At 39.6% G+C, this 115,343-nt stretch carries 111 protein-coding genes, 1 tRNA gene and 1 pseudogene (1 of these 113 running past the window's edge); 51 read left to right on the forward strand and 62 right to left on the reverse strand.

The window, feature by feature from the left end; genetic code table 11:
* The 3 genes from IE056_RS06430 to IE056_RS06440 form a co-directional block, all read right to left on the reverse strand.
* The coding region (locus IE056_RS06430; protein WP_189603881.1) for a LuxR C-terminal-related transcriptional regulator at positions 1–412 on the reverse strand (412 nt) is incomplete at its 3' end.
* A 1,060-nt stretch (positions 413–1,472) separates the two neighbouring features.
* Positions 1,473–2,093 carry an SOS response-associated peptidase gene (locus IE056_RS06435; RefSeq protein WP_189603882.1) on the reverse strand — a complete coding sequence of 207 codons (621 nt, stop codon included), beginning with the start codon at positions 2,091–2,093 and terminating at the stop codon, positions 1,473–1,475.
* Positions 2,094–2,148: 55 nt separating this feature from the next.
* Entirely contained in the window at positions 2,149–2,286 is a 138-nt protein-coding gene (locus IE056_RS06440; RefSeq protein ID WP_189603883.1) for a hypothetical protein, read from the reverse strand.
* A 226-nt stretch (positions 2,287–2,512) separates the two neighbouring features.
* Here IE056_RS06440 and dinB point away from each other — a divergent pair, with 226 nt between their 5' ends.
* The 10 genes from dinB to IE056_RS18445 all read left to right on the forward strand — a co-directional run bounded on the left by dinB (position 2,513) and on the right by IE056_RS18445 (position 10,962).
* Positions 2,513–3,730 (forward strand): DNA polymerase IV, encoded by a 1,218-nt coding sequence (gene dinB, locus IE056_RS06445; RefSeq protein ID WP_189603884.1) that lies wholly within the window; start codon positions 2,513–2,515, stop codon positions 3,728–3,730.
* 1,090 nt (positions 3,731–4,820) lie between these two features.
* Positions 4,821–5,018 (forward strand): Sec-independent protein translocase subunit TatA/TatB, encoded by a 198-nt coding sequence (locus IE056_RS06450; protein ID WP_189603885.1) that lies wholly within the window; start codon positions 4,821–4,823, stop codon positions 5,016–5,018.
* Positions 5,019–5,147: 129 nt separating this feature from the next.
* A complete protein-coding gene (gene tatC / locus IE056_RS06455; protein ID WP_189603886.1) occupies positions 5,148–5,978 on the forward strand; it encodes a twin-arginine translocase subunit TatC in 831 nt (276 codons plus the stop codon).
* A gap of 110 nt (positions 5,979–6,088) precedes the next feature.
* On the forward strand, positions 6,089–6,370 hold the full coding sequence (locus IE056_RS06460) for a Sec-independent protein translocase subunit TatA/TatB (RefSeq protein WP_189603887.1): 282 nt from the start codon (positions 6,089–6,091) through the stop codon (positions 6,368–6,370).
* 357 nt (positions 6,371–6,727) lie between these two features.
* A complete protein-coding gene (locus IE056_RS06465) occupies positions 6,728–7,480 on the forward strand; it encodes a ferritin-like domain-containing protein (protein WP_189603888.1) in 753 nt (250 codons plus the stop codon).
* A 27-nt stretch (positions 7,481–7,507) separates the two neighbouring features.
* Entirely contained in the window at positions 7,508–8,350 is an 843-nt protein-coding gene (locus IE056_RS06470; protein WP_189603889.1) for a ferritin-like domain-containing protein, read from the forward strand.
* Between the two features lie 188 nt (positions 8,351–8,538).
* The gene (locus IE056_RS06475; RefSeq protein WP_189603890.1) at positions 8,539–9,069 is read left to right on the forward strand and encodes an RNA polymerase sigma factor; all 531 of its coding nucleotides are present in this window, start codon (positions 8,539–8,541) and stop codon (positions 9,067–9,069) included.
* The gene (locus IE056_RS06480) at positions 9,066–9,860 is read left to right on the forward strand and encodes an anti-sigma factor (RefSeq protein WP_308427605.1); all 795 of its coding nucleotides are present in this window, start codon (positions 9,066–9,068) and stop codon (positions 9,858–9,860) included. The genes IE056_RS06475 and IE056_RS06480 overlap by 4 nt, the downstream gene beginning before the upstream one ends.
* Before the next feature lie 233 nt (positions 9,861–10,093).
* Positions 10,094–10,429 carry a DUF4372 domain-containing protein gene (locus IE056_RS18765; RefSeq protein WP_373297291.1) on the forward strand — a complete coding sequence of 112 codons (336 nt, stop codon included), beginning with the start codon at positions 10,094–10,096 and terminating at the stop codon, positions 10,427–10,429.
* Positions 10,381–10,962 (forward strand): IS4 family transposase, encoded by a 582-nt coding sequence (locus IE056_RS18445; protein ID WP_229793675.1) that lies wholly within the window; start codon positions 10,381–10,383, stop codon positions 10,960–10,962. Before IE056_RS18765 ends, IE056_RS18445 begins: the two co-directional genes overlap by 49 nt.
* A 379-nt stretch (positions 10,963–11,341) precedes the next feature.
* Here the strand turns inward: IE056_RS18445 and IE056_RS06490 are convergent, their stop codons facing one another.
* From IE056_RS06490 to IE056_RS06500, 3 genes are all read right to left on the reverse strand, one after another.
* Positions 11,342–11,659, reverse strand: a complete 318-nt coding sequence (locus IE056_RS06490; RefSeq protein WP_189603891.1) for a transposase — start codon at positions 11,657–11,659, stop codon at positions 11,342–11,344.
* 190 nt (positions 11,660–11,849) lie between these two features.
* Positions 11,850–12,356, reverse strand: coding sequence for a hypothetical protein (locus tag IE056_RS06495; protein WP_189603892.1), 507 nt, complete (start codon positions 12,354–12,356; stop codon positions 11,850–11,852).
* An 11-nt stretch (positions 12,357–12,367) separates the two neighbouring features.
* Positions 12,368–12,886 carry a hypothetical protein gene (locus IE056_RS06500; RefSeq protein ID WP_189603893.1) on the reverse strand — a complete coding sequence of 173 codons (519 nt, stop codon included), beginning with the start codon at positions 12,884–12,886 and terminating at the stop codon, positions 12,368–12,370.
* Positions 12,887–13,432: 546 nt separating this feature from the next.
* On the opposite strand from IE056_RS06500, the gene IE056_RS06505 reads away from it, so the two are divergent.
* Positions 13,433–13,933 (forward strand): hypothetical protein, encoded by a 501-nt coding sequence (locus tag IE056_RS06505; protein WP_189603894.1) that lies wholly within the window; start codon positions 13,433–13,435, stop codon positions 13,931–13,933.
* 264 nt (positions 13,934–14,197) lie between these two features.
* On the opposite strand, the gene IE056_RS06510 is transcribed toward IE056_RS06505, so the two are convergent.
* The gene (locus IE056_RS06510) at positions 14,198–14,431 is read right to left on the reverse strand and encodes a hypothetical protein (RefSeq protein ID WP_189603895.1); all 234 of its coding nucleotides are present in this window, start codon (positions 14,429–14,431) and stop codon (positions 14,198–14,200) included.
* Positions 14,432–14,771: 340 nt separating this feature from the next.
* On the opposite strand from IE056_RS06510, the gene IE056_RS06515 reads away from it, so the two are divergent.
* Positions 14,772–15,392 carry a hypothetical protein gene (locus tag IE056_RS06515; RefSeq protein WP_189603896.1) on the forward strand — a complete coding sequence of 207 codons (621 nt, stop codon included), beginning with the start codon at positions 14,772–14,774 and terminating at the stop codon, positions 15,390–15,392.
* Positions 15,393–15,486: 94 nt separating this feature from the next.
* Here the strand turns inward: IE056_RS06515 and IE056_RS06520 are convergent, their stop codons facing one another.
* The gene (locus IE056_RS06520; protein ID WP_189603897.1) at positions 15,487–15,765 is read right to left on the reverse strand and encodes an XRE family transcriptional regulator; all 279 of its coding nucleotides are present in this window, start codon (positions 15,763–15,765) and stop codon (positions 15,487–15,489) included.
* Between the two features lie 698 nt (positions 15,766–16,463).
* Between IE056_RS06520 and IE056_RS06525 the strand changes: the two genes are divergently transcribed.
* The 3 genes from IE056_RS06525 to IE056_RS06535 are packed head-to-tail and all read left to right on the forward strand — an operon-like array spanning position 16,464 to position 23,774.
* Complete coding sequence (locus IE056_RS06525) at positions 16,464–19,460, forward strand: SusC/RagA family TonB-linked outer membrane protein (protein WP_189603898.1); 2,997 nt, start codon at positions 16,464–16,466, stop codon at positions 19,458–19,460.
* A gap of 11 nt (positions 19,461–19,471) precedes the next feature.
* Positions 19,472–20,878 carry a RagB/SusD family nutrient uptake outer membrane protein gene (locus tag IE056_RS06530; RefSeq protein WP_189603899.1) on the forward strand — a complete coding sequence of 469 codons (1,407 nt, stop codon included), beginning with the start codon at positions 19,472–19,474 and terminating at the stop codon, positions 20,876–20,878.
* Between the two features lie 16 nt (positions 20,879–20,894).
* Positions 20,895–23,774, forward strand: coding sequence for a M16 family metallopeptidase (locus IE056_RS06535; protein ID WP_189603900.1), 2,880 nt, complete (start codon positions 20,895–20,897; stop codon positions 23,772–23,774).
* Positions 23,775–23,960: 186 nt separating this feature from the next.
* Here IE056_RS06535 and IE056_RS06540 read toward each other — a convergent pair whose 3' ends face one another.
* From IE056_RS06540 to IE056_RS06550, 3 genes are all read right to left on the reverse strand, one after another.
* Positions 23,961–24,248, reverse strand: a complete 288-nt coding sequence (locus IE056_RS06540; protein ID WP_189603901.1) for a DUF6520 family protein — start codon at positions 24,246–24,248, stop codon at positions 23,961–23,963.
* Between the two features lie 213 nt (positions 24,249–24,461).
* Positions 24,462–25,376, reverse strand: a complete 915-nt coding sequence (locus IE056_RS06545) for a helix-turn-helix domain-containing protein (RefSeq protein WP_189603902.1) — start codon at positions 25,374–25,376, stop codon at positions 24,462–24,464.
* A gap of 23 nt (positions 25,377–25,399) precedes the next feature.
* Positions 25,400–25,771 carry a DUF7793 family protein gene (locus IE056_RS06550; RefSeq protein ID WP_189603903.1) on the reverse strand — a complete coding sequence of 124 codons (372 nt, stop codon included), beginning with the start codon at positions 25,769–25,771 and terminating at the stop codon, positions 25,400–25,402.
* 248 nt (positions 25,772–26,019) lie between these two features.
* On the opposite strand from IE056_RS06550, the gene IE056_RS06555 reads away from it, so the two are divergent.
* A complete protein-coding gene (locus IE056_RS06555) occupies positions 26,020–26,658 on the forward strand; it encodes a hypothetical protein (RefSeq protein ID WP_189603904.1) in 639 nt (212 codons plus the stop codon).
* 51 nt (positions 26,659–26,709) lie between these two features.
* Here the strand turns inward: IE056_RS06555 and IE056_RS06560 are convergent, their stop codons facing one another.
* Complete coding sequence (locus IE056_RS06560; RefSeq protein ID WP_189603905.1) at positions 26,710–27,633, reverse strand: AraC family transcriptional regulator; 924 nt, start codon at positions 27,631–27,633, stop codon at positions 26,710–26,712.
* A 45-nt stretch (positions 27,634–27,678) separates the two neighbouring features.
* Positions 27,679–28,053 carry a DUF7793 family protein gene (locus tag IE056_RS06565; RefSeq protein WP_189603906.1) on the reverse strand — a complete coding sequence of 125 codons (375 nt, stop codon included), beginning with the start codon at positions 28,051–28,053 and terminating at the stop codon, positions 27,679–27,681.
* Positions 28,054–28,303: 250 nt separating this feature from the next.
* Between IE056_RS06565 and IE056_RS06570 the strand changes: the two genes are divergently transcribed.
* Both IE056_RS06570 and IE056_RS06575 read left to right on the forward strand, forming a co-directional pair.
* Entirely contained in the window at positions 28,304–30,727 is a 2,424-nt protein-coding gene (locus tag IE056_RS06570) for a bifunctional aminotransferase class I/II-fold pyridoxal phosphate-dependent enzyme/GNAT family N-acetyltransferase (protein WP_189603907.1), read from the forward strand.
* 66 nt (positions 30,728–30,793) lie between these two features.
* Entirely contained in the window at positions 30,794–31,678 is an 885-nt protein-coding gene (locus IE056_RS06575; protein WP_229793676.1) for an RteC domain-containing protein, read from the forward strand.
* A gap of 397 nt (positions 31,679–32,075) precedes the next feature.
* Here the strand turns inward: IE056_RS06575 and IE056_RS18830 are convergent.
* Positions 32,076–32,539 (reverse strand): annotated as a pseudogene (locus IE056_RS18830) (IS1634 family transposase); the annotation flags it as partial.
* 806 nt (positions 32,540–33,345) lie between these two features.
* Between IE056_RS18830 and IE056_RS06585 the strand changes: the two are divergent.
* Positions 33,346–34,002 carry a P-loop NTPase family protein gene (locus tag IE056_RS06585; protein ID WP_189603909.1) on the forward strand — a complete coding sequence of 219 codons (657 nt, stop codon included), beginning with the start codon at positions 33,346–33,348 and terminating at the stop codon, positions 34,000–34,002.
* Between the two features lie 11 nt (positions 34,003–34,013).
* Entirely contained in the window at positions 34,014–35,132 is a 1,119-nt protein-coding gene (locus IE056_RS06590; protein ID WP_189603910.1) for a BamA/TamA family outer membrane protein, read from the forward strand.
* A gap of 91 nt (positions 35,133–35,223) precedes the next feature.
* Here the strand turns inward: IE056_RS06590 and IE056_RS06595 are convergent, their stop codons facing one another.
* Entirely contained in the window at positions 35,224–37,086 is a 1,863-nt protein-coding gene (locus tag IE056_RS06595; RefSeq protein WP_189603911.1) for a sensor histidine kinase, read from the reverse strand.
* Between the two features lie 436 nt (positions 37,087–37,522).
* Here IE056_RS06595 and IE056_RS06600 point away from each other — a divergent pair, with 436 nt between their 5' ends.
* Genes IE056_RS06600 through IE056_RS06635 form a run of 8 tightly spaced genes read left to right on the forward strand, consistent with a single transcriptional unit; the run spans position 37,523 to position 44,263 of the window.
* Entirely contained in the window at positions 37,523–37,810 is a 288-nt protein-coding gene (locus IE056_RS06600) for a hypothetical protein (RefSeq protein ID WP_189603912.1), read from the forward strand.
* Entirely contained in the window at positions 37,810–38,091 is a 282-nt protein-coding gene (locus tag IE056_RS06605) for a hypothetical protein (RefSeq protein WP_189603913.1), read from the forward strand. Before IE056_RS06600 ends, IE056_RS06605 begins: the two co-directional genes overlap by 1 nt.
* Complete coding sequence (locus IE056_RS06610; protein WP_189603914.1) at positions 38,081–40,483, forward strand: TraG family conjugative transposon ATPase; 2,403 nt, start codon at positions 38,081–38,083, stop codon at positions 40,481–40,483. The genes IE056_RS06605 and IE056_RS06610 overlap by 11 nt, the downstream gene beginning before the upstream one ends.
* Positions 40,484–40,485: 2 nt before the next feature.
* Entirely contained in the window at positions 40,486–41,055 is a 570-nt protein-coding gene (locus IE056_RS06615; RefSeq protein WP_189603915.1) for a conjugal transfer protein, read from the forward strand.
* Between the two features lie 4 nt (positions 41,056–41,059).
* Complete coding sequence (locus IE056_RS06620; protein ID WP_189604068.1) at positions 41,060–41,890, forward strand: hypothetical protein; 831 nt, start codon at positions 41,060–41,062, stop codon at positions 41,888–41,890.
* A gap of 15 nt (positions 41,891–41,905) precedes the next feature.
* Positions 41,906–42,520: a conjugal transfer protein TraK gene (locus IE056_RS06625; protein WP_189603916.1), complete on the forward strand. Its 615-nt coding sequence runs from the start codon at positions 41,906–41,908 to the stop codon at positions 42,518–42,520.
* Entirely contained in the window at positions 42,510–43,436 is a 927-nt protein-coding gene (gene traM / locus IE056_RS06630; RefSeq protein ID WP_189603917.1) for a conjugative transposon protein TraM, read from the forward strand. Before IE056_RS06625 ends, traM begins: the two co-directional genes overlap by 11 nt.
* Complete coding sequence (locus tag IE056_RS06635; RefSeq protein WP_189603918.1) at positions 43,433–44,263, forward strand: DUF4138 domain-containing protein; 831 nt, start codon at positions 43,433–43,435, stop codon at positions 44,261–44,263. Before traM ends, IE056_RS06635 begins: the two co-directional genes overlap by 4 nt.
* Before the next feature lie 230 nt (positions 44,264–44,493).
* On the opposite strand, the gene IE056_RS06640 is transcribed toward IE056_RS06635, so the two are convergent.
* Genes IE056_RS06640 through IE056_RS06650 form a run of 3 tightly spaced genes read right to left on the reverse strand, consistent with a single transcriptional unit; the run spans position 44,494 to position 47,662 of the window.
* Positions 44,494–46,083 (reverse strand): type IV secretory system conjugative DNA transfer family protein, encoded by a 1,590-nt coding sequence (locus IE056_RS06640; RefSeq protein ID WP_189603919.1) that lies wholly within the window; start codon positions 46,081–46,083, stop codon positions 44,494–44,496.
* Positions 46,084–46,087: 4 nt separating this feature from the next.
* Positions 46,088–47,113, reverse strand: a complete 1,026-nt coding sequence (mobB, locus tag IE056_RS06645; RefSeq protein ID WP_189603920.1) for a MobB family relaxase — start codon at positions 47,111–47,113, stop codon at positions 46,088–46,090.
* 12 nt (positions 47,114–47,125) lie between these two features.
* Positions 47,126–47,662: a BfmA/BtgA family mobilization protein gene (locus IE056_RS06650; RefSeq protein WP_189603921.1), complete on the reverse strand. Its 537-nt coding sequence runs from the start codon at positions 47,660–47,662 to the stop codon at positions 47,126–47,128.
* 290 nt (positions 47,663–47,952) lie between these two features.
* Here IE056_RS06650 and IE056_RS06655 point away from each other — a divergent pair, with 290 nt between their 5' ends.
* Positions 47,953–48,120, forward strand: a complete 168-nt coding sequence (locus IE056_RS06655; protein ID WP_229793677.1) for a hypothetical protein — start codon at positions 47,953–47,955, stop codon at positions 48,118–48,120.
* Positions 48,121–48,247: 127 nt separating this feature from the next.
* Here IE056_RS06655 and IE056_RS06660 read toward each other — a convergent pair.
* Positions 48,248–48,321: transfer RNA gene (locus IE056_RS06660), tRNA-Met, on the reverse strand.
* 238 nt (positions 48,322–48,559) lie between these two features.
* On the opposite strand from IE056_RS06660, the gene IE056_RS06665 reads away from it, so the two are divergent.
* On the forward strand, positions 48,560–48,946 hold the full coding sequence (locus IE056_RS06665) for an START-like domain-containing protein (RefSeq protein ID WP_189603923.1): 387 nt from the start codon (positions 48,560–48,562) through the stop codon (positions 48,944–48,946).
* 49 nt (positions 48,947–48,995) lie between these two features.
* The gene (locus IE056_RS06670) at positions 48,996–49,841 is read left to right on the forward strand and encodes an aminotransferase class IV (protein ID WP_189603924.1); all 846 of its coding nucleotides are present in this window, start codon (positions 48,996–48,998) and stop codon (positions 49,839–49,841) included.
* Here the strand turns inward: IE056_RS06670 and IE056_RS06675 are convergent, their stop codons facing one another.
* The 5 genes from IE056_RS06675 to IE056_RS06695 all read right to left on the reverse strand — a co-directional run bounded on the left by IE056_RS06675 (position 49,842) and on the right by IE056_RS06695 (position 54,372).
* On the reverse strand, positions 49,842–50,402 hold the full coding sequence (locus IE056_RS06675; protein WP_189603925.1) for a YqgE/AlgH family protein: 561 nt from the start codon (positions 50,400–50,402) through the stop codon (positions 49,842–49,844). It lies immediately after the preceding gene.
* A 122-nt stretch (positions 50,403–50,524) separates the two neighbouring features.
* Positions 50,525–50,797, reverse strand: a complete 273-nt coding sequence (locus IE056_RS06680) for an HU family DNA-binding protein (RefSeq protein ID WP_057483012.1) — start codon at positions 50,795–50,797, stop codon at positions 50,525–50,527.
* Between the two features lie 183 nt (positions 50,798–50,980).
* Positions 50,981–51,928 carry a methionyl-tRNA formyltransferase gene (gene fmt / locus IE056_RS06685; RefSeq protein ID WP_189603926.1) on the reverse strand — a complete coding sequence of 316 codons (948 nt, stop codon included), beginning with the start codon at positions 51,926–51,928 and terminating at the stop codon, positions 50,981–50,983.
* The gene (locus IE056_RS06690) at positions 51,925–53,829 is read right to left on the reverse strand and encodes a RecQ family ATP-dependent DNA helicase (RefSeq protein ID WP_189603927.1); all 1,905 of its coding nucleotides are present in this window, start codon (positions 53,827–53,829) and stop codon (positions 51,925–51,927) included. The genes fmt and IE056_RS06690 overlap by 4 nt, the downstream gene beginning before the upstream one ends.
* A 6-nt stretch (positions 53,830–53,835) precedes the next feature.
* Positions 53,836–54,372 carry an AAA family ATPase gene (locus IE056_RS06695; protein ID WP_189603928.1) on the reverse strand — a complete coding sequence of 179 codons (537 nt, stop codon included), beginning with the start codon at positions 54,370–54,372 and terminating at the stop codon, positions 53,836–53,838.
* 83 nt (positions 54,373–54,455) lie between these two features.
* Here IE056_RS06695 and IE056_RS06700 point away from each other — a divergent pair, with 83 nt between their 5' ends.
* The 3 genes from IE056_RS06700 to murA all read left to right on the forward strand — a co-directional run bounded on the left by IE056_RS06700 (position 54,456) and on the right by murA (position 56,840).
* Positions 54,456–54,749: a DUF493 family protein gene (locus IE056_RS06700; protein ID WP_189603929.1), complete on the forward strand. Its 294-nt coding sequence runs from the start codon at positions 54,456–54,458 to the stop codon at positions 54,747–54,749.
* 121 nt (positions 54,750–54,870) lie between these two features.
* Positions 54,871–55,506, forward strand: coding sequence for a DUF4290 domain-containing protein (locus IE056_RS06705; RefSeq protein WP_189603930.1), 636 nt, complete (start codon positions 54,871–54,873; stop codon positions 55,504–55,506).
* Positions 55,507–55,523: 17 nt separating this feature from the next.
* Positions 55,524–56,840 carry a UDP-N-acetylglucosamine 1-carboxyvinyltransferase gene (gene murA / locus IE056_RS06710; protein WP_189603931.1) on the forward strand — a complete coding sequence of 439 codons (1,317 nt, stop codon included), beginning with the start codon at positions 55,524–55,526 and terminating at the stop codon, positions 56,838–56,840.
* A gap of 94 nt (positions 56,841–56,934) precedes the next feature.
* Here the strand turns inward: murA and IE056_RS06715 are convergent, their stop codons facing one another.
* The 4 genes from IE056_RS06715 to xerD form a co-directional block, all read right to left on the reverse strand.
* Positions 56,935–57,243, reverse strand: a complete 309-nt coding sequence (locus tag IE056_RS06715) for an HPF/RaiA family ribosome-associated protein (protein ID WP_189603932.1) — start codon at positions 57,241–57,243, stop codon at positions 56,935–56,937.
* A gap of 155 nt (positions 57,244–57,398) precedes the next feature.
* Complete coding sequence (locus tag IE056_RS06720; RefSeq protein WP_189603933.1) at positions 57,399–57,833, reverse strand: hypothetical protein; 435 nt, start codon at positions 57,831–57,833, stop codon at positions 57,399–57,401.
* 28 nt (positions 57,834–57,861) lie between these two features.
* On the reverse strand, positions 57,862–58,806 hold the full coding sequence (locus IE056_RS06725; RefSeq protein ID WP_229793678.1) for an aldo/keto reductase: 945 nt from the start codon (positions 58,804–58,806) through the stop codon (positions 57,862–57,864).
* Positions 58,807–58,901: 95 nt separating this feature from the next.
* On the reverse strand, positions 58,902–59,804 hold the full coding sequence (gene xerD / locus IE056_RS06730) for a site-specific tyrosine recombinase XerD (RefSeq protein ID WP_189603934.1): 903 nt from the start codon (positions 59,802–59,804) through the stop codon (positions 58,902–58,904).
* 113 nt (positions 59,805–59,917) lie between these two features.
* On the opposite strand from xerD, the gene IE056_RS06735 reads away from it, so the two are divergent.
* From IE056_RS06735 to IE056_RS06750, 4 genes are all read left to right on the forward strand, one after another.
* Positions 59,918–60,520, forward strand: a complete 603-nt coding sequence (locus tag IE056_RS06735; RefSeq protein WP_189603935.1) for a porin family protein — start codon at positions 59,918–59,920, stop codon at positions 60,518–60,520.
* A 148-nt stretch (positions 60,521–60,668) separates the two neighbouring features.
* Positions 60,669–61,136: a hypothetical protein gene (locus tag IE056_RS06740; protein WP_189603936.1), complete on the forward strand. Its 468-nt coding sequence runs from the start codon at positions 60,669–60,671 to the stop codon at positions 61,134–61,136.
* Positions 61,137–61,331: 195 nt separating this feature from the next.
* A complete protein-coding gene (gene aroQ / locus IE056_RS06745; protein WP_189603937.1) occupies positions 61,332–61,745 on the forward strand; it encodes a type II 3-dehydroquinate dehydratase in 414 nt (137 codons plus the stop codon).
* Positions 61,745–62,470: a Dph6-related ATP pyrophosphatase gene (locus tag IE056_RS06750; protein ID WP_189603938.1), complete on the forward strand. Its 726-nt coding sequence runs from the start codon at positions 61,745–61,747 to the stop codon at positions 62,468–62,470. The genes aroQ and IE056_RS06750 overlap by 1 nt, the downstream gene beginning before the upstream one ends.
* A gap of 197 nt (positions 62,471–62,667) precedes the next feature.
* Here IE056_RS06750 and lpdA (IE056_RS06755) read toward each other — a convergent pair whose 3' ends face one another.
* From lpdA (IE056_RS06755) to IE056_RS06775, 5 genes are all read right to left on the reverse strand, one after another.
* A complete protein-coding gene (gene lpdA, locus IE056_RS06755; protein WP_189603939.1) occupies positions 62,668–64,059 on the reverse strand; it encodes a dihydrolipoyl dehydrogenase in 1,392 nt (463 codons plus the stop codon).
* Positions 64,060–64,225: 166 nt separating this feature from the next.
* On the reverse strand, positions 64,226–64,789 hold the full coding sequence (locus IE056_RS06760; protein ID WP_189603940.1) for a collagen-like protein: 564 nt from the start codon (positions 64,787–64,789) through the stop codon (positions 64,226–64,228).
* Entirely contained in the window at positions 64,786–65,196 is a 411-nt protein-coding gene (gene msrB / locus IE056_RS06765; RefSeq protein ID WP_189603941.1) for a peptide-methionine (R)-S-oxide reductase MsrB, read from the reverse strand. The genes IE056_RS06760 and msrB (IE056_RS06765) overlap by 4 nt, the downstream gene beginning before the upstream one ends.
* A gap of 113 nt (positions 65,197–65,309) precedes the next feature.
* Entirely contained in the window at positions 65,310–65,795 is a 486-nt protein-coding gene (gene msrB, locus IE056_RS06770) for a peptide-methionine (R)-S-oxide reductase MsrB (RefSeq protein ID WP_189603942.1), read from the reverse strand.
* A 29-nt stretch (positions 65,796–65,824) separates the two neighbouring features.
* Complete coding sequence (locus IE056_RS06775; RefSeq protein ID WP_189603943.1) at positions 65,825–66,694, reverse strand: alpha/beta hydrolase; 870 nt, start codon at positions 66,692–66,694, stop codon at positions 65,825–65,827.
* A 163-nt stretch (positions 66,695–66,857) separates the two neighbouring features.
* Here IE056_RS06775 and IE056_RS06780 point away from each other — a divergent pair, with 163 nt between their 5' ends.
* Positions 66,858–67,688 (forward strand): M48 family metallopeptidase, encoded by an 831-nt coding sequence (locus tag IE056_RS06780; protein ID WP_189603944.1) that lies wholly within the window; start codon positions 66,858–66,860, stop codon positions 67,686–67,688.
* Positions 67,689–67,813: 125 nt separating this feature from the next.
* Positions 67,814–69,148 carry an MFS transporter gene (locus IE056_RS06785; protein ID WP_189603945.1) on the forward strand — a complete coding sequence of 445 codons (1,335 nt, stop codon included), beginning with the start codon at positions 67,814–67,816 and terminating at the stop codon, positions 69,146–69,148.
* A gap of 43 nt (positions 69,149–69,191) precedes the next feature.
* On the opposite strand, the gene IE056_RS06790 is transcribed toward IE056_RS06785, so the two are convergent.
* Genes IE056_RS06790 through IE056_RS06805 form a run of 4 tightly spaced genes read right to left on the reverse strand, consistent with a single transcriptional unit; the run spans position 69,192 to position 72,146 of the window.
* Positions 69,192–69,923: a head GIN domain-containing protein gene (locus tag IE056_RS06790; RefSeq protein ID WP_189603946.1), complete on the reverse strand. Its 732-nt coding sequence runs from the start codon at positions 69,921–69,923 to the stop codon at positions 69,192–69,194.
* A gap of 40 nt (positions 69,924–69,963) precedes the next feature.
* A complete protein-coding gene (locus IE056_RS06795; RefSeq protein WP_189603947.1) occupies positions 69,964–71,058 on the reverse strand; it encodes a hypothetical protein in 1,095 nt (364 codons plus the stop codon).
* On the reverse strand, positions 71,039–71,596 hold the full coding sequence (locus IE056_RS06800) for a DUF4179 domain-containing protein (RefSeq protein ID WP_189603948.1): 558 nt from the start codon (positions 71,594–71,596) through the stop codon (positions 71,039–71,041). The genes IE056_RS06795 and IE056_RS06800 overlap by 20 nt, the downstream gene beginning before the upstream one ends.
* On the reverse strand, positions 71,586–72,146 hold the full coding sequence (locus IE056_RS06805; RefSeq protein WP_189603949.1) for an RNA polymerase sigma factor: 561 nt from the start codon (positions 72,144–72,146) through the stop codon (positions 71,586–71,588). The genes IE056_RS06800 and IE056_RS06805 overlap by 11 nt, the downstream gene beginning before the upstream one ends.
* A 217-nt stretch (positions 72,147–72,363) precedes the next feature.
* On the opposite strand from IE056_RS06805, the gene lon reads away from it, so the two are divergent.
* Together lon and IE056_RS06815 are read left to right on the forward strand one after the other, a co-directional pair.
* Positions 72,364–74,814: an endopeptidase La gene (lon, locus tag IE056_RS06810; RefSeq protein WP_189603950.1), complete on the forward strand. Its 2,451-nt coding sequence runs from the start codon at positions 72,364–72,366 to the stop codon at positions 74,812–74,814.
* Positions 74,815–75,389: 575 nt separating this feature from the next.
* Positions 75,390–79,451, forward strand: a complete 4,062-nt coding sequence (locus IE056_RS06815; protein WP_189603951.1) for a CheR family methyltransferase — start codon at positions 75,390–75,392, stop codon at positions 79,449–79,451.
* A gap of 81 nt (positions 79,452–79,532) precedes the next feature.
* Here the strand turns inward: IE056_RS06815 and IE056_RS06820 are convergent, their stop codons facing one another.
* From IE056_RS06820 to IE056_RS06830, 3 genes are all read right to left on the reverse strand, one after another.
* Positions 79,533–80,546 carry a chemotaxis protein CheB gene (locus tag IE056_RS06820; protein ID WP_189603952.1) on the reverse strand — a complete coding sequence of 338 codons (1,014 nt, stop codon included), beginning with the start codon at positions 80,544–80,546 and terminating at the stop codon, positions 79,533–79,535.
* 206 nt (positions 80,547–80,752) lie between these two features.
* Positions 80,753–81,259 (reverse strand): hypothetical protein, encoded by a 507-nt coding sequence (locus IE056_RS06825; RefSeq protein ID WP_189603953.1) that lies wholly within the window; start codon positions 81,257–81,259, stop codon positions 80,753–80,755.
* Between the two features lie 85 nt (positions 81,260–81,344).
* The gene (locus IE056_RS06830; RefSeq protein WP_189603954.1) at positions 81,345–81,695 is read right to left on the reverse strand and encodes a hypothetical protein; all 351 of its coding nucleotides are present in this window, start codon (positions 81,693–81,695) and stop codon (positions 81,345–81,347) included.
* 286 nt (positions 81,696–81,981) lie between these two features.
* Here IE056_RS06830 and IE056_RS06835 point away from each other — a divergent pair, with 286 nt between their 5' ends.
* Complete coding sequence (locus IE056_RS06835; RefSeq protein ID WP_189603955.1) at positions 81,982–82,770, forward strand: patatin-like phospholipase family protein; 789 nt, start codon at positions 81,982–81,984, stop codon at positions 82,768–82,770.
* A gap of 81 nt (positions 82,771–82,851) precedes the next feature.
* On the opposite strand, the gene IE056_RS06840 is transcribed toward IE056_RS06835, so the two are convergent.
* From IE056_RS06840 to IE056_RS06850, 3 genes are read right to left on the reverse strand one after another with little or no spacing between them, the layout of a single operon-like run.
* On the reverse strand, positions 82,852–83,208 hold the full coding sequence (locus tag IE056_RS06840; RefSeq protein WP_189603956.1) for a phage holin family protein: 357 nt from the start codon (positions 83,206–83,208) through the stop codon (positions 82,852–82,854).
* A gap of 34 nt (positions 83,209–83,242) precedes the next feature.
* On the reverse strand, positions 83,243–83,902 hold the full coding sequence (locus IE056_RS06845; RefSeq protein WP_189603957.1) for a flavodoxin family protein: 660 nt from the start codon (positions 83,900–83,902) through the stop codon (positions 83,243–83,245).
* 32 nt (positions 83,903–83,934) lie between these two features.
* Positions 83,935–84,792: an SDR family NAD(P)-dependent oxidoreductase gene (locus tag IE056_RS06850; protein WP_189603958.1), complete on the reverse strand. Its 858-nt coding sequence runs from the start codon at positions 84,790–84,792 to the stop codon at positions 83,935–83,937.
* Between the two features lie 332 nt (positions 84,793–85,124).
* Here IE056_RS06850 and ku point away from each other — a divergent pair, with 332 nt between their 5' ends.
* The 3 genes from ku to IE056_RS06865 all read left to right on the forward strand — a co-directional run bounded on the left by ku (position 85,125) and on the right by IE056_RS06865 (position 89,609).
* Entirely contained in the window at positions 85,125–85,901 is a 777-nt protein-coding gene (gene ku / locus IE056_RS06855; protein WP_189603959.1) for a non-homologous end joining protein Ku, read from the forward strand.
* On the forward strand, positions 85,902–88,331 hold the full coding sequence (ligD, locus tag IE056_RS06860) for a DNA ligase D (protein WP_189603960.1): 2,430 nt from the start codon (positions 85,902–85,904) through the stop codon (positions 88,329–88,331).
* 84 nt (positions 88,332–88,415) lie between these two features.
* Entirely contained in the window at positions 88,416–89,609 is a 1,194-nt protein-coding gene (locus tag IE056_RS06865; RefSeq protein ID WP_189603961.1) for a GAF domain-containing sensor histidine kinase, read from the forward strand.
* A 44-nt stretch (positions 89,610–89,653) separates the two neighbouring features.
* Here IE056_RS06865 and IE056_RS06870 read toward each other — a convergent pair whose 3' ends face one another.
* A complete protein-coding gene (locus IE056_RS06870) occupies positions 89,654–90,685 on the reverse strand; it encodes a helix-turn-helix domain-containing protein (protein WP_189603962.1) in 1,032 nt (343 codons plus the stop codon).
* A 545-nt stretch (positions 90,686–91,230) separates the two neighbouring features.
* Here IE056_RS06870 and IE056_RS06875 point away from each other — a divergent pair.
* Complete coding sequence (locus tag IE056_RS06875) at positions 91,231–91,860, forward strand: NAD(P)H-dependent oxidoreductase (protein WP_189603963.1); 630 nt, start codon at positions 91,231–91,233, stop codon at positions 91,858–91,860.
* 97 nt (positions 91,861–91,957) lie between these two features.
* On the opposite strand, the gene ribB is transcribed toward IE056_RS06875, so the two are convergent.
* The 4 genes from ribB to IE056_RS06895 all read right to left on the reverse strand — a co-directional run bounded on the left by ribB (position 91,958) and on the right by IE056_RS06895 (position 97,644).
* Positions 91,958–93,094, reverse strand: a complete 1,137-nt coding sequence (ribB, locus tag IE056_RS06880) for a 3,4-dihydroxy-2-butanone-4-phosphate synthase (protein ID WP_229793679.1) — start codon at positions 93,092–93,094, stop codon at positions 91,958–91,960.
* A gap of 30 nt (positions 93,095–93,124) precedes the next feature.
* Complete coding sequence (locus tag IE056_RS06885) at positions 93,125–94,525, reverse strand: LptF/LptG family permease (RefSeq protein WP_229793680.1); 1,401 nt, start codon at positions 94,523–94,525, stop codon at positions 93,125–93,127.
* A gap of 75 nt (positions 94,526–94,600) precedes the next feature.
* Positions 94,601–95,245 carry an outer membrane lipoprotein periplasmic chaperone LolA1 gene (gene lolA1 / locus IE056_RS06890; RefSeq protein ID WP_189603966.1) on the reverse strand — a complete coding sequence of 215 codons (645 nt, stop codon included), beginning with the start codon at positions 95,243–95,245 and terminating at the stop codon, positions 94,601–94,603.
* 20 nt (positions 95,246–95,265) lie between these two features.
* A complete protein-coding gene (locus IE056_RS06895; protein WP_189603967.1) occupies positions 95,266–97,644 on the reverse strand; it encodes a DNA translocase FtsK in 2,379 nt (792 codons plus the stop codon).
* A 213-nt stretch (positions 97,645–97,857) separates the two neighbouring features.
* Between IE056_RS06895 and IE056_RS06900 the strand changes: the two genes are divergently transcribed.
* Positions 97,858–98,667, forward strand: coding sequence for a universal stress protein (locus IE056_RS06900; RefSeq protein ID WP_189603968.1), 810 nt, complete (start codon positions 97,858–97,860; stop codon positions 98,665–98,667).
* A gap of 36 nt (positions 98,668–98,703) precedes the next feature.
* On the opposite strand, the gene IE056_RS06905 is transcribed toward IE056_RS06900, so the two are convergent.
* The 9 genes from IE056_RS06905 to IE056_RS06945 all read right to left on the reverse strand — a co-directional run bounded on the left by IE056_RS06905 (position 98,704) and on the right by IE056_RS06945 (position 105,442).
* Positions 98,704–99,069, reverse strand: coding sequence for a diacylglycerol kinase (locus IE056_RS06905; RefSeq protein WP_189603969.1), 366 nt, complete (start codon positions 99,067–99,069; stop codon positions 98,704–98,706).
* A 1-nt stretch (position 99,070) separates the two neighbouring features.
* Positions 99,071–99,571 (reverse strand): thiol peroxidase, encoded by a 501-nt coding sequence (tpx, locus tag IE056_RS06910; protein ID WP_189603970.1) that lies wholly within the window; start codon positions 99,569–99,571, stop codon positions 99,071–99,073.
* A gap of 134 nt (positions 99,572–99,705) precedes the next feature.
* Positions 99,706–99,954 (reverse strand): DUF6952 family protein, encoded by a 249-nt coding sequence (locus IE056_RS06915; protein WP_189603971.1) that lies wholly within the window; start codon positions 99,952–99,954, stop codon positions 99,706–99,708.
* The gene (locus IE056_RS06920; RefSeq protein WP_189603972.1) at positions 99,935–100,246 is read right to left on the reverse strand and encodes a thioredoxin family protein; all 312 of its coding nucleotides are present in this window, start codon (positions 100,244–100,246) and stop codon (positions 99,935–99,937) included. The genes IE056_RS06915 and IE056_RS06920 overlap by 20 nt, the downstream gene beginning before the upstream one ends.
* Before the next feature lie 8 nt (positions 100,247–100,254).
* The gene (locus tag IE056_RS06925; RefSeq protein WP_189603973.1) at positions 100,255–100,899 is read right to left on the reverse strand and encodes a peroxiredoxin; all 645 of its coding nucleotides are present in this window, start codon (positions 100,897–100,899) and stop codon (positions 100,255–100,257) included.
* Between the two features lie 149 nt (positions 100,900–101,048).
* The gene (gene nhaC, locus IE056_RS06930; protein WP_189603974.1) at positions 101,049–102,533 is read right to left on the reverse strand and encodes a Na+/H+ antiporter NhaC; all 1,485 of its coding nucleotides are present in this window, start codon (positions 102,531–102,533) and stop codon (positions 101,049–101,051) included.
* A gap of 192 nt (positions 102,534–102,725) precedes the next feature.
* Positions 102,726–103,424 (reverse strand): purine-nucleoside phosphorylase, encoded by a 699-nt coding sequence (deoD, locus tag IE056_RS06935; protein ID WP_189603975.1) that lies wholly within the window; start codon positions 103,422–103,424, stop codon positions 102,726–102,728.
* Positions 103,421–104,071 (reverse strand): deoxyribose-phosphate aldolase, encoded by a 651-nt coding sequence (gene deoC / locus IE056_RS06940; protein ID WP_189604070.1) that lies wholly within the window; start codon positions 104,069–104,071, stop codon positions 103,421–103,423. Before deoC ends, deoD begins: the two co-directional genes overlap by 4 nt.
* Positions 104,072–104,242: 171 nt before the next feature.
* Positions 104,243–105,442 (reverse strand): aminotransferase class I/II-fold pyridoxal phosphate-dependent enzyme, encoded by a 1,200-nt coding sequence (locus IE056_RS06945; RefSeq protein WP_189603976.1) that lies wholly within the window; start codon positions 105,440–105,442, stop codon positions 104,243–104,245.
* A 158-nt stretch (positions 105,443–105,600) separates the two neighbouring features.
* On the opposite strand from IE056_RS06945, the gene IE056_RS06950 reads away from it, so the two are divergent.
* The 3 genes from IE056_RS06950 (at position 105,601) to lpdA (IE056_RS06960) (ending at position 108,422) form a co-directional block, all read left to right on the forward strand.
* Positions 105,601–106,059, forward strand: a complete 459-nt coding sequence (locus IE056_RS06950; RefSeq protein WP_189603977.1) for an Lrp/AsnC family transcriptional regulator — start codon at positions 105,601–105,603, stop codon at positions 106,057–106,059.
* Between the two features lie 89 nt (positions 106,060–106,148).
* Positions 106,149–106,913 carry a hypothetical protein gene (locus tag IE056_RS06955; protein ID WP_229793681.1) on the forward strand — a complete coding sequence of 255 codons (765 nt, stop codon included), beginning with the start codon at positions 106,149–106,151 and terminating at the stop codon, positions 106,911–106,913.
* A 102-nt stretch (positions 106,914–107,015) separates the two neighbouring features.
* On the forward strand, positions 107,016–108,422 hold the full coding sequence (gene lpdA / locus IE056_RS06960) for a dihydrolipoyl dehydrogenase (RefSeq protein WP_189603978.1): 1,407 nt from the start codon (positions 107,016–107,018) through the stop codon (positions 108,420–108,422).
* Between the two features lie 316 nt (positions 108,423–108,738).
* Here the strand turns inward: lpdA (IE056_RS06960) and IE056_RS06965 are convergent, their stop codons facing one another.
* From IE056_RS06965 to IE056_RS06985, 5 genes are all read right to left on the reverse strand, one after another.
* Positions 108,739–109,611 (reverse strand): aldose 1-epimerase family protein, encoded by an 873-nt coding sequence (locus IE056_RS06965; protein WP_189603979.1) that lies wholly within the window; start codon positions 109,609–109,611, stop codon positions 108,739–108,741.
* 19 nt (positions 109,612–109,630) lie between these two features.
* Positions 109,631–110,845: a GAF domain-containing sensor histidine kinase gene (locus IE056_RS06970; protein WP_229793682.1), complete on the reverse strand. Its 1,215-nt coding sequence runs from the start codon at positions 110,843–110,845 to the stop codon at positions 109,631–109,633.
* A gap of 145 nt (positions 110,846–110,990) precedes the next feature.
* A complete protein-coding gene (locus tag IE056_RS06975; protein ID WP_229793683.1) occupies positions 110,991–112,139 on the reverse strand; it encodes a PQQ-dependent sugar dehydrogenase in 1,149 nt (382 codons plus the stop codon).
* A 126-nt stretch (positions 112,140–112,265) separates the two neighbouring features.
* Entirely contained in the window at positions 112,266–115,292 is a 3,027-nt protein-coding gene (locus tag IE056_RS06980; protein WP_189603980.1) for an SbcC/MukB-like Walker B domain-containing protein, read from the reverse strand.
* Positions 115,289–115,343 carry the 3' portion of an exonuclease SbcCD subunit D C-terminal domain-containing protein gene (locus IE056_RS06985; RefSeq protein ID WP_189603981.1) on the reverse strand. The gene runs 1,169 nt beyond the window's last position, so 55 of the gene's 1,224 nt are visible here — the last part of the coding sequence; its start codon lies beyond the right edge, outside the window; it ends in the stop codon at positions 115,289–115,291. The genes IE056_RS06980 and IE056_RS06985 overlap by 4 nt, the downstream gene beginning before the upstream one ends.

The raw sequence follows: 115,343 nt of genomic DNA on the forward strand, positions 1-115,343 counted from the left end.
CCAATACCATGGAAGGCTTTCCACTGCGCAGGTATTGCTGGAGGTGCCAGCAGAACTGGCCGTAGCTATATGGATGAAGGTTTCCAGTTTTATACTCTTCCCAGAGCAACTGCCGGGTAACACCTACTTTTTTAAGTTCTTTGCTGTAGTATTCCAGCTGTGTCTTAAGATGCTCGTAGCGCTCGTCCTTGTAAGCTGGGTTTCCGGGCCATATTTTCCCTTCCAGTACCGGGTCTTCCATTGCCAATAGAGCTTCTATTGAAAGATCGCCTGCACGTGCCTTTTTAATATATCCTTTTACAGTGTTCTTGCTAATCGAGAGGGTCCTGGCAATGGTTTTTATGCCCTTGCCCTGTTTGTGCATACGAAGTATTTGCTTTACCTGACTCATTCGTTTTGGTTTTCCGGCCATTACTTATCTTTTGATGGTATACATCAAATAAACCAAAACCAATACAAAAAGCTGGGGGGGGTCAACATGCTCCTGAATAAATTCACAGAGGGGTCAACATGCTCCTGAATAATTTTTCAAGCCAGCTTTTTTATTTTCTAAAGGGGTCAATATCCGCCGGAATGACAGATACCTAAAAGATGATCTTCAGAGGGGTCAGCTTAGTCCTGAATATCCACTTTCCACAAGGCGTGGAGGGTTCTTATCTACCAGCTGTTGTAACAACATTTTGGCAAAGGTTCTGAGTTTCTTTCCGACAATAGGACTATATGGTAAGCAGCTGGTTTTTAGGTTACTCCTTAAATATCCGCTCCAGTGGTCCAAAGGACTTCGGCCTACTAAGAACTACCACGTGAAGATACGTAAGGATGGTCTGGATATCCGAGTGCCCCAAAAGTTCTTTTACAATGTTATATCCGAACCCATTTCTAAAAGGGTTTTAAATAGCCCAGAACCTAGGTGGTATGTCAAGTTTATGAAAAGCATTTTCAGAAAACGAAAAGGAAAGATTCTGCGGATTGGAATGGAAGAAATCTAATCCTAATACTTCTATTCGTAACTATAAACCTATGAAAAGGCTGCAGATGATATTTTCCCGAAAGATTAGGAGTATTATTAATAGTCAGAGGGAACTCCCTAGTTTTTCATATAGTTTAAGGATCAGCTACTTTAAATATTAAAATGATACCCGTTATCAAATTTTTAAGTTTATTTTGATATTTAATTCATTTTTGCCTTCATTCTTTGTTGACTCAAAACCTTGCATTAACAACTTGAGAAGTTGACAGAAACAACACTTTGGCGAGTTTAACCAGACATACAGGAAAATTTTTAAAAAGCGTTATAAGCAATGCTAATGCCGGGTTGACTGTAGAAAAGTTATTTTTGATAAAGCTGAGGGGAGAAGAATTTCTTTTAAACGAACAGCGAAAAAAAGAAATCTGATTTTACTTTTGCAAATGCTTGCTTATCTTAAGACACGAGTAGCTGTTAGAACTTTTATTTTTTTGGCTATTGTAGATTAATAAACTTCTTGAGCTTCCAACTGTACCTCGTAAGGAAAAGCAAATTTTGAAATCTCCATACCGGAGAGCCAGTTATTCCTGTCTTCTTTTCTCAGGACGACAGGCATCCTTTTTTTGTTATTGTGGATTTTGCTCATTATTTCATTGGCTTCAGTAGTCATAATGGAGTAGGAGTAAATAAGCTCATTATTTTCCGGATTTCTCCAGTTGGAATAAATCCCTGCAAAAGCAAATATCTCCTGGTCTTTGGGAGTGATCTGAAATTTCTGCTTCTGTTTTCCTTTAGGATCCAGCCATTGCCATTCATAGTAACCATTGGCTAAAATAAGACAGCGGTTTTCTACAGAATTTCTATAAGCCGGTTTTTCACTGGCGGTTTCAATTTTTGCATTGAGCGTCATTTTTTTGATGGTATCGTCTTTGGCCCAGAAGGGAATTAACCCCCAGTGAAACATTTCTATTTCCCCCTGGTTCTCATCTATGATTACCGGTGTTTTTCTAAAATCGAAAGCATTGATTTCTTCCATAGGAGAAAAGACCTCCGGCTCAATAAATTGAGCATTGAATGTTTTTTCAATATCCTGGATCCTAGCATTTAGTTTAGTACGGTAGCACATAAATTATTGATAAAAATTAAAAGGGGTTCAGAGGTCAACTGGGTATGGATTTTCCCTATTCTATTTCTTCCCTCAAAGCTTCAAGATATGACAATTCCATTTCACTATTAAAATACAGATCCTGGTCTTCGGGATTCTTTTTTATTATCTCCAATAATTCGTCTATCCTGTCATATATCATGGGTAAACTCATAGTATAAATTTTAGAAGATACTTCCTTAAAAGTACCGTTGTTGATAACCAAGTCCTTTCAAAATGTGTGCCGTTGTAGGAATTGAAGAAGAAGCTTAAGGGATGACATACAAGGGTGTAGTTGGAACATCCATAAAAGCCTCCTGAATTTATCGCTCCAATTCGTTTCCTCATTTCTAATTTTTATACCTTTGGAAAAAATCCTAATAAAAGGAAATATTCCTAAAATGAAAAAGAGATCAATTATCCATTTAGATCTGGACACATTCTTCGTGTCTGTGGAACGTTTGCTTAATTCTGAATTAGAAAACAAGCCACTTATTGTAGGTGGGCTGGGAGATCGTGGGGTAGTGGCCGCCTGTAGTTATGAGACAAGGAAATTTGGTGTGCATTCAGGAATGGCCATGAAAATGGCCCGGCAGCTTTGTCCACAGGCCACAATAATAAAAGGAGATTCGGGCGTCTATACAAAACATTCCCATATAGTCACTGAGATTATAAAGAGCAGGGTTCCCTCTTTTGAAAAGGCCAGCATTGATGAATTTTATGCCGATTTAAGCGGAATGGATAGATTCTTTGGAACCTGGAAATTTGCCGGAGAGCTTAGGCAATCAATTATGAAGGAAAGTGGACTGCCCATTTCTTTTGGCCTCTCACAAAATAAAATAGTTTCAAAGATAGCCACGGGAGAAGCAAAACCCAACAATCAATTGCTAATCGAGGAGGGAACGGAGAAGTCTTTTCTGGCACCTCTGTCAGTCAGGAAGATTCCAATGATAGGAAATAAAACCTTTCAAAAACTGTTGAACCTTGGAGTAAGGAATATTCAAATGATCCAGGAAATGCCTGTGGAAATGCTTGAAAGCATCTTTGGGAAAAATGGCAGAACCATTTGGAAAAGAGCCAACGGAATAGATGATTCCCCAATAGTGCCTTTTCATGAGCGAAAATCCATTTCTGCAGAAAGAACCTTTCATAAGGATACCATTAATATGGTACAGCTGCATGCCACTTTAGTAGCTATGGCAGAGAACCTTGCTTTCCAATTAAGGCGAGGGAACAAGCTAACTTCTAATGTAAGCGTGAAGATCCGTTACTCGGATTTTCAGACGTACACTAAACAGGCAAAAATTCCATATACAAGTGCAGACCATATTATTATACCAAAAATATTAGAGCTTTTTAAACAGCTGTACAACCGGAGACTGCTTATCCGACTCATTGGGGTCAAATTTACCGGACTTGTTGGTGGGCATTACCAAATCAACCTTTTTGATGATTCTGAAGAGATGCTGAGTTTGTATACTTCTATGGATAAAATCCGGGAAAGATTTGGAGATCAAAGTGTTATCAGGGCTGCTACTCTTGGCGGGACAAGCGTAGGACGAATGGATAATCCATTTAATGGAGAACCACCTATTCTCCATGCCCATAGGCAGCAATAATTTACGAAATGGGAACGAGTTGTAAAATTTTGCATAGGTCTTACGAATGGAGAAGGACTGAATATAATCTCTTCGAAAATTTAAATAGGAGCATTGATTTCATTCAACGGGTGACCCATTCCTTAGAAACTTGTTGCCAATTCTTAAAGTACGGAATAGTTTCAATTGGTGTAAAGAGCGATTGAAAAGATTGATTGTGAACCGTTTATACGCGACCCGTATGTACAGTGGTGGTGTGTCACAAACGAAGAATCATCTTGATTTTTAAGAGCTGTGTAAAAAATGAGGATGGGACCCTCGAAGCCGGCATACAGGTGCAGGCTTCAAACCGCCTTATGCGGCTCTATTTAAAAGGTAGGGTTGTGAGCAATAAGGAAAAGGTATTATATAGATATCAGGTGAGAATATAGGAGAGGAAGGAAAGTGAACCAGATGAGGTGTCGTCAGCGTTTAAACGATGTCAAAACCAGGAGGCGCCACTGTCCTGAGACAAGTATGAGGGTAACCTGTTTACTGCTCATGTGGCATCTGGCATTAAGTTGGTGTGAATTCTATACAGGCTTTTACACGGAACGTGGGAACGTGTCGTCCTGATGATAAGGGAGAATTTCAAGAGGTGATCCCTTAAGAAACGGAGTACCAAGGAAGGGCACGCGGGCGGAACATTCCGTATGCATAAAAAGAATGTTTTCGATGAGATCTGCTATCAGATCAGTATTATCAATGCCATAGACGATGCGTCGGAATGACTACTGATCGGAATAGTATATTATTTTGATCCGCTCAATTCCTGAGTGCCATTCTAAGCTCCTGAAAAATACTACTTCTTTTAATTAACAAGACATTAACGGTATTTCGAAAACCGTACAGGTAGTCTACTACGTAAGTGTTAGTGTAATCAATTAAAAAACAGTTATGAAAAAACGAATGATTAAAGTGCAGCATGGCAATATTGTAGCAAATAAAGCAGACTATTCCCGGCGACATTTCCTTAAGGAGGTATGGTGATAATAGGATCAGGTCTTTTGCTTTCTTTTTGAAGTTGATAATCAGCATCAATTGAATTGAAAATAACTTAAAAAATAAAATTATGAATACTCTATTTATACCCTTAATGATTGGAACGACTCAAATAATCATGATCGTCATTGTGGTGCTTCTACTCTTTGGCGGAAAAAAAATCCCCGAATTAATGAAAGGTTTAGGCAGCGGGATTAAAGAATTTAAAAATGCTTCGGGCGATAAGGACTCAATAGAAGAGTCAAAGCCAAAGAAGAATGGAGGTTAAGCTTTTTCTGTAGTGAAATTAAATTAACGGGATTAAAACACTCCTCCTGGGAGCATCAGGCTGCCGGGAGATTTGTTCTGGTATAATTGCAATCACAAAATGCCGGTAAGGGTGGTAAAAATATATTAAATGGGAAACTATACTGAGAATACACAGGAGATGTCTTTTTTGGATCATCTGGAGGAATTGCGCTGGCATTTGGTTAGAGCGACTTCGGCTGTTTTTATTGCCGGATTCATTGCTTTCCTTGCGAAAAATTTCATTTTCGATATTTTGCTATTCGGCCCCAGTAATATTGACTTTTTTACTTATGATATATTGTGCAGACTCACTACCGCAATTGGGTTTGAAGGAGGCTTTTGTTTTGAAGGGGAAATGCCCTTCAGTATCCAAAGTCGTACCATGGGTGGGCAATTTTCAGCACATATCTGGACCTCTATTACTGCCGGTTTTATTATTGCTTTTCCTTATATTATTTACGAATTCTGGAGATTCGTTTCTCCAGCAATGCGAAATCACGAGCGTAAAAATGCCCGCGGATTTATCTTCATATCCTCAATGCTCTTTTTCATGGGAGTGCTTTTTGGATATTATCTTATTACACCCCTTTCAATAAACTTCTTAGGTAGGTATCAGGTGAGTGGACAGGTATTAAATGAATTTGATATTGATAGTTATATAGGTTTAGTCAGATCTTCAGTAGTCGCTAGTGGACTCATTTTTGAATTGCCTATTATTATTTACTTCCTGACCAAAATTGGAGTGGTTACCCCTGCCTCTTTAAAAAAATACAGAAAATTTGCTCTGGTTGGAGTTTTGATCTTATCTGCAGTAATTACACCTCCAGATATTCTGAGTCAGGTAATAGTAGCAATTCCTGTTCTTGTGCTGTATGAGATAAGCATCGTTATTGCCAGAATAGTGACCAGAAATGAGAAAAGAAATTCTCTGATAAAATGATCCAAATGACAACTAATCATTTTTGATATTTTTTCTTATACGGTATTTCTACGCCTTCTTTTCTGTGCTTGTTTCATTGTAATTCAAATATTAATCTATAAATCTTTTGTATGACAACAATTCCCTTATTTCTTAGTGGTGCCGAGATAGCTTTTATTCTTTTCATTTTAATAATGGTTTTTGGTGCCGATAAGATACCGGACATTGCCAGAGGTCTCGGAAAAGGTATGCGAGGTGTCCAAAATGCTACCAACGAGATAAAACATGAGGTTCTGAGCAAAGTCAATGAGCAAAGGAAAGAGTCTGGTGGAATAAGGGATAATATCCAAAAACAAGTGAGTGAGACCAAAGAGGAGCTCAAAAAAAATACTAATTCCATGAACTATAAATAAAACTTTAAAATTTACTGTTGGCTCATTGAACTCTAGACTTTCACTTCAGAAGTAATTAATTCTATTCCATTTATTTCTCTTGTTCAGCTTCTTTACAATTTTTCGTTGTTTAAACATGACTAAGGATCTTGATGCACTTCATTTCAGATTGTTTAACCAATGCCATAGACGATGCGGCGGAATGCCTAATGATAGAATTAATTCTATATTAGATAGTCTCGCTCAATACCTTAGAGAACCTTTTTAATACTCTGGGAGAATACAACCTTCTTTTAATTAACAAGATATTAACTATATCCTTAAAACCGTACAGGTTTGAACTACGTAAGTATTAATGTAATCAATTAAACACGAGTTATGAAAAAACCAATGATTAAAGTGCAGCATAGAAAAATTGCAGCAAATGAAGCAGACAATTCCCGTCGACAATTTCTTAAGATAGGAAGTATAGCGGTAGTAGGATCAGGGCTTTTGCTCTCCTGCAGTAGTGATGACGATTTTACAGGCCCTGTTGATCCTGATCCCAATGCGGTCTTCGACCTTGGAAGCGGAGATGTAGGGATATTAAATTATGCATACGCTCTTGAACAGCTGGAAGCGGCGTTCTACACCCAAGTCCTGGATGGATCTTATTGGGCTAGTGCTAGTGCACAGGAAAGATTAATTCTTGAAGACCTGTACAAACATGAGGTAATTCACCGTGATTTTTTTAAAGCAGCAATTACTGGAGCTGTTAATGGAGATACGAGCAAAGTTTTGCCTGAATTGGAATTTGATTTTTCATCAGTAGATTTTGGGAATAGGTCTTCAGTTTTAGGAACAGCAAGAGTATTGGAAGATACCGGAGTGGCGGCTTATAATGGAGCGGGAAGTTTACTTGAAACTCCGGATTATCTTGTTATCGCGGGTAAAATTGTTTCTGTTGAAGCCCGGCATGCAGCAGCTATCAGATCTATATTTTTTGATGATCCCAAAGCTTTTGCAGGTGATGATGTGGTAAATGCCAATGGGCTGGATGTTGCACAATCACCTTCAGATATTTTAACGGCAGTTGGTCAAACTGGATTTGTAAAAACAGAATTTACTGCAAATCAATTACCAACGGGATAACCAATTTTCAATTTAAAACAATATATTATGAATATCATAAAATTTTTAGACGAGTTCACATCAGAAAATCTTTTGGCTAAAACTTCATCAAGGAGAGACGTTTTTGGCACTTTTGGTTCTTTAGGAAAGAAAGCTGCACTGGCTGCAATTCCTTTTGGACTGGCTACCTCCTCAGGTAAAGCATATGCTGCACAGGATCAAAATGCAGCCATTGGTGCCTTACAATTAGCACTAACCCTGGAATACCTGGAAGCAGAATTTTATCTTAAAGCTTTGGAATCTGGAGTTTTACCGGGAGGGAGTAGGGCAGAAGCTGTTTATCAGCAAATTTCAAAACATGAATCTGCTCATGTTGCATTTTTGAAATCAGGACTAGGTGATAATTCTATAGAATCCCCTGAATTTGATTTTACCGCAGGAGGGGCCTTTGATCCTTTTAATTATAATGGGACGGGTCAGGAAGTGGCTTATGCACAACTTTTAGCCCTGGCCCAGGCTTTTGAAGATACTGGTGTACGGGCATATAAAGGACAGGCAGGAAATCTAATGGGGACCCAATTTTTGACCCCGGCTTTGCAGATCCACTCTGTGGAAGCTCGTCATGCCTCTGAAGTACGAAGATTAAGAGCAGATGTCATGGGGTTAAATCTTGAACAAAATGCGCTAGGCTGGATTACGCTTGATAACAAGGGGCCTGGAATGCCTGAAGCCACCCAGGCAGTATATAACGGAGAAGAGAACGTAACGCAGGGAGAAGTAAACCTTGTTGATGCAACAGCTTTTGATGCTGTGGCCGTATCACAATCATTTGATGAACCAATGAGTGGAGAAACCGCATCTACTATTGCAGGTTTGTTTATCGTTTCTTAATTCATAACAACAGGTTTAAGTGAAAAAGTTGTCTAAACGTAAAGTTTAGGCAATTTTTTTATTTCGAGCCCTTCTGGTTGGAATGGTTTTGTGAGATACCCAATCATGATAAAAAAGATTTCATCTATTTTTCCAGAAGATGTTGATTTTAGGCTTTATTTTATACATTTAGATCATAATTTAATTCAATGCAACAAGACGAATTAATTGCTCAACTTCAATCAGGCAACCAGAAGGCTTTCGAACGTATTTATCAACTTTATTCAAAAAGTATTTATGGAATTATATATAATATAGTTCGTGATGAAAAAGTGTCCGAGGAAATCCTGCAGGATGTTTTCCTTAAAATATGGAATAATGCTTCATCATATGATCATGACAAAGGACGTTTTTTCACCTGGATTTTAAATATAGCAAGAAATGCTTCCATTGATAAAAGGAGATCAAGAGATTTTAATGACAATCGGCTAAACCTGAAAAGTGATCATTTTGTGGATATCCTGGAGGCCCGGAGTAATATTTCAGGAAAAATGGATGCTATTGGATTGCAAAAATATATTGATATACTCGGACCTGTTTGCAAAAAATTAATTGATCTTTTATTTTTCAAAGGATTTACACAGAAAGAAAGTGCAGAAGAACTTCAAATTCCATTAGGAACTGTAAAAACCAAAAACAGGATTTGTATTGACAAATTGAGAGCTAACGTTTTAAGATGATGGATATAAAGAAATACATATCATCCGGTATTTTGGAATTATATGTCTACGGTGCACTATCAGAATCTGAAAGTGCAGAAGTATCCCGTATACTTAAGAAATACCCGGAAGTACGAGCAGAGGTAGAAGAAATAGAAGAAGCCTTAATCACTTTATCCGGTGCTGCGGCGCCGAAGAATCCGGAATTCTTACTGCAATCAATAAAAGAAAAGCTTTCAAAAAGAATTGTAACGATACCGGTAGAAACTAAACGAACCAATTGGTCCGCTTATCTGGGTTGGGCCGCCAGTATAGTGTTTTTGTTTGGACTGTTCCTGTTGTTTGATGAAAACCAGGATTTAAAGGAATCCCTTCAGGCATTACAGTTGGATAAGGTACAACTAGAGACAGCAATTACAGAGGCAAGGAATGACACAGAAAAAACACGTGAACTTTTAAATGCATTCAGGGATAGGAATGTTATAAAAGTTCCACTCCCGGGTCAGGAGATTGCTCCGCAAGCATATGCCGCTGCCTATTGGGATAAGGATGAAAATATTACATATATAGATGGGAAAGATCTTCCTGAACCTCCCAGAGGAATGGTTTATCAGGTATGGTCTTTAAAAATAAATCCGCTTGTTCCTAGCAGTATTGGATTATTGAATGAGTTTGAAAGGGACGAGAATAAGGTTTTTAAACTTGAAAATCCGAATGTTTCCGAAGGATTCGGGATCACGCTGGAGCCTGCAGGAGGAAGCGAAACACCAACGTTGGAAAGGCTTTATGCATTAGGAACCGTAAATTCATAGAACAAAATAAAGCATTCTTTAACTTTCGAAATCACTAGTGTCCGGTAAAAAAATAAACAGGGCTAGCTTTTTGAACACTAACCCGGTATATCTACTTTTCAGTTACGACACAAAAAAGCTAGACATGGGTAAAAGTAAGGATTTTAACGGACAGCCTATATTTAATCAATTAATAAAGTTCATTGACAAAAGTGAAGTATGAAAGATAGCTCGTGAGCATAGTGCAGATCGGTATGTATGTAAAGAAGTTTACGACCTATAATCACCTGGTTGTAATGCTTTTCGTGTCCCTAGAAGGCTATCAGGCAATACGAGAAACGATTTTGGGACTACTTGCTAATGCGCATAAACTGGCTCATTTAGGCCTGTCGTACCTGGTTAGACGAAGTACTTTCGCTGAGGCCAATAAAAGCCGGGATAGTGCGATTTTTGGGGATATCTACCTAAGTGTTTACCAAAAACATGCAGGAAGTTTAGCGGACAGCCGGTTAAGCGATGCTGACCTAAAACGTCTTTATATATGGATTCTACCACCATTTCCTTGTTTAAAGATACACCTAAGGGCGTAGGGCGCAATCCCAAGCAAGACAAAAAGAAGGGTGGGATAAAAGCTCACACAATTATTAAGGCCAGTGAGAATGTTCCCTGTCTTGTGCGCTATAGTGAAGCCGTACGGCACGACCATATATTTCTGACAGAAGTTTTCAACCTAGTAAAAGGTTCTATCATTACTTTTAATAAAGGTTATGTTGACTATGCTCAATATGAAGCCCTTACGCAAAGCCAGATATGGTACGTGACTCGATTAAAGGATAATGCCACTTACCGGCCAGGAAAAGAATTTGATATCCCTGAGGATGCCGATTCAGGGGTGCTAAAGGATGAGGAAATCATTTTATTTTATGGTGAGGGAAAGCAGCTGAAACATCATTCCAGACGCATAGCATATTGGGACAGCGAAAACAACAGGTTGTTTGAATTCATCACCAATAATATGGAGCTAAAAGCTGAAAAGATAGCCTTAATTTATAAAAAACGATGGCATATCGAGCTGCTATTCAAGCAGCTAAAACAGAATTTTCCGCTAAAATATATATTCTAGGGGATAATGAAAATGCTATTGAAATACAGATCTGGACGGCTATGTTAACTAATCTTCTGATCACCTTAGTGAAAGGAAAAGTAAAAAGGAAATGGGCCTTTTCCAATCTGGTGTCCATTATAAGGCAGCAGTTAATGAATTACATCAACCTGTATGGCTTTTTAGAAGATCCAGAGGGAAGTTGGCGGGAAGTGATTAAACAGAAAAAAATAAAATACCAAAATTCTCTGTTCCCAGAGACAATGGGGGCTTACTTTTGAAAAGTATAAATATGATATCTCATTATCAACAACTTAAGTTGATGAATAATTTAAATTCCGGTTTTACCGGACAACAATGTTTCGAAATCTCTTAATACATTCGAGCAGTTCTCTTTTATTTAATGATGTTGGATACCGCAGAACAACTGCCACTCCAGGTTTCCATTGAGATGCTCTATAAGACGCTTATCAGAACAACAGCCATAATATTTTAAAAACATCAGGGCTAATTTACCCTGGGGTGAGAAGATGGAGGTAGGCCCCACCTTGGAATCCAAAAGCTCAAAGGAACGAACCAGTTCATCCCATGGGATTGCCAGATAGATCTTGCCCAAATCACCTTGCAAAAAGCGCTGGTAAAATGAATCAAATTGTTCAATAGAAGATGAGAAGGAAAAACTATGCTGAAAGTTGGAAATTCTTTGTATTTTGTACATACGATTTAAGATTAAAACCCCGATTTTTGAGCTAGAGACTCGTTTTCGGGGTTTTATCATACTTAAATATAAGAATTAAATACCTGATAATAAATATTCTAACACACTCTGATAAGGAGGAGTAAAATTAGGTTTATAGATGGATCTCTCTATTAGAGATGCTTTATTTCGATTTTGAGCAATTTTTTTATTAAATTTTTAAACCAATTCCGGCATAACCAGATGGTTTGAACTTCTCAAGGTCACCTCTGTATCTTCCTTCAGCCCTTAAAGAGAAATAGAATCTCGAAAAACAATGATATTCCATTTGTCCTGAAATACTGGCGCTTCCAAATAAAACCTTCTGAAGCCAGGAAACGTGTCTTTCAATCATGGATAATCCTCCTAAAAGGGCATAGTTGAAATTGCCTTCATGATTGAAAACATGTCCCATTTGAAAACCATAAGAGGAGAATTTTATAGCATTGAAATTCTCGTAACTCGCCTGTACCTGGAATCCATGGTTTCGGTACCCCATATTCAATACCCCATCAAAAGCTGGTTCATTCACGGGACTTCCGTAGATGGCATTTCGTGGATCCAGTTCTGTCCCCACAAAAAAGAATGAAGGCTTTTCAGCCCGATTGAAATACTGTCCCTGGCATAATAGAGGAATGAGAATAATGAAAATGGTTAAAATGTGTAAAGATGGTTTCATTATTTTTTAATTTAACCTTTATATTCTTTCAATTTCACTCTTATGCCAATACTGCCTTCCATAATGCCATGCAAATCAATATCAGGTCGTCTTTGATAACCAATACGTCCCGAAACTCCGATTTTTGGATAAACCCAAAACACACCGGTGACTCGTGTCATCCAGCCCATAAATCCAAATAAGTGATGCTGGTCTGGCTCCCAGTCCACCAGTTCCTTCCGAAGAATCATGGATAAACCACCTCCGACAGCTATATCATACCAATCTCCCTTTGCGAGATAGTAATCTGTTCCAAAACCATAGTTATGGTAATTGCCGCCATCAAACCTTCCGTAGAAAAGAAATGCGCTGTAATTCCACATGACCGCACCGGCTTCGAGGTCAATGTCGGCACCTCTGTAGTTCAACTGGTTTCCCGGATTTTCCCTCAGTCCAAAGCCATTATTTAAATCTCCGCTTAGATCCACATATTGAGCACTACAAAATAGTGGCAACAGCAACAGAATATTCAACGCTGCTTTTCGTAACATACCTGTAAAATGTATTAGTAAAACTTCCTTTATGTAGGGTGAGGGGGGAGTATTTCCTACTAATTTAACCTTAAATAGTTATGAAGAAAGGAGGTTTCGATGAAGGGCCGTATTATTCGTTTAACAAGGAAGGAACTTCATTCTTAGCAAGAAATTAAAAATTAAAAGTAGGAAAATATTTAATAAATTGTTCTTAATTAAAAACTTAGCTAGAAATCAAAAAATAAATTCGAGATCTAATATCATGGAAGTCCTAAAACTAATTACCAATTATTCACTTTTCATATTGACGGTACCGAGTTTCAAACGCTTAAAGAATTTAAAAATTATTTATCAAATGCTTAAAAGGGTATCCATAATACCAGGAAATTTCTTCTTTAAAAGAAGAAATTGCTTTGGGAGAGGTCATTTCCAGGCTGCTCCTGCTGTGTTAAGCTTCATGACCTTGAGCCTGGTAAAACGAATTAAAGATGGAATGCATGGACTAAAAATTTTAATTTTAATCTGTTGAAAAGAAGTAATATAACTGGTGAAATATAAATTTAAATGAAAACAGTACAATACCTCGTAATGTTCTTTACCTTTCTTTTGCTCCTAAACGCCTGCTCAAAAGATGCTGAACCTGAGGCTCCATCTTGTTCTCAAACGGAAAATATTTCGATGAAAATCAACGGGGATGAGAAGCAATTTGAAATTCAGGGATGGGGAATTTCCCTGGATAATGACGGTACAGGACATACCCTCGAGCTCCTCATAGTTTCCGGAGTTTATTATCCATCACAAGATTCATATGCCATAAGTATAGAATTGCCCTATAAAAAAACAGGAGATAATATCATTGAGGAATTTAATTATTTTCGGGTTAAAGACACAACCTCCGCCCGGGGGGATTTTGATCCGGGAAATCTACAGAGCAGCGTGTATATAAACAGCAATACCTGTATTAGCCTATCATTCTCCGGAACCGCTATAATTGATGGAAAGGAAATAATTATCTCTGAAGGGGTTATCGAACATGTTTATAGGGAAGCCTTTGAGGACCAATAAACTACTTCCATGTGTGAGGCTATTCATCCACCTCCAAAGGGGAGAATATACCTTGCGCCAGCTACAACCATGAAAAAACGAAAAAGAGTCCATGGAATCTACTGATTTCATATTATAACATTGTTGGAATTTTAGATTGTAAGCTTTTTCACGGTTACTGTCAACGGCAGGAGGCGTTTGTTGACATCCAGCTTTATAAAAAGTTTTTTAGCGCAAAGTCAGAGGACTTTGCGCAGCATGGCTGTTAAGAAAAAAAGCCATGTTTCAGAGTTCGGTTTTCGTGTCTCCCGTTTGTTCATGAGCGGAATCCCTTGCATCCTTAAGGGATTTTTCAGCTCTTACAAAGAACTCATCCCTTTCCATACTTTTAAGTTCTTCTGCTTCCTCAGCGCTAAACCACGCACTGAATTCTTCTGTTGCTGAATTCATGATTCTATACATGTTCATATCAGCATTAAATAATAATTCATAATCCCCAACGATTCTTTGACTTCCCATAAAATTTTTATTTTTAAGATAATAAATTTCCGTGGTTATCCCAGAAATGAACTCTTAATTTTCTTATGAGCTCGGGGAAAAGGAAATACATTTCTAAATCACTTGATTTTGATTCCAAATCTTTCATGTCAGTGGCTGGTATGTTTTAGGATTACCTTTCAGTAAGGGAACAGAAGCTGCAGCAGAGCGGCATCCTCTGGTTTAAATTTCAGAAATTAGAATAACAGATGGAAATATTCCGCTCCTCTGGAGTTTTTAAATTAATTCAGGAGCTTATTTTCAGAGGGTTCAGGTTTTTTGTTAAATTAGGTTCCACGTTAGGCGTTTTTAAAAATCAAAAATGAAAAACCTATTTGTATTTTCCTTTTTCCTCATTACCACAATAACCTTATCTCAATCAGCTAAAGAAAAACGTTTTAAGCAGGATGTCGCTAGGCTGGTAGAAGAAATGGAATCCATGTATACCATTGATAAACTTCTGCTGGAATACTCTTCTGTCATATCCTATAACAGGAGCGATACCGTTCGTATAGATAATCTATCGGAAAGACTGGGAATAGTAGAAACAGCTAACAAGAAAATTATCAACGATAGTTTAACCGATTATATTTTCAAGAATCATATCAATCCCAAATACGGTGAACACTCAGTCCGGATGATTGCCATCATCAAAAAATATGGTTTTCCGGGCAAAGAAAGGATCAGGCTGTACTATGATAAAGAATTCAGAGATCCAAAATTCATGCCTTATCGGCTTTTGGAAAATGCCCCGTTAGAACACTCTATAAAATTAAAAAAGCTCTTAAGAAAAGAGCTTAAGAAAGGACGTATCAACAAATGTACATATGGAAATTTAATGTGGCGCCTCTCCAGGCCAATGGACACACAGATTCTGCTGGACAACGGTTATGTAATGGAAGAGAAAGATGGTGTCCCTCATTTCAAACCAGATTGTGAATAGGTTTGAGTGAAGAAATTAAGGAAGGATTAAAAATAACGATACAAAATATTTATAAAATAGGAGGTGGTGCGAGGAATCTATTAGCCATAATTAGTCATTTAAAAATTTCGTCATCAAAGAAATCTTTAAGTGATATCTCAATAATGCTGCAAAATTGATTTACAGAATAAATAGATATTCCTCTTCCAGTTTTTTTACCGCTTTTGGGATCAGTTTTAATTGGATTTTCCCATCTACTTATAAGCTGTTTGTCAATACTGTGTTTTTTCACAAAATCAGCCTGTTTAGGTCCGCAATACTTTTCTCTAAGATATTTAATTCTTATGGAAATTTTGTTTGCCAAGATTATATCTTCATCTGAGAGCTCTGCCATAGTGCAATTTGAAAAATCTGAAAAGAAATTAAGTAAACCACTTGGTAGACAAATAATTAATTTCTATATTTGGTTCATAGTAATATATTTGCGAAACTTCTTTAAGTAAAATATTAGAAGCATTTGCTTTGAATCTCGACTTGAAAACTGGTAATTTTTAGTACACGAGATGATAAGTGAGGTGCTCACGACCCGGGGCGTGGGCTCACTTATTGTGTACAAGGTATACCAGTACCCCAAGTCAATAAGTTGAGTTTCCACGCCTTTTTTCATTCTGGCGTTACGTCTTCTCAACCTCTTTCAAAGCCTTTGTTTCTTCAAAACGCAAGAAGGTTCTCAAAACCATTTTAAACATTATTTGCCTTGACAGGATTAGCCATTGTTAAGGTTTTCGCAGGGACCTAGTTTAATCATTAGTCCCGGTGGGTCACCACAACCGCATACCCTACAGTGCAGTGGCGACGGGTGGGAGGGAAACTCCCTTTCCCCCTAAGGGGAATGGGAAATATTGTGTAACAAGTAAAACAAGAGCCTATGAAACATTAAAAAAAGACGAATACCCGCAAGGGACAACCTATTTAGCTCCATTTCGAGAGCAAATAAACATATTATAAAATAGCCTTCCGGTCACTTTTGGCGAAGCTCGCCGGAAGGCTTACATCAAACGAAACAAAGTTTCATTCAACCACTGCAAAATTATGAAAAATAATTACGGCCGGTTCAAAATAATCGTGCTTATAAGTCTCATCCTGCTGCTCTTTGCCGTTACCTTACAGGCAAGCGCAGGAAATACCCTTTACGTCAAGGGGTTAAAAGCTCCTCAAAAAGAAATTAAGGGAGCCGTTACAGACCAACAGGGATCACCCATAGCCGGGGTCGCTGTTTATATCAGGGGAAAATCTTCCGGTACAGTTACCAATCTTGATGGGCAATACTCCATCAGGGCAGTACCCGGTGATACGCTTGTCTTTTCTTACCTGGGCTTTCAACCTGTAGAAATCGTACTGGAACAGCAAGACCAGTTAAACATCCAAATGGAAGAAGATATTTCCTCCCTGGGGGAAGTAGAGATCAATGCAGGTTACTACAATACCACCAGGAGGGAAAGTACAGGAAATATCTCCAGGGTTACTGCAGAAGAAATCGAACTACAGCCTGTAGTAAGTCCTTTGCAAGCTTTGCAAGGCAGGATGGCTGGGGTGGAGATTACCTCCGGGGGAGTAAGCCCGGGTGCAGCATCCACCATTAGAATCAGGGGCACAAACAGCTTGCGAACAGAGGGGAACTATCCCTTATATATTATTGATGGGGTTCCTATAAGTTCTATTCCCATAGAAAGCAGTTCCCTATTGTCGCAGCCAGGTATAGATCCTTTAAACAACCTGGATGTAAATAACATCGAAAGTATAGAAGTCTTAAAGGATGCCGATGCCACAGCAATTTATGGTTCCCGTGGTGCCAACGGGGTTGTTTTGATCACCACCAGGAAAGGTGCGGATATGGGAACCAGCTTGGAAACAAGGTTATATCATGGAGTAGCCACAGTACCGGCTCGGCTCGATTTGTTAAATACAGAGCAGTACCTTGATATTAGGCGAAGGGCTTTTGAAAATGACGGGGTGGAGCCCACAGAAAATAATGCCTATGATCTGGTATTATGGGAACAGGATCGGTATACAGACTGGCAGGAATTCCTTTTTGGGGGGACAGCCGAAACTACCAATGCAAACGTAACATTTTCAGGAGGCAGCGAAACCACATCCTTTCGCTTAGGGGGATCTTATTACAACCAGGGAACGGTTTTCCCGGGGGATTATAATTATCGAAAAGTAACAGGGAACATCAACCTGAACCATCAATCCCGGAACAATAAGTTTAATCTGAACCTATCAGCAAATTACGGGACAGACTTGAACAATTTGGTGGGAAATGTCAGTTTCAATGCAAACACTATTTTCCTACCTCCCAATGCCCCCGCCATTTTCAATGAAGATGGAGGTTTAAACTGGGAAGACTGGGGGGCGGCTGGTTTAGATAATCCGCTTCAGGGGTTCTTTAATAACAGTACCACCCAGACCAATAACCTTATTTCAAATATAGGTTTGTCGTATGAATTCCTTCCAGGGCTGCAATTCAAGACCAGTTTAGGTTATACGTTTTACAACTCGGCAGAACTACGCAACCAACCCAGAAGATCCTACAATCCGGCTGATGCTACCACAAATAGATCTTCGCACCTTAGTGCGAATCGAAGTTCCTGGATTGTTGAACCGCAGTTCATTTACAAAGAGTCCATTGACAAACTCCATATCCAGGCATTAATAGGAGCTACTTTTCAGGAAAATTCAAATCTCCGGGAAAGCTTCCAGGGCAGCGGATACGCTTCAGAAGCCCTAATAGGAAATATAGGTGCCGCGGAGGACATTATAAATGCAAGTCGCGGGAATACAGAATACCGATATGCTGCGGTCTTTTCAAGATTAGGATTCGATTGGGATAAAAAGTATTTTATCAATCTTACCGGCAGAAGGGATGGTTCGTCCCGTTTTGGTCCAAATAACCGGTTTGCCAATTTCGGGGCGGTGGGAGCCGCCTGGATATTCAGTGATGAGAACTTCATGCAAAGCACCTTTCCCTTCCTGAGTTTTGGAAAATTCAGGGGAAGCTATGGAACCACCGGAAATGACCAGATTGGAGACTACGGGTACCTGGATGCCTATGAAGCAACCAGAGGCCCCGGCGGACTTTATCCTACAGGTCTTGCAAATCCCGATTATTCGTGGGAAATCAACAAAAAGTTGGAGGGAGGAATTGAATTAGGGTTCTTTAAGGATCGGTTTAGGTTTAGTCTTAGCCGCTATCAAAACCGATCTTCCAACCAACTGGTGGGATATCCGCTTCCCTATACAACCGGTTTTACTTCGGTACAGGCCAATTTACCAGCCACGGTAGAAAATTCAGGATGGGAGATTACTTTTAACAGCCTTAATATTGACCATGACAATTTTCGATGGGAAACATCCTTTAATATAAGTCTTCCGAAGAATGAATTAATAAGCTATCCTGATATCGAGCAGTCCTCTTACGCCAATACCTACAGGGTAGGACATCCTTTAAATATCTCTTTGTTGTACGAGTATACGGGATTAGATCCGGAGACCGGGTTTTATGCTATTAGGGATGTCAATGAAGATGGGAGGTATGATTACCAGGACTGGGTTGTCATCCATGACAGAAACCGGGAATTCTATGGTGGCCTAAGCAATAATCTGAGCTATAAGAATATTTCTCTGCAGTTCTTTCTTGAATTTGTGAAACAGGAAGGAAGCTTAACCTCCTTTTCGGCTGGAACCATCAGCAATTCCATGGTTGAGGTGTTATCGTCGGTTGATGGACAGGGTCCTTTACAGCAAATATCTCAGTCTTTAGCCTCCCGTACCGCATCTAGAAATGCGCTCAATACAATTTTTCCCATTCGGGATGCCTCGTATGTGCGGTTAAAATCCCTATCCCTTGCCTATAACCTCCCACGAAACCTAACTGAAACTATAGGAATGCGAAATGCCAAAGTCTTTTTACATGGGCAAAATCTTATCACGGCTAGCTCTTATGATGGTTTAGATCCGGAAAACCCGTACTCCGTTGCTATTGGGAATTTGAGAACAATTACCGGGGGACTGGAAATTAACTTTTAAACAAACTCATGATGAAACTACATAAATTCAACATAATTGTACTCTTACTTATCGCACCTTTTCTTTTGCTTTCCTGCGAAGATTTCGTGGAAGTGGAAGCCCCCGACAACAAACTAGTGCAGGACGTGGTTTTTAGCAGTGATGCCACTGCTAAGAGTGCCATGATCGGAATATATAATCAACTGTTTTTAGCAGCATTTTCCAATGGAGAAAGAAGCAGTGTCACCCTTCTTGCGGGATTGTCTGCAGACAATTTTAGAAATATAAATACCACTAATATTGTCCGGATGGAGTTTGAGCAGAATCAGTTGGTACCGGATAACGATAGTAATCTCGATATCTGGTCCAGCGCCTATAACACCATCTATATGACAAATGCTATGTTGGAAGGACTCCATAATTCCGAAGCAATAACACCGGAACTGGAAATGCAGTTAGAAGGGGAGGCTCGGTTTGTTCGTGCGTTCACCTATTTCTATTTGGTCAATCTTTATGGCGATGTCCCCTTGATTCTCAGCACTAATTATCGTGAAAATCAATTGGCGGTCCGAAATCCTTCAGCAGATGTGTATATACAAATACTAGAGGACCTTCAGATAGCTATGGATTTATTGCCAATAGATTACATCAATGAAGAGCGAACCCAGGTCAATAAATTTGCTGCTACGGCTTTGCTGGCCAGGGTCTACTTATATCTGGAAGATTGGGAGCAGGCAGAAACGCTTAGCAGCCAGGTAATTAATGAAACTTCTAAATATGAGCTGTTAAGCGAAGTAAATGATGTTTTTCTGGCGAATAGTAAGGAAGCAATTTGGCAGATCTCTCCCATTGGAGGGGGAGGATTAATAACCAACACCAATGAGGGCAGCATTTTCATTATAGACCCCATATTTTCTTTTTTCGCCGCTATACAACTGGAAGAGGAGTTCGTTGAAGTTTTTGACGAAACCGACAGGAGGTATATAAACTGGATAGGCTACAACGAAGGAATAGATGCCTATTTCGCATTTAAATATAAGATATGGAGTAGTACCGAATTTCCTATTGAAGAATATTCCATGGTATTACGACTGGCAGAGCAGTATTTGATAAGGGCTGAAGCCAGAGCCAGGAAGGGGGATCTTTCGGGTGGTATTGAAGATTTGGATGTGATTCGTGAAAGGGCAGGGATAGCACTAGTTTCAGAGAGTAATCCCGGCATTGTTCAACAGGAATTACTGGATAAAATATTTGAAGAACGCAGGAAAGAACTATTTGCAGAGTGGGGTCACCGGTGGCTGGATCTTAAGCGTACCGGCAGGGCAGAGGAGGTTTTAGGTGCAAATAATCCATTATGGGAATCAACTGACCTCTGGTACCCCATTCCGGCAGAAGAAAGAATGAAAAACCCCAATTTAAGCCAGAATTCCGGCTATTAATACTATGAAATTAATTATGAAATTCAACATATTTTTGCTGATCCTGTTATGGAGTATGGGATCGTGTCAAAGTCAGCACTTACCGAAGCAACAGGAAACGGATTCCATCCCCTTGGATTCCGCAGTGCGCTATGGGAAACTGAATAACGGTTTTACGTATTACATACGGAAAAACGAGGAACCTAAAAAAACAGTGGAGTTAAGGCTAATAGTCGGGGTCGGTCGAATCCATGAAGATGAAGATCAATTGGAATACCCTCATCTTTTAGAACATGTCCTTGCAGGTAAAACCAGGAATTTTCCAAATGTAAAGGATTTTTTTAGTAAAGTAGGAGGCTATAGTTCTGCACATACGGGCACCCGTCTCACAAGTTATGAAGCACGGATACCTTCACAAGATAAGCAGGTGGTGAAAAATGGAATAAGGGTTTTGAGGGACTGGGCGCAGGGTCTTATCTGGGATCAGGAATTTATTGACGTGCAGCGTGCAGCCGTAGAGGGGGAAATGAGGGTGTATGATCCATACCGACAGTGGATAAATGAAACTACAGAGCGGGAGGTGTTGAAAAATACTGGTTATAAAATATATGGTGATGATAAACGCCTGGAAAACCTCAGAAATTTTAACTCAGAAGCTTTTAGGCGATATTATAAGGATTGGTATCGGCCGGACATGCAATCGGCCATTGTCGTAGGGGATATCAATGTCGATAGTGTGGAGCATGAAATCAAACGGCAGTTTTCGGAATTGGAAACTTCTGAAAACCCGAAGAGTGGGAGAAAAAGAATTACTTCACATATTATCAATCTGGATGGATCAAATCAATTTTCCACGGTGGTCGATACTTTGCACCAAGAATTGAACCTAAGGCTGATTCGTCTCAGACCAAATTTCGAAGGATGGCAAAAAAACGGGGAAGATTATCAGAAAATGCTGTTGCAGCAACTCTATACCACTGTTTTGGACAAAAAAGCAGAACAACTGGAACAGCAATACGATCCTCCCTTTAACAATTTTACCACCAGGTACGGGGCAAACCAAATACCCGATTATCAATTGGATGGAAGCCTCATGAGTGTGAAATTGGAAACGGATGATCTACTAACATTGAAAAAGGATTTTCAGAGAGCTTTGATCGCGTGGAAACAAATGCATCTTTCATTTAATCAGTCGGACGTGGAAAAGGCAAAAACAGCCTTACTTGAAAAATATACTGATGCAAAATGGATGAAATCTAAATCCCTTAGCCATAGATATACGTGGCACTTTTCATACGGAAAAGCCGCACCCCACCCGGAGGTGGAGGCAGAATTGGTTTCAGATCTTCTTTCCGGTATTAACCTCGAAGATCTGCATGAATTTATATCAGAGAATGGGACTCTCGATAAAAATACAGTGTACATTTTTTTTAAGGGCACAGACGTAAATATGCCAGATTATGGAATTTATGAGCAATGGATTAAAGAAATCGATACAATGAAGATTAAACCATTGGCAGAACAACAGACAATTACCACGCTGACTGATGTGGTAGATATACCTTTGTTAAATGTCATGGATGAGGCGGAAATAATTGAAAATGAAATAGGAGTTTCGACCGTTAACCTTACAAATGGGATAAAAGTGGTACTTAAACCATCCAAACCCCGTACTGGCTCTTTGGTAAATACAATTTTCCTACAGGCTTTTCGTCCCAACAAAATTCCTGTTCAAAACCGGCAGGAATATTTGGTAGCCAGAGTGGCTCCACAAATACTACAACATATGGGTGCGGGACCATTCAATAAATTTGAACTGGACCGGTTTAAACGAGAGAAGGGGATCCAACTTGATTTTCGTACAGACAAAGATAACCAGATGATTTACGCAGCATCTAAAAGTGAGGATTTACCAGAGCTTTTCAATCTGCTTTACCTTTATCTGGAGGATCCCAGGAAAGACGAGAGAGGCTTTGATGCCTGGAAATCTGACCAAAAATTGAAATTAGAAGGAAAGGGTTTTAGAGGGTCAGATTATTTTTTTATGGAAAGAATAGCAGCATCCTGGTATCCCCAGATCCCTGTTTTAAAAAGGGAAGACTTGCAGGAAATCGATGTGGAGCAGGTAGATCAAGCATTAAACAAGTGGTTTTCGAGTATTGAAGACTTTACATTTATTGTGACCGGAGATTTTAATAAGGACACGCTGCTCCCCCTGCTGGTCAATGTCCTTTCTGCCTTTCCTGCAAAAAATGAAATTTTACCAGCTGCATTAAAGCACATAAATTTTCCAGTAAAAAGAATGGAGAAAAACCTGGAACTAAAAAATACGGACCAGGTTTACATCAGTCTGTTTTTTCCGGTAAAAGTCCCCCGGGATATAAAAACCTTGGTTGAGCTCCAGCTTGTATCAAAAGCTTTACATCATCGTATATATTCTCGGCTGCGTAATGGCTCTTATTCTCCGATTGCCAGAGGAGAATGGATGGATTTTAAAAAAGGGATATTTGCTTTTCGAATAGATTTTGACAGTGCGTTGGGTAATGAAGAGAAGATGATTAGTCACGCAATGGAGGAATTTAGAAAATTAAGAGAAATTGGAGTAGAAAAGGAGTGGTTGGAAACTACCATTGCTAATGAGGTGAGAACATATGAAAGTCGTTTTGATAATTTCGGTTATATAAATTTCTGGCCCGACTATTTGCAGTCAAAACTGCAGGAAGGGGAAGATCCGGTTCCCGGTATTTTAAACTATGGCACTTTAATGGAACATTTTACAACAATGGATGACATTAATGCAGCGGTTAAAAAATATATGAAGGAGGAGCATTTTCAGCAATTCTTGGGATATCCGGAAGGGCACCATCAGGAAAATAAACCTTTAGAAAGGTGCAACATTCAGGAAGAAAAAAGGTGACATTTGTTAATCAGTAAAAAATCTATTCCTGGATGGAAGGAGGAGGTTTTGCTAGTGGAAACTCCTAAAAAAGATATCACTTCAGGAAAATTTCCTGAAGTGATATCCCATTACACATTATGAAAACTAAATTTTTAAAAAGGAATAAAGAGTACATCGCCCGGACGATGTACTCTAACCTAAATTCTAAGGATTAATGATGATTGGTTCATCAGTACCACTTTGCTTTGGTTCCTCATCGCCCATTTCATCATAAAGGTCATACACAGGGCCATTTGTGCCCAATTGTACCCGACAGTCGGTTCCCGTTCCAAAGCAATCCTCTTGTTCACTAATAGCTTTCCAGGATCCGTTGACTAAAATGTAGTCATTAGCCTGCTCTTTCGGATCTTCTTTAAGGTCTGTGGTCGTAAAGGCCATTCCTATGGCACATACAAATACCAGCATCGGAAAAATTAAAGTTCTTATTTTCATGATATTAAATTTTAATTATTAAACAATACCTTCTTATTTATACAGGTAGGTTTTTCCCTGTATCATCGCGCAATAATATTTTTAAGATAAAAGCCAATCTTAACAGCTTTCTTCTGTCTTTTATTTGTTGATTTTCAGTTAGGTAAATATGAAAATTAAAACTTAACAAAAGCGGAGGTCAACTTATCAAATCGGAAGAGTTTGGTTCTGCCCCTATGATTTTTGAATACGCTTTTTAAAATCACGCGGAGACATTTCAGTGTAATTTTTAAAGTGCTGTGAGAATTGTGGATAGGAGGTAAATCCCATTTTACGAGCTATGTCTTTTAAGGAGAGATCGGTATTAGCAATAAGGATTTTGCTTAGTTCGATACGCTGTTCCCTGTGGTACTGAAAAGGAGTCACACCAAAGATTTCCTTGAAGCCAGTTTTTATTTTATGCTCATTGGTATTAAAAAGAGAGGCCAATTCATAAACAGGTTTAAGCGGTTCCTGAAGGTGATCTATAATGTACTCTTCTATCTCATGAAATAGTTGCTGGTCCCAATGGGAAAGTTTATTCATTGTAGTGTTTTCGCGGAAATTGAAAACATCATCTTTTTTTATATCTAGCAGGCACGAAGTAACGATATATATCACTGCATCCGGATAGGGTATTCTTGTTATTACGGAATGTAGGTTGAGGTTTAAATGATCATAGCTTTTGTAGTTTAGAGGGAGGATTGTAAAAGTTTGCTCTTGTTTCAGAGGTTCAAGGATCTTTTTCTTCCATGCCGCACGGGATTTTGTAGTAAGTAGGTTTACAAACGGTTTATCCAGAATGTCATCTGATCGGGTGCTATTTTCAAAGCTTTCTATCTCACAGCAATAATGAACCACCTCACATTCCTGGTTGAGTAGAAAGCTAAGGGTTTTAATAACCACTATCCCATTCTGTCGATTGAACCACAGGAATTGATTTCTGTTCTTATGTAGCTTTTCGGCTGTCATATTGAGAAGGGCAATCAATCCCTCCAACTCATCGTGATGACTTGATCGTTCTATTTTGAAAGCCAAATTTCCTTTGGCCAATTCGAACAACATCCGGTATACCCCCTGTAAATTTGCCTTGGTAAATTCCCGTTCCATAATTTTGTGGTTATTAGACTATTTTATTGACTGTGGGATTTCAGGAATTTTAGAGCCTGGATTTTGTGCTTAAAAATTCCGGCAGGTAATCTTCTCCTGTGGGTTTCCAGGAAAAATTCAGTGAGCAGGATGTTCAGGGGAGAGGGGGTATAAAAAGCGACGGCTTTGATAAGAAGAGTGCCTTCTCTGGAAAGGTAATCCAGCGCATCAGTATCTGCACTTACAATTCCCGAGGGATCACAAAAGACGGCATACTCCTGGTTTCTTTGAAAAGCAAGTCGACTGCGTAGGACTTCCATGGCAGTTTGTTTGGTCAGGACAAGATGGGACCTGTATTCTATAAAAAGAATGGTATCCTCTATCCAGAGCTTCGCATATTCACCTTCAAACATCATCCGGATTTTTATTTGATTGTCGTTACGGAACCTAAATCACCCTATCATTTAATAATGAGAAATAACAACTAAGTATTTGTCCTTTAGAGTTTATAAGTTTTCTCTAATGATTTTTTTTATGCGGTATTCTTTTTAATATTTTGCAACTTCTAGCTTTCTGAATCGTATTTAATAAAAAATACTAATGATCTATTACAGTTAGAGGATCATTATTAAAGGAAGAAATATTCAGAACAAACCATTTAATAGTGAAAAGAATACTGTTTTTTCTCAGCGTCATTTTTGTTGTTACTCTATCCTACCTGATTCCCTCATCGGAATTCATGCTGTTGGTCTTAATAGCGCTAGCTCTTTTATTTCTGCTGGTCTGCGGATTCATTTTAATTTTTAAAAATATTAATAGAAGGTATTTTAAAATTCCGCTTTTAATTATAGGTATTTGTTTTCTTGGAGTTGTAGTTTCCCTGTTTCGGCCTTATGAAAAAAGTGCAGTAATGACTTCGGGGAGCTTAGGTAAAAAACTACAATACGCTTATGAAACTGATCAAAACGATCGTAAGCAACTAAGGTCATTCATTGGACTATTCAGTAAATTAAATGAGAGAGACGATAAAAGACTGACCCAGGTAAAAGAACTATCCCAAGACAGGAAGTTACTAAAGCCAATGGATAAGTTCTATGCAGCATTTATATATCACCACAGTGATAACAGTACTGATTATGAAACCGCATCCAAATTATCAGCTCAGGCTGCAGAAAGTGAGAAATTGCAAGATCATTACCAGGTTCAGTGGTTAAAAAAGGCGGCTTATGACAGGTATATGGTATCGTTAGGGAAACCTGAAAAATATAATACCCAAAATAGCTTTGGTATTAAGGTGGAGTGATTTCCTGAGTGACTTTTTTTTTCGTAATACTAATCTGCATTGTTTAGGTAACTAACGAAGATGAGATGGTTTTACTCCAAATCTCTTCTTGAATTTTCGAGAGAAATGTGAGGCACTTTTAAAACCGCAATCCAGAGAAATTTGTTTTATGGATTGTTCTGTATTTGTCAAAAGCATTACGGCTTTTTCAAATCTTTTTTCACGGTGAAAATTGTATACTGTATCTCCATAAATAGCTTTAAATCCTCTACGCAGCTTGGATTCACTGGCACCGATTTCCTGAGCCATAGCCTTAAATTTCGGCAATGGCTTGTCAAGATTTTCCAGGATTTTCAGATATAGCTTCTGAATGATTTTTCTATAGGATTCCAGTCGTAATGCTTTACTACCTCCTTTTTTAAAGTCCTCAGTAGATTTCATGGAATTCTTTAGGATTTCCTCTAATTCCTGATTCCTATAGACAATTTTAAAAGCTGTAACCAGTATTCTCTCCAGTTCTGGAAATAGAGTGATTTTCTGGAAGGAGCATTCCGCAGCTACTATCAGGGAATTAGGAGCTTTAAATTCAAGGGACAGCCTCTTGTGGTCACCAGAATCAAGGCCGTTCAATTTTTGGATTTCCCTAATAAAATTTTTTTTACTCTCTTTTGCAAGAAAAGCTGTGAAATCATGTTTGAACAGCTGGGAAGAATCAATTTCAAAAAAAGAAAGTACCTGAGGGCTTGCTCCTAACACCTGAAAATCCTCATCCAGTATCCATGAGGCCTGAACCAGATATTTTGCACTTTCTTCGGGATTGATCTGATGAAAAAGACTTTTTAGTTCTTCAGTCATCATGTTTAAAAGTGCAATAATTGTTTCTCCTTCATCCTGCCGGTCTTTAGGTTCCAGACGATAAGAAAAGTTGCCTGCAGCAATTTCAAAAATTAGTTGCTTCATCTCATTGAGACGATGAAAGTTTCCTGACCATTCCATACATCAATATTTTAATCGTTCATTGAAGGCGGCAGAAATCCTGGTCTATTTTATTTTGTATTTTTCCAGGAAACTGAGTGCTTCAGTTTTTGTTGTAAATATTTGTGTAGGGATAACAGGTTTACTTGTTCTTAGGTAGAGATAAATTGTTGCTTCAGAAAATGGAGGTTCAACCAAAAAAGCTACTGCTTTGGTAAGGATGGAGCCTTCCCTGGCTAAATAATCCCGAGCGATTTTTTCAGAATCTTTAACCATTCTTAAATCACACAAAACCGGATAGGAAATTTCATTCTGGAGCTTTAATCGATCCATAACGATTTTCTTGGCCGTATCCAGTTGAAGGATTGTTTGAGGCTTATAAATAAAATACAAAATGCCTTCACTAATCCAGAGTTTTGCATATTCATTTTCAATGGTCATAACTTACTGAGTATTATGCTACTAATGTAGGAAAAAAATTATTCAAAAAAAGATCATTTTAAAATTCAGAAAATCCTTCTCACTTCATATCCATGGAATTTGGGGCTATTCGAGGCAATTTGACTGTAAATGTCAATTATTTGACTGTGACAGTTTTTTTTTTGTTCTGTAGGAGTGCGACAATCTTTTCTTCAATTTCTTTTTTTAGCTTGTAGGTATCTATTAGTTAAGGATTTAAAAACAATTCATTATGGCAAAAATCAAACACAATAATTTTCTGGATACAGTGGATGAAGTTATTTCAAATGCAACAGATGCAGGAGTAATTCATTTAGATGCCGAAGGAGATCATCTGAGTGGAAGAAAAATAAGAGTAAGGGGAAAGGATTCCTTCCATTTTGGCACTACAGGGTACCTTGGGCTAGAGCAGGATATCCGCTTAAAGAAAGCTGCCGTTGATGCAATCCTAAAATATGGCACCCAGTTCCCACTCTCTAAAACCTACATTTCCCATCCTCTTTATTCCCATCTGGAGGAGAAGATGGAATCTATTTATAATCACCCTGTAATTATTACAAAAAACAGTACCCTCGGTCATATGGCGGTGATCCCTACAGCCGTAAGGGATGAAGACGCCGTAATATTAGACCATCAGGTACACTGGAGTGTTCAGAATGCCGCGCAAATATTGAAAACAAGAGGGATTCCGGTTACACTCATCCGGCATAATAACCTTGAAATGTTGGAGACACGGATCAGGGAGTTTACAACCAAAGCAGAAAAGATATGGTATATGGCAGATGGGGTGTATTCAATGTATGGTGATTTTGCACCTATTAAAGAATTGATGGGATTATGCAAAAAGTATCCGCAGCTGCATTTGTATTTTGATGATGTACATGGGATGAGTTGGAAGGGGCGAAACGGGGCTGGCTACGTAATGAGCGTATTGGAAGAGCTTCCTGCGAATGTAGTTTTAGTAGGAACATTAAGTAAGACATTTGGAGCGAGTGGGGCAGTGGTGGCTTGTACTAACAATTCCTTGTTCAGGAAAATAAAAAACTTTGGAGGTCCCCTGACCTTTTCGGCACAACTGGAACCGGCATCCGTAGCAGCTGCCATTGCTTCGGCTGATATTCATCTTTCCGAAGAAATTTATAGTTTACAGGATGATCTCCGGGAGAAAATTGAATACTTCAATAGACTTCTGTCACAAACTGAACTACCACTTATATCAAAAAATGATTCTCCGGTTTTTTACATAGGTACAGGTTTACCGGCTACAGGGTATAATCTTGTCAATAGGTTAATGAAGGAAGGTTTTTTTGTCAATTTAGGTTTGTATCCTGCAGTCCCTGGTAAAAATACCGGGGTAAGAATTACAATTTCACGACACAACCACCTGGAGGATATCCTAGCTCTCACCGAGGCTATGAAATATCATTGCCCATTAGCCTTAGGGGAGACAGACAATAACTTGGACAGGATAGGAAAGGCGTTTCGAATAGAGACTGCAGCCTCAATCAAGACCGGAAGGGAGTTGGGTTCTTTAAAACTGCAGTATGAGCAAACAATAAAGGGCATACCTAAAGAAGAATGGAATAGTTTAATGGGAGGAAAAGGTACCTTTAATTGGGAAGGTCAGCTTTTCCTCGAACAGGCTATGGCCGGAAGCACGAAGCGAGAACATCAATGGTTATTTCACTATTTTATGGTGAAGGATGGAGATCAACATCCAGTCCTGGCGGCATTCCTAAGCAATTCGTTGTGGAAAGACGATATGACCGCACCCGCATCCGTATCAAAAAAGCTGGAAGAAATAAGAAAGGAGCAACCGTATCATATGACCTCTCATGTCCTCTCCCTGGGGTCTACCTTTACCGAGGGGGAGCATCTGTATATTGACAGAAAACATCCAAAATGGAAAGAAGCATTAAAATTGCTGTTGCATGAAATCGAAAAATTATCAGATAATTTAAAGACCGAAATGATCGTCTTACGAGATTTCAAAGAAGATAATGAACTTGCAAGGATTTTCAATGATGAAGGCTTTATTCCAATGGAGATGCCCGAAGCTTGCATCCTTGAGAATATGAATTGGAAAGATGAAGACGAGTATATGGAGAAACTAAGTGCCAGGTCCAGGAGGCACTTTAGGAAAGAAGTTTTATCCTTTGAAAATAAGTTTGAAGTAGAAATACTTAAAAAACCTACCGATTATGAAATCGACCATTTTTATCAGCTATACCACAGAGTGAAGCAGAACAATTATGGAATTAACACCTTTGCTTATCCAAAGGAATTATTTTCAGCTATGGCAGATGATGTCAATTGGGAATTTATAGTATTAAAATTAAAGCCATCATTTTATGAAGGCCCAGAGCCTTTAACCGTGGGAGTCATGTTTTGTTATAAGAATTCAGATATTACTTATGTGCCTTCTCTGATTGGAATAGATTATACTTATGCAACAGACTTCCAGGTGTACAGGCAACTTTTATATCAAACTATCAAGCGTGCAAAAGAGCTAGGTTTTCAAAGAATTGATTTTGGATTGAGCGCCTCCTTCGAAAAGCGGAAACTGGGGGCTACTATAATTAAGAAATTCGCTTATATCCAGGTGGAAGATAATTTTAAGATGGAAAGTCTGGGAATGATGAGGAACGAATCCTGAGAACACCCGGAAGAGCTGTAAGTTATTTAAGGAATCTCCCTACAATCCTTCTAAACTAATTAAAATTTGAGAGTCCCTTTACCCTTTTATTATTTAATGATTCAAGGTAACAATGAGATGTTTGATGATGTAATCCATAGCTTTCATAAAGCATTGAGCACTAAAATTCTGGACATCCCCGATTCTCTAAAAAAAGCGGATGCGGGTATAGATTTGTGTAATAATACCTTGTCACAATTAAAGGAACTAATTGAAAAAGAAGATTTTGAAAATGTTCCTGATGAAATAGAATTCTTTAAAAACATAAAGCCCTGTCCCATGAGCTACCTGATTTATTTTACAGAAGTCAGGTCTTGCGAATTGAGGAAACCTATAGCCGGTGATAATTTCCAATTGAGGTTCTTCGAGAAGGAATTACGAAAAATCAATAAATTCTTCCACAAGAACAATGATTTTGTTCATTACATGGAGCAGGGGCATTCCTATATGGATCATCAATTATTTACCCGGAACCACCGCAAGAATTTTCCATTTACTCCTATGATCAATTATTATCAGTACCCCGAATTTTCCACTTCCCATGATATGTTGTGGTCGAAGGTTCAGGCTATGTACAGGTTCATCCATTATGTCAGAGAGTCTATGCAGGAGTTAAGGTCAGGTCAAAAAGAAATATTTAAAGAGAAAAAACATAAAGTTGTGGTTTGGTCAGGTTCAAAGACTGCCCTTGTGGAACTTATTTATGCTTTACACGCTACAGGGGATCTAAACTATGGCACAGCAGATCTAAATGCATTGATTTCCTCTTTTGAAGATTTCTTCAACATTCGACTGGACAACTTCTACAAAACCTTTTCTGAAATCAAAGCCCGCAAAGGGAACAGGACAAAATATCTCCAAAATCTTATACTAAACCTGGAGGCAAAAATGGCCAGAGATGACGAAGAATAATTTTCGTCCTACGAAAATGAGCATCGAAAAAATTGTCACTCATCAGGCCCTTTTTACTAATATTGCAGCCGAAAATTACATTGAAAAAGGGACATTCAGCTAAAAATTTATGAGTGTTAAATTTTTTCGTACTACGAAGCCTCTTGTGAATTCTTCTGACTTCTACACTTTGTCACCCAAAATTCTCTGGGAAAATATTCATCAGTTGTTTTTGCCTTGGGTTGGTAACTAGAAGATGTTCTATTTCGGTCCCATCAGGCAACTTTGCGGTAATGCTGTAAATTGTTTTGGCTATTTCAATAGCCTTATTAGCGCTGATTTTAGCTTTCTTTTCCTTGAGTTGTCTATCTAGTTCTCTGTGTATTTTATAGGCAACAAAGGAGATGCAAATATGGACCTCAATGCGTCTTTGCAGTCGGGAATGAAGCCTGTCCAAGTAACGATAAATTTGTTGTGAACTAATTTCAATCTCTTTGTAAAGAAAGAGGTATTCTGTGGTTTTAAGTTTGCTCACTGGCTGGATAAGCCTGGAAAAGACTAAATATTTAAATAGAGAATCTTCTATTTTATTAAAGCCGATATCATTAAAAATGGCTCCTAATAACCGCTCGGTGCCAACTTCCTTATGAGAAGAAACAGCATTGAAAACAGCGTGGAAAACTGATTTTGTATCACTGAAATTTAAAACTTGTCGGCCCTGATAGTTCTGGATGTACTCTTTTCCCTTATTAACTAATTCCTCAATTACCTTGGGCTCTTGAGAGCTCCCAATAGTTTTCAATAACTTCGAGTCGCCATCAACCTCGCAATGATCTGAACACTGATAACACCACTTTTATTTTTCTTCTTTCGTACAAACATGTCTAAAAATAGTAAAATAAGTGCTGGGTCACCCAAAATTACAAATCAAAAAGACTTAAATCACTAATATATAGTGTCTTATGCTTTTTGAAGCAGATTTATGTCGAAGTCAGGAAAAAGGGACATTCAGCTAAAAATTTATGAGTGTTAAATTTTTTCGTACTACGAAGCCTCTTGTGAATTCTTCCGAATTAATTGCCACAAATTAGCATAATGAATTACTAATCAGCACCAGGAAGTGCTACTAAAAAAATCATTATGCTACAATCGTTCTATATAGCAGTTTATTCCAATTCTGGAATTTACACCGTTTCCCCAGGTCTTTTTTATCAAATAGGGAAGAGGTGATACGAATGGGAACGATAGGTTCAAAAGCCACGTATCATCGCTGCCTCAAAAATCTTCATTACTGGAAATACATTGTTTATCTGCCCTCTTTCAACCCTTAAAAAGGAATTCGGATTAAGCTGCTAAAATTCAGTACAGGTTTAGAAACAGGTAGTATATAGACAAAGGTACCTTATACCAACACTATCAAACAAAAAACAAACAATAATAAACAGGCTTGCACTCCGGAAATAAATGAAATAATAAAAATTTTTAAAAAAGAAAAATGTCGTGTAACGGAAGGAGAGAGGTTTTACAATTATTACCGCGGGGTGGGGTGGAAGATCAGTGGACAACATGTAATTACGAATTGGAAAACCATAGCTAAAAACTGGATTCTCCGTCTCAAAGAAGGACCTCCGGAAAAAATAAGAAAGCTGAGAAAAAAGATTATCTGAAAGTAACCAAAAACAAATGTTATGATCAACCCTTGTGAAATAATGGAAGGAGATGTCACCTTTTCGTTGGGAAATCTCAAGAAAAAAGAGGTGCATTACGATTTCTCCAAAATTTTAATTTATCTCGATGCCAAAGGAAAAATTCTTTTTGGGAAAAAATTTAGGCTTCACGAGGAGGACAGGGAAACCCTCTTCAAGTTAAGTATTTATTTCATTCAGGATAAAGAAAAATGTGAAGCATTAGGAATAGATCCTCAAAAGGGGATTCTTTTAAATGGACCTGTAGGATGTGGAAAATCGTCTTTAATGAAGCTTTTAAAATTCATAGTACCACATCATCGGCCGTATGAAGTCATGTCCACCCGCAATATTGCTTTTGCATTTAATCATTTAGGATTTAAAACCATTGAAGATTATGGCAATAGCGGTTATTTCTGTTTTGACGACCTGGGCATTGAACCAGAGGGGAGGTATAACGCTAATGATTGTAATGTGATGGGGGAGATACTCCTGTCCCGTTACGAGCTCTTTCTTCGGCACAAAACAAAAACCCATGTAACAACAAATTTAAATTCAGATGAATTAGAGGATTGTTATGGAGCCAGGGTAAGGAGCAGGATGCGGCATTTATTCAATCTCATAGCATTTGCCCCCGATTCACGTGACAAAAGAAAATAAAATATCAGATTATGAAAATAGCAACTTTCAACATGGAAAATATATTTCACAGGGACCGAAGTCTTGTGAAGAAATCAGTAAGCCAGTCTTTGACTGCATGGATAGAAGAATTTGATGATTTGATGAAGAGGGATTCTCGAGTGGATAATGAATTCGTACGAATGAGGGAGTTATCCTTTCTGTTAGGTTTTCATAAATCATCCCTGGAACCTTACGTGGTTATGCGAAGAAAAGCGGGACAACTTTATCTACGAAAAAGGAACGCCTGTTTAGATTACAAGGCATCCCATCTTACCCATTGGAATGGATGGATTAAATTATACACTACTCCAATTGACGAAATTGCTGTGCAGAACAAAGCTAAATTGATTACAGAAGTTAATCCTGATATCCTGTTATTGCAGGAAGTGGAAGACAGGCAGTCACTAATGGAGTTCAATGAAAACTTTTTATCTGAGGATGTAAGATTTGATGAAGTAATGGTGGTACCAGGAAATGATCCGAATGGCCTTGATTTAGGGATCATGACCAAAAACGGGTACGGTATTGGATCTATAAAAAGTCATTCGAATGCTTGTGTGAATGGTCAAATTATTTTTGAGAAAGATTTCCAGAGGTACGAAATTTTTACTCCCGGGGGTACATCTATATGGATATTATCAGCTCATCTAAAAGAAACAGGAGCGGATATTGAACTAGCATTCAATAAAAGACGCTTTCAGACAAAATACATTTCTGAGGTTTATGAGTTGCTCACGACAGCCGGTCATAAAGAAATTGTAATAGCCGGAACCTTTAATTCTCCATCCTATTGCGCTTCACTCTCCCCATTGTTACGTGAAACATCTCTAAAGGAGGTTCAGAAGCACCCGACATTCAATGTTGATTATGATGAAGGGAAAGATGCCTCTTACCATAGCCTGGGAGCCTATAGAATGGGAGTAAATCTAAAACAGAAAGATTATATGCTATTATCTCCAGAATTATTCAAGAAGGTACGAAAAACTGGTATGAACAGAAGAGGAATATGGCCTGAAAAGAGGGGGCAATACCGTATTTACGAAAGTGTGCAAAGTGAGACTCAGCAGGCAAGTTCACATCCTATAATCTGGACAAAACTCTCCACCTGACTATAAAAAAGAAATTAAGTTTTCACTGAAACCTGTACCACCGTTTTGATGTACCCTGGAAAAAAATAGGATAAAAGTTCCAAACCAACTACTAAACATTATCATGTCTGGGAAAACAGATGTTAAAAGCCGTTCCTTCGTTTAATTTACTTGATACACTTATTTTTGCATCATGTTCTTTCAGAATATGCTTTACTGAATTAAGACCGATTCCTACTCCGGTTTTTTTATTCGTATAAAATGCGTCAAACAGTTTATCCACTTGCTCAGGTTCAAGTCCATGTCCATTGTCTTTATTATTAAGGACGTAGTCAGTTGTAGATTTTTCAATATTTACTTCTAACAACCCGCGGCCAGGAGGTGTGGCCTCACAGGCATTAACTATAATATTTAAAATGGCAATTAACAACTTTTGTTCATCAGCCTGAATGAAGCAGGGAGTTCTGTACTTCTTGACGACTTTTACACCTGCGAGGTAAATCCTATCTTGAGTATTGGAAAGAGCCTCATCCATAATTCTTGCTAAATCTTCTCTTTTCAGGACGGATGGTGAGTAATTTGAAGAATCAAGTAAACCACTGACCATATCATTAATTGTTTTTGTGCTTCTGCTTTGTATGTCAAGATAATTTGTGATTTCTTCTTTCTTGCTATCAATTTTTTTCCTGATAAGATCAGTTGCCATACCAATACTCGCTAATGGATTACGTAGTTCATGTGCTAAGGTTCGTGCTATTTCTCCTTGGATAGATAATTTCTCTGCTTTGATTAAATCCTTCTGAACCTTTTTTTGCTGAGTGATATTTCTGGCTAATAATACATATTCATTTACCCAGGAAGAATCCCTACGATGAAATATTTTTCCTCGGACGCTGAACCATTCCCAATAAGTGCCACTCAGTTTTACCCTGATTTCTATATCATGAACATCATCATCTGAAGATTTTAGTAGTGCTTTATGGAAATTTATAAGCTTTTCCCGGTCCCATGGATGAATAAAAGATATTACTTTAGAAGGATTAATTCCCTGAATTCGTTCTTTGGTCAAACCTTCTTTCGGAAGAATATCCTTATTTATGTATCGTACTGTGAAAGTATTAAGGTTTATAATTATAATAGTCTCAGGGGATGTCCTAACTAACTGCTGTTTAAACCTTATGGTTTCCTGTAGTTCCTGGGCCTCGGCCTTCCTTTCACTAATATCTTCAATAGCAGTTATTAAGAGGTTACCATGGGATCTTGCAGTGAACCGGAACCAGTGGTGATAACCTTCTTTATCATAAAAAAACTCCTTATCTAATGGCACACCTGTTTCCATCACCTTTTTCAGGGCATCAAAAATTCCCATTATTACCCCGTACCTAGTGATCACCAGGTAAGTACGGCCTACGGGATTAACGTCTTTATACATTTCCCGCAGTACTTTATTTATCATTAAAAACCTGAAATCTTTAATGGTTCTATTCGCATTATATATGACTTTAAACACCGCTATGGCCTGGCTGGTTGTATCAAATACAGTTTGTAACAATTCTCGGCTATCCAGAAGGTTTTTCTGGTCTTTGACTGCTTGTTTTTCAAGTAATTTCTTTGCCTTTTCTAGTTCCTTCTTTGTTTTGATAAGTTCCTCTTCAGCGCGTTTACGTTCCGTAATATTCCTAAATATTACTGTAACCTGCCTGCTAGTATTATTCCCTATTTTAAAAGCATAAAGATCGAACCAGAAATTATTGAATTCCTCAGATTGAAATTCAAACCATACTGACTCTCCATGGATTGCGATTTTTCGATAGGTTTGAAGGCGCTTCCTTCCATAGTATGGAATTATCTCCTGGATGGTCTTTCCCTGTACATTCTTTAAATTAATATGGTTTTCAAAGGCAGGATTTGTCTGTAGAAAGAGATAATAAACAGGATTACCTTCGCTGTCATAGATCATTTCAATTATGCTCAAACCATCATCCGAAGAAAAGAGCAGGTCTTTATATTTATTTGCAGGTTTGAAGTTTTCCGTGATTTAACTATTAGGTTCTTTTTCTGGCTCCAACGCAAGGAAAGCGAGAGTGATTATTACCGGTTCCTGTTCCTCATAATCTTGCCTATATGTATATGGTCTACTGCGAAAACAGAATCTATTCCAGGCACCTACGTTTTTTTTTATCCTTGTAAAATGAATTTTTCTCTCCAGCTCAAGTATCTTCCTTAAAGTTTCGGTCGTATATCAAGCCATCATCCTGCCCATTAGGTTTCATAATCTTCAGATTTTATTTTAAAATTTTACATTTCCATTAAATCTAGTTCTAAAATAAGTTAAAACCACGGCCCTACAATTAGGGTGAGTATTCTTCTTAATTATTTTCACATCGGACTAATTTTTAAATCAACATCCGATGAAAAAAACACTTTATGCCAGTCTTGGCACCATCCTTTTCACGATCCCCACATTTGCCCAAATAGGGGGTATTGAAAATTCCGTTAATGAAATTGCCAGAACAATACGGGCAATATTCCCTGTCATCCTGAGCATCATCTTCCTGGTAGGTTTCCTGTTCAATGCCGGACATTTTTTTGGTGAAAATGCCGACCTCAAAAAGGGAATCACTCGAGTGCTTGTGTTTGTTCTAATTGCAGGGGCGGTCGTTGGGATCTTCACTTACCTTATAGGAATGGTAGTATAATGAAACGCTACGAGATCTATAGAGACATCAGGAAAAAGGCTTTGATCTATGGCCTTCCTGTTCCATTGTTTGCATTAATGATGATCAGTATTATCGGGTCACTGCTAGTGATCATTTTTTCCTTCAGTTTATTGATGATCATTGGGGCTGTAAGCCTGAACCTGGTGATGTACGCTGTTCTTTCAAAAGTAGCTGCAAACCCTCAATGGATGTACTTCAGGAAAGTATTTCCAGTACTTATTTCCAGTAAGAAATCCTCTGAAATATTTTATGAAAATTAATCTAACAACATATTATCCGATTGCAGATATCCATGGGAATATGGTTTTTGCCACCAACGGAAATGTAGTGCTTTGTTATGAAGCAGAGCTGCCGGAAATATATTCTTTGTCTGAAAAAGATTTCGAGGAATTGCACGGGGTCTGGTTTCAGGCTTTCCGATCGTTGGTACCCGGTTGTGTGATCCATAAACAGGATATTTACAGGAGGATGGATTATAGTGCAGAAAAGCTTCCGAAGGAAAGTTTTTTAGCAAAGGCTACCTACGAATATTTTAAAGGGAGACAACATTTGGTGCATAGGTGTTTGATATACTTTACGTTGCCTAAGAATAAGGCGCTGAACAATCCAAAATATGTCAATCCTTTCAGGAAAATCCCGAAGAAGATAAGCGTTCAAATGGAAAACGACCTTTCGGATTTCACCAGGGCTGTTAACGACGTGGTTTCTTTTATTAGTAATAGTAAAAAACTGAAGTTGGTTCCCCTGGTTGAGGGTGAAATCCTTAATCTGTCAAATTCTTTCTTTAACGGATTCAATGAAGATTTTGATACGGACATTCTTCTGAACGGTTCCCATCTTCAGATAGGTCAAAACTTGTTCGATGTTCTCGCTATAAATAGTGAATTGTGCTTTGGAGAATATGTACAGTCCAGCAAAAGGAATGACCATTTTACTTCAGATGATTTTGTTTTTCATCAGGGCTTTCTTGACGGGTTAGGACTTGACTTACAAGAAAACCATATAGTGAACCAGGTTTTTTATATGGATGATAAAAGGAAGTGGCGCACCCTGCTTGAAAAAAGGATAGAAGAACTTAAAAAGAGCAGCAACTTTGGCAGTCAGAATAAGGTCATCCAGCATAAATTAGAACAGATTTTCAGGAAAATAAATGAGGATGACTCCTCCAGAATAATTCGCGGACATCTCAATATCATTTACTGGAATCGTAGTGAGGCAAGTCTGGATAGGACTACCGCCAAAATTAAAACCGAATTCAAGGAACTGGACATTATTCCTCATTACCCCCTGGGAGAGGAACGGAAGAACTATTTTCTCAACAGTTTCTTCTGTTTCACTTCCAATTTTTGCAGTGATGATCTCTTTGTTAGTGATCTCAAACATGCTCTATGTCTGTACATCAATAACACCAATTATAAATCAGATGAGAAGGGGATCATCTTCAGTGATAGACAACAAAATATTCCAGTCTTAAAAGATGTCTGGGATGAACAAAAGAAAAGGATCAAGGCAAGGAACTTCGCCATTTTTGCTCCTACGGGGGAAGGAAAGTCATTTCTGGCGAACAACATCCTGCGACAATATTTCGAGAATGGTACCAGGTTGGTTATCATTGATCTCGGAGGTTCTTACAGTAAGTTCGCGAAGCTTTATCCAGATGATCATTTGATCTTGAGGTATGAACAGGGAAAAAATCTTGGTATTAATCCCTTTTACATCCGCAGGGATGAAGACCTTAATCCCCAACACCTGGAAGACCTGACCACTTTCCTTCTCGAACTTTTTGCAACAGGTGTGGAGATTTCAAAAGGGCTGGAAGTGGCCATCAAGAAGATCCTGCAATATTACTACAAGGAGAATCAGGAAACCTATTCGATGAATAGCTTCTACAGCTTTATTGAAGCGAACGAAAAAAACCTTCTTTCACACCTTCACATTCATCCAGATTATTTTAATGTGGACAATTTTCTCCACATCATGTCAGAATATGTAAAGGAGGGACTCTACAGCTTTCTGTTCGAGATCCAGGAAGACCAGAGTTTCCGGATAGAAGAGAAACGGCTGATCGTTTTTGAGTTGGATGAGATCAGGGACAATAAAGAAATACTTTCCGTCATGCTCAAGCTGATCAAATCTGCTATTCAGAGGACTATTTGGCAAAATAGGGCGGAAAAAGGAGTGATTCTCTTTGATGAGTTCGCTAAACAATTGAAATTCGATAATGTCCTGGAGAGCGTGGAATTTTATTACCAGGCAATCAGGAAACAAAACGGGGCCATTGGGATTATCCTTCAGTCCATCAACCAGCTTCCGCAGAACGCTACTTCGGCCAGTATCCTCGAGAACACCCAGGTGATTTACAGTCTGCACAATGAAAAAGGTTATGACCAGCTTCAGAAGCGGTTAAATCTTTCCAGCCATGATTTAAACCAATTAAAATCCATTAAGAACAAACTCGTCGGGGATCAGAAGTATACCGAAATGTTCATCAAAATTGGGCGGGAGAGTAACATTTTCAGGTTGGAGGTACCCAAAGAAGTTTATGCCGCCTTTCTTACAGACGGGAAAGAAAATGAAGAAATACTACGGTATTACGAGAAGTACGGCTCAATGGAAATGGCGATTAATGAGTTTGTAACCAAAAATCTTTAACGATGAAAAAAAAATTAATAACATTTTTAATGGTAATAATCAGCTGGCAAACAATGCAATCACAGGGAGTTCCGGTATACGATAACACAAATTTTCTTGCCCTCGGTAAATCTTTAATAGAATCGGCTAAACAAACTTCGGAGCTATTAAAAACCGTCCGATTCCTCAAAGAGCAAAAAGAGCGGGTGGAGCAGGTCAGCAGGGCCATAAAGCAGCTGAAGGCGGTACAGGAAATTGTACAGAACAATCAGCGGCTCTTCAATATGGTACAGCGGGATCTGCGTCATATCTTAAATTCCCCCTATGTAAAACCGGAGGAGGTCAACCGCATTTCAGAATCCTTTAATTCCATTATAGAGATTTCCCTTCAGGACCTGAATTTTATGCAGCAGCTTCTTTCGAGTAATGTTTTAAGTATGACAGATGCTGAGCGGCTCTATTTACTTGAAGAACAAAAAAAGCGATCCCGGGAGATGATTTCGGAGATCGAATTAAAGAAAAGAAGGTACACCAACATCATCGAGTTCAGAGAAGCTCAGGCCAAACTAAACCATCGCAAGATTAACTACTAGAATGATGATGACCTCCATAGGAATCGAATATATAGATGCAGTGTTCACTACTGTCAAGGAGAGCAGCTTCTCCCAGTATACCATCGTGGGAATGAAAGCTCTTGCCCTGGTTTTCTTTCTGGTGAATATCATTAAGAAGTACAATGAAAGAGCGGTAAACAGTGATGGATATTCCTGGGGGCTTACACCGGGAGAGCTTATTAAAAATTTCATCGTCGTCCTGCTGGTGATCTTTTCCACACAAATTCTGAATTTTTTTGATGAGGTGCTGGTTTCTATAGAAACCCAGTACAGAAATACAGCTCCGGCACTTCTTCCATTGCAAATGCAGGATTTGGAAATTGAGGAAGATATCAATTTTGTTGAAGCGGCCTCGAAAGCGATGAGTCTGTTATACGAGTATCTAATTACTCCTTTCTACCCCATGAAAGTAGTGGCATTTATCGTCGGTCTCTTTTTGTGGTTAATGGATCTGTTCATCTACCCGTTATTTCTTGCGGAGCGCTATTTTTTACTAGGACTGTTGCAGGCATTTTTTCCACTTGTAATGGCGATGGCTGTGTTTGAAAAGTTCCGGGAGATGGGATATCGTTTTTTCAAATTATATGCAGCTGTGTATATGATCGTTCCGGCTTTCTTTCTGGTCAATGTCTTCATAAATCTATTGTATGAAGAAATAAACAACAACTTCTGGGGAAACCTAATGGGGACAGGATCTCAAAGTGGGGTGTTTGCACCTATTGTACAGCTTGGTTCCATTGGATTCATCGTTTTTTTAAAATTTAAATTATACAGGAGAGCGATCTCTTTTACATTCCAAATTTTTGGTTCCTGAACATAATCAAACATCATGAAAACACCTTATAAAAGCATTTATTCCGTCCTGAAGATCAACCGGTTTATAGTACTGAGCGTAGTAATTGTAGCATTCCTGAGTAATGTCTTCTCCCTTTGGTCTGTTTTTGACATTAACAACAAGATGCTTAACAGCATGTTCGCGGTAAATACAGATGGCTCAGTCATTCCACTGAAGCTTATTTCAGAACAAGAAAATATCGAGGTAGAAGCATTAGCACATCTGGAGTTATTTCATCAGTACTTCTACGGCCTGGATGCCAGTAATTTTGAAAGAAATTTAGAAAAGGCACTGTGGCTGGGGGATAGTTCCGTGGATAATATTTACAGACAGAAAAAAGCTGACGGGTTATATAACCGGCTCATTCAGTATTCTTTGGTGCAGAAGGTAAACGAGGTAGATACAGAATTGAATCTAGCAGCAGAGCCATATGAATTCCGGACTACAATAACCTTTGAAATAAACAGAGGATCCGTGGTGGATGTTTATACCATGGTTACTAAAGGTCAATTGGTAAAAGTCGACAGGCATTTTCCCCGGAATACCCATGGATTATTAATCACAAATTTTTTTGAAAACAGTTTAAGAAAAGTGGAAAATGAAAATTGAGAAAAACAAAATCGTCTTTTTTAGTGTGGTGGCTATTGTTATTATTTTCATTGTTGCTTATACGACATTGATCCTAATGAAGGATGAGCAGGCTATGGAACATTTGGATCAGCCTTTGGTGCCCGAACTTAAGGAGGACAAAGTAAATTATACCTCAAAACTGGATGCACTTAATGACCTTAAGGAGGTTCATCAAACAGATCCCCCCAGCATATATTCTGAACAATTATTGGATTCTCTGGGGGCTTTTGATCCTGTACAGGAAGAAGATGATCAGCAAAGGGTGGCGGATAGTATATATTCCTATGGAAGTATGAATTATAAGATAGAAGATTGGGGTGAAGGTTATGAAGAGGAAACTTATCTCCCTGACCTGGATTCACTGGAAAATAGACCCTTGGAACAGGCAACTACCACAGATGATTTTTCAATTGCCCATAGAGAGTTTTTCCGTGTTACCAAACGAGACCAGGTTTTACCAGAAGCTGCGGAAAGAACTGACACCCTAATAGCGGCAAGAGTCCACGGCAACCAGGTGGTACGGGTGAATGATAGATTGGAGCTAATCTTATCCCAAACGGCCCTGATAAACGGGAAGAGATACTCGGAAAACACCCTGATTTATGGTTTTGTCAGTCTTCAGCCGAACAGGTTACATATCAGGATAACCCATATTAACCATACAGCTGTTGACCTGAAGGCTTTCGACCTGCAGGACAGCAATGAAGGTGTTTATGTAGAAAATAGTTTTAAAGCAGAAGCGTCAAGAGAGGTGCTGGATGATGTAGTACAGGACATCAATATCACAGGAGTTCCGCAGATTAGCGGGATCAAAAACATTTTTAGGCGTAACAACAGAAACCTGAAGGTTACAGTTTTGGATCAATATGAACTTATTTTAAAACCTCAATTATGAAGAAAATTTTATTCATCGTTCTAATAGTTTCACATAATGTGTTTGCACAGCACAACAAAGTTTTGGATACTATTTTTGCCAATGAGAAGCACAATGTCTCCCTATTTTTTCCCAGTCAGGTAAGGCAGGGAATCGTAGGAGCAACTAATTATACTTTCAGTTTTAATGAAGAGAATCCACAATACTTTGGTCTGCTCAAGGCATTGCCGGGAAAAGACAGTAGTTTGTTGGTTCTGACCTCTGATGGACAAATCTATTCCTGGTATGTAAAGTACAAAGAGCACCTGCCACAACTGAATTATTTCGTGAAACCAACGGCAAGTATAGGCAACGAGATTCCTGTACTGGATGAGCAAAATATAGCTAAGGAAGAAGTAGCTATTGCAAATGATCAAAAGGTACTGAAAGACAGTACAGCGAAATTGAATTACTTCCAGAAGCTTTCCCAATATTACCTAAATACGTCAACGGGACATTTGAAATCCAGTAGGAAGGACAGGCTGAAGCTGAGTGTCAAAGACCTGATTAATTACAGAAGGGAAACCTACATTGTATTTGAACTCGAAAACAGATCTGAAATAGATTTCGAAGTAAACTATCTGAATGTCTATCTCACGCAGGGAAATAAAAAGCGGAATGCATCCTATCAAAAACTGCTGACAAATCCATTATTCAAATTAAATTTTCCAGAGATAATAAGACATCATCAGAAAAAGATATTCGTATATGTATTGCCAAAGTTCACTGTGGGTGAAAATCAACGGATAGAGGTAGAGGTACGCGAAAAGAGGGGGAGTAGATATTTAGATTTGAAGTTCAGAGGATAAAATTAATTAGAATGATCAAATTGCTTCCATAGTCAGTGTCTTCTTCAGGATAATTTTTAATTAGCAGTATTATTTTAAACTCGTAAAAATTGCAGGAGTTTTATCTTTCGATTTTTCCATCTATTTGTCCTTTTTGCCCAGGAACAGGAGGGGCTGTAAGAAAATTAAGATTTTAAGGAATGGCAGGCAAATATGTAATTTTTGAAGAAATAAGATAACCAAGCATTCCCTTACTTTCCAAAGATTTTCCTCGCCTGGCCATGAATTCGTTCAAAATTTGCCTTAATTTCATTTTCAGAATAGCCTTTAAATTTCAGAGGTAGATTTTTTTCAATGTTTTCAAATTTAAATTTTACCAACTGCTCCTTGCCATCGGCAAAGCTGACAAATTCTCCAGGTTGTAATCTGAAGAACGCATCCGACCGGATTTTGGAAACCTCCCGTTCACTTTTCGTAATCCTTGTGTCAAAATCCAGTCCTTCACCCCGATTAATGCTGATACTCTGACGTTTTACAATTTCAAAGAAGCGCTCGTAATATTTTGCTGTGTCAGGATCATTCACCTTCCCAAAGAACTGGTAAGAGAGATTGCTAAGGATTGCTCTGCTGGCTTTATCACCATAAAGCAATTCATTCTGTATTTTATCCTGCATGACGTAGAGCGTAGCGATGTCATAGCTTCTTAGGGTGGCCGGAATACGGTGCATATGAAGCAGTCTTATGGTTGGAGCTTCTTCCATAAGCAAGAAGGACGACGCTCTGTTTCGCACACTCATTTGTTTGGAGATGGTATGAATAATTGTCGCAATAGCAGGAGAGTAGGCGGTTTCAAATTTTGGATTATTTACTATAGAGACTACCGCAGGATTCTCAGGATTATTAATATCCAAAGGAACTTCATCAGCCGACAACGTCATAAATATACGGTGAGTGCTCAGTTTTTTCAGAGCATTGGCAAGCGTACTTTTTACGGCTGCGGTTTGTCGTTCAGATTCTATCCCGCTGATGAAGGCATCAGCCATGGCTTTGGAGGTGAGATCGGAGCTAAGGAAATTGACAAGGCTTTCGGTGTTCAGAAACTGATAAATTGCTATTAGATGGGGCAGGGTACAAAAGTCAGGATATGTCGTTCTCAGTTTCCAGATGAGTCCGGAGATAAGGCCTTCTACGGTATCATTGAAGAATTTTGTAGTGCCGGATGAGATGGAATCCTTTTGTTCCAGCAGATTCTCCAGCAAGACCCGGGAAACTTCGTTCACACTTTCTTCATCGGGTAGATAACGGGGGGCAATAGGATTTACCCGGTGGTAAATATTATCGAAGGAAACAATGTAGAAAGGAATCTCATTATCCTTGAAAAGGGGGTAAGCGATTTCTGTAAGTTCAAAGCTTTTATAGTCGTGGATCACTCCACAAAATGAATGTTTACTTAAATGTTTAAGAAAATTATAAATCACACTTTCCGTTTTGCCGCTACCTGCGGCACCAATTATAGAAACGCCCCTTCTGAAGTTTTCAATAGTCAGTTTCCCTTCCTTGAGTAAAAATTTCACCTGGTATTTTTTAGGAATATCTCTTCTCGCTTCAGTATTCACGAATACATATAACACCGTATTTAATAAAAGTAGAGGAAGAAGGTACCACAGGATCAGTACAAGTAAATGATATAATTCTGTTTTAAATTTTTGATGCAAGAAGAAAATAATTAAAATCAAGGAGAGATTAATGAAATAGCCCCAGTCGGTCTTTTTCAGGCTATACCAGAAGATCCCACTGGCGGCGAGGAGAGTAACAACACTGTAATAAAATTCTGTAATCATATTTTTAATATCCAATGGAACTAGACCTGATGCCCACTTCCAGGGCTTTCTTTAAATGCTTCAGGGCGAACGATAACTGGTTAGGGGTTATATTCAGGTGAGGAATGGAAATCCCTGTCTGACCGAGGATCTGGAAAGCTATTCTTTTTTCTACCACTGATAAAGTGTTTAAGTGCGCGTAATACTGTTTAGGTTGCTTTATGAAGGTTTTCCGTGCCAGATAAGACTCTACGTAATTGCGATTGTACCCGAATAGTTTATCAAAAGTCTTTTCAGCTTTTTCAAAGAACTGATCCCTTTCGAACCCTCGTTTAACAATTTTTCCATGCATCATCACTTCAGAGGAGCGATATTTACTCCCGGGAGATAGGCTATAGGAATTAGAAGCATCTTTTCGGCTTACAATAATGTGGATGTGTGTTTGTAAGCCTTCCTTTCCCATGCCCTGTCGGATTATTTCACCGTTGATCTTATGTGGAGCTTCCAATTTCAGCCTATGCAGCTCCTTTTCGATTGCCCGGATATTCCCTTTTATTTCACCTCGAGAGACTTTGCGGATTTTGTTTTCCAGTTTTTTAATTTCCTTTACATACGGAGCATTTTCCTTTATTTCCCTGTCTGTTCCTTTAAAAGAACGCTGGTGTTCAACTTTAGCAAAATACTTAATGTCAGTTATGTTAATGGGTTTCCCGTTGATTTCTCGATTAAAGGTGCGGGCATATTCTTTCATTACTTCTCTGGTATATTTCTTAAGAGAATCGATGTTATTCCCGACATGTTTTAATTCGTGCCTGGAGGGATTGATGGTGATGGAGTAGTATTTAGGTTCAATTTTATTAAGTTTTGCCGTGTTCGCGTCAATTTCCTGTATCACTGTAGAGGGATTTAGATTCTCCCCATATTGATTGAAAAACAATTCCAATTGCCCCGATTCCCTGCTTTTGTTTTCCTTTTCAAGGTAGGAGACAAAGTAGCTGACACTTTGGGAGTAGTTTTGAGATAACTTCTGAGGAGTAATAGTGAGATACATTCTATTGCCTTTTTATGTTCTTGATTTTAGCTGCTCAAATTCTTCTTTAGTTAAATTGAGGCGCAGGTATGGCCTTCCGAAACTATTTCGCACCACCGCAACTCTATCCAGAATTTGTTTGAGGTCCTCAGTCTTTTCGGTTAGTTTTTTTCTCAGGTCTTTTTCCATTGATTTAGCAGCCAGTAATTCGAAATGGAGAGAGTTGTCATTGGAAAGATCCTGTTGATTCTTTTCTCTGAGAATTTCCTTTTTTGTAATCGGGCTTTCCTGGAAAAGCAACTGGAGCATGGAATGCGTGGGTTTAGTTTGGGTTTTTTCAATATCTTTAAGGATAGCCACTAAAGCATTGATCCTGTCTTTGATCCTTTTCTCCAGGGTGATAAAATTAGGTCCCAATTCCTCTAAAGGAGAAAGTCGATTGACCTTAAAAAAATCAAGCATCAACTGAAGAGTCTCAGACTGTTGTTTGCCTAACTGTCTAGAATAATTTCGGAATTCTTCGGCCGTTTGTAATCTGATCTTAAAGGTGATGTAAGGCTGTTTTTCCATCTCTACGATTTGAAACAGAAAAATTACAAGACAGTGTCCTGTGAAGAAAACAATTTGAAAGTTTTAAGAATAAGGATAGCTCATTAAAATAGAAGTGTTATGGTTTTTAAGGAAAAACTGAGAATATTGTAATGAACTGAAATTCATTGGAAGAATTATAAGAACTGAATGATAGAAAAGTGGTTAAGAATTCCATTTGGCAGAACATTAGTTAGGTTCTTTAAAAGTCATTCTCTTCAAAATGACCCTTTATTTTATCAGCAGTTCTTAAGTAAGATTAAACAGTGAAATTGGGGAAATCACGAAATGGGTCACAACATAAAAATCCTATAGAACTGGTTCTTTATTTTGAACGTTTCCTGAATGAAAGCCGTAAATCCCCACTTGATTTTGATTTTTCATGGAAAGACCACCAAGGTGTGATCACTTATATTTTCAGCCGTTATGAAAATGGCTAGTCCACAACATTTAGGAATGATCCGGGAAAAGTCCTAGGTTACTTAGGCTTGATCCAATGTTGCACCTAAGTTGTACCCATTAAATAAATAAAGGCTCCCGATTTCTCGAAAGCCTTTATTTTACTAGTAGCGAGAACGAGATTTGAACTCGTGACCTCCGGGTTATGAATCCGACGCTCTAACCAACTGAGCTACCTCGCCTTAATGTTCTTCGGGTTATAAATCCGAAATTTTAATTTCCCGATATTATCAGGATTCGCCAACCTGCCTTTCGCTGTAATCCTAAGCTCTCAGCACCTCGGTGGTTTCTTTTAGCGGGTGCAAATATAAAAACATTTTATCTTGTGGCAAATAATCTTTTCTAAAATATTTATTTTGATTTCTTTTAGAGTTACTAATTAATATTTATATTGCCCCGAATCAAAAACAGACCCAAAGAATGGAAGAAAAAATAAAGTATGAATTGGAATTTCCTATCCAGGCTTCCCCATCGTTGTTGTACAATTATATCGCCACTCCTTCTGGTTTGAGTGAATGGTATGCCGACAATGTTAACTCAAGGGGGGAAATGTTCACCTTTATTTGGGAAGGCAGTGAAGAAAAAGCAAAATTGATTAGTAAGAAAAGTGGGGAAAGAGTAAAATTCCGTTGGGTTGCAGATGAGGATACTTCTTATTATTTTGAAATAAGAATTCAGGTGGATGATATTACTAAAGATGTATCTATCATGATCACAGATTTCGCTGAAGAAGATGAGGTGGATGAAGGAAAGATGCTTTGGGAGAATATGATATCAGATTTAAAACAGGTATTGGGATCGGTTTAAAAATCCCATTTTATATAGTACCTTTGCCCGTTGTAAAACGGGTTTTTTTATGATCAATTTGAACGGGCAAACAGTAGCACCCAATGATGCACATCTCTCTGTTACCAACCGGGGGTTCGCCTATGGTGATGCAGTGTTTGAAACTATAAGAGTAGTGAATTCCAAAATAATGTTCTGGGAAGATCATTATTTCAGGCTTATGGCTTCTATGCGAATTATGAGAATGGAAATTCCGGGGAACTTCTCACCCGAATTTCTGGAAGAAGAGATCACCGGACTTTTAAAAGCGAATGGCCTTGAGAATTCTCCTGCACGTATCCGGTTTTCAGTGTATAGAGAAGAAGGCGGATTCTATTCGCCCGAAACTTATCATATCGGATATTTCATCACTGCTGAAGAGCTTCCTTCACCTTTCTATCTCCTGAAGGATGATTTCTATGAAATTGAGCTTTTTAAGGATCATTATGTCAACAGTGGCTTACTTTCTACTTTAAAGACCAATAACAAAGCGCTGAACGTGCTTGGAAGCATCTTTGCAAAAGAAAACGGATACCAGAACTGTCTTATCCTCAATGAGAATAAAAGTGTGGTAGAAGCCCTTAATGGAAACCTGTTCCTGGTAAAAGGAAAAACGATAAAAACTCCTCCTTTGACCGATGGCTGTCTTAAAGGAATCCTTAGAGGCAAATTAATTGAAATAATAAAGACGCTGCCAGATTACACTTTGATAGAAGAATCTATCTCTCCTTTTGAACTTCAAAAAGCAGATGAATTATTTATAACCAATGTTATTGTGGGGATTCAGCCGGTAAACAAATACAGGAAAAAGGAATTTAGGACAGAGCTGACCAAAGAATTGCTCTCTAAACTTAATGTAAAGGCACGGCTGGGATAATCAATTGTATGTAGGGTTTTCGGGAGCATTTGACCAGATTACGTAGTTACCACCTAGTTGTAACATTTTTTCTTTCCAGAAGGTTCTTGGTTTCCGGTTTATAATCTCCCTGTTATCCTGATTTTCAATAACGACCCAGGAACGGGCATTCAACTCTTCATTGAGTTGTTCGTAATCCCATCCCGAATAACCGAGAAAGAATTTGATTTCTTCATTTGTAATAAGATCCTGATCGATTAGCTGTTTCACCGCTTCAAAATTCCCGCCCCAGTAAATTCCACTGGCAATTTCGATACTATCGGGAATAAGATCCGGTACCTTGTGAATAAAGTATAGGTTGTCCTGTTCTACAGGCCCGCCGTTATAGACTTTGAAATTACCTTTGATTTCCGGAACGAGGTCCTGGAGTGAAAAATCCAGCACCTTGTTAAGGATAAATCCAATAGATCCACTCTCGGTGTGGTCTGCCAACAACACAACAGATCTATTGAAGCTTATATCTCCAATGATAGAAGGCTCTGCAACTAAAAGATGTCCTTTGGCTGGTTTTAGTGTTAGCATATTTATATTCTTTCCGTTAAATCTAAAAAAATAATTCTCACATTCAAACGTTGGCCAACATATTTTAACAAAAAAACTCTCCCGGTTGGGAGAGTTTAGTATTTTCTTAGCGTTTGCCTGTATTAGTTTACAGCTTTCTGTAAATCTGCTCCTGCCTTAAACTTCACTACATTTTTTGCAGCAATCTTAATGGTCTTACCGGTTTGAGGGTTTCTTCCTTCTCTGGCAGCTCTTTTAGAAACTGACCATGATCCGAAACCAACTAAAGATACGCGGTCTCCTTTTTTTAGAGATCCTTCTACGTTTTCAAGAAAAGACTCTAAAGCTTTTTTTGCTGCTGCTTTAGAAATCCCGGCGTTTTCTGCCATTGCATCGATTAAATCTGTTTTGTTCATAATTTGAAATTTAGATAGTTGTTGGTTAAACTTTTATTAATTTGCTCTACAAATTTATATGGAAATCTCAGCCGTGCAAGTAATATCAAGGGAAATGCCCTGCATTGTTGATAACTTTGGCAAATTGTTAATAAAGTTGGTTTGTTTTTATCAGAATTTAACGAATTCAGTGTTGATAAGGGTTTACAGTACTTTTGCGTTCGGAAAAAAATTGTATCCGTTTAAAAGATCTTTTACTTCCATTTTCCGTTTTCCGGGCAACTGGATTTCTTTCAGTTTGATAAACCCTTCTTTCACAGGAATTTTTACTTCTTTTTCTACCTGAATTATTTTTCCAATTTCAAGATCGTGGTCCTTTAGTTCTTTTTCTACCCGAAAGATTTTGGCCGTAAGTTCATTGTCCCCGTTAACCATACTTGTCCACGCAGCGGGATAGGGGCTAAGGCCTCTAATGAAGTTGTAGATTTCATCAAGGGGAAGATGCCAGTTTATCTTTGTATTGTCTCTTGTAAGCTTATGTGCTGTTTTTAAATCTCTTGATTCTTTTTGCGGCTCTGTTTTAACCGGACCTTTCTTAATTAGCTGAAGCGTCTTCACCACCAGAGCTGCGCCTGTTTCCATCAGTTTGTCGTGGAGGCTTCCGGCATCTTCCGTAGCATCTATAGTCACTTCTTCCTGAAGGATCATTTCCCCGGTGTCTATTTTATCGTCTATGAAAAAGGTGGAGACTCCGGTTGTTTTTTCTCCGTTGATCAGGGCCCAGTTGATTGGCGCTGCACCCCTGTACTGCGGAAGGAGGGAAGCGTGCAGGTTAAATGTGCCGTATTCCGGAAGCTTCCAAACCACATCGGGCAGCATCCTGAAGGCTACCACTACCTGAAGGTTGGCCTCTAAACCTTTTAATTCTTTCAGAAATTCTTCAGATTTAAGGTTGGTGGGCTGGAGCACCGGTAAATCCTGCTCCATGGCGTATTTTTTCACAGCCGATTGCTGGAGTTTTCTGCCTCTGCCAGCCGGTCTGTCGGGTGCGGTAATCACCCCAACCACATTATATTCCGCCTCCACGATCGCTTTTAGTGTTTCCACAGCAAAATCGGGCGTTCCCATAAATACTATTCTTAGATTTCTCATAGATGTTTCAGTTTATAAGTGTTCGATGGAGTGGTTGCTAAAGCATCCTTTTCCACCAGTAATTGCAATACGCTAACGATATGCTGCTCATCAAAAGGCAGTTTTTCGGCAATCTCCCGGGAAGAATAAGGTTTCTCCTCCAGCAGGCCTACAATAGCATAATATATCTTTTTAATTTTTTCTCTGGAAAGAGGCTCAGGAGTAGCTTGGCATACCGAGCAAATTCCGCAGGGGGACGTATCCTTTTCTCCAAAATAATTCAGCAGCTGTTCACTCCGGCATTTTTGGGTGTTGTGAACATATTCAAGCACGGCTGCTATTTTTTCCTTTTTGGTGCTTTCCTGAAGCTTTATATATGGAGCCAGAGGATTTATGGTGCTTTCATCTTCCCTGGGCACCAAAAATGTTACCGAAGCATCATGTTGTTCATGTTCAAAATCGACTATCTTTTCTTTATGAAGGTGCTGAAGGATCTTAGTTGCTTCGGAAGGAATCGTGCCTGCTTTGGAGCAGATGATCTGTAAATTAATTTCCACTTGGTTTTCAAATACACCGCCGTAAGTTCTCAAAATCGCTTTCACCACAGCTTCAAAATGTGGGTGCGATTCCAGAAAGTACGAAAGCTGATGGTGAGAAATTAGAAATTGTATCCTGGTTTTCTTCTGAAATTGTTCCGATAGCTGAAGCACGCTGGCTCTGTCTAGTAACTGAAGTGTATTGTAGGCTTTTAAAGGATTCAAGTCGTAGGTATGGCAAAAATGTGAGAAATTGAAGTCGTGCCTGCTGCCTTCTCCCTCGCCAAAAGCAATCCTGAAATACGAGATAAGCTTTTTATATACCAGCTTTACAAATGCAACATCGGGCAGGGTAGATAAAAACTGATTCTTAAGCAACGGAACATCACTTTCATTGGTGAGGATCACCGCCCTGGCAGGCTGTTCATCCCTTCCGGCCCTTCCGGCTTCCTGGAAATAACTTTCCAGGCTTTCGGGAAGGTTCATGTGTACCACCGTTCGCACGTTGGCTTTGTCGATTCCCATCCCAAAGGCACTGGTAGCAACCATGATCCGTTTCTCGCCCTTTAACCACTGATTCAGCCGTACCGATTTATCCTTTTTTGAGAGTCCGCCGTTAAAAGCAGCTGCACTATGGCCTTTTTGCTCCAGATAGGTGGAGATTTCTACAGTGGCCTTTCGCGTCCTTACATAGATGATTACTGCTTCCTCGTGTTCCGTTATCAGTTTTTCCAGGTAATAGTTTTTGTCTTCAACCACCCTAACGGAATATCCAATGTTTTTTCGTTCAAAGGACTTTTTAATGATAGCAGTATTTTTCAGCTGCAATTGTTCGACGATATCCTTTACCACCACTTTTGTAGCCGAAGCGGTAAGGGCAATCACATTCACATCGGGTTTTATTTCCCGCAGTACCATGATATTTCTGTAGGCAGGTCTAAAATCGTGGCCCCACTGCGATATACAGTGTGCTTCATCTATTGCGATGAGGTTGACGTTCATCTGCCGAATTCGTTCCTGTACGATATCCTGCTGTAGTCTTTCCGGGGAAAGGTAGAGGAACTTGTAGTTGCCATAGATGCAGTTGTCCAGCAGGGTGTCCAGTTCAGAAAAAGGGATACCCCCTGTAATTGCCAGTGCCTTAATGCCTTTTTCCTTCAGGGCATTTACCTGGTCTTCCATTAAAGCGATCAATGGGGAAACCACAATACAGATTCCAGGGTTGAGGAGCGCGGGGATCTGAAAACAAAGAGATTTCCCTCCACCGGTAGGCAGCAGGGCAAGTACATCTTCGTTGTTTGCTGCTTTTAAGATGATATCTTCCTGCAGCGACCTGAAGGAGCTGTGTCCCCAGTATTTCTCAAGTATTTGCCGTGGCTCCTGCATAATAGATCAGGAAAGGTGGTCAATAATAAAAGAAAAACGTTCTTCTACGCTGCCGGTTGGCACTTCTATAGGATTATAGCCACTTTTTTTGTAATTATCTTCCAGATGGTCGTGTATGGAAACTGCCTGTTCAAAAGATTCGTAGCGCTCATTGTCGCTCACATAAATTTCTTTCCAGGGCGGGAGCAAAAACACAGCATCATAGGAATACTGCTCACAAGCTTCTCTAAAAAGAGGGGGGTATTCATTTCCGAAGTAATCCATATACGCCACCACATCTGGTACACCGCGATCTATAAACACAACTTCAGAATCAAAGTTATCTGCTTCTGCATGTTGCTGAATTCTACCTTCCAGCAGCTTTTGGCTAAAAAGCAAGGGTTGCGCAAGAAATAATTGATCAATGCCTTCTTTCTGGGCCTGTAGGGTAATTTGTCTTGAAATTTCATGAAGACAATGATATCCATTCTCTTCCAAAACTTTAATGATGGAAGTTTTTCCTGTACCAGGGCCGCCGGTAATAACTATTTTCTTCTTTTTCACGTTGCAAATTTCGGGATTTGAATTTGATTTAAAAAATAGATCTTAACTTGGTATCTTTGCAGGATAAATGAAGCAAGACAATTATGAGTGAGCAAAAAGATCCGGAAGAATTTTACGCGAAATTAAGGTCTCAATTATATGATACGGCCCTTTGGCCTTCGGTGTACCTGTACAAATTTATAGTCCCCACCAGCGACGACAAAATTGTAGGGATAGAAAATATTTTTGATAATATGGGTGCGGTGATCACTACCAAAAAATCCAGAAAAGGGAATTATACGAGTGTTTCTGTAAATGTAAAAATGCAGGACCCCGACTCTGTAATCGATAAATATAAAGAAGTAGCTGAAAAAATTGAAGGGGTTATTTCTCTTTAAAAGGGCTTCTGAAGCTTTAAAATCAGAAAATAATACCTACAGTCATAGTTTCCTGAAGAATAATTAGTATTTTGCAGGCGATAAACTTCTACAGTATATTATCACCTTATAACTATCAATTTTGACAAACGAATTAGAATACAACTCTGAAAGGAGTAAATTAATCATTCCTGAATATGGACGTCATATTCAAAAAATGGTGGAACACGCCGTTGAACTGGAAGACGATGAAGAGAGAAACCGTGTTGCGAAAGCAATCATTTCGGTGATGGGGAACCTGAATCCGCATCTTAGGGATGTACCTGACTTTCAGCATAAGCTTTGGGATCAACTATTCATCATTAGTGACTTCAAACTTGATGTTGATAGTCCGTTCCCGAAACCTTCGAGAGAATTACTTGCAGAAAGACCCGACAGAATGGACTATCCGCAGAATTTTCCTAAGTATAGGTTCTACGGGAATAACATTAAACGAATGATTGATGTTGCCAACAGTTGGGAAGAAGGAGATCTAAAGGAGGGTCTTATCTTTACGATTGCCAATCACATGAAAAAATCTTACTTAAGCTGGAACAAGGATACCGTGGATGACAAGGTGATCTTTGACCATTTGAGGGAATTAAGTGGTGGAAAAATTGATGTGAAAGCTACAGAAGAAGACCTTAGTGAAGCATCAGATCTGTTGAGGGGCAACAAAAAATACACGAAAAAGCCGGCGAAAAAGGCACATCGTACCAGAGGCCGCAAACGTTACTAAAAATCACATAAATTTTCATGGGAACTTTTCAAATTGAAGGAGGTCATGCGCTGCGCGGTGAAATAAATCCTCAGGGAGCAAAAAATGAAGCCTTACAGATTGTTTGTGCTGTACTTTTAACTTCCGAAAAAGTAACTATTCACAATATTCCTGATATTCTTGATGTAAATAAGCTCATCAATATTCTTGGAAGCTTAGGGGTAAAGATCGAAAAAATAGGTAAAGGCAGTTATACCTTTCAAAGCGATGAAATAGACCTGGACTACCTTGAAAGTGATAAATTCAAGCAGGAGGGAAGTGGATTACGTGGTTCCATCATGCTGGTGGGGCCGTTGCTTGCCAGGTTTGGGAAAGGATATATTCCAAGACCTGGTGGTGACAAGATTGGCCGACGCCGACTTGATACCCATTTCGAAGGCTTTATAAAATTAGGGGCTGAATTTAAATATAACAGGGAAGAGCGTTTTTATGGTGTGGAAGCACCAAAATCGGGTCTACAGGGAACTTATATGTTGCTGGAAGAAGCATCAGTAACAGGAACTGCAAATATCGTGATGGCCGCTGTACTGGCAAATGGTAAAACCACTATATACAATGCTGCCTGTGAGCCTTACCTGCAGCAACTCTGTAAGATGCTTAACAGCATGGGTGCTAACATTAAAGGCGTAGGTTCTAATTTACTGGAGATCGAAGGAGTGAAATCCTTAAAAGGTTGTACACATCGTGTACTTCCCGATATGATTGAGATTGGCTCCTGGATTGGTCTTGCTGCCATGACCAAAAGTGAGATTACAATAAAAAATGTCTCCTGGAATGATCTTGGGCTTATTCCCGTTACCTTCCGGAAACTGGGGATTAAAGTTGAGCAGAAGGGGGACGATATTTTCATTCCGGCGCATAAGGACGGATATGAAGTTCAGAGTTTTATCGATGGATCCATAATGAATATAAGTGATGCGCCATGGCCGGGATTCACCCCCGATCTTTTAAGTATCATGCTTGTAGTAGCCACCCAGGCACGCGGAAGTGTGCTGATACATCAAAAAATGTTCGAGAGTCGCTTATTTTTTGTGGATAAGCTGATAGACATGGGGGCGAAAATTATTTTATGTGATCCACACAGGGCGACGGTTATAGGTCATGATTTTAAATCTAGTTTGCGGGCAACCACGATGAGTTCTCCCGATATTAGAGCGGGGATTTCATTATTAATTGCTGCACTTTCGGCAAAGGGAACTTCTGTGATACATAATATTGAGCAGATAGACCGTGGTTATGAAGATATCGACGGTAGGTTAAAAGCACTGGGCGCGAAAATCACCCGGGTAGCATAGCCATTTTTATCAGTTTTAAAAGCATTAAAAAAGGCTGCTCAAAATTACTTTGTGCAGCCTTTTTTGCTTAGTTACTACTATTAAAAGCAACCAACTATCGCTGTTGGTGATCTTTCATCTCTTCTTTTTTCCTCTTCAGTTGTTTTTCTACATCTTTTACAGATTCTGCTGCAGCTGCTTCAAAGCTTTCTTCATTTGAAGAGGCGTGAATAATTGGGCCAGGCAGACTAAGTCTAATAGCGCAGGTTTTTCCTTTACCGGTGTTGTCATTTTCTTCTTTAAACAACACATCTGCACTTATAATAAAATCATATTTGTTTTCCAGTTTATCTAATTTTCGCTGTACCAGTTGCTCAGCAGAGATTTGCGAGTCGGTATTTACAAATTGAATTTGTGTCTTCATAATAAGTAATTTTCTGTTTAATATCTATTCCTGAAGATACCAAAATTGCCGGAAACAGCCTTCAAATTAATAATATTATAACGCTGATTTGTGAGGCTTTTTTATCTTTTTTAATTTCTGCTGAAATGGCTTCAGATTAATAAATTTTTTTGGAATCAATCCTGATTGTGAGATGCTACAAGCTCAAAATCCAATGTACCGTCTTCCTGTAATTCGTAGCTGTAAATAGATTCTCCGGCAATATGTCCGTCATCATAATGCGCCAGCACCCAACTATCGGTAAGGACTTTAATATGCCTGAACTCCATGGTTCCTCCAAGAACAGCATCTAAGGGGATCATTTCGGGATATTCCCTAAGACTGCCCGAAATGAATTCTTCCGGATTCTCCATATCCTCAAATTCCCTTCCGAAGTAAATGGGAAAGTCATTTTCCGTTTCTGGATTTTTAGCTAATTTCTGCAGGGAATCTGATACTTGTTTTTGCTGTTCTAAAGCATCAGTTAGAGAATCATTTTTCCTGTGGGCCTCTTCCAGTTCCCGGTTTTCTTCTCGGCATGAGCCTAAAGTAAGGATGAGGAGAAATAACATAAAGGGGGCGGAATACTTTTTTAAGCTGCTATTCATCGTAAATGTTGCTGTAGGGGTTTCCCGGGGTCACAAAAAATTCACCGGTCACATAGCGGTAGTGACGGTCGAGTTTGGTGATCTCCTTCATGTCATCTTCATCCAGTCTTATCTCTGCACTTTGTAAATTTGAAAGCAGGTGGTCCTTGCTCGTAGACTTGGGGATCACTGCTGTGCCTCGTTCCAGGTGCCATCTTATGAGAATCTGGGCAGGGGAAGCATTATGCTTTTCTGCAATTTTTTGAATGGTCTCATTTTCTAAAAGAGAAGGTTCGTCTTCTGCTTTCATTTGTTGAGCGCGATCACCGCTGCCCAGAGGTGAAAAAGCAGTAAGCCTTATGTCCTTGGTCTGGCAAAAATCCAGGAGCTGTGGTTGCTGTAAAAAAGGATGCAGCTCTACCTGGTTTACTTCGGGGTCATCGCTGGTTTGAGCCATAAGGTTATTCAGTTTTTTCTCACTAAAATTTGATACGCCCACATGTTTTACCAGCCCCTGTTCTTTAGCTTTCAGTAATTCTTTCCAGGTTTCTATAATTGGTGCTTCTTCCAGGGAAAGATAATCGTCATCATTCTTCGGGGAGGCTACTCCGGGTTTAAATGCAACCGGCCAGTGAATAAGATACAAATCAAGATATTCCAGCTGAAGATCGCTAAGGCTTTGCTTTAAAGCCGGAATCACATCCTCTTTTTTGTGAGAGTCATTCCATAATTTTGAAGTGATCCATACCTCTTCCCGCTTCACTTTTCCTTCTGAAAAGACCTTATTAAAAGCTTCTCCCACTTCTTTTTCATTGCCATAAGTGGACGCGCAATCAATATGCCGGTATCCATTATTCAGGGCGATTTCGATTGCTTTTCCTACTTTCCCTTTTTCCGATTTCCAGGTACCAAGGCCTATGGCAGGCATCTTGTCCCCGTTTCTGAATTTTATGTTCATTTCTATATTTTGATTAGTGTTTCAGGAATGAATTTAAGAAGGAATGGCCGTAGCTTAAAACAAAAGCCGGCTTTTAGCACAACTTTAATACCCTCTTACCGCGCACGGTGCGGGTGGAATTCCTCCATTACCTGCTTTAAATGCGAACGGTCTACGTGCATGTAGATTTCGGTGGTGGTAATGCTTTCGTGTCCAAGCATTTGTTGAATAGCCCTTAGATCGGCTCCATTTTCCAGTAAGTGGGTGGCAAAAGAATGCCTGAAAGTGTGCGGACTTACCTTTTTGTATATTCCGGCTTTTTCTGCCAGCACTTTAATGATAGTAAAGATCATCGCCCGGGTTAATTTTCTTCCGCGCCGGTTGAGGAATAGCGTATCTTCAAAGTCTTTTTTTACCGGAACATGCGGCCGAATGTGATGAAGGTAGAGCTCTATGTATTTCTGAGTATGTGCAGCTATGGGAACGAACCTTTGTTTATCACCTTTTCCGGTAACCTTGATAAAACCTTCTTCAAAGAAAAGATCTGATACCTGAAGGTCAATCACTTCTGAAACCCTTAATCCGCATCCGTAGAGCGTTTCCAGGATGGCCCTGTTTCTTTCCCCTTCGGGGGTGCTAAGGTCAATAGCGGCAATCATTAGATCAATTTCTTTGGTAGAAAGCGTGTCGGGAAGTTTACGTCCTGTTCTGGGAGATTCGATTAGATCCAACGGATTGGTAGTCCGGTAATCTTCAAATACCAAAAATCCGAAAAAGCTCCTTAATCCCGAAATGATCCTTGACTGGGACCTTTCATTGACTTTTTTTGCAATTTCATACACGAAATGCTGGATTTCTTCTTCTGAAATAGCAACCGGAGAAACATTAATTTTTTTTTCCTCTAAAAACCTGATCAGTTTGAGAACATCAAGGCTGTAACTATTTATGGAATTCGCTGAAAGTCCGCGTTCAAGCCTCAAATAATGCTTGTAATCCTTTAAAGAATCTTCCCATTTCATAGGGCAAAGGTAGCAAGTTTGCCGGATAGTGTTAGTAATACTTTAATAAGAATCTTAGTTTTCCTTAACAAGTGCAGGCTTACATTTGCAATGTAATATTAAAACAGAAAATTATGAAAAAGTCAATTTTAGTTTTAGCAATGATAGTTTTTAGTACTAGCATTGTATCAGCACAAGAGTTTGTAAAATTTGGAGCGAAAGGTGGAGTGAACTTCACAAATATGACTTCAGATGGTTTTGATGATAACAGTAGCCGTACAGGTTTCCATTTAGGATTATTGGCCGAGGTGCCTGTGAGCGAGCGATTCTCTATTCAGCCAGAGGTGCTTTATTCTACACAGGGAACAGAAGCCGAGGCAGAATTTATGGGATCTACCTACTCAGGAGAGTATAATCTTGATTATATTCAAGTTCCTGTACTAGCCAAAATCTATTTGTTCCGCGGATTATCTCTTGAAGCAGGACCTTCTTTTAACTTTCTTGTAGACGAAGAAGTGAATGTGGATACACCGGCAGGAGAAGGTTCTACTGATACCGATTACGGTAGTACTTTTGAATTCGGTGGAGCTGTTGGTCTTTCTTTCAACTTTACAGACCAGTTCTTTGCAAGTGCAAGATATACCCAGGGATTCACAGATGCTTTTGATAGTGATAACTGGGATGATGATGCTGTAAAAAACAACGGATTTCAATTAGGAGTTGGATTTATGTTCTAAACAGTAACTGAATTTTAAACTATGGAGAGGCGAAAACAATGTTTTCGCCTCTTTTGTTTTTCTCAGGAATAAATTTGTTAGTAGGTAAGATGCCCAGCATCAAATATTTATGTAACTTAGATAGTGTTAACCACTCAAAAAAAACAGCATGAAAAAAATAATAGTAGTATTCGCATTTGTGTTTATCGCTGCAGGATCGGCATATTCACAGGGAGATCTAAAACTTGGATTTAACGCCGGTTTGCCTACGGGAGACAGCAGTGATATCTCGAGCTTACAGGGTGGCCTGGATGTGGCATATCTTTTTGATGTAGCTGGTTTCGTGGAGATCGGTCCACTGGCAGGATATTCCCGTTTTATAGGCGATTCTGGGTATGATGACTTCAATTACATTCCGGTTGCTGCTTCAGGAAGACTGAGTTTACCCATGTTTTTCGTGGGACTGGATCTCGGGTATGCATTAGCGACAGATGATAACATGGATGGCGGAGTCTATTACCGGCCCAAAGTTGGTTTTGGAATTGCCATGGTGAATCTCATTGCTTCCTATTCCGGAATTAGTACCGATGGTGCTAATATTTCTTCTGTCAACCTGGGAATTGAATTGAGTCTGTAACTATGGGGTATCATATAATCTTTTGAGGCTCTTCAAAAAGCTTTAAAATGTTTATTCTGGATAATTTTCGGAAAATCATTATTCTGATTTTTAAATTTTATTGGAATCTGAAACTCCCGAAGCTTCGGGAGAGGCTGTCGAAAAAGAGCTTTTTGGACAGCCTTTTTTTATGCCTTTATTTTTTACCTTTACCTTATGAAACTACTTATACTTAACGGCCCCAACTTAAATTTGCTGGGCAGCAGAGAACCGGATATCTACGGAAAAGGTAATTTTGAAGATTTCTTTCGCGAACTTCAGCAAAAATACAAAGATCGGGAACTGGTTTACTTTCAGTCCAATATTGAGGGAGAGATTATTACAAAGCTACAGGAAGCCGATCAAGGTTTTGACGGGGTTATTCTGAATGCAGCGGCTTATACTCATACTTCCGTTGGAATAGGGGATGCGGTCAAAGCGATACAAACCCCTGTGGTGGAAGTGCATATATCTAACATTCATTCCCGGGAAGATTTTAGGCACAAATCCTTTATAGCGCCCAATGCGAAAGGCGTTATTGTAGGCTTCGGACTCCAGGGATACGAGCTGGCCATTCAAAGTTTTTTATAATGAAAAAGGCTTTTCTAAACTGGAGCAGCGGCAAGGATTCGGCATTTGCACTTTATAAACTGCAGCAGGAAAAGGAATTTTCGGTTGAAAAACTGGTTACCACGGTAAATTCCGATCTGGACAGAATTTCGATGCACGGCCTGCGGAAGGATTTGCTGCTGAAACAAGCAGAGAACCTGAATATACCCCTTCATATCATCCCGCTTTCCGGAAAGGTATCCATGGGTACGTATAATGAGGTGATGGAAGCAGAGACTTTAAAGCTTGCTTCTGAAGGATTCCAGTATAGCATTTTTGGGGATATTTTTCTGGAAGACCTGAAAAAGTACCGGGAAGATCAACTTCAGAAAACTCCTCTGCAACCCGTTTTTCCGTTATGGAAGCGCGATACGAAAATCCTGATGAAGGAATTTTTAGCCGCCGGATTCAAAGCCATCACGGTTTGTGTCAATGCAAAGTTGCTGGATCAATCTTTTTGCGGCAGACTTATTGATGAAAGTTTCCTGAATGATTTACCGAAGGGTGTAGATCCCTGTGGTGAAAATGGCGAATTTCATACGTTTGTCTTTGATGGTCCTATCTTCATGGAACCGGTAAGATTTGAAAAAGGTGATTTTGTGCAACGTACTTACAAACCCGAAAAAGAAGAAGAGGATAACTGTTTTAAGGAAAAGCAGGAAAACTGGGATACGAGCTTCTGGTACTGTGATTTGCTGGCTCTATAGAAGTACTCAGGACCAAGTAAACAGTATTCCGTGAAAAGTGGGAATTTCAGAATAAATCTGATTTTTCACTCGAATAAAAAAATGAGGCTGTCTAAAAAGCTTTATCAACGTCAATCTGAACGAATGAATAGCTTTTTAAACAGCCTCATAGCTGTTTCAGGATGTGAGATTTATAATTCACATCTGATATCTCATATCTATAAATGGATCACTTCGCCATAGGCATCTGCCACGGCTTCCATTACTGCTTCACTCATGGTTGGGTGAGGGTGAATCGCTTTCAGCACTTCGTGTCCTGTGGTTTCAAGTTTTCTTCCCAGAACGGCTTCAGCGATCATATCTGTCACTCCGGCGCCAATCATGTGGCAACCTAACCATTCTCCGTATTTTGCATCAAAGATTACTTTTACAAATCCATCGGGAGTTCCGGCAGCTTTTGCTTTTCCGGATGCAGAGAACGGGAATTTTCCAACTTTCAGTTCATATCCTGCTTCCTTCGCCTGCTTTTCGGTCATCCCTACAGAAGCAATTTCAGGAGAGGCATAGGTACAACCGGGAACATTTCCGTAGTCAATTGGCTCTACGTTCATTCCGGCGATCTTCTCAACACAGGCAATTCCTTCCGCAGAAGCAACATGTGCAAGGGCTGGCCCCGCAACAACGTCTCCAATGGCATAGATCCCCTGAACATTTGTTTGATAGAAATCGTTTACAAGAATTTTATCACGTTCGGTTTTGATACCAAGATCTTCCAAACCTATGTTTTCAATATTTGTTTTGATCCCGACAGCTGAAAGTACAACATCGGCCTCCAGGGTTTCTTCCCCTTTTTTGGTCTTTACAATAGCTTTCACCTTCTTTCCGGAAGTATCAACGCTTTCTACAGAAGAATTCGTCATTACTTTAATTCCGCTTTTTTTGAAGCTACGCTCAAATTGCTTTGAGATATCTTCATCCTCTAACGGCACCAGGTTTGGAAGGAATTCCACCACGGTAACATCTGTTCCCATGGAATTGTAGAAATGTGCAAATTCCACCCCAATAGCACCAGATCCAACAACGATCATGGATTCCGGTTGTTCTTTAAGGGTCATGGCTTCACGGTAACCAATTACTTTTTCACCATCCTGTGGTAAATTTGGTAGTTCACGTGAACGGGCACCGGTAGCTACGATAATATGGTCTGCTTCGTAATCGGTCTTTTTATCATTCTTATCGGTTACTGTAATTTTCTTGCCCGATTTCAATTTTCCGAAACCTTCGATAACATCGATCTTGTTCTTTTTCATAAGAAACTGAACACCTTTGCTCATTCCGTCGGCTACATTCCGGCTACGCTTTACAACAGCGCTAAAATCCTTATCTGCTTTTTCAATCGTTAGCCCGTAATCCTCTGCGTGATTGAGATAATTAAAAACCTGAGCACTTTTCAATAATGCTTTTGTTGGAATACATCCCCAGTTGAGGCATACCCCGCCTAGGCTTTCTTTTTCTATTACAGCGGTTTTAAAACCTAGTTGTGAAGCCCTGATGGCAGTCACGTAGCCTCCCGGGCCACTTCCTAAAACAATGATATCGTATTTGCTCATAGTTGAATTTTTGTACTGAATTGAGAAGCGAATTTAAGGAATTTAACCATAAACCGAAAGCCTTTCAAAGCCTTAAGCGGCTAACTTCAAAAGAAAAGGGGAAATCTATTTGATTTCCCCTTGGTTATCTGCCTTCAAATGTTCAAAAGAACATTTAAAGTATGCTTTATTGTTTAATCTTAACTGTTGGTACTTCTCTCTCATTTACTTTCAAAGCAGACATTACAGCGTCATAATTTGCTACATCAATGTTGTTATCTGATGCAAAAGTAGCTGGAAGAATTGCAATCCTGAAAACCTGATTGTCTGTGTAGGTGGCATTTAAAGTAGAAACATCAACATCACCATCCAGATAAATATATGTACTAAAATAGGTGTAGTCGTAATTATATTGCATACTTCCTCCGCCATCTACATAGCGGGTTTGAGGTAGTGGACTCCATATATCCACAGGTTCTCCTTCTGCCTCTCCGTCATTTCCTGTCAACAAATATACATGCACCACATCGGTTTCGAAAACATCTTCATCTGTGAAATCTTCATAAAAAGCCTCCAGACTATAATTATTGTCCTCGGTAAAATCTCCTTCTATATCAAAAACAATCCCGACCAGACCATCCTCTCCCGGAGGTCCTGGAGGTCCCGGAGGCCCTTGTGGTCCTACATCATCAGATGAGCAGGAGGTAAGTGCAAAAGTTGCAAGGGTAAAAAAAGTAAGTAATTTTTTCATGATTTGTTGTTTTTAGGTTCAAAATCTATACTGGCAGAATTTACACAGTAGCGTTGGCCGGTATCTGTTGGCCCGTCGTCAAACACGTGGCCCAGATGACTTCCACAGTTTGCACATAAAATTTCTGTACGAATCATCCCGAAGCTCTTATCCTGCACATATTCAATGCTGCCTTCAATAGCATCATCAAAACTGGGCCATCCGCAATTGCTTTCGAACTTTTGGTCATCTTCGAAAAGTTTGTTACCACAGGCGGCACATTTATACTCGCCTTGGTCAAAATGCAGGTTGTATCTTCCAGAATGTGGAGCTTCGGTTCCTTGTTGTCTTAGTACTCGATACTGTTCTTCGGAAAGTTTTTCCTTCCATTCCTGTTCAGATCGTTGTACCGGATAATCTTTCTTCATAGTATTATACTTTTTTTAAATTTAAAAAACAGCAGGTGATTTTCTCTTAAACAATTTGTAAACTTTAATTGCTGAATATCACTGCCTGATCCAGAACTAGCCTGATTTCAAAATTATTCGTTGTCCGGAATAAAATCCATAGCCACACCATTGATGCAATGCCTTTTACCGGTAGTGTTTTTGGGTCCGTCATTAAAAACATGGCCCAGGTGTCCGCCGCATTTGGAACAAATTACCTCGGTTGCCGGGAAACCTCCGGTCCTGTCTGGTTGATAGGCTACATTTTCTTCAGATATAGGGCGGTCAAAGCTTGGCCATCCGGTTCCGCTTTCAAATTTGTGTTTGGTTTTATAAAGTGCATTTCCGCAGGCAGCACAAACGAAAGTACCCGGTTGGGAAATTCTGTTTAACTCACTGGAAAATGCTCTTTCGGTACCTTTTTTTCGAAGTATCTGAAATTCAGCTTTACTTAATTCAGCTTTCCATTCAGATTCAGATTTTGTTACCTCAAATTCCTTTTTGTTGCTTTTATCCTGCTGTGCATTGCTGTTACAGCTAAGGCTAATTGCGGCAACGAAAACCAGTATTATCTTTTTCATCCTGAGTTTTTTATACTCAGGAGCAAATATTATACCGTAAGGAACTGAATAATCTCAGAAATCACTTTTTGATCGCCCAGGATCTTACGGTGTCCTAGTTTTTCTGTAATGAGAAGTTCACTGTTTTCCAGACGGGCATCAATGTCGTAGGCTGCTTCAATTGTCACGTCCACATCGTTTTTATCATGGATTACAAGGGTTGGTATCTTTACTGCTTCGGCAGAAACAGCTCCGGAATAATTATCCATATCCTCACCCAGTTTTTCATCAAGATATTTTTTCATTCTTTTTGCCACTTCATCATTCAGTTTCATGTTTCGGGCAAATTCTTTTGTGGTATGAGTAATGGAATTAGCGGTGCCAATAATCACCAGTTTTTCAATATCGAGACCATCTTTTACCGCTTTTAAAGAGGCCATTCCACCTAAAGAGTGTCCTATGGCTGCTTCAAAAGGACCGTACTTTTGCTCCAGAAAAAGCACCGATTCACTAAAATAAGGCATCATACTCGTTTTTCCGGGAGCTTTACCATGTGCAGGTGCATCAAAACTTACCACACTATATCCATTTTTAAGTAGCTCTTTTGCAATAACAGCAAGCTGCGTCCCCCGCCCGCTCCAGCCATGGACCAACAGTATCTTTTTTGGAGAATCGCCGTATTGGTACACCACAATTTCATGGTCAATGGAAGGTACTTTAAGCGTCTCCTGTGTACTCTTTTTGTCCATTTCCATTTCCCGTTTAGGAAGCTTGTATTTAAAGGGAGTTAAAAACAATTTGGCAGCAAACCGGCTGGCTAGAAATGGGGAAACAGCTGTTAAAAATTTTCCGGTGTATAAAATATAAGAAGGCACAAGCAGGCGCTGTACCGGAGTATTGTCTTTTTTCTCTTTAGTCATAGGTAGTTATGGAAATAAGGGGTGCAAGTTAAGCATTTGATGTTAGTTAAATTGTAGCCCTTACAGGCTTTTAACAAAATTGGCCGTATTTTTGTTAAACCTAATTTAAACCGGCTTTTAAAGAAGACTGGAATATGTAACTTTAACAAAAATAACACATCATATGAAAATCAAGCAATTAGTATTTTTATTTAGTTTCCTGTTCATGGTATCTGCCTGTAAGACAAATCCTTTTACAGGGGAACGCAACCTGAATTTTGTTTCTAATTCTCAGATTTTTCCGGCTTCTTTTGAGCAATACGATCAGGTTTTAGACCAGAGTCAGGTAGTAACAAATACTGCGGAATCCCGAATGATCAAAAACGTGGGACAAAAAATAGCCGTGGCTGCTGAGCGTTTTTTGAATGCCAACGGCCATGAAGGCTATACCAACGATTACCAATGGGAATTTACCCTTATAAAGGATGATGAGCAGGTAAATGCCTGGGCTATGCCGGGGGGTAAGATTGCATTTTATACTGGAATCATGCCCATTGCAAAAACTGAAACCGGAGTCGCTGCTATTATGGCGCACGAAGTAGCACATGCGCTGGCCGATCATGGAGCGCAACGAATGAGTACCGCACAATTACAACAAGTTGGAGGCGCCGTGCTTGGAGCTGCCGTAGGTGGTAGAAGTGAATCTACACAACAAATTATTGCACAGGCATATGGTTTGGGAAGCCAGTATGGAGTAATGCTTCCTTTTAGCAGGAGCCATGAATCTGAAGCAGACAGAATCGGGCTTACCCTTATGGCTATTGCCGGATACGAACCCGGAGAAGCAGCCAACCTTTGGAGAAGGATGCAGGAGCAGAGTGGAGGACAGGCACCACCGGAGTTTCTTAGTACTCACCCCAATCCGCAAACAAGGATTAATAATATTGAAGAATGGGCACCCGCAGCCAGGGCCGAAGCTCAGAAGTATGGAATCACTTCCTTCAGAAGAGATTAATTTCTAATTTATGTAATTACTCCTAAGATAAATCTGAATTTAGAGAATTTTCCGGAACTTGTTATTACAAGAATATATTCTAATTTAGAGCTGCCCAAAAAGGGCAGCTTTTTTAATTTCCACAAATGAAGAACCTCCCGAAAGGAAGTAAAAAATTATTGAATGCATGGGCATTTTATGATTGGGCAAACTCTGTTTACAGCCTCGTAATAGCATCGGCAATTTTCCCCATATTTTATGCCGCTCTTACCATTGTAAAGGATGACACCGGAGTAAAAATTGATGATACCGTAAGGTTTCTTGGATTTAATTTCAATAATGATGCGCTTATAAGTTATGTTACTGCAGCAGCTTTTATGGTAGTTGCAGTGATTTCTCCATTTCTCTCGGGAATAGCCGATTACGTGGGAAATAAGAAAAATTTTTTGAAATTCTTCTGTTACCTGGGGGCAGGTTCCTGTATTGGTCTTTACTGGTTTACCCTGGAAAATCTCTGGTTCGGATTACTGTGTTATTTTTTTGCCCTCATTGGATTCTGGGCCAGCCTTGTGTTTTATAATTCCTACCTGCCTGATATTGCTTTTCCCGAACAACAGGATAAGGCCAGTGCAAAAGGATTTTCTTTAGGATACATAGGCAGTGTGATCCTGCTGGTTTTTTGTTTGCTTATGATCCTTAATTATAAATGGTTCGGCTTTGAAGATGAATCTTTTCCTACGCGATTTTCATTTGTTCTCACGGGAATCTGGTGGATTGGGTTTAGTCAGATTTCCTATTATTATCTTCCAAAAGGGAATAAAAAGCAACGTCTTACCAATGATGTGCTTTTTAACGGCTTTAAAGAATTAAAAACTATCTGGCATTCCCTGCAGCATAACCTCCAGCTTAAAAGATATCTTGGCGCATTTTTCGTTTATAGTATGGCGGTGCAAACTGTGATGCTGGTCGCAACTTACTTTGGGATTGAAGAAGTGGACTGGAGCGGACAGGACGCTACGACAGGACTTATTATCAGCATACTCTTAATACAGCTGGTGGCTGTGGCCGGTGCAACGCTTACTTCCTTTATTTCGGCTAAAGTTGGAAACATTCAAACGCTGGTGGGGATCAATATCATCTGGATCCTTATTTGTGCGTATGCTTATTTCGTGGAAACACCGGGTCAATTCTATATGGCAGCAGGATTTGTTGGGCTTGTCATGGGAGCCATTCAGGCACTTTCAAGATCTACCTATTCAAAAATGCTTCCGGAGAATACGCTTGATACTGCGAGCTATTTCAGTTTCTATGATGTAGCGGAAAAAATCGGGATTGTGATTGGGATGGTTTTGTATGGCTTTATTGCCCAGGTAACGGGAAGCATCCGTTATTCAATTTTGTTCCTGGCCACCTTCTTTATCATCGGGGTTATTTTGCTGCTTCGGGTTCCGCGGAATAACCACCCAATAAAAAACCTCTGAAGCCATATGTTCAGAGGTTTAGCATTCTCAGTTTATATATTTCTTATCTTTTCGAAACAGAACCCGATCCCGCAGTCCTGAAATCTTGTTTTTTAGGATCTCCATTATAGGTAATATCGCCCGATCCTGATACCCTGGCATCCAGTTCTTCTGAAGGGCTTACCTCAATATCTCCCGATCCTGATACCACGGCTTTCACATTTTTAGCTTTTAATCCATAGGCCTGGAAATCCCCCGATCCTGTTACAGTGCAATTTAAATTGGTGGTAGTTCCGTTGAGGACAATATCACCCGAACCAGTAACACCTCCCTTTACGTTTTCTGAAAAAACATCCAGGTTAATATCCCCAGATCCTGTTACATGTACATCAAAGTTTCGGGATTTGATCCTGTCCGATGAGTTGATATCGCCAGATCCTGTAAGGGAAACTCTTTCAATACTCTCAAATGGCACTGTCACTTTAATATCCCTGTTTCTGGACGGGCTTAGGTTAACCCCGTCTTCAACGTAGATTTTCAATTTTCCTCCCGATACTTCTGTAACGATATATTCTATCAGGTTGCTTTCTGCATCTACGGTTAACCTGCCTTCCTTACCGGCTACCAGCTGTACGTCTATCGAACCCTGAAGGGATACCTGCTCATAATCTGATACGTTCCTGGTTTGGGAGGTCATTTCTCCGTTTCCGTTCACTTTTTTGCTGCCTGTCCACCATTGTGCGTTGGCCTGACAAGAGAAGGTAAGGATGGCTAGTGTAAAGAGTAATTTTTTCATGATATACGTTTTTTGATTGTTGATTTGTTTTGATTTGTAATTAGTTGACGAAAGTGACACTTCCATAGCTGGATTTTACGTTAATGTTTCCTCCGGAATTTTCTGATAAATGATATCCTTCATAAAAATTATCCCCGGTAGACTGACTTCTTTTGTTGATATGAAATCCGTTTTGTCCATCAATTCCTTTTACGCCACCGTAAGAAGTACTAATCCTGAAGTTAAAAGGGGTGCTCCTGTCATAACCAATCTTAATAGAGGTGTAGTCACTGTTGATATTTATATCCCGGGCTCCTTTCATTACTTTTTCAATAGAAGCCGAACCATAATCCATATCCAGCTCAAGAGAATTGTATACGGTTCCTATTTTTACCCCTACATAATCTCCCTGACCTTTCATGTTTCTCAATTTATTAATGGAGATCCCGCCGTAGTCGCAGGTAAACTTTATATTCTCAACTTTTCCAATGCGTGAATCGGTATAATCTGCAGTGATGTCCAGAGTGCCGGCTTCTTCAATAGTATATTCAGAATAATCTGCATTTATGCTTCCTCTTTTCATGTAATTGATCGTGCTGTTCCTAGTGTAATCGAAATTCAGTTCATTGTTATCTCCAAGCAGGTCACCTATGAACAGCCGGCCATAATCACAGCTAATGGAGGCATTTCCTTCGAGCCTGTCAATACTAATGTTTCCGTAGTCATTAGTAAGAACTACATTATTTTTAACCGGAGCTTTGATCCTGTAATTAATTTCCATGCTAACATTGCTGCTGCTCCCGAAAATCTGGCTCCACCAGGATTTGTCATTTCTGTCAAAAAGGGTTTTAGCACTCACCTGAGAGGAAGAATTACTAAACTCCACATCAATTTCCTGAAGTTTCTGGCTTACTTTTTCCTCATCATTTCCGTTTGTTTTGATCGTAATTTCAATTTCCACACGGTTCTGATTCCAGGTGGTGACATCCACATTTCCATAACTGTTATCGATCTTCAACAGCGCATTGGCCGAAACATTGAATTTTTTACTGATTTTTTTCTCTTTGGTATATCTACCGTCCAGATCATTTCCTGCAATTCCAGAAAAAGGGATAAACAGTAAAAGGAATAGCATTTTATAGTATATTGTTTTCATGGGGTACATTTTTAAGGTCATTAATGTTATTTACTTTTTCCAATACATTAGTTAATAGATCAATTCTTTTCTGAAAGTTGGTGATCATGGCAGAAATTACTCTTCTGTCCTGGCCGCTTTGAGAAAGGTCTGTCTTTAGCTTTTCATAATCTTTCTCGAGTATTTGAATTTGCTTCAAAGCATCCTCAATAACCGCTTCAGTCTCCGGGGTTTTTTCCTGTTGAAGGTTGTATAACTCCCTTGTAATTACCGAAGCATAAAAATCCTGAGTGTTTTTCATTTCGGGGGAAACACTAGCCAGGTCCTGCTCTTTGCCAAGACCATTGTCGAAGACCCCCTGGAAAAGAAGGAAAGCGACTAAAAACGTAGCGGCAATGGCCAGTACCGGTGTCCAGAGAGAAATGATCCCCGAAGTTTTTGTCTTCTTTTTTAATCTCTGTTTCAACTTTTTCTTAAACCGCTCCTGATGATCTTCAGAAGGTTCTGCGACATCAAAATCCAGCGATTTGAATAAATCTTCTATGTTATCATTTTTCATAACTCATCAGTTTTTTCCGAAGGCTTTCTTTCGCCCTTGAAATGGTTGTTCTGCAATTAGCATTTGTAAGTCCCAGGATCTCACAAATTTCTTCGTAATCATAGCCCTCAATAAGATGCAGGGTCAAAACCAGTCTGTAATTCTCTTTTAAAGAATCCATTGCCTTGAGGATCTGCTGCACTTTCGGGCTTGTCTCTTCCTCTTGTTCGCCTATTCCAATCCCATCATCTTCGGCGTCCTTTAGTTGGTCGTTATAGGTTACCTCCTGGTGTCTGGAATTTTTGTTGAAGGCATTGATGCTCCTGTTCACCACAATCTTTTTTAGCCATGCTCCAAAAGTGGAATTTCCCTGGAACGTATCAAGCTTTGAAAAAGCAGTTAAAAAGGCCTCCTGCATAATATCTTCAGCTTCTGCAGAGTGTTTAACAATCCGTAAGGCCGTGTTGAACATTGCTTTGTAATATTTGTTGTACACTTTCATTTGTGCCCTTTGGTCTCCCAAACGACATTTTTCCAAAAGCTCATCAATATGTGTGGTGGTTAGTGTCAATTTATATGCGCTTTACTATAAAGATAGGTTTGTATCTAATTTGTTACAGTTTTAGGAAAATTTCTTTTTAATTTTTTTAGTTTGGTTGGCATAACAATTGAAATAATGCAGGGAAAGCCTGCGTAAACCTGCTATTTTTCAGCCGGGTTGCTGTTTTTACAGGTAGGTTTAAAAGTAGTACAAATAACTGCAGTGACAGTTTGACTTAAATAAAGATATGGCCAGAACAAAATTTACAAATTTTGACAATATGTCATTACAGGGAATAGATGAGGATGCAGAATTGATCCCTTTGATGACTCCTGAAGATGAAGAAGAAATTAATAAAGAAAACTTACCCGAAGTGTTACCGATCCTTCCTTTGCGGAATACGGTGCTTTTCCCCGGCGTGGTGATACCAATCACTGCCGGCAGGGATGCTTCCATTAAATTGATTAATGAAGCCAATAACGACAGTAAAGTTATTGGAGTTGTTTCTCAAAAAGACGAAAAAGTTGAAAATCCCGGAGTAAAGGATATCAACAAAACGGGGGTAGTAGCGAGAATCCTTCGCGTTTTAAAAATGCCCGATGGAAATACAACCGTTATCATTCAGGGGAAAAAGAGATTTAAAGTTGCCGAAGTAATTTCTGAGAAACCTTATTTAAAGGCTAAGATTACCGAAGTTGCTGAAGCCCGTCCTGCAAAAGACAATGAAGAATTTGCAGCTATTATAGAGTCTATCAAAGACCTGTCTCTTGAGATCATCAAGAACAGTCCAAATATTCCTTCGGAAGCTTCTTTTGCTATTCAGAATATTGAAAGTCCTTCTTTTCTTATCAATTTCGTGTCTTCGAACATGAATTTGTCGGTAGAGGAAAAACAGAAACTTCTCGAAACAAATGATCTTAAAGACCGTGCACTGGCAACTCTGAAATATATGAATATGGAGTTCCATAAACTGGAGCTTAAAAACGATATTCAGTCCAAGGTGCAGAGTGATATGAACCAGCAGCAACGGGAGTATTACCTTCACCAGCAAATGAAGACGATCCAGGAAGAGCTGGGAGGTGTTTCTCACGAAGGGGAAGTGGAAGAAATGAGGGAGAGAGCCAAAAAGAAGAAATGGGGTGAAAATATCCAGAAACATTTCGAAAAGGAGCTCGCTAAGATGCAGCGAATGAATCCGCAGGTGGCCGAGTATTCTATTCAGCGGAATTATCTGGACCTGTTCCTGGAATTGCCCTGGGATGAATTTAGTAAGGATAAATTTGATCTTAAACGAGCCAGAAGAATCCTGGACCGGGATCATTACGGACTGGACGATGTCAAGAAAAGGATCATTGAATATCTTGCGGTATTAAAGATCAGGAATGATATGAAATCTCCGATCCTTTGTCTGTACGGACCTCCGGGAGTTGGAAAAACAAGTTTAGGTAAATCTGTGGCCGAAGCTTTGGGAAGAGAATATGTACGCGTGTCTCTTGGCGGACTTCGTGACGAAGCTGAAATTAGAGGGCATAGAAAAACTTATGTGGGTGCAATGCCTGGAAGGATTATTCAGAGCCTTAGAAAAGCAGGAACCAGTAATCCTGTTTTTGTATTGGATGAAATCGATAAATTAAGTGTTGGCCATAGTGGCGACCCATCTTCAGCCTTGCTGGAAGTTCTGGATCCCGAGCAGAATAATGAGTTCCATGATAACTTCCTGGAGATGCCTTTTGACCTTTCAAAAGTCATGTTTATTGCAACGGCCAATAGTTTGAATACCATTCAGCCGGCGTTGAGGGACAGAATGGAAATTATTAATGTTACCGGGTACACCATCGAAGAGAAGGTAGAAATTGCCAAGCAGCATTTACTTCCGAAGCAATTGGAAGAACACGGTCTTACCAAGGAGCACCTCAAGGTTGGAAAAAAACAACTGGAAAAGATAGTGGAAGGTTACACCCGTGAGTCGGGGGTACGGGGTCTTGAGAAACAAATTGCAAAAACCGTACGATATGCGGCCAAGCATATTGCAATGGATGAGGAGTATAACAAGAAACTGAAAGACGAGGATATTCTGGATATTCTTGGAAGTCCAAAGATGGAGCGTGACAAATATGAAAATAATGATGTAGCCGGAGTGGTTACAGGCCTGGCCTGGACCCAGGTTGGAGGTGATATCCTCTTTATTGAATCGATCGTTTCCAAAGGTAAAGGAAACCTGAATATTACCGGAAACCTCGGGAAAGTAATGAAGGAATCTGCCACCATTGCCATGGAATATATAAAGGCAAATTCTGAAGATATTGGAGTAGACCCGGAGATCTTTGAAAAATATAATGTCCATATTCACGTTCCGGAAGGTGCCACGCCAAAAGATGGACCAAGTGCAGGTATCACGATGCTTACATCACTGGTTTCCCTATTCACGCAACGGAAAGTGAAGAAGAGCATCGCAATGACGGGTGAGATCACCCTTAGAGGAAAAGTACTTCCTGTAGGCGGAATTAAAGAAAAGATCCTCGCGGCAAAAAGGGCACACATCAAGGAAATTATACTTTGTGAGGAGAACCGTCGTGATATCAAGGAAATCAAAGAGGAATATTTAAAAGGGATGACCTTCCATTTCGTAAAGGAAATGCGGGAAGTGATAGACCTGGCGATATTGAAAGAAAAGGTTGAAAATCCTAAAACACTCTGAAGCATAAAAAACCCCGGATTTACCGGGGTTTTTTATGCTTTAGCGTTAGTAGTATGAGCCGGTAAAATAGAGAATGATCCTTGGGCTTGTAGTGCAGGTTGTATGATAAAGTTGGCGAGGAGTATGATATAAAATGATTCTCCAGAGGATAAAGGCACAGGAATATCTATGACAAACGAACTTTTTACTGCTTAAAAGATTTGCCTACTGCTTTTATTACTATATTTTTAAGCATAATTAATTTTTTCCGGTACTCCCCGAATTCATAAGGGAAAGCGTTAGGATTAAATAATAACGATTCCGCTGATTTAAATGCTAAAGGTTCCGATGAAAAGTGTGCGGCTGTTCATTGTAAAAAAGTAAAGATTTTTTGTTGTAGGCATATGTAGGACACGGCTAATGAAAAGGGTCGCCTGGTTATTTTACAGGAGAATCTTTTAACCAAGATTCTCAGCTTATTAAAAGATTGTATATGATTTTGTATCACGTATTAAAAAACCTAATTTAATACTACATTACAGCTATTTTTATGGTAACTTTTCATTACTATAGAAAAGATTACACCTAATTACCATATGACAGAACAAAATAGCAGGTCTGATATAAATAAAACGCTGGAAAAATCGGCGAACATCTTTCCAGTGGTTGGAGTAGGAGCCTCGGCGGGAGGGCTTGCAGCCTTTAAAGCTTTTTTACAGGCTATTCCTGAAGATTCGGGGATGGCTTATGTTCTGGTGCAGCACCTGGACCCTGGTCATAATAGTCTTCTTCCTGAACTCTTGCAAAAGGCAACAGAAATTCCGGTGAAGGAGATTACTGATGAGGTAAAGGTGGAACCAAATACGATCTACATCATTCCCAGCAACAAAGCATTGATGTCAAATGATGGAACTTTGGAACTAAGTCCCAGAACAGATAAAACCGACAAAAGCCTGCATCTTCCCATTGATCTGTTTTTTAAATCCCTTGCAGAGGTGCATGGATCTCACTCCATTGGAGTGGTGTTGACAGGAAACGGACAGGATGGAACTGCCGGATTAAAATCCATCAAAGAGGCAGGGGGAATTACTTTTGCCCAGGAAACAGAATCGGCTGAATATGCTGCGATGCCAAAAAGTGCCATTACAGAAGGAGTGGTTGATTTTGTGCTTCCTCCAAATGAAATTCCTTCAAAGATTATTGAAGTGGTAGAAAGAATATATAAAAATGTCGGGGAGGAAAAACAGATTCAGGAGGAAGATGGCAAAGTCTTAAAGCAAATCCTGGCGCTGCTAAGAGTAAGAAAAGAAACGAATTTCACCTATTATAAGCAGACGACCATTCGAAGAAGAATTCTTCGCAGAATGGCGCTTAGTAACAATAAATCACCTTTGGAATATTTAAATTTTCTAAGGGAGAATAGCAGTGAACAGGATGTTTTGCATCAGGATTTGTTAATTCCTGTAACCGAGTTTTTCCGCGATATGGATGTTTTCAGTAATCTGTGCGCAAAGGTTTTTCCGCTTATACACGAGGAAAGAAAAAAAGATGAAGCTATAAGAATATGGGTGGCAGGTTGTAGTACCGGGCAGGAAGCCTATTCTTTAGCTATGTGCCTCCTGGAGTTTCTGGGGGATGGTCACAGTAAGGAAAAGATCCAGATTTTCGCTACAGATATTAGTGAAAAAGCTATTGCAAAAGCACGGAGCGGGATCTACAAGAAATCGGAAATGGAAAACCTTAGTTCCGACAGGGTAAAAAGGTTTTTTAACCGGGTAGATAGTGAATATCAAATTAAGAAGGAGGTCAGGGAGATGTGTGTCTTTGCCTATCATAATTTTTTGCAGGATCCGCCTTTCGGAAAAATGAATATAATCACCTGCCGGAATGTACTGATTTACATGCAGCCTTACCTTCAGAAGAAAGCATTGACGACTTTTCATTATGCTTTAAAGAAAAAAGGATATTTACTCCTCGGAAAATCTGAAACTACCAGCAATGCACCCGATCTATTTGGTCCAATGGAGAAGAAGGATAAAATCTTCATTCGAAAGGATAAACGTGGAAACTTCATGCAGGTTGCCAGCAGGCGAAATGAAGATCATTTCAGGGAGTTTAATAATGCGACTAAAAAGGAGAATGTGCGAACGGATTTTCAAAGGACTGCAGATGATGTAATTTTAAGTAAATATACCCCTGCCGGAGTCGTGATAGATGAAGCCATGGAAATTGTTCATTTTAGAGGTCGTACCGGGGCTTACCTGGAACCACAGGCAGGGAAGCCAAGTCTTAACCTTTTAAGAATGGCTAAAACGGGGCTGGCTTTTGAACTTCGTACGATCATTCATCATGTAAAAAAAGAGCAGCGGGCTCTTATAAAAGAAAATATTCCTTTAGAGGAAGCAGAGGGACAGCGGTTTATCTCTATAGAAGCAATTCCTTTACCTAATCTTGCAGATCCTCATTTTTTAATACTTTTTCACGATCCTGCAACAGATTCCAGATTGTCTAATATTATAAGGAACAGTTACAAAATAACTGCAGACAAGGAGCATACAGATGAAAGAGATCTCCGTATCGAGCAGCTGGAAAAAGATTTGGCACAGGCCCGTGAAGATATGCGGAGCATTACCGAAGATCAGGAAGTTACCAACGAAGAACTTCAAAGTGCCAATGAGGAACTGCAAAGCGGTAGTGAAGAATTGCAGACTCTAAACGAGGAGCTGGAAACCAGTAAAGAAGAACTGCAAAGCACCAACGAAGAATTAATAAGTGTAAACCAGGAGTTACTGGGATTAAATAAGAATTTAACGACAGCAAGGGATTTTGCAGTAGACATTCTTGCGACCGTACGGGAACCGTGGGTAGTTTTGGATAAGGATTTAAGGATTAGATCTGGTAACAATACTTTTTATAAAACCTTCAATACCAATGAAACTGAAGTAGAAGATAAATTCCTTTTCGATTTTAAGAATAAGCAGTGGAACATTCCCAGATTAAGAAAATTGCTGGAAAAGATCCTTCAGGAGAAATCTATTATTTCAAATTATGAAATCACCCATGACTTTCCAGGTCTTGGAGAACGCACCATGGTGATCAACGCACGGGAAATAAGACGGGAAGAAGGTGGTGAAAAATTGATATTGCTGGTTTTTGGGGATATCACCGACAGGAGAATAGCAGAAAAATCTCTTGAGAAAAGTGAAATTAAGTTCAGGCTTTTAGCCGAAACGATACCGCAGTTAATGTGGATCACTAATCAGGAAGGAAAATTTGAATACTTTAATCCAAAATGGAATCAATATACCGGATCGACTCCCGGCGAAAGTGTACAGGATAAATGGCTCAATTTTGTTCATCCAGATGATTTGCACGAAGTGCTGGAAACCTGGAACAAAAGCCTGCAAACAGGGGAACTTTTTTCGATGGAGTACCGATTAAAAAGTACAGAAGGAGTTTATAACTGGTTTCTTGCCAAAGCATTGCCGTTGTACAATGCTGAAGGTGAAATTGTAAAGTGGTTTGGTTCCTATACCAATATTGAATTGCAGAAGGAAGCCCAGGAGGCATTGAAAAAGAACGTGGAACATTTTAGAGAGTTGGCCGAGCTGGTTCCGGAAAAAGTAACTCATGCAGATGCAGAGGGTAATATGGTTTATTACAATAAAAGCTGGCTGGATTACACTGGCCTTAGCCACGAAGAGCTGGTTAAGAGTGGATGGATGAAATTACTGCATCCCGATGAAAAGAAAGAGGTGCAGCATAAGTGGAAAAAATCTATGAAAACCGGCTGCAAATTCGAAACCGAATTGCGTTGCATTGGGAGAAAAGGAGAGTATGAATGGCATCTGTTCAGGGCGGTTCCGGTGAGGGATGAGAGAGGAAAGATAAAGCAGTGGATAGGCGCCACCACCCAAATTGAAAATATTAAAGAAGAAGAAAAGAGAAAAGAAGGGTTTCTTCAGTTGGTGAGCCATGAACTTAAAACCCCTGTAACTTCCATTAAAGGCTATGTGCAATTACTGCTAAGGATCCTTGAGGAAGAAAAAAATCAGTCCTTAAATGCACTGCCGCTAAAAAATTCGCTGGAAAGAATAGATGACCAGATAGGCCGACTTACAAGACTGATTTCTGAAATGCTTGACCTTTCAAGAATTGAGGACAACCGCCTTCAATTCAAGAAAGAAAACTTCAGCTTAAATAAACTGGTGGAGAACACTGTAAAGGACATTTCCAGTACCAGTACTGTGCATCATATTAACCTTCATCAGGAGCTGAAATACACTGTAAATGCCGATAAAGACCGGATAGGGCAGGTAATCATTAACTTTATTACAAATGCCATAAAATACTCTCCGGAAAATAAAGGTGTAGAAGTCATTATTCACGAAACTGAAGACCATAAAGTAGCGGTGAGTGTGAAAGATAAAGGAATCGGGATAGGTCCTCTAGATCAAAAGGAAATCTTTAAGAGATTCCACAGGGTGGCAGGTAAAAATGAAGAGACCTATTCCGGACTTGGAATTGGATTGTTCCTGGCTCACGAAATTATTGAGAGACATAAAGGCACAATTTCCCTGGAAAGTGAATTGGGCAAGGGCTCGGTTTTTACCTTTGTGTTGCCTTACAAACAAAAATTTTCTTCTGAAAAAAGTTAAAAATTAATCTCTGAAATAAAGAAGCTCCTTTAGGTTTTTCAACCTGAGGGAGCTTTTTTAAAGAAAAAAGAGGAAAATCAGTTAATTGGCAGATTTCCTGTGCAGGTCTTCGTTCAGTTTTGAAAGAAGAGATCTGAGCCTGTCGATATGTTTTCTGGTATCATTCAGTCGTCCCAGATTAATGGAAGACATTTCTTCCTCACCTTCTTCATTTTGCCTTTTTGCTATTAACAGCAGGAGGTTTTCTTTCTCTTCCAGCATACGAATAGAAACCCAGATAGATTCCTCAATATTTTGATCCTGTAGCTCCTTTAGTAGATTTTCTGTATAAACATGTCCTGTATGGCACCTGTAACGGTGGGTAGGATCATTCTTTATTTTCCACAGTCCGCCGCCACAGTCGGGGCATACGAAATCACTGTGATCTGCTATTTTTTTAACTTCGTCAATATTGCTCATCATTTTTTCTGTTATTTCAGCCTCTATTTGCAGCTCTCTTGGAATAAGCTTTTGGAGAGGAAGAGGCTTATTTAAAATATCTTCCAGGATGTTGGGCATATCCTGAAGCCTGACCTCATAATCTACCGTAATCTTATTTTTGACGCTACGGGGCATATCCGAAAACTCAGCTTCTGAAGGATCCTGAATGATACAGAGGCCACCGCTACGTTTAATCGCAGACATACCGGAAGTGCCATCTTCGAATAGCCCAGTTAGTATAATTCCGATCACCCGGTTGCCATAATTCACCGCAGCAGAACGGAAAAGGACATCTATAGAGGGCCTGTACTTGTTTTCATGCGGCCCATGATTAAGGATTAGGATATCATCTTTAACCATTAACTGATGTTCGGGTGGTGCCACATATAAATGTCCTTTTTCAACAGGCATTCCGTTGGCTGCAACTTCGCAATGTAATGAGGTGTTGTTTTGAAAAATACCGGCAATTTTTTCGCTTCTGGATCTTTGCGAGACATGTATGACCACAACCACTGCTAGGTCCATTTTATCGGTAAGTCCATTGATCACTTTTTTTGTTGCAGGAATCCCTCCTGCCGAGGAGCCAATTACAATAATATTTCTTAGATCACTCATGTTGTTCTTTTAGTTTTATGCGTCTAATAATTTTTGACCCAAAAGATAAGTTACTGCATCGTATTGAAATTGCTGCTTTTATACATACTAAAACTTTCTTAATCTTGCCGGGAGATTAATTTTTGAGTTATCACGAGCATAGTAGCAGGCAATAAAAAAGGTTGCCTGTTAAGACAACCTTTTAAGTAAGACATGTTCCTGTGGTTCTACGCAGCAGAATTCATAGTAGGTTTATAACTTAAAGCAGCATTAATGATCTCATTCCACTTTTGCGCATGTGCTAATTCATAATCCTGGGAATAGGTCAAATCACAGTCGTAGAGGTTGAGGAGTTGTTTTTCTCCTGAAAAGCTACCTTCAAATTCAAGATCGATCCTCTGTAGTACCTCTTCCACTTTGTCATTTATCCTGATAGATTTTGTGGTACTCACAATCGTGCTTTTCCTGATGTTTTTTAAATCGTAATACTCTATCCTGTCACCTTTTGGACTTTGTTGTACGAATAACAATTTCTGCAGGTTACGATCAATGCCAATGGTGTTGAGGTTCCAGTGGTCTGTTTCGCTGGGTACCATCTGGTTTTTGCCAGCTTCTTGAAGAAACTTTTTTTGCCGGGTTTTTGTTTCATTAAAACCTGCAATAATTAATAATATATAAGGTATGACCACAGAAGCTATTACAGCAAGATCCACGATCCATATGTCTATTTTCATGTTTGTATTTATTTAAGTTGAACAAATGTCCTGTATAGTGAGAATTAAAGCCGTGAGTTTTTCGGCTACGGAATTCTGTTCTAACTTAAAAAAAGACGTGGAATGGAAATATAATTTCAGGTATTCCCAGAGAAGGGGAAATACTTTTTGAATACCTAAAATAAGTTATCCCGGAAACTGCTTCGCTGCAGCAATAGGTAACATTACCTGATCCAGGAAAATTCACACCGGGTTCGGCTCCCGATTTTGTTAATGTGGAATCGGAAAAACTGTAGGGAATTCCGGTTATTTCTGAAGAAAATGAATCTGGTTCTTCTTCAGAAACCATTTCAGAAAGATCAACTATAGAATCCTTAGCAAAGGCAAAACTGTTGCTACTGCAAACCAATAAAAGGAATGTCAGCAGAAGCCCCGTTAAATTTATAGTGATCTTCATTTTCATGTTCAAATGTAGTATATATTCATGTTAAATTTCAGGAAATTTTTAAGGCTAGGAAAAATATTATTTTGCCATATCGGGCTGTAATTAATTGGCCTACTGTCATTAAAAAAACAATTATTCCATCGTTTCAAATAGTATGAAGTGGAATGAATTATGCTATAAAAATCTTATTTCAGAAGAAGTAAAGTGATAACTTTCCGGCTCTAAAAAATCACTATAATTTAAGGTACTAACAAGTAACGAACTAATAATTATCAAATCAAAATTCAACTTTAGGAGGTTGTTCGGCAAGAAATACGAACATAATATAGGAATCGCATTGAGCGGTGGTAGTGCGCGGGGATATGCACATGTAGGAATTTTAAAAGCATTGGCAGAGCATGGCATTGAACCGGAAATCATTTCCGGAACAAGTATGGGTGCAGTGGTGGGCGTACTTTATGCTGCGGGATATTCGCCGGCGGAAATCAGGGAAATCCTTGTGCGGGAATCTTTTTCAAAGGTCACGGGCTTTTCGTGGCAAAGAACGGGCTTGTTAAAAATGGAGAAGCTGAAAGGGGTACTCAAAAAATATATTCCGGAAGATGATTTTTCTCAGTTGAAAAAGCCATTTTACCTGGGACTATCCAATCTTAATACAGCAGATAAGGAGATTCGCAGCAGCGGATCCCTGTATGATTATTTGATAGCAAGCTGTTCGGTGCCAGGTGTTTTTTCACCAATGGTCATAGAGAATGTAAATTATGTGGATGGCGGACTTATGTGTAATCTACCGGCATCGGCAATCCGGGATAAGTGCCGTATTTTAATTGGGGCGCACGTAAATTTCCCCGGATCCAAGGATGGATTTACAGGGCCTAAAGGAATCATGGAACGAGCTGTAAACCTGGGAATAACTCAAAACGCAAAACCCGAAATGGAGTTATGTGATTATGTCATTGATCCTCCCGAAATGCAGAATTTCACTCTTTTCGACTTCAGCAAGATTGAAGAAATTATTCAGGCAGGATATGAGCATACCATAAAGATGATAGAATCTGGAGAATTACCGGTGAAGGAGCTTGTTTAAGAATTACAGAATATAAATAAACCCACCACTCCCATATTTTCTGGGAGTGGTGGGTTTAACAGAATCCTTTTCGATTCTTAGTTACAGGATAATGGCATCAATTATGGCTGCCACGACAGCAAGTATTATTGCCAGCCACAAAGACGGTGCAAAACCGCGCGTTTTAAAATCTGAACTAAATTTATCTGCCAGTTCAATAATAATTGCGTAGGCGATAATCCTGGTAATAAATCCTATTCCAAGGAAATAAAAAATTCCGAGGGTTGCGATATTAAGGATCAAAGTAAGTATCCAGCTTAAAAAGAAACTGAGCACCCCAATCATTAGTGCTACAATAAGAGCCGTTTTAAAACCTTTTAATTCTACCTTGGGCATATATTTGGCCGCCAGTAAAAGTACTCCTGCATCAATTACAATGTGAATAAGCCAGTCGATCATATAGTTATTTTTAATTAGTTGTTAATAAGCTTTTTTACTCTTCAGTATAACTTATCTTTTTCGCCTTTTCAGCAAGCTCATTTACATTGGTAGGATAAGGGTTTTCCTTCAAAGTATTTGCCAGGTGGACGAGGTTGTACACCATGAGATATAGTGTTCTGTTGGTGAAAAAATGTTTATCCCCGTTTGCTTCAATATAAGCCGGACCCGGGCCCGCTTTGCCTACATAGTAACTAAAGGCATTCACCGGAAGGGAAAATCCATGCTCCGAAAGGTCAAAACAAATACTGGAAATAGCCTTTTTCGCACCATCTTCATTACCGTCTACCATGACTCCCGCCACTTTATTAAAAGTGGGATATTGACCCGTTTCTTCGTCGGCTTCATTCCAGATTCCGTCAAAGCGTTCTGCCACGACTTTAGCTACCGCGCTTCGGTCGCCACGCCAAATAGGAGTGGCAATGATCACAATATCACTTTCTTTTACCTTCTGAAGGATTTTCGGCCATTCATCGCCGTCACCTTCATCTGACGTATTTCCAAAACTTAAATTATAATCGACTACCCGAACACTCTCGGTTTCCACCTCCAGTTCGCGAAAGATCTTTTTCGCATTGCTAATGTAGGCTTCTGTATTAGAGGTTTCCGGTGACTTTTTCAGGGTACAGTTTAAAAATAATGCTTTTAAGGCCATCTCTGTATAATGTTTTAATGATTTATATTAATTTATCTCAGCTCTGTGGCTCCTTCTTTTTTATGTTTTAGGTTAAGTTTATCTTTTGGCTTCTTTTTAAGCTTAGAAGGAACTTCAGAACCTACAGGGCCTTTTGCAATAGTAATTCCTCCATCGGCGTCATAAATCGCACCTGTAACGTACGATGCTTCATCAGAAGCAAGGAACAGGTACACATTTGCAATTTCTTCCGGAGTTCCGCGGCGGCCAAGTGGCGTAGCTTTCACCATGGTTTTCTCAATTTTTTTGTCAATATCGCTGGTTTCTTTATGTGTCCAGGCAGTATCTATTGGCCCCGGTGCAACGCAGTTTGCTCTTATTCCGTTTTTGGCCTGCTCGACGGCAACTCCTTTTATAAACGCATGGATAAATCCTTTGGTTCCTCCGTAAGGAGTGATCTCCGGAATTCCCACTTTACCGGATTCTGATCCTGCTGCAACTATACAACCTCTGGTTTTCTTCAAATACGGAATAGCATATTTGGTCATTAAAAAGGTGGTGCGCAGATTGTTCTTTAGTAAATTATCAAAAGCTTCTGTAGAGAAGTTGTCCACAGTACCTACTTCCGGATATACACCAGCGTTGTTAATGAGGATGTCCAGCTGTCCAAATCTTCTTACTGCGGTTTCTACGGCTTCTTTGGCATTTTCTTCCGAAGAAATATCGGCCGAAAATCCAAGGGCTTCCCCCTCGGCATACTTAATGTCGTCTATTACTTCCTTCACCGGATCCTGTGGCATTCCTACCACCAGGACTTTGGCCCCTTCAAGAGCAAACCTTTTTGAAATTGCTTCTCCTATTCCGGTTGCTCCACCGGTTACTATTGCTACTTTTTGATCTAATATTTTCATGTTCATTCTGAATTTTGATGGTTCATTTCATTCTGACGTTACGTCCGGCTAACCTTGATTTTTAGCCCTTTATTCCAAGTTAAAATGATTTAGAACCGATTCAAACCTGTTTAAGAAAGAATTAAAACAGTTTATTTAAAGATTAACGGTAGCCGGGAAATTTCCTGCGCAGTTTTTGTCTGAAATATTCGTTACTCCGGAAAAATACTTTTTGCTGAAGGAAATTACCTCCGCCTTTTTGAGACTTCATTCGTTAACACTATGCTAATCCTTATCAAAGGCAGTCCAATAAATTTTATCTTGTATGTTGCAAACCTTAAAAAAGGCTTTTTATGAGATCAATTTGGAATGGATCCATCAGTTTTGGCTTAGTTACAATTCCCGTAAAAATATATTCTGCTTCCGAAGACCGGAAGCTCGATCTCGATATGCTGGATAAAAGCGATCATGCGAGAATAAGGTATAAAAGGGTTAATGAAGTCACCGGAGAAGAAGTGGAATGGAAGGATATCGTCAAAGGCTATAAACAGGATGATTCTTACGTGGTGCTTGCCGATGAAGATTTTGAGCAGGCCAACGCGAAAAAAAGCAAGACCATAGATATTGAGGAATTCATTAAGGAAGAGGATGTAGCGGATGTTTTATTTAAAAAACCCTATTTCCTGGAGCCTCAAAAGGATGGGGAGAAATCTTATAACTTACTGAAAAATGCACTGCTGGATACAGGAAAACTTGGGGTTGCAACATTTGTAATGCGTCAAAAAGAAAATCTTAGTCTAGTGGGTGTTTATAAGAATGCGCTTGTACTGCACGTAATTCGCTTCGCCGATGAGATTAGAAATCCCGATGATCTTAAGCTGCCCGATACCAAAGTTTCCAAACGGGAAGTTGACATGGCAAAATCCCTGATAGAACAATACACCGAGGATTTTGCTTTTGATAAGTACAAGAATGTCTATAATGAACAGCTGTTGAAGATCATTAAAGCCAAGACATCAGGGAAGAAAACCAAGGTGGAGAAATTCGATACCAAACCCACCCCGGCAAAAGATCTTATGGCACAGCTGAAAGCGAGTTTGGAAAAAAAGAAGAAAAATAAAGCTTCATAAATGGGACTGGAAGAATATATTCGCAAGAGGAATTTTTCCAATACGCCCGAACCTGAAGCAAAATACCACAAGAACAAAGGAAAGCTCAGGTTCGTCATTCAGCGTCACCGGGCAACCCGTTTACATTACGATCTTCGGCTTGAAATGGAAGGAGTTTTGAAGAGCTGGGCTGTGCCTAAAGGTCCTTCAATGAATCCCGAAGATAAACGTCTGGCTATTCAAACAGAAGATCATCCAATTAAATACCTAACGTTCCATGGCACCATTCCAAAAGGGAATTACGGGGCAGGAGAAATGGTGATCTGGGATGAAGGCACTTACGAATCTGCAAGTGGAGGAGATGAAAGCACCATACTTGAACAATTCGAGGAAGGAAATTTAAAACTTAAATTTAACGGTAGCAAAGTAAAGGGTGTTTTTGCCCTTGTACATACCAACAGGGGAGCGGAGAAAAATCAATGGTTACTGATCAAAAAAGAAGACAGTTTTTCAACCGACCTTAGTTATGATGCAGAAAATTTCAACGATTCTGTTGCTGAAGAGAAAGAGGTAAAACAGCTTAAGAACAATGAACTTATCAAACCGATGCTGGCAACAAAAGCCTCGGAAATCTTTAATAAAGCAAATTGGATCTACGAGTTGAAATGGGACGGGTACCGAGCCCTCGCTAATATTTCTGGTGGGAAAGTGGATCTCTACTCCCGGAACGGCATTTCGTTTAAACGGAAATTTGCTTCCATTTATGAAAACCTGAAGGATATTCCACACGATACGATCCTGGACGGGGAGATCGTGGCATTGGATGAGGACGGACTTCCAAAATTTCAGAACCTTCAGAATTACGAGAGTGAGCCGATAGGAGAGTTGCGGTACTATGTCTTTGATATTCTGTACCTAAACGGGCATAATATTATGCACATGCCGCTGCTGGAGCGAAAAAGCCTTATTCAGGATGTGATTGAAGATATTCCGCAGGTATTTTACTGTGATCATATAGATACGATGGGAAAATCTTTTTATCAGAAAGCAGTAGACGCAGGAATGGAAGGGGTGATTGCAAAAAAAGCAACTTCAGAATATGTTCCCGGCACCCGAAGTTCCAACTGGTTAAAGATAAAAGCCTTTGAGAGTCAGGAGGCACTTATCTGCGGATTTACAGAACCTAAAGAGAGCAGCCTCCCGTTTGGTTCCTTGATCCTGGGAATGTACAAGCAGGAGGAGCTGGTTTACATAGGGAATTGCGGGACGGGTTTTGATGATGAAATGAGAAAAGAATTGCACAGGAAATTTGAACCGCTTATTACCGAAGGATCACCGTTTAAAAAGAAGATTAATTTGAAAGGAAGAAAAGCTATCTGGCTTGATCCTCAACTAATCTGTGAAGCCACATTTTCTGAATGGACCAAAGCAGGTCACATGCGGCATCCGGTTTTTAAAGGTTTACGATCGGACAAAATTCCTTCGGAAATAGATAAGGAGAAAGAAGTAAAAGTTCCGAAGAAAAAACCTGCTGCTACAAACACTTCCGAATCACTGGAGATTGGCGGGATCTCTGTTCCTATTAGCAACCTGGAGAAAATCTACTGGCCCGATTCGGGATTGAGAAAATATGATCTTATAGAATATTATTTAAAGGTTTCGGAATATATGCTTCCGTTTTTGAAAGACAGGCCTCAAAACCTGCACCGTCATCCCAACGGAATAAAACAGGGGAGTTTTTATCAAAAAGATACTGCCGGTATTTTTCCGCACTGGCTTGAGACGCTTAAGGTGCATTCCAAATCCAATGATAAGGAAATTGAGTACATCATGTGTCAGAATGAAGCCAGCCTCATTTATATGGCAAACCTGGGGTGCATAGAGATCAATCCGTGGAACTCCAGGAAAGATTCTCTGTTATTTCCTGATTTTACGGTCATTGATATCGATCCTTCAGATAAAAACACTTTTGCAGATGTTATTGAAGTTGCTCTGGTAGCGAAAAATGTGCTTGACAGAGCAAAAATAGAAGGACATGTAAAAACCTCCGGATCCAGTGGAATCCACATCTACATTCCGCTGGGAGCAAAATACACGTATGAAGAAGCCCGTGATTTTACAAAGATCCTGTGTTATTTTATTCAGGAAGAGCTACCCGATCTTACGAGTATGGAACGGAATGTAAAGAAACGAAAAGGAAAGATCTACCTCGATTTTCTTCAGAACCGAAAAGGCCAGACTCTTGCTGCACCCTATTGTGCCCGTCCCAAACCGGGGGCTACCGTATCCACACCTTTACAGTGGAGTGAGGTAAAATCCGGGCTTGATATGCATGATTTTAATATTCAGACGGTGCCCGAAAGAATTGAAAAACACCCTGATCTTTTTACAGGTGCAATTGGAAAAGGAGTAGATATTGAGCAGGCTCTTGATACGCTTTCCAACTCCTGATTTCTTCCCAAAAGGAAAAAATTTAATAAACCTTTATGATTTCATTAAGAATTGTACCTTTACAAGAGAAACTTCAGGAAGGGTATGGAATCAATTAATGAAAATTACTCTATAAAAGAGGAAGAACGTATAAATGTACTCCACAAGTACGAGATCCTTGACACACCCCCTGATGGCAGTTTTGACCGGATTACGAAACTTGCAGCCAAATTGCTGAAGGTTCCCATCTCTATCGTGAGCCTGGTGGATACCGACAGGATTTGGTTTAAAAGCCGGTTTGGAGTGGATGTTCAGGAAATTACCAGAGATCCCGGATTGTGTTCTTCTGCTATACTTACAGATGAGCTTTATATAGTGGAAGATGCCAGGAATGATCCCCGAACATTGACTAATCCTTTGGTGGCCGGAGATTTCGGGCTTCAGTTTTATGCAGGGGTGCCTTTAAAAACCCAGGAAGGATTTAACCTTGGTACTTTATGTGTCATTGATCGTCAGCCACGCTCTTTAAATGCAGAAGAAAAAGAGATCCTTGAGAGCCTTGGAGATCTTGTGATGAACCAGATTGAACTACGCCTTAAGGCGAGGATTGCAGTAAAGCATCAACATCAAATATTGAGTACTGCAGCTCATGACCTTAAAAATCCTTTATCGATCATGCCTTTACTTGCAGACATGATTATGCAGAACAAAGACAATCCCGATGCAATAGATGATATTTCCAGGCAAATTAAAGAGGCCGGAAAAAGAATGGCAAAAACCATTAATGATCTCCTGGAAAGCCCCAAAGTGGGAACAGATCATGTTCAGCTAAGGCTTAAAGCGGTGCAATTAGAAAAACTGGTAAAAGGAGTGGTGGATTCAAACAGTACCCTGGCCAGAAAAAAGGGGCAGAAGCTCAAATTGACGGTAAAGCAAACCTGTATAATTTTTGCAGACCGGGAGAAGCTTACAGAAGTGGTGGATAACCTCATTAATAATGCTATAAAATATTCACCTCACAAAAAAAGAATAGAAGTAATTGTAGATACGTACCGGGAAAAAGCCATTATTGAAGTAGTAGATGAAGGGCCGGGATTGACCAAAGATGATATGAAAAACCTGTTTCGCCCTTTTATTTCTCTAAGCCCGCAGCCCACTGGAGGAGAAAATTCTACCGGGCTGGGACTTTCTATTGTAAAAAGACTGGTAGAAGCCCACCACGGAAAAATATACGCGGAGAGTGATGGTGCTGGAAAAGGTACTTCTTTTATCGTGGAACTGCCGTTATCTAATGGCTAGGCTCCTGAAAATAAATTATTATAAATAATCTGCTTAAGCAAAAATCAGATCTTTTCTTCGGTTTTCGTAATTCTGTTATTTAAAAAGTGCTTCGGATTTACCCCATATTTTTCTTTAAAGATTTTGGAGAAATAGCTTCGGTTATTGAGTCCGATATGTTGAACTATTTGGGAAATGTTATAATCCGATGTGATAAGCATTTCTTTTGCTGCTTCCAGTTTCTCCTGTTGCATATATTTATTTACCGTGAGCCCGTAAGTATGCTTAAAACCATCCTGTAGTTTGTTTACATTAGTGCCGGCCTGTTTTGCCAGATATTCAACAGAATGGTTCTTACTTAGGTCACTTTTAATTAAATCTACTGATTTCTTTACCTTTTCCACATCGCTGCGCCTTAAGATTTGTGGAAGATTTTCCTGCTGTGTATCGTCGTGGTACTGCGATATCTGAAGTACCAGCATTTGCAGTAACTTTCCCTCCAAAAATACTGATCTCATAAAACCGGAGAATTCTTTTTTGTTGATGTCCTCTACAATATCTGCAGCTTTGATACTGTAATTCCCCTGATAGAAAAAACGCTCCTGGGCATCGGAATCTTTAAATAGCTGTTTAAGTTTTTCATCAAGCCCTTCGAACTTATAGTTGGATCGCTTGCTAAAGTCTTTTCTAACAATCTCCAGACTTGAAACATGAACAGTTTCATTGGCTTTAAAAAACAGCACATGACCTAGTTGGCCACTACTGGAAACAATAATATTTTGATAGGTATCTATGGTATGCCTTTCCTCATCATTTTCAAAAGAATGGTCTATTTTTCCTTTTGAACAAAAAATGAACTTTAAAGGATGTGTTTTATTTTTTGTAAAGACCAGTTTTAAATCGGTATAAAAAGTACAATGGTATTCAATGATTCCTATACCCGTTTGAAAACTGCTACCTCTTATATAGCCCTCTCCGTATTTTTCAGGAATTGAAAACATGAATTCGCCGCCATCTTCTTCAATAGATGCTTTGAACTGTTTTGATAAGTCCAGGAGAATGTCCTCGACAGGTAAGGCTTTGGTGATAATCTTCATTAAGAATTTTTTGCTTAGATAGGAACAGAAAATTTTCTGCTCCCGCTAAATTACTACTTGTGGTTATTAGTGGGAAACCTCCTTTATCTTTTGTGTCTATAAGGCTAACACTAATTCTGAAAACGTTAAACTTCATATAATCTAGGAATTTTCACAGGATAGTGCTTGTAAAATTGTGTTATATGTTTTAATAAAAAGTTGAATAACGGCAATGAACTTGTTATATTTTTGCCAATTTTGGTTCTAAGGTTTCCGGGATTCGGTGATCATTAAAATATTTCTATGACGTTGTATTATCTCCTCATGGGACTTCAGGTCCTTATCGTGCTTTTAGTTACATTCTATCTTATTAAAAAAATTAAGGGTGTGGTAAAAGAGAGGAAAGACCGTAAGAACGGTTCTTTCTAAGATTTAACAGGTGATATTTTATAATGATAGCTATTCTATAATTCAATTCTTTTCCGGAAAGACTTTTTTAGGAATAAATCATCTTATTTTCAGCCAAAAGGTTTTCATACCTTTGTGACTACAAATTGAAAATGAGCATGAAGAGCATTAAAGCACTCCAGTGGCGTTATGCTACTAAAAAATTCGATGCAGATAGTATTTTACCTGAAGAGAAGGTAGATATTCTTAAAAGAGCATTTAACCTCACAGCTACTTCCTATGGTCTGCAGCCGCTTAAGCTTGTTGTAATACAGAACAAGGAATTGCAGGCAAAATTAATGCAGCTTTCTAATAATCAAAAACAAATTGGGACCGCCTCGCACGTTCTGGTGATTTGCATTGAAAAGGAGATAGGGAAAACCTTTATAGAAAACTATTTTCGGTATGTACGAAGAATACGTAACACTCCCGAAGAGGTTCTATCTCCCTTTAAAAATTTTCTCATTGAAGATTTCAAGGGAAAACCACTACAGGAAATTCAGGATTGGGCGACCAATCAGGCATATCTCGTGATGGGGACTTTGCTTACGGTTTGTGCAGTAGAGGAGATTGATTCCTGCCCCATGGAAGGCTTTGAGTCCGAAAGTTATGACGAGCTGCTGGAACTGGATAAACATAACCTGAAATCTGTTCTGGTGCTACCTGTGGGTTACAGGGCACCAGATGATCAGTTCGCCGGATTTAAAAAGGTAAGACGTCCTCTTGAGGAAACAGTTATAGAATTCTGAAACATAAATCTTCAGGAAACTCCTGAAAATTGAAAAGAGACCAACGCTGAAAATTTACAGTATCCAGAAAGGAAATGTAAATTTTCAGCGTTGGTTTTTAATAATTGACATATTCCGTAATTTCAAGTCCGTACCCAATCATACCTACACGCTTGGTCTGACCTGAATTGGAGAGTAACCTGATTTTGTGGATCTCCAAATCATGGAGAATCTGGGCACCAATTCCAAAATCCTTAGCGTCCATGATGACAGGAGGCGCTTTCATTTCTCCCTGCTTCTGAAGTGTTTTTAACTCTTCCAGTCTGTTTAAAAGATTCAAAGAGCGGCTTTCCTGATTGATAAAAACAATAGCACCACGGCCTTCATCATTCACAGCCTTGAACATGTAATCAAGCTTTTTATCAGCATCGTTGGTAAGTGTGCCAAGAATGTCATTATTGACCAAAGTAGAATTTACCCGGACCAAAATTGGCTCCTCAGATTTCCATGATCCTTTACTAAGGGCAATGTGCACCTGATTATTAGTGGTTTGCTGGTATGCTCTTAACCTGAAAGCTCCAAAGCGGGTCTGGATCTCGAAATCTTCTTTTTTTACGATGAGCGAGTCGTGCTGCATTCGGTATGCCACAAGATCTTCAATGGAAACCAGTTTAAGATCAAACTTTTCGGCTACCTGCATAAGTTCAGGTAACCGCGCCATGGTTCCATCTTCATTCATGATCTCCACGATCACCCCGGCGGGCTCAAATCCTGCAAGCCGTGCGAAATCAATGGCAGCCTCGGTATGGCCTGTTCTTCTTAGCACGCCTCCTTCTTTCGCTTTAAGCGGGAATATATGCCCGGGCCTGCCTAGGTCATAGGGGCGGGTTTGAGGATCTATTAAAGATTTAACGGTTTTTGCACGGTCTGCTGCCGAAATACCGGTAGTTACTCCCTGACCTTTTAGATCTATGGAAATGGTAAAAGCCGTTTCCATGGGATCTGTATTATTGCCTACCATCATCTCCAGTTTAAGCTCCTCACAACGCTTTTCGGTAATGGGGGCACAGATAAGTCCGCGGCCGTGGGAGGCCATGAAGTTTATCATTTCCGGGGTTACTTTTTCGGCTGCCGCAACGAAGTCACCTTCATTTTCGCGATCTTTGTCGTCAACAACAATAATTACTTTTCCGGCCCTTATATCGTCAATAGCTTCTTTTATGCTATTTAACTTTACGGGAATTTCTTTTTCCATGGAGGTTTTCATTTCAGGTAGCAAAGATATTTAATCTTGTTTGTTTCGTCCCATTATACCTTTTCTTTTCAGTAATTTTTTAATGGGTTCAAAGAAAGAGCTGAAACTGAACAGTCCCTGATCTGTAGTAGCTCTGTATGTGAGGAAAATACCTATTGGTAACATGATAAAAGTAGAAAGCCAGGTGGCCAGAAATGGGCTGATGGTACCTTCTTCTGCACTGTTTTTGGCAAAGATCCCGATAAAATGATAAGTAAGAAACAGCATAATGGCCATCACCATGGGTAAACCCATTCCACCTTTGCGGATGATGGCTCCTAATGGCGCCCCCACAAAAAACAATACTACTATGGCCACAGCCAGTACATACTTCTCGTGCAGTGCAATTTCAAATTTATTGAGTCTCTTTTCTGCTTGTTTAAATTCATTTCGTTTGCCCTGGAGTGAAGCAACGGCCCCATTCACATTCCCCATAGCAAGATTAAGGACCTGGGTGGAACGGTAGGTATCAAATAATTCCAGGATGCTCTTATCAATGGTAGTAATCGTATCGGGTTCTTCTACCCTGGAAGATCGAGACCGTGAATTAATGCCGAGATTGGAAATTCCTGTCCGGCTATACATGGCCTGGGAAAACCTGGACATATCCTCATTATAATCAGTAGAAAAAGAATCGATGGTCTGGTTCAGCTCAGAGATCTTGAGCATGTTATGAGAGTTGCTGTAACGCTCTTCATCAAGATCCACATCATTAAAATTGGAGAGATCGATGTTGATTACATATTCTTCAAAATAACTTTTCGCAAAAGGTTTACTACTCCGGCTTCTGGGGGAGCTGGATTGTACTTCGTCATAATAATTTCCGTCTGTAAGGATCAGGCTTAAGATATTGGAACCCTCACTCCCTACCAACTCGCCTTCCGTAGCTTTAATTACAGTGAAATTCCCACTGCGGCGGTTGTTTTTCTTATGGATAATTACGTTGTCAAGGTACTGATCTTTGTCACCCGATTTCTTATCTACTTTAATATTAATATCACCTACCTCGTTAAAAACTCCTTCAGAAATCACCATGGCCGGTTTCATCTGGGCAATATTTTTTCGAAGGTTAATCGATTTGTATTCAGATGCGGGAATTACATTATTGGCAAACAGGAAAGCTACAACACTTATAAGGACAATAAAAAAAGTAAGGGAACGCATTGCTCTTTGGAGAGAAATTCCTGAAGATTTCATGGCTGCAAACTCATAGTTTTCTGCAAAACTTCCAAAAGTCATAATGGAGGTAAGGAGAATACTTAAAGGGAGTACCAGGGGGACCAGTTTGGGAGAAAAATAAAGCAGGAATTTCATGATGATCATAAAATCCAGATCTTTTCCTGCCAGCTCCCCAATGTATAACCAGATGGTTTGTAATACAAATATGAACATGAGTATTACAAAAACCGAAAAAAAGGTTTTTAAGTAGCTCGTTAATATGTACCTGTCAAGGATCTTCAATGCAATCTAGTCCAAACGGTTTATATAAAAATCTTTATAACGGTTCTCATTGAAGGTAAAGAGAGATTCCGGCAGTGGCTGGTTTGTTTTAAAACCTTTTACTGTAATGGTGATCTTAGTTCCGTTATCCTGAGTCTGGATAAGATTATAAATATGTTTTGTTTGTGCGTCAATTCCTAGCAGGATGTCTTTAATTTCTGCGTTAGAATCCATAGGAGTTAATTTGATATACTGAATCTTTCGTCCTTTGATATCCTGTGTAATATCCCAGTTATAGTTATAACCTTCATTGTAAAATGTTAGCATCCTGGAAGGAGTGATACTTTGATCATCCTGCGGATCATAGGTGGAAATGTTTATTTCTTCATCTTCCGGAATAATGGTATAAATCTTTTTTCCGTCAAAAATACGGGTGGTACCCATGATATTAAGTACATATTTTTCCCCCTGAAGGCTTACATCTCCGCGGGTTTCCTGCTGTACATTTTCTGCAGTATTTTCAAGGGTATATTTAAAATCAATCAGGATGTTGTTATAGTCTTCTACTTTAGACGACACCTCATTAAGAAGCTGTCTTGCCTTATCATTATTCTGGGCGGTCGCCATTGTTGCCGTAAACAGGGCAATCATTAAAATTCCTAGCTTTTTCATTTTCTTTTTTTCTGATATTTTTATTCACTCAACAGTTGATCGAGCTCTGCCATATCCTGTACCAAAACCTGTCTTGCTTTACTGCCCTCAAAAGGTCCTACAATTCCGGCAGCTTCCAGTTGATCAATAATTCTTCCGGCGCGGTTGTAGCCTAATTTCAATTTACGTTGTAACAGAGAAGCCGATCCTTGCTGGGCTATGACAATAACCTCGGCCGCTTCCCGGAACAGCTTGTCTCGCTCGCTCACATCAATATCAATACCTGTGCCACTTTCCTCACCGCTGTACTCTGGTAAAAGGTGTGCATCGGGATAAGCTTTTTGGGATCCAATATATTCTGTGATGCGGTCCACCTCTGGAGTGTCCACGAACGCACACTGTAACCTGATCAACGTATTTCCCTGAGTGAAAAGCATGTCTCCTTTCCCTATTAACTGATCTGCTCCCTGACTGTCAAGAATGGTCCTGGAATCAATTTTTGAAGTCACCCTAAAAGCAACTCTGGCGGGGAAATTGGCTTTAATGATCCCTGTAATAACATTTACCGAAGGTCTTTGGGTGGCAATTATAAGATGTATCCCAATGGCACGAGCAAGCTGTGCAAGTCGGGCTATCGGGGCTTCAACTTCTTTCCCAGCCGTCATGATAAGGTCTGCAAATTCATCGACCACCAGCACAATGTACGGCAGAAATTTATGGCCATGCTCCGGATTTAATTTTCGGGCTTTGAACTTGACGTTGTATTCCTTGATGTTTCTCACCATTGCGTTCTTCAGCAGTTCATACCGCTCATCCATTTCAATACAAAGAGAATTCAGCGTATTGATCACCTTATTATTATCAGTAATAATAGCTTCTTCGGTATCTGGCAGTTTCGCCAGATAATGGCGTTCAATCTTATTAAATAAGGTAAGTTCTACTTTTTTTGGATCAACAAGTATGAATTTGACTTCCGCTGGATGTTTGGAATATAGAAGGGAGGTCAAAATAGCATTCAGTCCTACAGATTTTCCCTGCCCTGTGGCACCGGCCATCAACAGGTGAGGCATTTTTGCCAGGTCAACCACGAAAGTCTCATTGGAAATGGTCTTCCCAAGAGCCAGCGGCAGCTCCATTTCTGCATTCTGAAAGCGGGGAGAGGCAATGACAGATCGCATGGAAACAATGCTGCTGTTTTTGTTCGGCACTTCAATACCAATCGTTCCTTTTCCGGGGATGGGTGCAATGATCCTTATTCCCAATGCAGCCAGCGAAAGTGCAATATCATCCTCCAGACTTTTGATTTTGGAGATTCTGATCCCTGCTTCGGGGATGATCTCGTATAATGTCACTGTTGGCCCAACCGTCGCTTTGATCTGTGCAATCTCGATCTTGTAGTTTTTAAGGGTATCTACAATCCGGTTTTTGTTCTCTTCCAGTTCTTCCTGGTCTATAGTGATCCCGCCACCGTTGGCATTATAATCTTTCAGCAATTCCAGGGTTGGAAATTTGTAATTTTTCAATTCCAGGGTTGGATCGAACTCCCCAAAATCCTTTACCAGTTTTTGACTCAGGCCATCTTCCTCTTCCTCTTCCACAGCAGTAGATACTTCCATTTCAACATCATCGGGATTATCCTGAGATTTGATCACTAAAGGTGCAGGAGCAGTCTTCTCTTCAGAAACTTCCTTTCTGGTGCCCTCGCGTTCGGGTGTAGGGGCTGGTTTACTTTTTTCCTGTAGAGGAGCAACTTTTTCTTCTGAAGGTTCTACTTCAGGTTCATAATTATTTTGTGAAGAATGAGCAGTATTAAAATCTTCTGAGATCTCACTTCTCGTTCTTCGGAAGAGCACTGCCACTTTCTCCGGAGTTATTTTTAATCGGACAACAAGGTAGACGATGAGCAGAAACGCAAGTAAAAAGATTGTTCCTGTAAAGCCAATGTAGTCCTGCAGATAATCATTTACTTCATACCCCACGGTACCTCCAAGCAATGGATTTGATGCTGAGAAAAATCCAAAAAATACAGCCATCCATATCATCACCAGGATTCCCCAGAACCAGAATTTTTGCAGTGCTGCTTTTTTGAACCCAAAAAAGAGATAAATTCCAGTGAGGGTGGTAAGGAAAGCAAATGCAAAAGAGGCCACGCCGAATCCCTGATAAATGAAGAAATGACTTACACTGGCACCAAATTTACTAAGCCAGTTTCTGGGTTCCACGTTTCTGTTTGAAAATTCACTTAAGGTGCTTTGGTCTGCCTGCCAGTTAAAAAGGAAGGAGATGAAAGCCACCAGCAGTGCCAGCCCAAATAGCATTAAAAAACTTCCTAAAACTACCTTTTGCTGCCGGTTTAGTTTGAAGGAAAAATTTCGGGCCTTTTTGGGGGATTTATTCTTTGTAGCTTTCTTTTTAGCCATAGATGCTTTAAAGTCTTTCGGCAAAAATACAAATTAGCCTCATCTAATATAGGGAAAAGAAAAAATCTATTTAGATTTTATAAAATTGGCCGGGGAGAGGGGGTGAAGTTTGAGAAATATGAGAACTATCAGCTTTCCAAAATAGTACGTTTTATGGCTGTTGTGTACCTTTAATGATATAATTTATGTTGTTAATAATTAAATCATCCTATCATGAAAACTATCATTGTTGCCGTTGATTTTTCCCGAGAATCAGATAACTCTTTGAGATATGCTGCAGGTCTTGCAAAAAAAATGGATGGGCGCATCGTTTTATTTAATTCGTTTAACCTGCCTATTCATATAGCCAATTCTTATTTGCCCGCTTCTGCATTAAAAAACCTGGAAGATGAGAATAAAAAAGTCCTGAAAGAAAAATGTGACTGGCTTACCAACTCATTTTCTGTGGAAGCAACGTATGAATCTGGTTTCTTGCTGGAAGTCGTTGACGAACTGGAAAAACTGTTCAGAAAATATGAAGCAGATCTTATTGTCATGGGAATGGCTTCGGAATCTGTTGCCCAGGATCTTTTTGGTAACACCACTACTTCAGCAATCATGAAACTGAGTTTCCCTGTACTGGCTGTTCCTGAAGGCGCGGAGTTCACAGGAATGAAAAACATTCTTTTTGCTTATGACGGAATTGAAATGAAGCAGGATGTGATTCCGAAGAAAATAAAGGAGCTGGCAAAAACTTTTGAAGCCAATGTGGAAGTATTTCATGTAAAGAGACCAACAGAAAAATCTGTGTCGGCAGAAGTCTTCGGGGAAGATTTGAAAGGGGATAGATATTTATATAAAGAAGTGGAATCCACTGACATCATTAAGGAAATTGAGGCTGAGATGAAACAGATCAACGCCGATATTCTTATAATGGTGCCCCGAAAATATGGATTCTGGGAGTCATTGCTACACCGCAGTAAAACCCGCGTGATGGCGTCTGGATCTGATGTTCCTGTTCTTTCACTGCCTGTTTCGGAATAAAAAATCCCTGATCCTGACTACGAAAAAACAGGAGGATCAGATATCAAAAAAATATGGGAAATAGATAAAGGCGGCGATGATCACTGCTGTGATTGCGGCTACAAAAACAGCCCCTGCCGCCACATCTTTTATATGGCCAATCTTGCTGTGGAAATCGGGATGAACAAAATCTGCTATAGCTTCAATGGCAGTATTCAAACCTTCTGCACACATGACCAAGCCTATGGCAAAGAACTGAAACATCCATTCTGTAGCGGTAATTTCAAAATAAATTCCCGTTATGGTAACAACGATTGCTATAAAAAACTGAACCTGAAAACTTGGCTCATGTTTTAAAAGCAGCCAGGCTCCTTTAATTGCATAACCACCTCCCCGAATTCTACCGGAGATAAATTTGTACATACTATAAGAGGGTTTTTAAGGCCGAAAGATAATCTGGTTCCTCTCCAATATCTTTTACCTGTTCGGTGTGAATAATTTTTCCGTTATCATCAAGAACAATTACCACACGGGAAAGTAAACCTTCCAAAGGCCCGTCGATCATTTCGAGTCCGTAGTCTTTTCCGAAATTTCTTTCTTTAAAATCTGACAGGTTTACCACATTTTCCAGCCCTTCATCATCAACGAATCTTTTTTGGGCAAATGGCAGGTCCCGGGAAATACAAAGAACTACAGTGTTCTTCAAATCGGTGGCCTTTTCATTGAAATTGCGTACCGAAGTGGCACACACTCCCGTATCAATACTGGGGAAAATATTCATGATTACGCGTTGCCCCTTAAAATCCTGTAATGTAGCGGTGCTAAGATCAGATTTTATTAATTCGAAGTGAGGTGCCTTTTCACCTATTTCCGGTAAATGACCATAAGTGGTGACAGGTTTGTTCTTAAAGGTTATCTGTGACATAAATCTTCTGTTTATTGAATTGTTGAGTCACTAAATTTATAATTTATGTCGTTGGGTTTTACTAAAAATATCATAAAACATGAAGGGCTGCTCAGATTTATGAGCAGCCCTTTATTATTGATATTCAGTGAGTTCTATTTATCTATTGAACCTAATACCTTTTTTACAAAGTTATTTGCCGCATCACGTTCCGGCATACCGTCTTCGATCATTTGATGAACTTCAATAGCTCCGCAAATATTTGTGACTAATTCACCTATCACATCCATTTCCTGTTCACTGACAGAGCGGTGATCACAAAAACTTTCCAGTACATCAAGGGTACTTTCGAGTTTTTGAACATCATTGTTTTTTTGAAGATGTCTAATTACTGGTAACTTCATCTACAAGATCTTTTAAAAGTTCAAATTTGTTAGTTTGTACCTGGTTCACCAGACTTCCGTTCTTAAAGGCTGCAAATGTAGGTAAGTTGTCTACCTTTGCAAGCTTTCTGGATTCCGGATTCTTTTCGGCATCCACCAATAGAAAAGTTGCATTTTCATGTTCGCCGGCCAGTTTTTTGAACTTCGGTTTCATTAGTCGGCAATTACCACACCAGCCGGCCATATATTGAACAACTACTGTGTCATTTTCCGATATTACTTCAGCTAAATTATCTTCAGTAAGTTCTTTCATAACAATTCTTAGTTTTTGCTTGTGCTCAGGTAAGAAGCAACTCCCTCACGGTTAGCATTCATAGCTTCTTTTCCTTCTTCCCAGTTTGCAGGACAAACTTCTCCTTTTTCCTGTACGTGGGTATAAGCATCGATTAATCTTATAAATTCTTTTACGTTTCTTCCAAGTGGCATGTGGTTGATCCCTTCGTGAAATACCGTTCCTTCTTCATCAATTAGGTACGTAGCACGATAGGTTACATTGTCACCTTCTACAGTGTAAGCACCTGTTTCTTCATTATAGGTTTCATTTGAAATATCAAGAATTCCTAACTGGTTACTTAGGTTTCTGTTGGAATCGGCAAGAATAGGGTAGGTAACACCTTCAATTCCTCCATCATCCTTTGGAGTATTTAACCAGGCAAAATGTACTTCGGGAGTATCACATGAAGCACCTACTACCATTACATTTCTTTTTTCAAATTCACCAAGAGCCTCTTGGAAAGCATGCAATTCTGTTGGGCAAACAAAAGTGAAGTCTTTTGGGTACCAGAACAATAGTACTTTTTTACCGTTGTTCTTTGCTTCTTCAAAGATATTTAATTTGAAGGTGTCCCCCATATCATTCATTGCGTTCACCTCTAAATTTGGGAATTTTTTTCCTACTAAAGCCATACTGTTATTGATTTTTGTTTGTTCTTAAATTCTCTGCAAAGATAAAATTTAAGTAGGAGTTGTACTATTATGAAAATCTAAATTTCCTATTTCACAATAGATTAACTCAATGGCTGTAAGAAACTTCTATAGTCGGTGTTTATGAAGGTCTAGGCTTCAGATGTTTTAGAGGTAAGTTGCTTGATTTTAATATTAAAGGCGGCAAAGAACAGGGTCATAAACGGACTTAAATAATTGAAGATCGCATAGACAAAATAAGAGGCTACCGGAACACCTAAGACCCCGCTGTGATATGCGCCGCAGGTATTCCACGGAATCAATACAGAAGTTACAGTTCCTGAATCCTCCAAGGACCTACTGAGGTTTTCTGGGGCCAGGCCTTTGTCTTTATAGGCTTTTGCAAACATTTTTCCGGGTACTACAATAGCCAGATATTGGTCTGATGCAGTTGCGTTTAGCGCGAGACAGCTCACCACAGTACTGGTAAACAATCCAAAGGTGGTATGGAAAAGGTTGAGAAGTGCCCGGCTAATCGCTGCCAGGGCTCCTATGGCATCCATGATTCCTCCAAAGACCATTGCGCAGATAATCAGCCAGATGGTTCCCAACATTCCGGCCATTCCTCCTGAAGAGAATAGGTCATTCAGGTTTTCATTTTCCGTAGTAATAGAAGTGTTAACAGTAATAGCGTTCATGACACCCTTATAGGCACTTTCAAAAGTAAGGCTTTCTGCTCCCGCGGCTTCAGCAACTATGTTTGGCTGAAAAAACAGCGCAGCAACCGCTCCAAGGAGGGTTCCCAGTAAAAGGGCAATAAGCGGAGGTGTTTTCTTGACAATTAATACTATCACGAGCAATGGCACCACAAATAGCCACGGACTTATAGTAAAGGCTGCTTCAATAGAGGTTAATATGGAGGCGGTATCTGCAGTTCCGGATGTTTCTAAAGTAAATCCCAGAATGATAAATACTATAAGGGTTATAATTATAGTAGGAACTGTGGTAAGGGTCATGTACCGTATATGGGTGAAAATATCTGTGCCGGCCATGGCAGGTGCCAGGTTGGTGGTGTCACTCAGCGGAGATAATTTATCCCCAAAATATGCCCCTGAGAGAATAGCTCCTGCAGTCATCCCTACAGAAATCCCCAGGGCTTCCGCTATTCCTATCAGCGCAATACCTACCGTTGCCGAAGTAGTCCAGCTACTTCCTGTAGCTACAGAAATGACTGCACAAATCACCACACAGGCCGCTAAAAAGATGGTGGGATGCAAAATTTGAAGTCCGTAGTAGATCATTGTGGGGATAATCCCGCTAATGAGCCAGGTACCGGCTAGAGAACCTACCAGCAGTAAAATCAGGATAGCACCCGTCGTGGCTTTGATATTCGTCGCCACTTCCTCAATCATGCTGTCAAAAGAAACTTTATTAAAAACTCCTACAATAGCAGCAACTGAGCTACCCATTAAAAGTATGAATTGATTAGATCCACTAAGGGCTTCATCGCCGTAGACAAAAACATTATATGCGAGCATTCCCACGAGGGCAAAAACCGGGATTAAAGCTTCCCAAATACTTAATTCTTTATTTTCTGTAATCTCTTCAGTGTCTTTAACGAACTGCTCGTCTTCCATGTGTAGCGGTTTTGTGCTGTAATGTTACGATTTTTCGGGAAGAGTTGAAAGTGCTAATCTAAAGTTTAGCGGGAGTGTGCTGAAAATCAGAAGGAATACTTTGATTCCGATAATAAAAAATGATTATAAAAAGAAAAGTGTTCAGCAAAATCTGATTTTCACTGAACACCGCTAATATCAGAAATTTACATTTTATCCCAATTCCAAGGCAATTTCCATCATGCCTTTAAAGGTTGTTTCCCTCTCTTCGGCAGTAGTTCTTTCCCCTGTTACCAGCGAGTCAGAAATTGTTAAGAGAGACAGCGCATTGACATTATGTTTTGCTGCAATGGTGTATAAACCCGATGTCTCCATCTCCACGCAAAGCACCTTAAAATTTGACCAATTTTGATAAAAATCAAATTCATCTGAATAGAATTCATCACTGGAAAGAACATTGCCCGCTTTTACCGGAATTCCTTTTTCCTTTGCTGCTTCCACCGCCTGCATGAATAGATCAAAATCTGCGGTGGGGGCAAAATCTGCTCCGTTAAACCTTGCACGGTTTACCCCGGAGGTAGAAGATGCAGCCATGGCAATGACAATGTCCCGCAATTTTATGTCTTTTTGATAAGAACCTGCACTTCCCACACGAATTAGGTTTTTTACATCGTAATCTGTGATCAGTTCGTGGGCGTAAATGGAAATTGAGGGAACGCCCATTCCGGTTCCCTGAACCGAAATTCTTTTTCCCCTGTAGGTTCCGGTATATCCAAACATGTTCCGGACCTTATTATAGCAAATTACATCCTCAAGATAGGTTTCGGCAATCCATTTTGCCCTTAATGGATCTCCAGGTAATAACACGGTTTCCGCTATTTCTCCTTTTTTTGCTTCTATATGAATGCTCATTTATTTAATTCTTTTACTATTGATATTCCAGATGAAGTCCCGATTCTATCCACACCGAGCTCTATATAATTTAAGGCAGTATCCAGGTTTTTAATTCCGCCCGAAGCTTTGATCTTTGCCTGCCCTTCCACAGCGTCTTTCATTATTTTAACATGGTCTTTCTCTGCACCTCCGGTTCCAAAGCCGGTAGAGGTTTTTACAAAATCGGCCTTGGCCTTTACAGCTAATTTGGAGGCAATGGTGATTTCTTCCCGGGTTAGATAACAGGTTTCGATGATAACTTTGAGCACATTGGAGCCTATGCCTTCCTTCACACCTCTGATTTCCTGCTCTACCAGGTCGAAATTTTTAGACTTTAATGCTCCCACATTGATTACCATATCAATTTCTGTAGCGCCATCTTTTACAGCTTGTTTTGCCTCAAAAACCTTTGCTTCCCTGGACATGGAGCCCAATGGAAATCCAACTACCGAACACACTTTGACATCACTGCCAGAAAGCTCCTCCTTTACAAGCGGCACAAAACAGCTGTTGACACAAACAGAGAAAAAATTATATTCTTTAGCTTCTGAACATAATTCCCTAACATCAGACGCTGTAGCCGTGGCTTTTAACAGCGTGTGGTCAATATATTTGTTTATTTCTATCATTGAATAATTTTATAAAATTAAAACTTATTTCTTCTGAATATTTGTATCTGCAAAACCTGAGTCCTGCTTTACATTTTCCTTCACCAAAGATACTCAATCAAGATTTTCTTTTATAAAAAAACCGGCTCTTGTTTGGGAGCCGGTTGTAACTCTTTTAAAGGTTGCTATTTATAAAACATCGAGTTTCAGCATACAGCTTTTCATCATTTCATAGGTGCGGTGAATGTCATTGTCCAATCCTATGGAGAACCTGATTAATCCGTCGCTCAAGCCCATTTCTTTTTGTTCTTCTTCAGGAATTTCAGATGAAGTAGAGCTTCCGGGGGCACTGAATAAGGTTTTGTAAAAACCTAAACTTACAGCAAGATATCCGAGGTTGTTTTCCTGCATCATCTCCATTAATGCATTTGCTTTGTCAATAGAACCGGCATCTATGGTCAGCATTCCGCCGAAACCATATTCTTCATTCATCATAGCTTTGTAAAGCTCGTGGCTTGGATGAGATTTTAATCCCGGATAAACCGTTTTTAGGCCATCGGCTTCAAATTTTTCAGCTAAATAGAGTGCGTTTTTGCTGTGTTGCTTGATCCGGATATGTAGTGTGCGAAGATTTTTAAGGATAGATGCAGCACGCAGGCTGTCCATCGTTGGCCCAAGCAGCATACTGGCACCATCGTTAACACTTCTAAGGGAATTGATGAACTCCTGACTTCCACAGGTTACTCCGCCAACGGTATCGCTGCTTCCGTTGATGAATTTAGTCAAACTATGAATGACCACATCGGCGCCCAATTTTCCAGGTGATATCGCCAAAGGTGAAAAGGTGTTATCTACCACCAGTTGCAGGTTATGCTTCTTTGCAATTCTGGAAAGCGCTTCAATATCTGCTACTTCTAAAAGAGGATTACTCACTGCTTCACAATACAAAACTTTTGTCTCGGAAGTAACGGCAGCTTCCACTTTTTCAAGGTTTGTAATATCAACAAATGAAGTGCTGATGTTTAAACGTGGCGCAAAATTCTTCAGAAATGCATAGGTTCCGCCGTAAATCGTTCTGCTGGAAACAATATGATCGCCGCTTTGGCAAAGCTGCAATAGTACAGGAGTAATGGCGCCCATCCCGCTGGCAGCAACATTGGCAGCTTCGGTTCCTTCCATGGCAGCCAAAGCCTCGCCAAGGTAAAGATTGGAAGGGGAAGAATGTCGTGAATATAAATAACAACCTTCGGCATTTCCTTCAAAGGTGTCGAACATGGTTTTTGCTGAAAGGAACGTGTAAGTGGAGGAATCTGAAATACTGGGATTCACTCCGCCAAATTCTCCAAAATATTGTAGATCCTGGATCTGGTCTGCGGGATTGAATTTCATAATGATGAGGTTTAATGTATATTTCAAAATAAAAGGAAATAAGAATGAAATTCAAGAGATGTGGATTTATTCAGATTAATAATCTATTTATAATATCATTGGTAGAATTATTTTCTGATACATTTGTTTTAATCAGAATTTTATAGAAAAATTTACAGATGAACCTCGATCAGACAGATAAAAAACTGCTTCAGTTATTACAGGCAGAAAGTAAACGGACCAACAAAGATTTAGCGAACCGACTTAATTTGTCGGTTACTGCGGTGTACGAAAGAATTCGGAAACTGGAAAAAGCGGGAGTGATCTCTAAATATGTTGCCCTGGTAGCTCCAGATAAGGTGGAGAAATCTTTCCTTGCCTTTTGTCAGATCAAACTGGTGCAGCACACCAAAACCAACGTAGTTGATTTTGAATCAGAGGTCACCAAACTTACAGAAGTACTGGAATGTTTTCACGTGAGTGGGGAGTACGATTATATTTTAAAGGTGATGGTGAAGGATATGCAGGCGTACCGCGAATTCATGCTTAACAAATTAACTGCCCTCAAACATATTGGAAGTACGCAAAGTACTTTTGTGATTAGTCCGGTGAAAAGTACGACTGCTTTAATTCTGTAAATTTTAGGGGGCTGCTATTTCTGAAGGATGTAAAATCATAAAATCCTGGAAAATTTCTTTTTCCTAAATTGTAAACCAAACAAGGAGTTATGAAACAGTTTAAGGTACTAGGAATAATTTTAATGCTGATTTTCGCCTTTCCGAAGCAGGGGCTGGGTCAGGAGTTGACTACAATCATGGTAAGGGCGCATAGTAAAGATGCCAAGTTTATTGGAACTTCCATTGGTGGTGCAAAAGTTTTTGTCAGAGATGCTGTGTCAGGAGAAATTCTTGCGGAAGGGATGACTCAGGGAAGTACAGGAGATACAGAAAGGATCATGCAGGAACCGCAAAGCCGCAAAAAACAATTAACCGATGAAAATACAGCCGGATTCCTGGCCGAACTGCAGATAGAAGAACCCACTTTTGTGACCGTGGAAGTGATTGCTCCTTTTAGTAAAAAGCAGGCGAGTATAATTTCCAGCACCCAATTATGGGTAATCCCCGGAAAAAATATTTCAGGTGACGGGATTGTACTGGAAGTGCCGGGTTTTGTGGTGGACATCCTGTCGCCTCAGACCCATGAGAGGATTCCGGCAGGTAATGAAGTGGAGATCAAAGCAAATGTGGTGATGATGTGTGGTTGCCCCATAACAGAAGACGGAATCTGGGATTCCAGTCAGTATGAGGTAAAAGCACTAATTTCTGAAAATGGAAAAACATCCACATCTGTTGATCTTCAAATTCAGGAGAAGCCCAGTACTTTTTCAGGAAAAGCAAATCTTTCAGCAGGAAATTATGAGATCACAGTCTATGCTTTTGATCCGGAAACCGGAAATACGGGTGTGGATAAAACCAACATACTTCTTCAGTAAAGGAATTCACTTTTATTTTCCGCTTTTATACTAATTGTTCTTTGTATAGAATAGTCGTACTTTTGTTATCCTTAGAAAAATTTCAACTAAAAATCAATAATTATGAGCAAATATGATGTTGCAGTTATAGGTTCTGGCCCCGGTGGATACGTGGCAGCCATTCGCTGCGCACAACTGGGAATGAAAACTGCAATCATTGAAAAATACTCAACACTTGGAGGTACCTGCTTGAATGTAGGCTGTATCCCAAGTAAGGCTTTACTCGATTCTTCGCACCATTACGATGATGCGGTGAGGCATTTTGAAGAACACGGAATTGAAATTCCCGGGGATGTAAAGATCAATCTGGAGAAAATGATGGAACGTAAATCCGCCGTGGTCAGCCAAACGATTGACGGAATTGGTTTCCTGATGAAAAAGAACAAAATAGATGTCTATGAAGGAATTGGATCCTTTAAGGACGCGACCCACATTACTATAGACAAAACTGAAGGCGATTCTGAAACCATTGAGGCTAAGAATACCATTATTGCCACGGGTTCAAAACCGGCTTCTCTTCCGTTTATCGAAATTGACAAAGAACGGATCATAACTTCTACCGAAGCTTTGAAGCTGAAAGAGATTCCGAAGCATATGATCGTTATTGGAGGTGGAGTCATCGGACTGGAATTGGGTCAGGTATATAAGCGTTTGGGTGCAGAAGTTTCTGTAGTCGAATATCTCGACCGAATCATTCCAACCATGGACAGCGCACTTTCCAAAGAACTTACCAAGGTGCTTAAAAAGCAGGGCGTGAAATTTTATACCTCGCACAAAGTAGGTGGTGTGGAACGCAAAGGAGATGAAGTGGTAATTACAGCAGAAGATAAAAAAGGAAAATCGGTTGAATTTAAGGGAGATTATTGTCTTGTTTCTGTAGGTCGAAAACCTTACACCGACGGATTAAATGCTGATGCAGCCGGAGTAAAGATCGATGACCGCGGAAGGGTAGAAGTGAACGAGCACCTGCAAACGAGCGTGAAAAATATTTACGCTATTGGAGATGTGGTTAAAGGAACTATGTTGGCTCATAAAGCTGAAGAAGAGGGGACTTTTGTAGCAGAAACCATTGCAGGTCAAAAACCGCATATCGATTATAATTTAATTCCGGGGGTTGTTTATACCTGGCCTGAAGTAGCAGCAGTTGGAAAAACGGAAGAGCAACTTAAGGAAGAAGGAATTAAATACAAAGAAGGAAAATTCCCAATGAGAGCTCTTGGACGTTCCAGGGCAAGTGGAGATATCGACGGATTCGTAAAGATCCTGGCCGACGAAAAAACCGATGAAGTTCTTGGAGTCCACATGGTAGGAGCCAGGGTAGCCGATCTTATTGCTGAAGCTGTTACTGCAATGGAATTCAGAGCCTCTGCAGAGGATATATCAAGAATGAGCCATGCGCATCCAACCTATGCCGAAGCTGTGAAAGAAGCTGCACTTGCTGCTACAGATAACAGACCTTTGCATATTTAGCTTTTTTTAAAGCGGAAAATAGAAAAAGCCTGAAAAAATAAATTTTTCAGGCTTTTTAATTTTGGGAGTAATTCCAATTTTCCAAATCTTAAAACTTTAGAAAAGCTGTTTAAACAGCAGGATTCTTCTTTTTAAAGCAAGTTCATTTTCGCATCCAAACTTTCACTACATTTATCCCATAAATCTGTAACAATCAGAAAAATGCCAAAAGAAAAATCTCCATCGAAAAATTCAGCTAAGAAAGAGGCTGTACTGAGTTTAAAAGAAAAGCGTGCTGCCAAAGCTGCTAAGAAAAAAACAAGAACTTAATAAACTTTTATTCTATTTCAATAGAGTAGGAGGCATCAAATTTTTTAGAAGGCATTAATTCAATAATGCCTTCTTTTGTTTTCAGGTCCTTCTTTGTTCCTTCCACATCTGCAATACCCAGCCACGGCTCAATACATACAAAAGGAGCTTTTGGCTTAGCCCAAACCCCAAGATTATTGAAATCTTCATAACGCACTGTAAGGATAGCACCCGATTTTTTGCTTTTCAGGGTCACTTTTTTAGAAAGAATATCTTTAAAGATCAATGCATCATGATCAAATAAATTGCGGTGAAGCTGAATTTTATCGTCATTTTTTATCACCACAGCAGTTTTATGGCTAACGAGTCCGTTTTCAGATAGGAGATAGGTGTTCAGATCCTGCTTTTGATCGAATTCCAGATAATAATCTTCATAGGTTTCTCCTTCGTAAAGGGGTGCATTGAATGCAGGATGTCCACCCAAAGAAAAGTAAAGTGGCTTTTCATCCAGATTCCGGATTTCGTGACTTACGGCAAGTATATTGTTATTTAAGAAAAAGCTTACCTCAAACTGAAATTTGAACGGATATATTTTTAAGGATTCTTCAGAATATTCGAACTGAAAGGATAATTTATTGTCCGTCTTTTCTATTAACCGGATGTTTTCATTGTGCCTGATAAAACCGTGTTTGGGCATGGAATATTTTTCTGAATTATAGTAGTAGCTACCTTCTTTTAATACTCCAATCACCGGAAAGAGATTGGGGGCATGGCTGCTCCATATTTCCGGATCTGCCTGCCAGATATATTCTGTACCAGATCTTACATTTTTGATGCTACATAATTCAGCACCACCGGGTTTCACTCCTACACTCAGAAGCTGGTTTTCGATTGTATACATGCGTCAGTTTCGGGTTGGTTTATTCTTCTGCAGGGGTTAACGGCATCTTAAAGGTAAAGCAGGTATTTTCATCTGTAGATCTTACGTGTAGCTTACCATCATGGGCGTGCGCAATTTCCGAAGCTATATATAATCCAAGGCCCAGGCCTTGTTTACCAGGTCTTACTTCATCCCGGTAGAAGGGTCGAAAAAGATGTTTAATGGCCTCCTCGGGTATTTTTTCGCCTCCATTGGTAACAGAAATACTAAATTCTCCATCTTCGGCGTATGCTTCTACCTCAATGGGTTCTTCCTGAGAGCCATGTGTGGTAGCATTGGTAAGTAAATTGGACAGCAATTGGGCAACCCGTTCTTTGTCACAATTAACTTCTTCCTTCAAATCGATATTTACATTTATTTCCCGATTTGACTCTACGGTATTTACTTCATTGACCACCTGGGTGAGGATTTTCTCGAGACTTCCGTTATTCATCTGCCGGTTTATGATAATTCCCTCTCCCAGTTTACCCCTCGCAAAATCAAGCATATTATCAATGAGGCCTTCCATCCTGAAGTTCGTGGCTTTAATGGTCTTTGCCTGCTTTAGCGTCATTTCCTCTTTTGAAGTTTTGAGAAGGATCTCGGCACTCATTTTTGTGGTGGCAATAGGATTACGCAGATCATGTCCTAAAATGGCAATAAATTGCTCCCGTAGCTGTGAATGAAGCTTTTCATCTTCAAGTTTGGAGTTGGCAGACTTCATGTCTTCTATTGCCTGTAAGTGATAGGAAAGGAGATCTGCAAAAAGTTTAAACATTCCTATGATCTCTGGAGTATTTACTTTTGCTGGCTTGGGATCAATAGCGCATAAAGTGCCAAAGAAACTTCCATCTTTTCTTATGATGGGCACAGAAACGTAACTCTGAAAACCATACAGTGCAGGAGTAGGATGACCGCAGAATTCCGGATCTTCCTTCACATGGTCTATAATAATGGCCTTGTTGTTTTGTCTTACTTCGCGACAAATGGTGGTTTCTACCTTTAATTCATCCCCCTTTTTAACTCCAAAGGAGATATTATCTTTTGCAGTGCAGGTGATCCAACGGTCTTCTGTAACACGCGCGACAGCAGCAAAACCCATACCTGTTGTATGGCAAACAACATCCAGTAATTGAGATACAATTGGTATATTATTGACAGCTTCAATATCTGCCGAAAAATTATTTTCCCGGGTAATTTTATTTATTTTAGACACAGAATTTCTTGAGGTATATTTCACAAAGGCTGGAAATATAAAAAAATTATCTGAAGAAGCAAATGCCTGAAAGTTAAAATCCGGGATCGACAAACGCTGTCAATGCCGGATTTTGAGAATACATGGAAGTAATAATTTTCGACAGCTATTCCAGTTTTGCCAGTTTTAGGATTTTTCCATTATCTTCATCTGTAAGTACATAAACAGATCCATCTGGAGCCTGTTCCACATCTCTAATGCGTACACCTAAAGGAATACGCTCTACTTCCTCTGCCTGTTGTCCGTTTACATCAACCCTTACCAGCCCTGTACTTGTAAGTCCGCCAATAAGAGCATCTTGTTGCCATTCCGGATATGTGTTGCCGGTATAAAAGATCATTCCCGAAGGAGAGATGGTGGGTGTCCAGACGATCTCTGCATCTGCAAAATCAGGTTTTGTATCTGGATCGGGAATATCTGTTCCGTCATAGTTTTTCCCCCAACTCACTGTTGGCCATCCGTAATTCTTTCCGGCTTCCGGCTGATTAAACTCATCGCCTCCCAAAGGACCCATTTCGGCAACCCACAAAAGGTTCGAATTTGGATCTATAGCTGCGGCTTCAATGTTTCTGTGGCCGTAAGACCATATTTCGTCTTTTGCATCTGCCTGACCGGTAAAAGGATTGTCCTGTGGTACAGAGCCATCAGGAGTAATTCGTACAATGGTTCCCAAATGATTGGAAAGATCCTGAGCAGGATCAAACTTAAATCTTTCGGCTAAAGTCAGATAAAGATTTCCGTCGTTCGTAAAAATAATTCGGCCTCCAAAATGATTTGGACCCTCTACTTTAGGTTCCATCCTGAAAATTACCTCGAAATCTGTCAGTTCATTTCCTGAAAGAACCCCGCGTCCCAAAGCGGTGGATGCGGTGCTGTCCTTTCCCGGTTCAGAAAATGAAAGATATACATAATTGTTTTGATCAAAATCGGGATGTAAAGCTACATCGAGCATTCCGCCCTGTCCAACAGCAAAAACTTCCGGAGTTCCCTGAAGGGGCTCAGAAAGATTTTCGTTTTCATCAAAAATGCGTAAAGTCCCGGCACGTTCCGTAACCAACAGCCTGTTATCGGGAAGAAACACCATTCCCCAGGGATGGTCAAGTCCTTCGGCTAAAACCTGTATTTCAATAGTACCGGCTTCTGTTTCAACAGTGGGCTTTTGCGCAAAAGAGGAGAAGGTGAAGAATAATAATGTCATCACAGCCGCTACATAAGACCTGCTGTAATATTTAAGAGTAGAATTTTTCTGATTCATAACGTAGAGATTTTTCTTTTTCTCTAATTTACAATCATAATTAATTGAATGCAAGTGCCTTAGTAAACACTTAACTTTTAGCAATTGTAAATTCCAGTCTCCTGTCTATCGTCTAAAGCATTCCAACTATTTTACTTCTAAACTACTATATCCCTGTCCGTTCCTTGTTAATCGAATTTGTGTAGCTATGCGCTCTTTCAAAGAATCCACATGGCTAATAATTCCAATGGTTTTTGAAGATTCGGCCTGGAGTTTTTCCAGCGTATCCAGCGTCTGATCCAAAGTTTCGGGGTCGAGTGTTCCAAAGCCTTCATCTATAAAAAGGCTGTTTATTTCCACATTTTTAGAAGCAAGATCTGATAAAGCCAAAGCCATGGATAAACTGAGGATAAAAGTTTCCCCGCCCGAAAGAGTTTTTACCGAACGTCGTTGTCCGCCCATGTGTTCGTCTATCGCTACGAGTCCGTCGTCTTCCTCTTCTTCGGGTTTATCGATGTGGTAACGGTCGCTGAGGTCTTTAAGGCGTACGTTGGCGAGTTGGAGTAACTGACTCAGACTCAGATCCTGCGCGAAATCGTTGAAATTCTTTCCTTTAGAATCCCCAATAAGCTCATTTAGCAGTCGCCATCTTTTGGTCAGCTTCTCTTTTTCGGCAATTTCAGATTTTAATTCTGTGAGGCGCTCCAGGTCTTCATCGTGATTTTTGATGATGCGGTGGATTTCCTTGCACTCGTCGCTGATATTCTGAAATTGTTCCCTTTGCGCCTTCAGCTCCTGTACGACAGCCTCCCTATCTTTTTTCACGTCCATCTTTCTGAAGGTTTCCAGCTGTTCATTCAGGATTTTTTGAGAAGCAACCGTATTGTCAATTTGCTTTCGAACAGTTTCCCGTTCAGATCGCAGCGCATTACATTCTGCATCTGGAATAACCACTTTAAAAGCATCCTCAATAGCTTCAAACCCTTGCCGGATAACTTTGGGAGAAAGTGCAGCTTCTAAGTTTGATTTTGCTGCCTCTTTTTCTTCCAGTGCTTTGCTCAGTTCCTGGTTTTTCGAGAATAAACTCTTTTTTTCCTCATGATTACCTATCCATCGATTCTGAAGCTGCTGACTATCATGAAAAATATCATCTCCTTTATATAACCTGTCAAGTTTTTGCTTTAGATCCTTCCCTTCCTGCAGGATCTCTATAAGTTTTTCCAGCGCAGGAATTCCTGCAGAAATCTCCGCCGCTGTTTTTTGCCCTTTTTCGTACTGCTCTAATTGGTGAAGCTGATTTTCGAAAGAGTTGCAATTATTTTCCCATTCGGCACTGGTTTCGGCTTGAGGCAGTGCTGCATATTTTTCTGAAAACTGCAGTTTTTCATGTCCCGCTTTGTTTTCTGCTTCTTTCAGGTTTTTCTCGAGCTCTTGCAGGCGCTCCTGGAAGTTTTTATAATTCAGGGCTGCAGTGTTTAGTTTCCGGTTCCATTCCTGCAATTCTTTCTCAATTTTGCTTATTTCACGCTCTAAAAAATCATTTTTTTCGGGTAAATCTTCGGCAAAAGGATGTTCCAGGGAACCACAAAGAGGACAGGCTTCCCCATTTTTTAAATTTAGCCGGTGTTCCTCCAGGCTAGCTCGAAGTAGCTGATTTTCTTTCTTTAAATGGAGGATTTCAAGCCGGCTTTTCAAATTTCCGATAGTATTTTCTGCTTTTTCTATCTCTTCCGGAAGTATTTTGAGCTTTGGCGTAATAATTTCTTTCTCCGCAGCCAGTTTTTCTATTTCTTCTGAAGTTCTTTCGATACTGAAGAAATCCCGCGTGGCTTCCCGGGCAAGTTTTAAATGCTTCTGAATTTTCTCTTTTTCTTTTTTGGGATGCTGAAGGTCCAGCGCTTTAAGCTCGGTGCTCAAAATTGCCAAATTTTGGCCTGCTTCTGTTTTCAGCTCCTTCAATTCCTGCAGACTTTCCGGGAGGTCTTTCTCATTGAGCTGAAATGAAACTTCTCTTAATTCCGACAAAAACTGATTCTTCTGATAAGAATATTCGTTTAATTTTTCCTTTTTCTGCTCCTGTAGCACCTGAATTTTCCTGGTAAATGCCTGCAGTTTATCTGAAAGATCTTCAGCAGTAACTTCCGCATGAATAAAGGTCGATATTTTACTTTTTAGAGCATCGGCTTTTTGAAGATTTTCCTGCTGCTTTTCCCGAATGTTTTTTATTTCTTCTTTTAGCCTGAAAACTTCCTTTTTCAGCTGATTCCACTCCCTTAGATCAGCAGAAAAATCCTGAACCTTTTCATGTTGTTTCAATGGAAATCCGTGCTCTTTTTCAAAGGTGTTCAGACGCTGCAAAGCTTCAGTTTTTTGAGTTTCCAGCCGGAAAATTTCCTTTTTCTGTTTTTCAATAGTATCCTTAAGTTCCAGAGCTTTATTTAGCGCGTCTATGTCCTTCTGAAAATTCTCGCAGGCACTGGTTTTCTTCTGAAACTGCTCTTTGTGGTTTTTCAGGATTTCTTCCTCCAGCAATTTCTGCTGAATAAGCTTAATTTCATGCTGCTGTTCCTGGATATCCTGGTTTACTGCACGATTTTTTTCAAATGCCTTAATTCCGAGTTTCCGGTAAATTCCGGTGCCGGTGATCTTTTCGAGTAATTCGCCGCGCTCTTCTTTTTTAGCTTTTAAAAATTGAGCGAATTCTCCCTGCGCCAATAAAACAGATTTTATGAACTGATTGTAATTTAATCCTATTAACTCCTCATTTTTTCCCGGAATATCAGATTTTTTTACGTCCAGGATCTTTCCCGAAGCTTCCTCCAGGATCTCCATTTCATAATCTCTCAGGTTATCATTTCTGTTAGTAGAAATACTCCACTGGGAGCGAAAAATACCGTTTTTACATTGATAAGTAACAGCCGCCACCGCTTCCTTTTGGTTTCGGGTGAGGATGGCACCTTTAGAAAGGATCTCATTTTTCGTAATTTTTCCCAGTCGGGGCACATGATTGAACAACGCCAGGGAAATCACATCCAGGATAGTACTTTTTCCACTTCCTGTGGGTCCCGTAATGGCGAACAGGGAACTGGAGGTAAACGGCGCCTCTGTGAAATCAATCTTGTGGCTGCCCTTCAGGGAATTAATATTTTGAAATTCTATTTTTAGGATCTTCATTTTTCTTCGGTTTCACTGTTCTCAACTTCTTCCAATAACTCGTCAAAGGCG

It is taken from the genome of Salinimicrobium marinum, from assembly GCF_014651535.1.
GTDB classification, from domain to species: domain Bacteria; phylum Bacteroidota; class Bacteroidia; order Flavobacteriales; family Flavobacteriaceae; genus Salinimicrobium; species Salinimicrobium marinum.

What these genes read in the sequence shown, in the direction of transcription:
- IE056_RS06435 (WP_189603882.1), bottom strand. Translation starts at nt 2,093, where the DNA reads ATGTGCTACCGTACTAAACTAAATGCTAGGATCCAGGATATTGAAAAA.
- IE056_RS06440 (WP_189603883.1), bottom strand. Translation starts at nt 2,286, where the DNA reads ATGAGTTTACCCATGATATATGACAGGATAGACGAATTATTGGAGATA.
- dinB (WP_189603884.1), top strand. Translation starts at nt 2,513, where the DNA reads ATGAAAAAGAGATCAATTATCCATTTAGATCTGGACACATTCTTCGTG.
- IE056_RS06450 (WP_189603885.1), top strand. Translation starts at nt 4,821, where the DNA reads ATGAATACTCTATTTATACCCTTAATGATTGGAACGACTCAAATAATC.
- tatC (WP_189603886.1), top strand. Translation starts at nt 5,148, where the DNA reads ATGGGAAACTATACTGAGAATACACAGGAGATGTCTTTTTTGGATCAT.
- IE056_RS06460 (WP_189603887.1), top strand. Translation starts at nt 6,089, where the DNA reads ATGACAACAATTCCCTTATTTCTTAGTGGTGCCGAGATAGCTTTTATT.
- IE056_RS06465 (WP_189603888.1), top strand. Translation starts at nt 6,728, where the DNA reads ATGAAAAAACCAATGATTAAAGTGCAGCATAGAAAAATTGCAGCAAAT.
- IE056_RS06470 (WP_189603889.1), top strand. Translation starts at nt 7,508, where the DNA reads ATGAATATCATAAAATTTTTAGACGAGTTCACATCAGAAAATCTTTTG.
- IE056_RS06475 (WP_189603890.1), top strand. Translation starts at nt 8,539, where the DNA reads ATGCAACAAGACGAATTAATTGCTCAACTTCAATCAGGCAACCAGAAG.
- IE056_RS06480 (WP_308427605.1), top strand. Translation starts at nt 9,066, where the DNA reads ATGATGGATATAAAGAAATACATATCATCCGGTATTTTGGAATTATAT.
- IE056_RS18765 (WP_373297291.1), top strand. Translation starts at nt 10,094, where the DNA reads ATGTATGTAAAGAAGTTTACGACCTATAATCACCTGGTTGTAATGCTT.
- IE056_RS18445 (WP_229793675.1), top strand. Translation starts at nt 10,381, where the DNA reads ATGGATTCTACCACCATTTCCTTGTTTAAAGATACACCTAAGGGCGTA.
- IE056_RS06490 (WP_189603891.1), bottom strand. Translation starts at nt 11,659, where the DNA reads ATGTACAAAATACAAAGAATTTCCAACTTTCAGCATAGTTTTTCCTTC.
- IE056_RS06495 (WP_189603892.1), bottom strand. Translation starts at nt 12,356, where the DNA reads ATGAAACCATCTTTACACATTTTAACCATTTTCATTATTCTCATTCCT.
- IE056_RS06500 (WP_189603893.1), bottom strand. Translation starts at nt 12,886, where the DNA reads ATGTTACGAAAAGCAGCGTTGAATATTCTGTTGCTGTTGCCACTATTT.
- IE056_RS06505 (WP_189603894.1), top strand. Translation starts at nt 13,433, where the DNA reads ATGAAAACAGTACAATACCTCGTAATGTTCTTTACCTTTCTTTTGCTC.
- IE056_RS06510 (WP_189603895.1), bottom strand. Translation starts at nt 14,431, where the DNA reads ATGGGAAGTCAAAGAATCGTTGGGGATTATGAATTATTATTTAATGCT.
- IE056_RS06515 (WP_189603896.1), top strand. Translation starts at nt 14,772, where the DNA reads ATGAAAAACCTATTTGTATTTTCCTTTTTCCTCATTACCACAATAACC.
- IE056_RS06520 (WP_189603897.1), bottom strand. Translation starts at nt 15,765, where the DNA reads ATGGCAGAGCTCTCAGATGAAGATATAATCTTGGCAAACAAAATTTCC.
- IE056_RS06525 (WP_189603898.1), top strand. Translation starts at nt 16,464, where the DNA reads ATGAAAAATAATTACGGCCGGTTCAAAATAATCGTGCTTATAAGTCTC.
- IE056_RS06530 (WP_189603899.1), top strand. Translation starts at nt 19,472, where the DNA reads ATGAAACTACATAAATTCAACATAATTGTACTCTTACTTATCGCACCT.
- IE056_RS06535 (WP_189603900.1), top strand. Translation starts at nt 20,895, where the DNA reads ATGAAATTCAACATATTTTTGCTGATCCTGTTATGGAGTATGGGATCG.
- IE056_RS06540 (WP_189603901.1), bottom strand. Translation starts at nt 24,248, where the DNA reads ATGAAAATAAGAACTTTAATTTTTCCGATGCTGGTATTTGTATGTGCC.
- IE056_RS06545 (WP_189603902.1), bottom strand. Translation starts at nt 25,376, where the DNA reads ATGGAACGGGAATTTACCAAGGCAAATTTACAGGGGGTATACCGGATG.
- IE056_RS06550 (WP_189603903.1), bottom strand. Translation starts at nt 25,771, where the DNA reads ATGATGTTTGAAGGTGAATATGCGAAGCTCTGGATAGAGGATACCATT.
- IE056_RS06560 (WP_189603905.1), bottom strand. Translation starts at nt 27,633, where the DNA reads ATGGAATGGTCAGGAAACTTTCATCGTCTCAATGAGATGAAGCAACTA.
- IE056_RS06565 (WP_189603906.1), bottom strand. Translation starts at nt 28,053, where the DNA reads ATGACCATTGAAAATGAATATGCAAAACTCTGGATTAGTGAAGGCATT.
- IE056_RS06570 (WP_189603907.1), top strand. Translation starts at nt 28,304, where the DNA reads ATGGCAAAAATCAAACACAATAATTTTCTGGATACAGTGGATGAAGTT.
- IE056_RS06585 (WP_189603909.1), top strand. Translation starts at nt 33,346, where the DNA reads ATGATCAACCCTTGTGAAATAATGGAAGGAGATGTCACCTTTTCGTTG.
- IE056_RS06590 (WP_189603910.1), top strand. Translation starts at nt 34,014, where the DNA reads ATGAAAATAGCAACTTTCAACATGGAAAATATATTTCACAGGGACCGA.
- IE056_RS06600 (WP_189603912.1), top strand. Translation starts at nt 37,523, where the DNA reads ATGAAAAAAACACTTTATGCCAGTCTTGGCACCATCCTTTTCACGATC.
- IE056_RS06605 (WP_189603913.1), top strand. Translation starts at nt 37,810, where the DNA reads ATGAAACGCTACGAGATCTATAGAGACATCAGGAAAAAGGCTTTGATC.
- IE056_RS06610 (WP_189603914.1), top strand. Translation starts at nt 38,081, where the DNA reads ATGAAAATTAATCTAACAACATATTATCCGATTGCAGATATCCATGGG.
- IE056_RS06615 (WP_189603915.1), top strand. Translation starts at nt 40,486, where the DNA reads ATGAAAAAAAAATTAATAACATTTTTAATGGTAATAATCAGCTGGCAA.
- IE056_RS06620 (WP_189604068.1), top strand. Translation starts at nt 41,060, where the DNA reads ATGATGACCTCCATAGGAATCGAATATATAGATGCAGTGTTCACTACT.
- IE056_RS06625 (WP_189603916.1), top strand. Translation starts at nt 41,906, where the DNA reads ATGAAAACACCTTATAAAAGCATTTATTCCGTCCTGAAGATCAACCGG.
- traM (WP_189603917.1), top strand. Translation starts at nt 42,510, where the DNA reads ATGAAAATTGAGAAAAACAAAATCGTCTTTTTTAGTGTGGTGGCTATT.
- IE056_RS06635 (WP_189603918.1), top strand. Translation starts at nt 43,433, where the DNA reads ATGAAGAAAATTTTATTCATCGTTCTAATAGTTTCACATAATGTGTTT.
- IE056_RS06640 (WP_189603919.1), bottom strand. Translation starts at nt 46,083, where the DNA reads ATGATTACAGAATTTTATTACAGTGTTGTTACTCTCCTCGCCGCCAGT.
- mobB (WP_189603920.1), bottom strand. Translation starts at nt 47,113, where the DNA reads ATGTATCTCACTATTACTCCTCAGAAGTTATCTCAAAACTACTCCCAA.
- IE056_RS06650 (WP_189603921.1), bottom strand. Translation starts at nt 47,662, where the DNA reads ATGGAAAAACAGCCTTACATCACCTTTAAGATCAGATTACAAACGGCC.
- IE056_RS06665 (WP_189603923.1), top strand. Translation starts at nt 48,560, where the DNA reads ATGGAAGAAAAAATAAAGTATGAATTGGAATTTCCTATCCAGGCTTCC.
- IE056_RS06670 (WP_189603924.1), top strand. Translation starts at nt 48,996, where the DNA reads ATGATCAATTTGAACGGGCAAACAGTAGCACCCAATGATGCACATCTC.
- IE056_RS06675 (WP_189603925.1), bottom strand. Translation starts at nt 50,402, where the DNA reads ATGCTAACACTAAAACCAGCCAAAGGACATCTTTTAGTTGCAGAGCCT.
- IE056_RS06680 (WP_057483012.1), bottom strand. Translation starts at nt 50,797, where the DNA reads ATGAACAAAACAGATTTAATCGATGCAATGGCAGAAAACGCCGGGATT.
- fmt (WP_189603926.1), bottom strand. Translation starts at nt 51,928, where the DNA reads ATGAGAAATCTAAGAATAGTATTTATGGGAACGCCCGATTTTGCTGTG.
- IE056_RS06690 (WP_189603927.1), bottom strand. Translation starts at nt 53,829, where the DNA reads ATGCAGGAGCCACGGCAAATACTTGAGAAATACTGGGGACACAGCTCC.
- IE056_RS06700 (WP_189603929.1), top strand. Translation starts at nt 54,456, where the DNA reads ATGAGTGAGCAAAAAGATCCGGAAGAATTTTACGCGAAATTAAGGTCT.
- murA (WP_189603931.1), top strand. Translation starts at nt 55,524, where the DNA reads ATGGGAACTTTTCAAATTGAAGGAGGTCATGCGCTGCGCGGTGAAATA.
- IE056_RS06715 (WP_189603932.1), bottom strand. Translation starts at nt 57,243, where the DNA reads ATGAAGACACAAATTCAATTTGTAAATACCGACTCGCAAATCTCTGCT.
- IE056_RS06720 (WP_189603933.1), bottom strand. Translation starts at nt 57,833, where the DNA reads ATGTTATTTCTCCTCATCCTTACTTTAGGCTCATGCCGAGAAGAAAAC.
- IE056_RS06725 (WP_229793678.1), bottom strand. Translation starts at nt 58,806, where the DNA reads ATGAACATAAAATTCAGAAACGGGGACAAGATGCCTGCCATAGGCCTT.
- xerD (WP_189603934.1), bottom strand. Translation starts at nt 59,804, where the DNA reads ATGAAATGGGAAGATTCTTTAAAGGATTACAAGCATTATTTGAGGCTT.
- IE056_RS06735 (WP_189603935.1), top strand. Translation starts at nt 59,918, where the DNA reads ATGAAAAAGTCAATTTTAGTTTTAGCAATGATAGTTTTTAGTACTAGC.
- IE056_RS06740 (WP_189603936.1), top strand. Translation starts at nt 60,669, where the DNA reads ATGAAAAAAATAATAGTAGTATTCGCATTTGTGTTTATCGCTGCAGGA.
- aroQ (WP_189603937.1), top strand. Translation starts at nt 61,332, where the DNA reads ATGAAACTACTTATACTTAACGGCCCCAACTTAAATTTGCTGGGCAGC.
- IE056_RS06750 (WP_189603938.1), top strand. Translation starts at nt 61,745, where the DNA reads ATGAAAAAGGCTTTTCTAAACTGGAGCAGCGGCAAGGATTCGGCATTT.
- lpdA (WP_189603939.1), bottom strand. Translation starts at nt 64,059, where the DNA reads ATGAGCAAATACGATATCATTGTTTTAGGAAGTGGCCCGGGAGGCTAC.
- IE056_RS06760 (WP_189603940.1), bottom strand. Translation starts at nt 64,789, where the DNA reads ATGAAAAAATTACTTACTTTTTTTACCCTTGCAACTTTTGCACTTACC.
- msrB (WP_189603941.1), bottom strand. Translation starts at nt 65,196, where the DNA reads ATGAAGAAAGATTATCCGGTACAACGATCTGAACAGGAATGGAAGGAA.
- msrB (WP_189603942.1), bottom strand. Translation starts at nt 65,795, where the DNA reads ATGAAAAAGATAATACTGGTTTTCGTTGCCGCAATTAGCCTTAGCTGT.
- IE056_RS06775 (WP_189603943.1), bottom strand. Translation starts at nt 66,694, where the DNA reads ATGACTAAAGAGAAAAAAGACAATACTCCGGTACAGCGCCTGCTTGTG.
- IE056_RS06780 (WP_189603944.1), top strand. Translation starts at nt 66,858, where the DNA reads ATGAAAATCAAGCAATTAGTATTTTTATTTAGTTTCCTGTTCATGGTA.
- IE056_RS06785 (WP_189603945.1), top strand. Translation starts at nt 67,814, where the DNA reads ATGAAGAACCTCCCGAAAGGAAGTAAAAAATTATTGAATGCATGGGCA.
- IE056_RS06790 (WP_189603946.1), bottom strand. Translation starts at nt 69,923, where the DNA reads ATGAAAAAATTACTCTTTACACTAGCCATCCTTACCTTCTCTTGTCAG.
- IE056_RS06795 (WP_189603947.1), bottom strand. Translation starts at nt 71,058, where the DNA reads ATGAAAACAATATACTATAAAATGCTATTCCTTTTACTGTTTATCCCT.
- IE056_RS06800 (WP_189603948.1), bottom strand. Translation starts at nt 71,596, where the DNA reads ATGAAAAATGATAACATAGAAGATTTATTCAAATCGCTGGATTTTGAT.
- lon (WP_189603950.1), top strand. Translation starts at nt 72,364, where the DNA reads ATGGCCAGAACAAAATTTACAAATTTTGACAATATGTCATTACAGGGA.
- IE056_RS06815 (WP_189603951.1), top strand. Translation starts at nt 75,390, where the DNA reads ATGACAGAACAAAATAGCAGGTCTGATATAAATAAAACGCTGGAAAAA.
- IE056_RS06820 (WP_189603952.1), bottom strand. Translation starts at nt 80,546, where the DNA reads ATGAGTGATCTAAGAAATATTATTGTAATTGGCTCCTCGGCAGGAGGG.
- IE056_RS06825 (WP_189603953.1), bottom strand. Translation starts at nt 81,259, where the DNA reads ATGAAAATAGACATATGGATCGTGGATCTTGCTGTAATAGCTTCTGTG.
- IE056_RS06830 (WP_189603954.1), bottom strand. Translation starts at nt 81,695, where the DNA reads ATGAAGATCACTATAAATTTAACGGGGCTTCTGCTGACATTCCTTTTA.
- IE056_RS06840 (WP_189603956.1), bottom strand. Translation starts at nt 83,208, where the DNA reads ATGATCGACTGGCTTATTCACATTGTAATTGATGCAGGAGTACTTTTA.
- IE056_RS06845 (WP_189603957.1), bottom strand. Translation starts at nt 83,902, where the DNA reads ATGGCCTTAAAAGCATTATTTTTAAACTGTACCCTGAAAAAGTCACCG.
- IE056_RS06850 (WP_189603958.1), bottom strand. Translation starts at nt 84,792, where the DNA reads ATGAAAATATTAGATCAAAAAGTAGCAATAGTAACCGGTGGAGCAACC.
- ku (WP_189603959.1), top strand. Translation starts at nt 85,125, where the DNA reads ATGAGATCAATTTGGAATGGATCCATCAGTTTTGGCTTAGTTACAATT.
- ligD (WP_189603960.1), top strand. Translation starts at nt 85,902, where the DNA reads ATGGGACTGGAAGAATATATTCGCAAGAGGAATTTTTCCAATACGCCC.
- IE056_RS06865 (WP_189603961.1), top strand. Translation starts at nt 88,416, where the DNA reads ATGGAATCAATTAATGAAAATTACTCTATAAAAGAGGAAGAACGTATA.
- IE056_RS06870 (WP_189603962.1), bottom strand. Translation starts at nt 90,685, where the DNA reads ATGAAGATTATCACCAAAGCCTTACCTGTCGAGGACATTCTCCTGGAC.
- IE056_RS06875 (WP_189603963.1), top strand. Translation starts at nt 91,231, where the DNA reads ATGAAGAGCATTAAAGCACTCCAGTGGCGTTATGCTACTAAAAAATTC.
- ribB (WP_229793679.1), bottom strand. Translation starts at nt 93,094, where the DNA reads ATGGAAAAAGAAATTCCCGTAAAGTTAAATAGCATAAAAGAAGCTATT.
- IE056_RS06885 (WP_229793680.1), bottom strand. Translation starts at nt 94,525, where the DNA reads ATGTTCATATTTGTATTACAAACCATCTGGTTATACATTGGGGAGCTG.
- lolA1 (WP_189603966.1), bottom strand. Translation starts at nt 95,245, where the DNA reads ATGAAAAAGCTAGGAATTTTAATGATTGCCCTGTTTACGGCAACAATG.
- IE056_RS06895 (WP_189603967.1), bottom strand. Translation starts at nt 97,644, where the DNA reads ATGGCTAAAAAGAAAGCTACAAAGAATAAATCCCCCAAAAAGGCCCGA.
- IE056_RS06900 (WP_189603968.1), top strand. Translation starts at nt 97,858, where the DNA reads ATGAAAACTATCATTGTTGCCGTTGATTTTTCCCGAGAATCAGATAAC.
- IE056_RS06905 (WP_189603969.1), bottom strand. Translation starts at nt 99,069, where the DNA reads ATGTACAAATTTATCTCCGGTAGAATTCGGGGAGGTGGTTATGCAATT.
- tpx (WP_189603970.1), bottom strand. Translation starts at nt 99,571, where the DNA reads ATGTCACAGATAACCTTTAAGAACAAACCTGTCACCACTTATGGTCAT.
- IE056_RS06915 (WP_189603971.1), bottom strand. Translation starts at nt 99,954, where the DNA reads ATGAAGTTACCAGTAATTAGACATCTTCAAAAAAACAATGATGTTCAA.
- IE056_RS06920 (WP_189603972.1), bottom strand. Translation starts at nt 100,246, where the DNA reads ATGAAAGAACTTACTGAAGATAATTTAGCTGAAGTAATATCGGAAAAT.
- IE056_RS06925 (WP_189603973.1), bottom strand. Translation starts at nt 100,899, where the DNA reads ATGGCTTTAGTAGGAAAAAAATTCCCAAATTTAGAGGTGAACGCAATG.
- nhaC (WP_189603974.1), bottom strand. Translation starts at nt 102,533, where the DNA reads ATGGAAGACGAGCAGTTCGTTAAAGACACTGAAGAGATTACAGAAAAT.
- deoD (WP_189603975.1), bottom strand. Translation starts at nt 103,424, where the DNA reads ATGAGCATTCATATAGAAGCAAAAAAAGGAGAAATAGCGGAAACCGTG.
- IE056_RS06945 (WP_189603976.1), bottom strand. Translation starts at nt 105,442, where the DNA reads ATGAAATTCAATCCCGCAGACCAGATCCAGGATCTACAATATTTTGGA.
- IE056_RS06950 (WP_189603977.1), top strand. Translation starts at nt 105,601, where the DNA reads ATGAACCTCGATCAGACAGATAAAAAACTGCTTCAGTTATTACAGGCA.
- IE056_RS06955 (WP_229793681.1), top strand. Translation starts at nt 106,149, where the DNA reads ATGAAACAGTTTAAGGTACTAGGAATAATTTTAATGCTGATTTTCGCC.
- lpdA (WP_189603978.1), top strand. Translation starts at nt 107,016, where the DNA reads ATGAGCAAATATGATGTTGCAGTTATAGGTTCTGGCCCCGGTGGATAC.
- IE056_RS06965 (WP_189603979.1), bottom strand. Translation starts at nt 109,611, where the DNA reads ATGTATACAATCGAAAACCAGCTTCTGAGTGTAGGAGTGAAACCCGGT.
- IE056_RS06975 (WP_229793683.1), bottom strand. Translation starts at nt 112,139, where the DNA reads ATGAATCAGAAAAATTCTACTCTTAAATATTACAGCAGGTCTTATGTA.
- IE056_RS06980 (WP_189603980.1), bottom strand. Translation starts at nt 115,292, where the DNA reads ATGAAGATCCTAAAAATAGAATTTCAAAATATTAATTCCCTGAAGGGC.